The sequence below is a fragment of the Streptomyces sp. enrichment culture genome, assembly GCF_964272895.1.
Classification (GTDB): Bacteria; Actinomycetota; Actinomycetes; order Streptomycetales; family Streptomycetaceae; genus Streptomyces.
Genome location: NZ_OZ186832.1, coordinates 342408 through 453411 on the forward strand (window position 1 = coordinate 342408; position 111004 = coordinate 453411).

Annotated in this window: 113 protein-coding genes and 1 pseudogene (2 of these 114 only partly in view); 49 read left to right on the forward strand and 65 right to left on the reverse strand. The window is 73.6% G+C overall.

Annotated elements, in window-relative coordinates; all coding sequences use genetic code 11:
- On the reverse strand, positions 1 to 5 hold the beginning of the coding sequence (locus tag ACSU6M_RS01430) for an LLM class flavin-dependent oxidoreductase (RefSeq protein ID WP_437074961.1). 1132 nt of this gene lie to the left of the window's left edge; the window shows 5 of its 1137 coding nt (coding positions 1–5); the start codon lies at positions 3 to 5; the stop codon falls past the left edge of the window.
- 597 nt (positions 6 to 602) lie between these two features.
- Between ACSU6M_RS01430 and ACSU6M_RS01435 the strand changes: the two genes are divergently transcribed.
- From ACSU6M_RS01435 to ACSU6M_RS01500, 14 genes are all read left to right on the forward strand, one after another.
- Positions 603 to 1610, forward strand: a complete 1008-nt coding sequence (locus ACSU6M_RS01435) for an amino acid ABC transporter permease (RefSeq protein WP_437066283.1) — start codon at positions 603 to 605, stop codon at positions 1608 to 1610.
- Entirely contained in the window at positions 1607 to 3583 is a 1977-nt protein-coding gene (locus ACSU6M_RS01440) for an FAD/NAD(P)-binding protein (protein WP_437066285.1), read from the forward strand. The genes ACSU6M_RS01435 and ACSU6M_RS01440 overlap by 4 nt, the downstream gene beginning before the upstream one ends.
- A gap of 274 nt (positions 3584 to 3857) precedes the next feature.
- Positions 3858 to 4439 (forward strand): winged helix-turn-helix domain-containing protein, encoded by a 582-nt coding sequence (locus ACSU6M_RS01445; protein ID WP_437066286.1) that lies wholly within the window; start codon positions 3858 to 3860, stop codon positions 4437 to 4439.
- Between the two features lie 13 nt (positions 4440 to 4452).
- Complete coding sequence (locus ACSU6M_RS01450) at positions 4453 to 5712, forward strand: acyl-CoA dehydrogenase family protein (RefSeq protein WP_437066288.1); 1260 nt, start codon at positions 4453 to 4455, stop codon at positions 5710 to 5712.
- Positions 5713 to 5754: 42 nt separating this feature from the next.
- The gene (locus ACSU6M_RS01455; RefSeq protein ID WP_437066290.1) at positions 5755 to 6537 is read left to right on the forward strand and encodes a TSUP family transporter; all 783 of its coding nucleotides are present in this window, start codon (positions 5755 to 5757) and stop codon (positions 6535 to 6537) included.
- A gap of 480 nt (positions 6538 to 7017) precedes the next feature.
- The gene (locus tag ACSU6M_RS01460; RefSeq protein WP_437066291.1) at positions 7018 to 8061 is read left to right on the forward strand and encodes an ABC transporter substrate-binding protein; all 1044 of its coding nucleotides are present in this window, start codon (positions 7018 to 7020) and stop codon (positions 8059 to 8061) included.
- A gap of 4 nt (positions 8062 to 8065) precedes the next feature.
- Entirely contained in the window at positions 8066 to 8914 is an 849-nt protein-coding gene (locus ACSU6M_RS01465) for an ABC transporter ATP-binding protein (RefSeq protein ID WP_437066292.1), read from the forward strand.
- A complete protein-coding gene (locus ACSU6M_RS01470) occupies positions 8911 to 9951 on the forward strand; it encodes an ABC transporter permease (RefSeq protein ID WP_437066294.1) in 1041 nt (346 codons plus the stop codon). Before ACSU6M_RS01465 ends, ACSU6M_RS01470 begins: the two co-directional genes overlap by 4 nt.
- 81 nt (positions 9952 to 10032) lie before the next feature.
- Positions 10033 to 11388: an LLM class flavin-dependent oxidoreductase gene (locus ACSU6M_RS01475; RefSeq protein ID WP_437066295.1), complete on the forward strand. Its 1356-nt coding sequence runs from the start codon at positions 10033 to 10035 to the stop codon at positions 11386 to 11388.
- A 61-nt stretch (positions 11389 to 11449) separates the two neighbouring features.
- A complete protein-coding gene (locus ACSU6M_RS01480; RefSeq protein WP_437066296.1) occupies positions 11450 to 12349 on the forward strand; it encodes a TauD/TfdA dioxygenase family protein in 900 nt (299 codons plus the stop codon).
- 221 nt (positions 12350 to 12570) lie between these two features.
- Positions 12571 to 12672 (forward strand): putative leader peptide, encoded by a 102-nt coding sequence (locus ACSU6M_RS01485; protein ID WP_437074963.1) that lies wholly within the window; start codon positions 12571 to 12573, stop codon positions 12670 to 12672.
- 202 nt (positions 12673 to 12874) lie between these two features.
- Positions 12875 to 13993 carry an ABC transporter substrate-binding protein gene (locus ACSU6M_RS01490; RefSeq protein ID WP_437066298.1) on the forward strand — a complete coding sequence of 373 codons (1119 nt, stop codon included), beginning with the start codon at positions 12875 to 12877 and terminating at the stop codon, positions 13991 to 13993.
- Between the two features lie 42 nt (positions 13994 to 14035).
- Positions 14036 to 14833: an ABC transporter ATP-binding protein gene (locus ACSU6M_RS01495; protein WP_437066300.1), complete on the forward strand. Its 798-nt coding sequence runs from the start codon at positions 14036 to 14038 to the stop codon at positions 14831 to 14833.
- The gene (locus tag ACSU6M_RS01500; protein WP_437066301.1) at positions 14820 to 15752 is read left to right on the forward strand and encodes an ABC transporter permease; all 933 of its coding nucleotides are present in this window, start codon (positions 14820 to 14822) and stop codon (positions 15750 to 15752) included. The genes ACSU6M_RS01495 and ACSU6M_RS01500 overlap by 14 nt, the downstream gene beginning before the upstream one ends.
- A gap of 74 nt (positions 15753 to 15826) precedes the next feature.
- Here the strand turns inward: ACSU6M_RS01500 and ACSU6M_RS01505 are convergent, their stop codons facing one another.
- From ACSU6M_RS01505 to ACSU6M_RS01515, 3 genes are all read right to left on the reverse strand, one after another.
- Positions 15827 to 17710, reverse strand: coding sequence for a rhamnogalacturonan lyase (locus ACSU6M_RS01505; RefSeq protein WP_437066303.1), 1884 nt, complete (start codon positions 17708 to 17710; stop codon positions 15827 to 15829).
- 276 nt (positions 17711 to 17986) lie between these two features.
- Entirely contained in the window at positions 17987 to 18658 is a 672-nt protein-coding gene (locus ACSU6M_RS01510; protein WP_437066305.1) for a DUF3105 domain-containing protein, read from the reverse strand.
- 57 nt (positions 18659 to 18715) lie between these two features.
- Complete coding sequence (locus ACSU6M_RS01515) at positions 18716 to 19051, reverse strand: hypothetical protein (protein WP_437066307.1); 336 nt, start codon at positions 19049 to 19051, stop codon at positions 18716 to 18718.
- A gap of 302 nt (positions 19052 to 19353) precedes the next feature.
- On the opposite strand from ACSU6M_RS01515, the gene ACSU6M_RS01520 reads away from it, so the two are divergent.
- From ACSU6M_RS01520 to ACSU6M_RS01560, 9 genes are all read left to right on the forward strand, one after another.
- Positions 19354 to 20577 (forward strand): MFS transporter, encoded by a 1224-nt coding sequence (locus ACSU6M_RS01520; RefSeq protein ID WP_437066309.1) that lies wholly within the window; start codon positions 19354 to 19356, stop codon positions 20575 to 20577.
- 165 nt (positions 20578 to 20742) lie between these two features.
- Positions 20743 to 21162: a GlcG/HbpS family heme-binding protein gene (locus tag ACSU6M_RS01525; RefSeq protein ID WP_437066311.1), complete on the forward strand. Its 420-nt coding sequence runs from the start codon at positions 20743 to 20745 to the stop codon at positions 21160 to 21162.
- A 38-nt stretch (positions 21163 to 21200) separates the two neighbouring features.
- The gene (locus ACSU6M_RS01530; RefSeq protein ID WP_437066312.1) at positions 21201 to 22025 is read left to right on the forward strand and encodes an aldo/keto reductase; all 825 of its coding nucleotides are present in this window, start codon (positions 21201 to 21203) and stop codon (positions 22023 to 22025) included.
- 176 nt (positions 22026 to 22201) lie between these two features.
- Positions 22202 to 23011 (forward strand): M23 family metallopeptidase, encoded by an 810-nt coding sequence (locus tag ACSU6M_RS01535; protein ID WP_437066314.1) that lies wholly within the window; start codon positions 22202 to 22204, stop codon positions 23009 to 23011.
- A 211-nt stretch (positions 23012 to 23222) separates the two neighbouring features.
- Positions 23223 to 23927 (forward strand): tRNA-dependent cyclodipeptide synthase, encoded by a 705-nt coding sequence (locus ACSU6M_RS01540; RefSeq protein ID WP_437066316.1) that lies wholly within the window; start codon positions 23223 to 23225, stop codon positions 23925 to 23927.
- A complete protein-coding gene (locus ACSU6M_RS01545) occupies positions 23924 to 25114 on the forward strand; it encodes a cytochrome P450 (RefSeq protein WP_437066317.1) in 1191 nt (396 codons plus the stop codon). The genes ACSU6M_RS01540 and ACSU6M_RS01545 overlap by 4 nt, the downstream gene beginning before the upstream one ends.
- Positions 25115 to 25394: 280 nt before the next feature.
- Positions 25395 to 26501 (forward strand): YihY/virulence factor BrkB family protein, encoded by a 1107-nt coding sequence (locus ACSU6M_RS01550; RefSeq protein WP_437066318.1) that lies wholly within the window; start codon positions 25395 to 25397, stop codon positions 26499 to 26501.
- Between the two features lie 107 nt (positions 26502 to 26608).
- Complete coding sequence (locus tag ACSU6M_RS01555; protein WP_437066320.1) at positions 26609 to 26836, forward strand: DUF5133 domain-containing protein; 228 nt, start codon at positions 26609 to 26611, stop codon at positions 26834 to 26836.
- A 45-nt stretch (positions 26837 to 26881) separates the two neighbouring features.
- Positions 26882 to 27625 carry a YqjF family protein gene (locus tag ACSU6M_RS01560; protein ID WP_437066322.1) on the forward strand — a complete coding sequence of 248 codons (744 nt, stop codon included), beginning with the start codon at positions 26882 to 26884 and terminating at the stop codon, positions 27623 to 27625.
- Positions 27626 to 27707: 82 nt separating this feature from the next.
- Here ACSU6M_RS01560 and ACSU6M_RS01565 read toward each other — a convergent pair whose 3' ends face one another.
- From ACSU6M_RS01565 to ACSU6M_RS01645, 17 genes and pseudogenes are all read right to left on the reverse strand, one after another.
- Entirely contained in the window at positions 27708 to 28016 is a 309-nt protein-coding gene (locus ACSU6M_RS01565; protein WP_437066323.1) for a hypothetical protein, read from the reverse strand.
- Between the two features lie 107 nt (positions 28017 to 28123).
- Entirely contained in the window at positions 28124 to 28726 is a 603-nt protein-coding gene (locus tag ACSU6M_RS01570; RefSeq protein WP_437066325.1) for a hemerythrin domain-containing protein, read from the reverse strand.
- Between the two features lie 150 nt (positions 28727 to 28876).
- Positions 28877 to 29884 carry a 2-dehydropantoate 2-reductase gene (locus ACSU6M_RS01575; protein WP_437066327.1) on the reverse strand — a complete coding sequence of 336 codons (1008 nt, stop codon included), beginning with the start codon at positions 29882 to 29884 and terminating at the stop codon, positions 28877 to 28879.
- A 120-nt stretch (positions 29885 to 30004) separates the two neighbouring features.
- The gene (locus ACSU6M_RS01580) at positions 30005 to 30901 is read right to left on the reverse strand and encodes a GNAT family N-acetyltransferase (protein ID WP_437066329.1); all 897 of its coding nucleotides are present in this window, start codon (positions 30899 to 30901) and stop codon (positions 30005 to 30007) included.
- Positions 30902 to 31028: 127 nt separating this feature from the next.
- Positions 31029 to 31661, reverse strand: a complete 633-nt coding sequence (locus ACSU6M_RS01585; protein WP_437066331.1) for a hypothetical protein — start codon at positions 31659 to 31661, stop codon at positions 31029 to 31031.
- Positions 31658 to 32209, reverse strand: coding sequence for a hypothetical protein (locus ACSU6M_RS01590; RefSeq protein WP_437066333.1), 552 nt, complete (start codon positions 32207 to 32209; stop codon positions 31658 to 31660). The genes ACSU6M_RS01585 and ACSU6M_RS01590 overlap by 4 nt, the downstream gene beginning before the upstream one ends.
- A 172-nt stretch (positions 32210 to 32381) precedes the next feature.
- Positions 32382 to 32495, reverse strand: a pseudogene (locus tag ACSU6M_RS01595) (CGNR zinc finger domain-containing protein); the annotation flags it as partial.
- Between the two features lie 293 nt (positions 32496 to 32788).
- On the reverse strand, positions 32789 to 33184 hold the full coding sequence (locus ACSU6M_RS01600) for a gas vesicle protein K (RefSeq protein ID WP_437066334.1): 396 nt from the start codon (positions 33182 to 33184) through the stop codon (positions 32789 to 32791).
- Positions 33168 to 33455, reverse strand: a complete 288-nt coding sequence (locus ACSU6M_RS01605) for a gas vesicle protein (RefSeq protein WP_437066335.1) — start codon at positions 33453 to 33455, stop codon at positions 33168 to 33170. Before ACSU6M_RS01605 ends, ACSU6M_RS01600 begins: the two co-directional genes overlap by 17 nt.
- The gene (locus ACSU6M_RS01610; RefSeq protein WP_437066337.1) at positions 33452 to 34246 is read right to left on the reverse strand and encodes a GvpL/GvpF family gas vesicle protein; all 795 of its coding nucleotides are present in this window, start codon (positions 34244 to 34246) and stop codon (positions 33452 to 33454) included. The genes ACSU6M_RS01605 and ACSU6M_RS01610 overlap by 4 nt, the downstream gene beginning before the upstream one ends.
- Positions 34243 to 34710, reverse strand: coding sequence for a gas vesicle protein (locus ACSU6M_RS01615; RefSeq protein ID WP_437066338.1), 468 nt, complete (start codon positions 34708 to 34710; stop codon positions 34243 to 34245). The genes ACSU6M_RS01610 and ACSU6M_RS01615 overlap by 4 nt, the downstream gene beginning before the upstream one ends.
- Complete coding sequence (locus ACSU6M_RS01620) at positions 34707 to 35663, reverse strand: SRPBCC family protein (RefSeq protein ID WP_437066340.1); 957 nt, start codon at positions 35661 to 35663, stop codon at positions 34707 to 34709. Before ACSU6M_RS01620 ends, ACSU6M_RS01615 begins: the two co-directional genes overlap by 4 nt.
- A complete protein-coding gene (locus tag ACSU6M_RS01625) occupies positions 35656 to 36369 on the reverse strand; it encodes an ABC transporter substrate-binding protein (RefSeq protein WP_437066341.1) in 714 nt (237 codons plus the stop codon). The genes ACSU6M_RS01620 and ACSU6M_RS01625 overlap by 8 nt, the downstream gene beginning before the upstream one ends.
- A gap of 64 nt (positions 36370 to 36433) precedes the next feature.
- On the reverse strand, positions 36434 to 36700 hold the full coding sequence (locus ACSU6M_RS01630; RefSeq protein WP_437066342.1) for a gas vesicle protein GvpG: 267 nt from the start codon (positions 36698 to 36700) through the stop codon (positions 36434 to 36436).
- Positions 36701 to 36733: 33 nt separating this feature from the next.
- Positions 36734 to 37447 carry a GvpL/GvpF family gas vesicle protein gene (locus tag ACSU6M_RS01635; protein WP_437066344.1) on the reverse strand — a complete coding sequence of 238 codons (714 nt, stop codon included), beginning with the start codon at positions 37445 to 37447 and terminating at the stop codon, positions 36734 to 36736.
- An 8-nt stretch (positions 37448 to 37455) separates the two neighbouring features.
- Positions 37456 to 37902: a gas vesicle protein GvpJ gene (gene gvpJ, locus ACSU6M_RS01640; RefSeq protein ID WP_437066346.1), complete on the reverse strand. Its 447-nt coding sequence runs from the start codon at positions 37900 to 37902 to the stop codon at positions 37456 to 37458.
- Positions 37903 to 37948: 46 nt separating this feature from the next.
- Positions 37949 to 38281: a gas vesicle protein gene (locus tag ACSU6M_RS01645; protein ID WP_437066348.1), complete on the reverse strand. Its 333-nt coding sequence runs from the start codon at positions 38279 to 38281 to the stop codon at positions 37949 to 37951.
- A gap of 447 nt (positions 38282 to 38728) precedes the next feature.
- Between ACSU6M_RS01645 and ACSU6M_RS01650 the strand changes: the two genes are divergently transcribed.
- From ACSU6M_RS01650 to ACSU6M_RS01665, 4 genes are all read left to right on the forward strand, one after another.
- Positions 38729 to 40207, forward strand: coding sequence for a glutamate--cysteine ligase (locus ACSU6M_RS01650; protein WP_437066350.1), 1479 nt, complete (start codon positions 38729 to 38731; stop codon positions 40205 to 40207).
- A gap of 319 nt (positions 40208 to 40526) precedes the next feature.
- Positions 40527 to 41024 (forward strand): DUF2975 domain-containing protein, encoded by a 498-nt coding sequence (locus ACSU6M_RS01655; protein ID WP_437066351.1) that lies wholly within the window; start codon positions 40527 to 40529, stop codon positions 41022 to 41024.
- Entirely contained in the window at positions 41024 to 41236 is a 213-nt protein-coding gene (locus ACSU6M_RS01660) for a helix-turn-helix domain-containing protein (protein ID WP_437066353.1), read from the forward strand. Before ACSU6M_RS01655 ends, ACSU6M_RS01660 begins: the two co-directional genes overlap by 1 nt.
- Before the next feature lie 145 nt (positions 41237 to 41381).
- Positions 41382 to 42272: an MBL fold metallo-hydrolase gene (locus tag ACSU6M_RS01665; protein ID WP_437066355.1), complete on the forward strand. Its 891-nt coding sequence runs from the start codon at positions 41382 to 41384 to the stop codon at positions 42270 to 42272.
- 162 nt (positions 42273 to 42434) lie between these two features.
- Here ACSU6M_RS01665 and ACSU6M_RS01670 read toward each other — a convergent pair whose 3' ends face one another.
- From ACSU6M_RS01670 to ACSU6M_RS01685, 4 genes are all read right to left on the reverse strand, one after another.
- Positions 42435 to 43298, reverse strand: coding sequence for a class F sortase (locus tag ACSU6M_RS01670; RefSeq protein WP_437066356.1), 864 nt, complete (start codon positions 43296 to 43298; stop codon positions 42435 to 42437).
- Complete coding sequence (locus tag ACSU6M_RS01675) at positions 43285 to 43878, reverse strand: hypothetical protein (protein WP_437066358.1); 594 nt, start codon at positions 43876 to 43878, stop codon at positions 43285 to 43287. The genes ACSU6M_RS01670 and ACSU6M_RS01675 overlap by 14 nt, the downstream gene beginning before the upstream one ends.
- Positions 43879 to 44043: 165 nt before the next feature.
- Positions 44044 to 44706, reverse strand: coding sequence for a response regulator (locus tag ACSU6M_RS01680; RefSeq protein WP_437066359.1), 663 nt, complete (start codon positions 44704 to 44706; stop codon positions 44044 to 44046).
- Positions 44703 to 45830 (reverse strand): sensor histidine kinase, encoded by a 1128-nt coding sequence (locus ACSU6M_RS01685; RefSeq protein WP_437066361.1) that lies wholly within the window; start codon positions 45828 to 45830, stop codon positions 44703 to 44705. The genes ACSU6M_RS01680 and ACSU6M_RS01685 overlap by 4 nt, the downstream gene beginning before the upstream one ends.
- 243 nt (positions 45831 to 46073) lie before the next feature.
- On the opposite strand from ACSU6M_RS01685, the gene ACSU6M_RS01690 reads away from it, so the two are divergent.
- On the forward strand, positions 46074 to 46496 hold the full coding sequence (locus tag ACSU6M_RS01690; RefSeq protein ID WP_437066363.1) for a DUF6223 family protein: 423 nt from the start codon (positions 46074 to 46076) through the stop codon (positions 46494 to 46496).
- 69 nt (positions 46497 to 46565) lie between these two features.
- On the opposite strand, the gene ACSU6M_RS01695 is transcribed toward ACSU6M_RS01690, so the two are convergent.
- Entirely contained in the window at positions 46566 to 46958 is a 393-nt protein-coding gene (locus tag ACSU6M_RS01695) for a VOC family protein (protein ID WP_437066365.1), read from the reverse strand.
- A gap of 202 nt (positions 46959 to 47160) precedes the next feature.
- Here ACSU6M_RS01695 and ACSU6M_RS01700 point away from each other — a divergent pair, with 202 nt between their 5' ends.
- Complete coding sequence (locus tag ACSU6M_RS01700; RefSeq protein ID WP_437066367.1) at positions 47161 to 48126, forward strand: endonuclease/exonuclease/phosphatase family protein; 966 nt, start codon at positions 47161 to 47163, stop codon at positions 48124 to 48126.
- A 7-nt stretch (positions 48127 to 48133) separates the two neighbouring features.
- Here the strand turns inward: ACSU6M_RS01700 and ACSU6M_RS01705 are convergent, their stop codons facing one another.
- The gene (locus ACSU6M_RS01705) at positions 48134 to 49687 is read right to left on the reverse strand and encodes a glycerol-3-phosphate dehydrogenase/oxidase (RefSeq protein ID WP_437066369.1); all 1554 of its coding nucleotides are present in this window, start codon (positions 49685 to 49687) and stop codon (positions 48134 to 48136) included.
- Positions 49684 to 50283 carry a TetR/AcrR family transcriptional regulator gene (locus ACSU6M_RS01710; RefSeq protein WP_437066370.1) on the reverse strand — a complete coding sequence of 200 codons (600 nt, stop codon included), beginning with the start codon at positions 50281 to 50283 and terminating at the stop codon, positions 49684 to 49686. Before ACSU6M_RS01710 ends, ACSU6M_RS01705 begins: the two co-directional genes overlap by 4 nt.
- Positions 50284 to 50369: 86 nt before the next feature.
- Between ACSU6M_RS01710 and ACSU6M_RS01715 the strand changes: the two genes are divergently transcribed.
- A complete protein-coding gene (locus tag ACSU6M_RS01715; protein WP_437066371.1) occupies positions 50370 to 51965 on the forward strand; it encodes an FAD-binding oxidoreductase in 1596 nt (531 codons plus the stop codon).
- A gap of 44 nt (positions 51966 to 52009) precedes the next feature.
- Entirely contained in the window at positions 52010 to 52891 is an 882-nt protein-coding gene (locus ACSU6M_RS01720) for a diacylglycerol/lipid kinase family protein (protein WP_437066373.1), read from the forward strand.
- A gap of 77 nt (positions 52892 to 52968) precedes the next feature.
- Here the strand turns inward: ACSU6M_RS01720 and ACSU6M_RS01725 are convergent, their stop codons facing one another.
- The 4 genes from ACSU6M_RS01725 to ACSU6M_RS01740 all read right to left on the reverse strand — a co-directional run bounded on the left by ACSU6M_RS01725 (position 52969) and on the right by ACSU6M_RS01740 (position 56213).
- On the reverse strand, positions 52969 to 53631 hold the full coding sequence (locus ACSU6M_RS01725) for a DUF5701 family protein (protein WP_437066375.1): 663 nt from the start codon (positions 53629 to 53631) through the stop codon (positions 52969 to 52971).
- 130 nt (positions 53632 to 53761) lie between these two features.
- Positions 53762 to 54553: a transglutaminase domain-containing protein gene (locus tag ACSU6M_RS01730; RefSeq protein ID WP_437066376.1), complete on the reverse strand. Its 792-nt coding sequence runs from the start codon at positions 54551 to 54553 to the stop codon at positions 53762 to 53764.
- 175 nt (positions 54554 to 54728) lie between these two features.
- Positions 54729 to 54890, reverse strand: a complete 162-nt coding sequence (locus ACSU6M_RS01735; protein WP_437066377.1) for a hypothetical protein — start codon at positions 54888 to 54890, stop codon at positions 54729 to 54731.
- A 111-nt stretch (positions 54891 to 55001) separates the two neighbouring features.
- Complete coding sequence (locus ACSU6M_RS01740; RefSeq protein ID WP_437066378.1) at positions 55002 to 56213, reverse strand: cation:proton antiporter; 1212 nt, start codon at positions 56211 to 56213, stop codon at positions 55002 to 55004.
- Between the two features lie 552 nt (positions 56214 to 56765).
- Between ACSU6M_RS01740 and ACSU6M_RS01745 the strand changes: the two genes are divergently transcribed.
- Positions 56766 to 57161 carry a hypothetical protein gene (locus ACSU6M_RS01745; protein ID WP_437066380.1) on the forward strand — a complete coding sequence of 132 codons (396 nt, stop codon included), beginning with the start codon at positions 56766 to 56768 and terminating at the stop codon, positions 57159 to 57161.
- 374 nt (positions 57162 to 57535) lie between these two features.
- Positions 57536 to 58732: a GDSL-type esterase/lipase family protein gene (locus ACSU6M_RS01750; protein WP_437066381.1), complete on the forward strand. Its 1197-nt coding sequence runs from the start codon at positions 57536 to 57538 to the stop codon at positions 58730 to 58732.
- On the opposite strand, the gene ACSU6M_RS01755 is transcribed toward ACSU6M_RS01750, so the two are convergent.
- Positions 58719 to 59321 carry an HD domain-containing protein gene (locus tag ACSU6M_RS01755; protein ID WP_437066383.1) on the reverse strand — a complete coding sequence of 201 codons (603 nt, stop codon included), beginning with the start codon at positions 59319 to 59321 and terminating at the stop codon, positions 58719 to 58721. The genes ACSU6M_RS01750 and ACSU6M_RS01755 overlap by 14 nt on opposite strands.
- 121 nt (positions 59322 to 59442) lie before the next feature.
- Here ACSU6M_RS01755 and ACSU6M_RS01760 point away from each other — a divergent pair, with 121 nt between their 5' ends.
- Complete coding sequence (locus tag ACSU6M_RS01760; RefSeq protein WP_437066384.1) at positions 59443 to 60066, forward strand: TOPRIM nucleotidyl transferase/hydrolase domain-containing protein; 624 nt, start codon at positions 59443 to 59445, stop codon at positions 60064 to 60066.
- Between the two features lie 79 nt (positions 60067 to 60145).
- Here ACSU6M_RS01760 and ACSU6M_RS01765 read toward each other — a convergent pair whose 3' ends face one another.
- Positions 60146 to 61012: a GyrI-like domain-containing protein gene (locus ACSU6M_RS01765; protein WP_437066385.1), complete on the reverse strand. Its 867-nt coding sequence runs from the start codon at positions 61010 to 61012 to the stop codon at positions 60146 to 60148.
- 147 nt (positions 61013 to 61159) lie between these two features.
- On the opposite strand from ACSU6M_RS01765, the gene ACSU6M_RS01770 reads away from it, so the two are divergent.
- On the forward strand, positions 61160 to 62959 hold the full coding sequence (locus ACSU6M_RS01770) for a hypothetical protein (RefSeq protein ID WP_437066387.1): 1800 nt from the start codon (positions 61160 to 61162) through the stop codon (positions 62957 to 62959).
- Between the two features lie 179 nt (positions 62960 to 63138).
- Entirely contained in the window at positions 63139 to 63591 is a 453-nt protein-coding gene (locus ACSU6M_RS01775; RefSeq protein WP_437066389.1) for an iron chaperone, read from the forward strand.
- 16 nt (positions 63592 to 63607) lie between these two features.
- Here the strand turns inward: ACSU6M_RS01775 and ACSU6M_RS01780 are convergent, their stop codons facing one another.
- Together ACSU6M_RS01780 and ACSU6M_RS01785 are read right to left on the reverse strand one after the other, a co-directional pair.
- Positions 63608 to 64003 (reverse strand): GNAT family N-acetyltransferase, encoded by a 396-nt coding sequence (locus ACSU6M_RS01780; RefSeq protein WP_437066390.1) that lies wholly within the window; start codon positions 64001 to 64003, stop codon positions 63608 to 63610.
- A gap of 85 nt (positions 64004 to 64088) precedes the next feature.
- Entirely contained in the window at positions 64089 to 64829 is a 741-nt protein-coding gene (locus ACSU6M_RS01785) for a PP2C family protein-serine/threonine phosphatase (protein ID WP_437066391.1), read from the reverse strand.
- Positions 64830 to 65059: 230 nt separating this feature from the next.
- On the opposite strand from ACSU6M_RS01785, the gene ACSU6M_RS01790 reads away from it, so the two are divergent.
- Together ACSU6M_RS01790 and ACSU6M_RS01795 are read left to right on the forward strand one after the other, a co-directional pair.
- Positions 65060 to 65515, forward strand: a complete 456-nt coding sequence (locus ACSU6M_RS01790) for a hypothetical protein (RefSeq protein ID WP_437066393.1) — start codon at positions 65060 to 65062, stop codon at positions 65513 to 65515.
- A 91-nt stretch (positions 65516 to 65606) separates the two neighbouring features.
- Entirely contained in the window at positions 65607 to 66122 is a 516-nt protein-coding gene (locus ACSU6M_RS01795) for a hypothetical protein (protein ID WP_437066395.1), read from the forward strand.
- A gap of 12 nt (positions 66123 to 66134) precedes the next feature.
- On the opposite strand, the gene ACSU6M_RS01800 is transcribed toward ACSU6M_RS01795, so the two are convergent.
- The 8 genes from ACSU6M_RS01800 to ACSU6M_RS01835 form a co-directional block, all read right to left on the reverse strand.
- Positions 66135 to 67031 carry an RNA polymerase sigma-70 factor gene (locus ACSU6M_RS01800; RefSeq protein WP_437066397.1) on the reverse strand — a complete coding sequence of 299 codons (897 nt, stop codon included), beginning with the start codon at positions 67029 to 67031 and terminating at the stop codon, positions 66135 to 66137.
- Positions 67032 to 67084: 53 nt separating this feature from the next.
- Complete coding sequence (locus ACSU6M_RS01805) at positions 67085 to 68239, reverse strand: NAD(P)/FAD-dependent oxidoreductase (RefSeq protein ID WP_437066398.1); 1155 nt, start codon at positions 68237 to 68239, stop codon at positions 67085 to 67087.
- A gap of 116 nt (positions 68240 to 68355) precedes the next feature.
- Complete coding sequence (locus ACSU6M_RS01810; RefSeq protein ID WP_437066400.1) at positions 68356 to 69180, reverse strand: carbohydrate-binding protein; 825 nt, start codon at positions 69178 to 69180, stop codon at positions 68356 to 68358.
- Positions 69181 to 69218: 38 nt separating this feature from the next.
- The gene (locus ACSU6M_RS01815) at positions 69219 to 70151 is read right to left on the reverse strand and encodes a helix-turn-helix domain-containing protein (protein ID WP_437066402.1); all 933 of its coding nucleotides are present in this window, start codon (positions 70149 to 70151) and stop codon (positions 69219 to 69221) included.
- Between the two features lie 85 nt (positions 70152 to 70236).
- On the reverse strand, positions 70237 to 70737 hold the full coding sequence (locus tag ACSU6M_RS01820) for a peptidylprolyl isomerase (protein ID WP_437066404.1): 501 nt from the start codon (positions 70735 to 70737) through the stop codon (positions 70237 to 70239).
- A 111-nt stretch (positions 70738 to 70848) separates the two neighbouring features.
- Positions 70849 to 71775: a LysR family transcriptional regulator gene (locus tag ACSU6M_RS01825; protein ID WP_437066405.1), complete on the reverse strand. Its 927-nt coding sequence runs from the start codon at positions 71773 to 71775 to the stop codon at positions 70849 to 70851.
- A gap of 202 nt (positions 71776 to 71977) precedes the next feature.
- Positions 71978 to 72673 (reverse strand): type 1 glutamine amidotransferase domain-containing protein, encoded by a 696-nt coding sequence (locus tag ACSU6M_RS01830; protein ID WP_437066406.1) that lies wholly within the window; start codon positions 72671 to 72673, stop codon positions 71978 to 71980.
- Between the two features lie 207 nt (positions 72674 to 72880).
- Positions 72881 to 73837: a GlxA family transcriptional regulator gene (locus tag ACSU6M_RS01835; protein ID WP_437066408.1), complete on the reverse strand. Its 957-nt coding sequence runs from the start codon at positions 73835 to 73837 to the stop codon at positions 72881 to 72883.
- 88 nt (positions 73838 to 73925) lie between these two features.
- Here ACSU6M_RS01835 and ACSU6M_RS01840 point away from each other — a divergent pair, with 88 nt between their 5' ends.
- The 3 genes from ACSU6M_RS01840 to ACSU6M_RS01850 all read left to right on the forward strand — a co-directional run bounded on the left by ACSU6M_RS01840 (position 73926) and on the right by ACSU6M_RS01850 (position 77857).
- Positions 73926 to 74876, forward strand: coding sequence for an NADP-dependent oxidoreductase (locus tag ACSU6M_RS01840; RefSeq protein WP_437074964.1), 951 nt, complete (start codon positions 73926 to 73928; stop codon positions 74874 to 74876).
- A 117-nt stretch (positions 74877 to 74993) separates the two neighbouring features.
- Entirely contained in the window at positions 74994 to 76175 is a 1182-nt protein-coding gene (locus ACSU6M_RS01845; RefSeq protein WP_437066410.1) for an FAD-dependent monooxygenase, read from the forward strand.
- On the forward strand, positions 76175 to 77857 hold the full coding sequence (locus ACSU6M_RS01850) for a hypothetical protein (RefSeq protein ID WP_437066412.1): 1683 nt from the start codon (positions 76175 to 76177) through the stop codon (positions 77855 to 77857). The genes ACSU6M_RS01845 and ACSU6M_RS01850 overlap by 1 nt, the downstream gene beginning before the upstream one ends.
- Here the strand turns inward: ACSU6M_RS01850 and ACSU6M_RS01855 are convergent.
- Both ACSU6M_RS01855 and ACSU6M_RS01860 read right to left on the reverse strand, forming a co-directional pair.
- A complete protein-coding gene (locus tag ACSU6M_RS01855; protein WP_437066414.1) occupies positions 77817 to 78983 on the reverse strand; it encodes a MalY/PatB family protein in 1167 nt (388 codons plus the stop codon). The two genes, ACSU6M_RS01850 and ACSU6M_RS01855, sit on opposite strands and share 41 nt — an antisense overlap.
- 39 nt (positions 78984 to 79022) lie before the next feature.
- A complete protein-coding gene (locus tag ACSU6M_RS01860; protein WP_437066416.1) occupies positions 79023 to 79913 on the reverse strand; it encodes an SDR family oxidoreductase in 891 nt (296 codons plus the stop codon).
- A 369-nt stretch (positions 79914 to 80282) separates the two neighbouring features.
- Between ACSU6M_RS01860 and ACSU6M_RS01865 the strand changes: the two genes are divergently transcribed.
- Positions 80283 to 81083, forward strand: a complete 801-nt coding sequence (locus ACSU6M_RS01865; RefSeq protein WP_437066418.1) for a VOC family protein — start codon at positions 80283 to 80285, stop codon at positions 81081 to 81083.
- A gap of 81 nt (positions 81084 to 81164) precedes the next feature.
- On the opposite strand, the gene ACSU6M_RS01870 is transcribed toward ACSU6M_RS01865, so the two are convergent.
- Positions 81165 to 81608, reverse strand: coding sequence for a MarR family transcriptional regulator (locus ACSU6M_RS01870; RefSeq protein ID WP_437074966.1), 444 nt, complete (start codon positions 81606 to 81608; stop codon positions 81165 to 81167).
- Between the two features lie 175 nt (positions 81609 to 81783).
- On the opposite strand from ACSU6M_RS01870, the gene ACSU6M_RS01875 reads away from it, so the two are divergent.
- The 3 genes from ACSU6M_RS01875 (at position 81784) to ACSU6M_RS01885 (ending at position 85051) form a co-directional block, all read left to right on the forward strand.
- The gene (locus ACSU6M_RS01875; RefSeq protein WP_437074967.1) at positions 81784 to 82161 is read left to right on the forward strand and encodes an HGxxPAAW family protein; all 378 of its coding nucleotides are present in this window, start codon (positions 81784 to 81786) and stop codon (positions 82159 to 82161) included.
- A gap of 303 nt (positions 82162 to 82464) precedes the next feature.
- On the forward strand, positions 82465 to 83658 hold the full coding sequence (locus ACSU6M_RS01880) for an MAB_1171c family putative transporter (RefSeq protein WP_437066420.1): 1194 nt from the start codon (positions 82465 to 82467) through the stop codon (positions 83656 to 83658).
- Positions 83651 to 85051: an FAD-dependent monooxygenase gene (locus tag ACSU6M_RS01885; protein ID WP_437066421.1), complete on the forward strand. Its 1401-nt coding sequence runs from the start codon at positions 83651 to 83653 to the stop codon at positions 85049 to 85051. The genes ACSU6M_RS01880 and ACSU6M_RS01885 overlap by 8 nt, the downstream gene beginning before the upstream one ends.
- A gap of 39 nt (positions 85052 to 85090) precedes the next feature.
- Here the strand turns inward: ACSU6M_RS01885 and ACSU6M_RS01890 are convergent, their stop codons facing one another.
- Positions 85091 to 85702: a toxin gene (locus ACSU6M_RS01890; protein ID WP_437066422.1), complete on the reverse strand. Its 612-nt coding sequence runs from the start codon at positions 85700 to 85702 to the stop codon at positions 85091 to 85093.
- 1132 nt (positions 85703 to 86834) lie between these two features.
- On the opposite strand from ACSU6M_RS01890, the gene ACSU6M_RS01895 reads away from it, so the two are divergent.
- On the forward strand, positions 86835 to 88403 hold the full coding sequence (locus tag ACSU6M_RS01895) for a pectate lyase family protein (RefSeq protein ID WP_437066423.1): 1569 nt from the start codon (positions 86835 to 86837) through the stop codon (positions 88401 to 88403).
- 33 nt (positions 88404 to 88436) lie between these two features.
- Here the strand turns inward: ACSU6M_RS01895 and ACSU6M_RS01900 are convergent, their stop codons facing one another.
- Positions 88437 to 88895: a MarR family transcriptional regulator gene (locus tag ACSU6M_RS01900; RefSeq protein WP_437066425.1), complete on the reverse strand. Its 459-nt coding sequence runs from the start codon at positions 88893 to 88895 to the stop codon at positions 88437 to 88439.
- Between the two features lie 136 nt (positions 88896 to 89031).
- Here ACSU6M_RS01900 and ACSU6M_RS01905 point away from each other — a divergent pair, with 136 nt between their 5' ends.
- The gene (locus ACSU6M_RS01905; protein ID WP_437066427.1) at positions 89032 to 89976 is read left to right on the forward strand and encodes a GNAT family N-acetyltransferase; all 945 of its coding nucleotides are present in this window, start codon (positions 89032 to 89034) and stop codon (positions 89974 to 89976) included.
- Between the two features lie 6 nt (positions 89977 to 89982).
- On the opposite strand, the gene ACSU6M_RS01910 is transcribed toward ACSU6M_RS01905, so the two are convergent.
- The 11 genes from ACSU6M_RS01910 to ACSU6M_RS01960 all read right to left on the reverse strand — a co-directional run bounded on the left by ACSU6M_RS01910 (position 89983) and on the right by ACSU6M_RS01960 (position 102461).
- Positions 89983 to 91719, reverse strand: a complete 1737-nt coding sequence (locus tag ACSU6M_RS01910) for an ABC transporter ATP-binding protein (RefSeq protein WP_437066429.1) — start codon at positions 91717 to 91719, stop codon at positions 89983 to 89985.
- Positions 91716 to 93449 carry an ABC transporter ATP-binding protein/permease gene (locus ACSU6M_RS01915; protein ID WP_437066431.1) on the reverse strand — a complete coding sequence of 578 codons (1734 nt, stop codon included), beginning with the start codon at positions 93447 to 93449 and terminating at the stop codon, positions 91716 to 91718. Before ACSU6M_RS01915 ends, ACSU6M_RS01910 begins: the two co-directional genes overlap by 4 nt.
- Positions 93446 to 94513, reverse strand: coding sequence for a SagB/ThcOx family dehydrogenase (locus ACSU6M_RS01920; protein ID WP_437066432.1), 1068 nt, complete (start codon positions 94511 to 94513; stop codon positions 93446 to 93448). The genes ACSU6M_RS01915 and ACSU6M_RS01920 overlap by 4 nt, the downstream gene beginning before the upstream one ends.
- An 11-nt stretch (positions 94514 to 94524) precedes the next feature.
- Positions 94525 to 95904 (reverse strand): YcaO-like family protein, encoded by a 1380-nt coding sequence (locus tag ACSU6M_RS01925; protein WP_437066433.1) that lies wholly within the window; start codon positions 95902 to 95904, stop codon positions 94525 to 94527.
- The gene (locus ACSU6M_RS01930) at positions 95901 to 97382 is read right to left on the reverse strand and encodes a CocE/NonD family hydrolase (protein ID WP_437066434.1); all 1482 of its coding nucleotides are present in this window, start codon (positions 97380 to 97382) and stop codon (positions 95901 to 95903) included. The genes ACSU6M_RS01925 and ACSU6M_RS01930 overlap by 4 nt, the downstream gene beginning before the upstream one ends.
- Positions 97379 to 98206, reverse strand: a complete 828-nt coding sequence (locus ACSU6M_RS01935) for a hypothetical protein (RefSeq protein WP_437066435.1) — start codon at positions 98204 to 98206, stop codon at positions 97379 to 97381. Before ACSU6M_RS01935 ends, ACSU6M_RS01930 begins: the two co-directional genes overlap by 4 nt.
- A gap of 88 nt (positions 98207 to 98294) precedes the next feature.
- A complete protein-coding gene (amiA, locus tag ACSU6M_RS01940) occupies positions 98295 to 98408 on the reverse strand; it encodes a streptamidine family RiPP (protein ID WP_437066436.1) in 114 nt (37 codons plus the stop codon).
- 58 nt (positions 98409 to 98466) lie between these two features.
- Entirely contained in the window at positions 98467 to 99297 is an 831-nt protein-coding gene (locus tag ACSU6M_RS01945; protein ID WP_437066438.1) for an ABC transporter ATP-binding protein, read from the reverse strand.
- A gap of 19 nt (positions 99298 to 99316) precedes the next feature.
- Positions 99317 to 100324, reverse strand: coding sequence for a FecCD family ABC transporter permease (locus ACSU6M_RS01950; protein WP_437066440.1), 1008 nt, complete (start codon positions 100322 to 100324; stop codon positions 99317 to 99319).
- Positions 100321 to 101424, reverse strand: a complete 1104-nt coding sequence (locus tag ACSU6M_RS01955) for a FecCD family ABC transporter permease (RefSeq protein WP_437066442.1) — start codon at positions 101422 to 101424, stop codon at positions 100321 to 100323. Before ACSU6M_RS01955 ends, ACSU6M_RS01950 begins: the two co-directional genes overlap by 4 nt.
- A gap of 56 nt (positions 101425 to 101480) precedes the next feature.
- The gene (locus ACSU6M_RS01960; RefSeq protein ID WP_437066444.1) at positions 101481 to 102461 is read right to left on the reverse strand and encodes an ABC transporter substrate-binding protein; all 981 of its coding nucleotides are present in this window, start codon (positions 102459 to 102461) and stop codon (positions 101481 to 101483) included.
- A gap of 136 nt (positions 102462 to 102597) precedes the next feature.
- Between ACSU6M_RS01960 and ACSU6M_RS01965 the strand changes: the two genes are divergently transcribed.
- Positions 102598 to 103809 carry a hypothetical protein gene (locus tag ACSU6M_RS01965; RefSeq protein WP_437066446.1) on the forward strand — a complete coding sequence of 404 codons (1212 nt, stop codon included), beginning with the start codon at positions 102598 to 102600 and terminating at the stop codon, positions 103807 to 103809.
- Positions 103810 to 103855: 46 nt separating this feature from the next.
- On the opposite strand, the gene ACSU6M_RS01970 is transcribed toward ACSU6M_RS01965, so the two are convergent.
- From ACSU6M_RS01970 to ACSU6M_RS01985, 4 genes are read right to left on the reverse strand one after another with little or no spacing between them, the layout of a single operon-like run.
- The gene (locus tag ACSU6M_RS01970) at positions 103856 to 106021 is read right to left on the reverse strand and encodes a bifunctional serine/threonine-protein kinase/ABC transporter substrate-binding protein (protein WP_437066448.1); all 2166 of its coding nucleotides are present in this window, start codon (positions 106019 to 106021) and stop codon (positions 103856 to 103858) included.
- Positions 106022 to 106034: 13 nt separating this feature from the next.
- Entirely contained in the window at positions 106035 to 108191 is a 2157-nt protein-coding gene (locus tag ACSU6M_RS01975) for a bifunctional serine/threonine-protein kinase/ABC transporter substrate-binding protein (protein ID WP_437066450.1), read from the reverse strand.
- Positions 108188 to 109024: a hypothetical protein gene (locus ACSU6M_RS01980; RefSeq protein WP_437066452.1), complete on the reverse strand. Its 837-nt coding sequence runs from the start codon at positions 109022 to 109024 to the stop codon at positions 108188 to 108190. The genes ACSU6M_RS01975 and ACSU6M_RS01980 overlap by 4 nt, the downstream gene beginning before the upstream one ends.
- 60 nt (positions 109025 to 109084) lie before the next feature.
- Positions 109085 to 109522 (reverse strand): hypothetical protein, encoded by a 438-nt coding sequence (locus tag ACSU6M_RS01985; protein WP_437066454.1) that lies wholly within the window; start codon positions 109520 to 109522, stop codon positions 109085 to 109087.
- On the opposite strand from ACSU6M_RS01985, the gene ACSU6M_RS01990 reads away from it, so the two are divergent.
- Positions 109521 to 110423: an alpha/beta fold hydrolase gene (locus ACSU6M_RS01990; RefSeq protein WP_437066456.1), complete on the forward strand. Its 903-nt coding sequence runs from the start codon at positions 109521 to 109523 to the stop codon at positions 110421 to 110423. The two genes, ACSU6M_RS01985 and ACSU6M_RS01990, sit on opposite strands and share 2 nt — an antisense overlap.
- Before the next feature lie 169 nt (positions 110424 to 110592).
- Here the strand turns inward: ACSU6M_RS01990 and ACSU6M_RS01995 are convergent, their stop codons facing one another.
- Positions 110593 to 111004: the 3' portion of a TetR/AcrR family transcriptional regulator gene (locus ACSU6M_RS01995; RefSeq protein ID WP_437066458.1), read on the reverse strand. 398 nt of this gene lie beyond the right edge of the window; only the last 412 of its 810 coding nucleotides appear in the window; its start codon lies beyond the right edge, outside the window; it ends in the stop codon at positions 110593 to 110595.

The window sequence follows — 111004 nt, forward strand, 5'->3', positions numbered from 1 at the left end:
GGCATGGGCATGGCCTTTCGGGGATGGCGGCGGCACGCGGGCACGGTGGAACCGCTGTGCGTGCGGGCAGGAGTGAACAGACCGTCAGACGGACGGGTCGGTGCGGTCGTGACGACGTCGGGCGTCAGGAGAAGTGGAGCTGCGGCAGCGCGCGTGGGAAGAGAACTCGGCCCGCGACGGGGTCACCGAGGGAGGGAAAGGGCCGGTCGGACGGCCCGCTGCCGAGTCAGGCGCAACACGCGGCGGACCACACTCGACCGAAGTCGATGTGGTCGCGCGAGACCAAGCGCTGCTGGGCGTTCATGCGACCAATTGAGCAGTACATCGTGGCGCTCGTCAAGCAGCGCCCGGATGCCGGACCGTCCGGACCGGCCCTGCTCGGGGCGCTGTTGACACATCGATGCCCTGGGCACATACGATCGGCAGCGGATCGGCCCCGCCCTGCGCGGCAGCCTTCCCGGCCGCGTTGAGGGACGCGGCGAATGTGACGACGCCGAGCCCCGGCCGCACCGTATGCACGCAGCGCCTGTGCCGCCGCGTTCCCCGCGCGTGCCACCGGGTGGTCACTCACGCCTGCGATCCCTCCCCCGGAGAGCCTTTCGATGGTCATGTCTTCCGAAGTCACGCCGACCCTTGCGGCACAACCCGTGAAACGGGCGAGCGCGCCCGGCCCCGACCTGCCGCGGATCGTGCCGCGCCGGCACATCGGCCGGTGGCTGACCGCTGCGGTCGCGCTGCTGCTGTTCGCGATGGTGCTCAACTCCGTCGTCCGCAACGACGCCTTCCAGTGGAACGTGGTGGGCCGGTACTTCACCACCGCCGCCGTGCTCGACGGACTGCTGCTGTCCCTGTGGCTGACGGCTGTGGTGATGGTGCTCGGATTCCTGCTCGGCACCGTGCTCGCAGTGATGCGGCTGTCGGCCAACCCCGTTCTGCGTACGCTGAGTTGGGGCTATGTGTGGATCTTCCGGTCCACGCCGCTGCTGGTGCAGCTGCTGTTCTGGTTCAACATCGGCGCCCTGTATCCGACGCTGGGCCTCGGCATCCCGTTCGGCCCGCAGTTCCTCACCGTCGAGACGGTCGATCTGCTCGGGCCCACCCTGACCGCCGTCGTCGGCCTGACCCTGCACGAGACCGCCTACGCCGCCGAGGTGGTGCGCGGCGGCATCCTCTCCGTGGACTCCGGGCAGACCGAGGCAGCCCATGCCCTCGGGCTGGGCAGACTCCGCACCCTGCGCCGGATCGTCGTCCCCCAGGCGATGCGCTCCATCGTGCCCACGGCCGGGAACATGCTGATCGGCACCCTCAAGGGCACCAGCATCGTCAGCGTGCTGGCCGTGCACGACCTGCTGTACTCGGTGCAGCTCGTCTACCACCAGACCTACCAGGTCATCCCGCTGCTGATGGTCGCCACCCTCTGGTACATCGCGGTCACCACCGTGCTCGGCGCCGGCCAGTTCTACGTCGAGCGGTACTACGCGCGCGGTGACTCCCGTGCCCTGCCGCCGACCCCGCTGCAACGGCTGCGCGGCCACCTGACCGCCGTACGCCACCGACTGGGCGCGGCCACGGCCGCCGACGCCCGCCCGGCGATCGGCGGTGACCGGTGAGCAGCACCCCTTCCCCGGCCGTCCTGGTCGTCGTCGGCGCGGGCCCGCGCGCCACGGGCCTGCTGGAGCGGATCGCCGCCAACGCCCCCCAACTGTGGGACGAGCCGCGGGAGTTGCGCATCCACTTGGTGGACCCGCATCCGCCCGGCCCGGGACGCATATGGCGCCATGAGCAGTCGGCGCTGCTGCGGATGAACTCCATGGCCGAGGACGTCACCATGTTCACCGACGAGTCCTCCACGATCGACGGACCGGTACAGCCGGGCCCGTCCCTCGCCGAGTGGGCCGCCCAGTTCTCCGGCCGGGGCCCGCGCCACGCCCCGTACGCCGAACCCACGGACCCCGAGGTGCTCGCCGAACTGCGCGCCCTCGACGGGTCCGACTTCCCCACCCGCCGCGTCCAGAGCGCCTATCTGGACTGGGTGTTCCGCAGGGTGCTGGCCCAACTGCCGCCCGCCGTCACGGTCGAGTGGCACCCCGCCACCGCGACCGCCGTCACCGGCCCCCCGGACGGCCCGCAGCAGGTGCACCTCGCCGGCCGCGCCACCCCGCTCACCGCCGACCTGGTCGTCCTCGCCCAGGGACACCTCGGCTCCACTCCCGCCGCCGAGCACCGGGAGCACGCCGCCTTCGCGCGCCGGCACGGCCGTTTCCACCTGCCGCCCGAGTTCTCCGCCGACGCCGACCTGTCCGCGCTGTGCCCCGGCGAGCACGTCGTCCTGCGCGGCTTCGGACTGGCCTTCATCGACCTGATGGTGCTGCTCACCGAGGGACGCGGCGGCAGCTACCGCACCGAGGCCGACGGCACCCTCACCTACCTCCCGTCCGGCCGCGAGCCCGTCCTGCACGTCGGCTCGCGGCGCGGGGTGCCCTACCACGCCAAGACCCGCTACCGCCTGCGGGGCCCCCGGCCTCCCCTGCCGCGCCACTTCGGGCCCGAGGCGGTCGACGCGCTGCTCGCCGAGGGCCGCCCGCTGGACCTGCGGCGCGACGTGTGGCCGCTGATGGCCAAGGAGATCGGCTACGGCCACTACCACGAGCTCTTCCACGCCCACCCCGAGCGCACGGCCCTGCCCTGGCCGGATTTCGCCGCCGCCTACGACCGCCTGGGCTGGTACGACGCCGAGATGGCGGCCCTCGTCGCCACGGCCGTGCCCGACCCGGTGGACCGCCTGGACTTCGAGGCCCTGGACCGCCCGCTGGAGGGCCTCGCGTTCGCCACGCCTCAGGCCCTTCAGGACCACCTGCGCGACCACATCGCCCGTGACGTCGCCCGCCGCGAGGACCCGGCGTTCAGCGCCGACCTCGGGGCGTTCCTCGCCCTGCTCTCGGTCTACGGGCACCTGCCCCGCCTGGTCGCGGCGGGACGGCTGACCGCGCATTCCGTCGCCGAGCATCTCGACGGCTGGTGGCACGGCTTCTTCAGCTTCCTGGCCTCCGGCCCGCCCGGCTTCCGCCTGCGCCAGCTGCTGGCCCTGTCCAGGGCCGGGATCGTCCGCTTCCTGGGCGCCGGGATCAGGATCGGCACCGACGAGAGCACCGGCACCTTCACCGCCACCGGCCCCACCGTGCCGGGGCACACCGTCCACGCCACCGCCCTCGTCGAGGCGTACCTGCCGACCCCCTCCCTGACCCGCGCCGAGGACCCGCTCCTGCGGGGCCTGCACCGGGAAGGCGCCCTCGCCGAGGAGGTGATCGCCGACCCCACCCGCACCCACCGCTCCGGCCTGCTCGCCGTCTCCCCCGCGGACGGCCGCGTCATCGACCCGTCCCTCGGCAGCCCTCATCCCCGCCGCATCGCCCTCGGTGCCCCCACCAACAGCCGGGCCGTCGCCGCCTTCGCCCGCCCCCGCACCGACGCGCCGGTCTTCCGCCAGAACGACGCGGTCGCCCGCGCGCTCCTGCGGGCCCTGAACGCCACCGACGCCGACACGGCTACGTCTCCGGTGGACGGCCGGCCTCTCAGAGTGTGAGAACTTCCCTACTTTCCCTACTGGATTACTAGGGAAGCCTTGACGGCGTCCGCGGAGGGTGCGCAGGATGATGAGCATGTCCCGTACGCAGCAACGACTCGTTCGTCGTCGGCATGTCGACTTTGGTCACGTCGTCAGTGCCGCCTGCTGCCGCGCGTAAGGCACACGACGCGCACCGTCGCCCGTAGCCACTCCGCTCCTCCCCCCTTCACAGGCGATCAGGCGCATTCACCCCTGCGCCTGACGGCCCGACACCTTCCGAGGGACAACCGCCATGACCACGGCACTTCCGGCCCAGGCCACCCCCCACGATCCGCTCCCCGCCGACACACCGCGTCTTCGCCTGGTGGGCGATATCGCCCAGCGAGCCACCGAGGGCCACACGTCCGCACCGCTCGTCGGCTACCTCGTGCTCGTCCCCGAGGGCACCGATCCCACCGAGCTCTTCGCCAAGGACAGACCGCGGCCCGAGATACGACGGGTCGCCGCCCCGGCCCCGGCCCCGGCCCCGGCCCCGGTCCTGCCGACGGCGGACGACGCCGTCCGCATCGATCCGGCGCGCCATGTCGCCGAGGTCGACGGACGCGAACTCGACCTCACCTACCTGGAGTTCGGGCTGCTGGCGCATCTCGTCCGGCATCCCCACACCGTGCAGACCCGTGAGCGGCTGGTGGCCGCCGTCTGGGGCTACGACCACATCGGCGACGGCCGCACCGTGGACGTCCACATCGCCCGCCTGCGCCGCAAGCTGGGCGCAGCGCACCGGCACCGCATCGTCACCGTTCGGCGCGTGGGCTACAAGTACGTGCCCGACCAGCAGGCCGGCTCCGGCGCCGCGCCCTGCGGCCGATCTTGAGGAGACCACTTCCATGGGCCTTGCCTCCGCACCGTCCCACCCCGTCTCGCCGTCCCACCCCGTCTCGCCGTCCGACCGCACCGGGCCCGGCCCCGGCCCCGGCCGAGCGCACTGGCTGCACGTGGCCCGCGAGACGGCGGAGGACCTGGCCACGGACGCGGCGGCCAGGGAGCAGGCGGGCAAGGCCCCGGTGGAGGAGGTGTCCCGGCTGCGCGAGGCGGGGCTGCTGACGCTCCTGACGCCGACCGAGCCCCAGGGAGGCGGCCCGGACTGGCCCACGGCCTACGCCGTCGTCCGGGAGATCGCCGCGGCCGACGGCGCGATCGCTCAACTGCTCGGCTGTCACTACTTCCTGTCGTGGAGCGCCCGATTCTTCGCCGGGCCCGCTCTCGCCGCGGAGACCGAGGAGCGGTCCGCAGCCGGACAGTGGTGCTGGGGCGGCGGTTTCGCGCGTCAGGAGCCGCCCCTGATGCTGGCCAGGACCTCCAGGGGACTGGTGCTCGACGGTCGGCAGAGCTACACCACCGGGGTCCTGGTCGCCGATCGTCTCGCCGTGCGCGCCGTGCGGCAGGACACGGGGGAACCGTTCGCCGTCGTGGTGGATCCCGCCCATCGCGGTGTGGTCGTCGACGGCGACGCGGACACCTTCGGCCAGCGGCTCGCGGCCGGAGGCAGCGTGGAGTTCGACGCCGTACCGGTGGGTGCCGACGACGTGCTCGGCTCCCTGTCCGCGGACGAGGACCTGCTGTCGCCACGGGCCGCCCTGGCATCTCCGGTCGGGCGCCTCTTCTCCGCCCAGCTCCTTCTCGGCATGGCCGAGGGGGTGCTCGCCGAGGCCCGTGAGTACAGCAGGACGGGCCACGCACCCTGGCACCCCGCCTGGCCGGCCGGTACCCCGCACGACCCGCAGGTGCAGACCGCCTACGGAGAACTCACCGTCCTCACCCGCTCCGCGTCGGCACTCACCGATCAGGCACTGGAAGCCGTGCGGGGCGGCCTTGAGCGTGGCGAAGACCTCACCTACGACGAGTGCGCGGACATCTCCGCCCTCGTGGCCATGGCCGAGACCGCCGCGGCCAGGGCGGCGCAGGAGTCCACCACCCGTGCCCTCGACATCATCGGCGCCCGCCCCGCCTCCGCACGGCTGGGCTTCGACCGGTTCTGGCGCAACGCCCGCGCCCACACCCTGTACGAGCCCGTCGCCCACCGGCTCCGCGATGTCGGGGAGTACTTCCTCAACGGCGCCCACCCTCCGTTCGTCCTGCCCGCCTGACCGGGAGGCAGGGACGCCGGACATGCGCATCGGGGGCCTGCCGTGACCTGGGCGACGGTGCCGGCCGGGCTGGCGGCGGGCCTGCTGATCGCGGTGGTGACCGCGCCGGTGGGGGTGTCGGGTGCCGTGTTCCTGCTGCCCGTGCAGTTGAGTGTCCTCGGGGTGCCCAGTCCGGCGGTCACGCCCACCAATCTGCTGTACAACGTGGTGGCCGGGCCCGGCGCCCTGCTGCGCCACCACGGCGAGGGCCTGCTGTACGGTCCGCTGACGCGCCGCCTCGTGACCGGCGCTGTGCCCGGCGTGTTCATCGGCGTGGTGATACGGGTCTTCGCCGTCCCGGGGGCCACCGTCTTCCGCCTTCTGGTCGCCGCTCTGCTGACACCACTGGGCCTGTGGCTCATCGGGCGCACCCTCCGGCCCGCCCGGCCCGCCCCGACCGCGGAACCCTCGCCCCGCGCCCTCACCGGACTGGCCCTGGTCGTAGGGGTCGTCGGCGGGATCTACGGGATCGGCGGCGGCTCCCTGCTCGGCCCCCTGCTGGTCGGCCGGGGCATGCCCGTCGCCCGCGTGGCACCGGCCGCCCTCGCCTCCACGTTCGCCACCTCCGTCACCGGGGCCGCGACCTTCGCGCTGCTGTCCCTGACGGGCTCCGGCGACATCGCCCCCGACTGGTACCTCGGTCTGGCCTGCGGCCTCGGCGGGCTGATCGGCGGCTACCTCGGGGCGCATCTGGGGCCTCGGCTGCCCGAAACGGCACTGCGTCTTCTGCTCGGCGCCCTGGCCACCGTCCTCGGATCCCTCTACGCCGTGCAGTCACTGCGCTGACGGCAGTTGCGACAGAAAGCTCACGGCGGTGGCGACAGAAGGCTGACGGCGATGGCGGCAGAAAGCTGACGGCGGTGGCGGCAGACAAGGACGGTCACCACCCCACCGCCCATCCAGACCATTGTGAACGCCCCACTTCAGTCGCATGTCGGACCGTTGAGAACGTATGACGCATGAGCAAGCGACATTGACCTGGCTGGATTCCGCTGGAACGCTCGTGGCTGTGAGCAAGTCCGAAATTCTCGCCGCTCGCCTGCACGTCGATCTGCGACGCCAGGCCGGCGCCGTCTGTGCCGTCGGTCGCCGCACTCACTGACAAGCACGGCTTTCCTTCGCTCCCTTTCACAGCCGGCTTCCCCACGAGCCGCTGCCCTTTTTCGACGGACGTCGGCCTCGTCACAGGCATTTTCCGCTGAGACCTTCTCTCCGCCGTTCGACGTCTGCCCTCCCTTTCCCCCTTATTCCGAACAGGAACCTGCCATGGCCACGACGGCATCGACCCGACGTCACTTTCTCACCCTGCTCGGTCTTTCGGCGGTGTCGGTGAGCTGCGGCACTGCGGCGTCCGGGACACCGGCCGCCAAGGACCAGACCAGGACGCTGAGATACCAGGGCTGGGCCGGCCAGGTCACTCTGCCCGAACTGGCCGAGGATCTCGGCTATCTGGAGGACGTGAAGCTGAAGTGGGTCGGCAACACGATCAGCGGACCGCAGGACATCCAGTCAGCGGCCACCGGGCAGGTCGACTTCGGCGGCGCCTTCAACGGCGCGGTCGTCAAACTGGCCGCCAACAACGCCCCCATCAAGGCCGTCATCAGTTACTACGGCGCCGACCGTCACGCCTACAACGGCTTCTACGTCCTCAAGGACAGCCCGATCCGCTCGGCCAGGGACCTGATCGGCAAGAAGGTCGGGATGAACACCCTCGGAGCCCACTCCGAGGCCATGCTGGACATCTACCTTCAGCGGGGCGGTCTGTCACAGGCGGACATCGACACGGTCGAGCCGCTTGTGGTGCCCCCGGTCAACACCGAGCAGTCCCTGCGGCAGAAGCAGATCGACGTGGCCGTACTCGGCGGCATTCTGCGCGACAAGGCCCTGGAGACCGGCGGCATCCGCCCGCTGTTCACGGACTACCAACTGCTCGGCGCGTTCAGCGCCGGCACCTATGTGATGACCGACCGCTTCCTGCAGCGGAACCCCGACACGGCCCGGACCTTCGTCACCGCCGTGGGGCGGGCCATCGAGTGGTCCCGCTCCACTCCGCACGAAGAGGTCGTCGACCGGATGACGGAGATCGTGAAGAAGCGCGGCCGCAACGAGGACACCGCACCGCTGAAGTTCTGGCGGTCCTACGGCGTCGCCGAGACAGCGGGCCGGATCACCGGCAAGGAACTCCAGTTGTGGATCGACTGGCTGGCCGAGCGGGGCGACATCGACAAGGGCCGGGTCACGCTGTCGGACCTCTACACCAATGAGTTCAACGCCTACAGGAAGTCCTCCACCGCGAAGAGCGGGAGCTGATCCCATGCCGGAAGACACCCCACCCCTCACGAAGCCCAGGATCGTGTTCGAGGGCGTACGCAAGGACTTCACCGTCAAGGACCGTACGGGGATCGGGCAGAGGGCCCGTTTCACCGCCCTCGACGGTATCGACCTGGAGATAGCGGACGGCGAGTTCGTCGTCCTGGTCGGTCCCAGCGGCTGCGGAAAGTCGACACTGCTGGAGCTGCTCGGCGGCCTCGCCCGGCCCACCGGCGGACGGATTCTGCTGGACGGCGAACCCGTCACCGGGCCGGGCCTGGACCGGGGCATCGTCTTCCAGCAGTACGCGCTGCTGCCGTGGCGCACGGCGCAGGGCAACGTCGAGTTCGGCCTGGAGGCCACCGGTGTCCCACGACGCCAACGCGCCGCACGAGCCCGCGAGTTCCTGGACCTGGTCGGCCTGACCGGGTTCGAGGACCGCCATCCGCACGAGCTGTCGGGCGGGATGCGGCAGCGGGTGGCCATCGCCCGCAGCCTCGCCTACGACCCCGCGGTCCTGCTGATGGACGAGCCGTTCGCCGCGCTGGACGCCCAGACCCGGGAGTCGCTCCAGGACGAACTGCTGCGCATCTGGCAGCGCACCGGCAAGACCGTCGTCTTCATCACCCACGGCATCGACGAGGCCGTCTACCTGGGGCAGCGCGTCGCCGTCATGACGTCGAGGCCCGGCCGGATCAAGCAGATCGTGCCGGTCGCCCTCGGCCCCCGTACGGCGACGGACGACCTCCGCTCCAGTCCCGAGTTCGCACGGCACCGCCACGAGATCTGGTCCCTGCTGCACGACGAGGTGGCCAGGGCCCAGCAGTTGGAGAAGGAGGAGGCATCCGTATGAGCTCCACGACCGGCACGGCCGCCGATACGACCGACGCGCCCACCGCGACCGACGTGACCACCACGGCCGACGCGGCGAGTACGGCAGGAGCGATCCAGGCGCCTTCCCTCAGCCGACCCGCCGAGTCCGCCACGTCCCCCGAGGCCGGCCCATCCACCCCACTCACGCCCGGTGCCTCATCGCCCCCGGACGCGCGCCGGGCCCCCTTCCGCACGGTCCCCTTCCGCACGGCCCGTGTCCGCCGGACAGCGCTGCGGACGGTACGCCGGCTGCCGTATCTGCTGCTGAAGGGGGCGACCCGGTCCGCGGCCATCGTGGCGCTGCTCCTGCTGTGGGAGGTCGCGCCACGGGCCGGTCTGGTGGACCGGATCTTCCTGCCGCCGTTCAGCGAGGTCGCCGACGCCTGGTGGGGGCTCGCCGCGGACGGTCAGCTCGCCGACAACGCGCGTGCCAGCCTGGCGCGTTCGTTCAGCGGATTCGGTATCGCCGTGGCCGTCGCCGTACCGCTCGGGCTGCTGATCGGCTGGTACCGGCCGGTCGCCGACCTCCTCGGTCCACTGCTGGAGGTGTTCCGCAACACCGCGGCGCTGGCCCTGCTGCCGGTGTTCGTCCTGCTGCTGGGCATCGGCGAGACCTCGAAGATCTCCATCGTGGTGTACGCGTGCACCTGGCCGATCCTGCTCAACACCATCAGCGCCGTCCGCCATGTCGATCCGACCCTGCTGAAGCTGGCGAAGTCGATGGACCTGTCCGCGCCCCGGCTGTTCCAGAAGGTCATCCTGCCCGCCTCGGTTCCGGTGATGTTCACCGGCATCCGGCTGGCCGGAGCGGTGTCGATCCTGGTGCTGGTCGCCGCCGAGATGATCGGCGCCAAGGCGGGCCTCGGCTATCTGATCAATGCCTCGCAGTACAACTTCGCGATCCCGCAGATGTACGCGGGCATCATCACGATCTCCGCCATCGGCGTGGTCTTCAACCAGTTCCTGGTGACCGTCGAGCGACGGCTCAGCTCCTGGCGCGTACCCGCGGGCGGCTGACCCGCCCGACACCGCCCCTCCCCGCACGCCCTCCCCTGCCCCCCGCTCCTCTCCTGCCCCCCCCTGATCCGAGGAAGACTCATGACCGCGCCCAGACCCCACCAACTGCATCTCAACGCCTTTCTGATGAACGCGGGCCACCACGACGCCGCCTGGCGCCACTCCAGGACCCAGCCCGAACGCGTCACCGACCTGCGCTACTTCCAGCAGCTCGCCCGGACCGCCGAGCGCGGCCTGCTCGATTCGGTGTTCCTCGCCGACGGCCTCGCCCTGTGGGGCAACGTCCGGCACAACGCCCTCGGCGGCTTCGAACCGCTCACCCTGCTGTCCGCCCTGGCGGCGGTCACCGAACACGTCGGTCTGATCGCCACCGTCTCCACCACCTTCAACGAGCCCTTCCACACCGCACGCAAGTTCGCCTCCCTGGACCACATCAGCGGCGGCCGGGCGGGCTGGAACATCGTCACCTCCGGCAGCGTGAACGAAGCCCGCAACTTCGGGCAGGACGAACACCTGGAGCACGCGCTGCGCTACCGGCGGGCGCGGGAGTTCGTCGAGGTCGCCACCAAGCTGTGGGACAGCTGGGAGGACGACGCGATCCTCCTCGACCGAGAGCACGGCGTCTACGCCGACACCGACAAGGTGCGGGAGATCGACCACCGTGGGGAGCACTTCCGGGTGCGGGGCCCGCTGAACGTACCGCGCAGCCCGCAGGGCTACCCGCTGCTGGTGCAGGCCGGCTCGTCGCAGGACGGCAAGGAGTTCGCCGCCCAGTACGCCGAGGCCGTCTTCACCGCCCAGCAGACCCTCGCCGACGGCCAGGCATTCTCCAAGGACCTCAAGTCCCGGCTCGCCCGCTACGGCCGCACCGGGGACCAGCTGCTGGTGCTTCCCGGCATCGCGCCCGTCATCGGCTCGACGGAGGCCGAAGCCCGTGCCCTGGAACAGGAGTTGACGGAACTGCAGGTTCCGGAGTACGGGCTCGCCCAGCTGTCCGGGATGCTCGGCACCGATCTGACCGGACTGCCGCTGGACGGGCCGCTGCCCGAGCTGCCGGAGGAGCGGGACATCAACGGCAACAAGAGCCGCTTCACGCTCGTCGCCGAACTCGCCCGCCGTGACGGCCTCACCCTGCGCGAGCTCATCGCCCGCCTCGGCGCCGGACGCGGCCACCGCGTCGTCGCCGGCACTCCCGAGCAGATCGCCGACGAGCTCGAGGAGTGGTTCACCGAGGGCGCCGCCGACGGCTTCAACATCATGCCGCCCCATCTGCCGGGCGGCCTGGAGGACTTCGTCGACCACGTCGTACCGCTCCTGCAGCGACGCGGGCTGTTCCGCACGGAGTACACCGGCCGCACCCTGCGCGAGCACTACGGCCTGGCCCGCCCCGCCAACCGGCTGGCCGCGGCGGCCACGGATGAGGAAGCGGCCGCATGACCGGGCCTCGACCGCTCCTGACGACCCCCCGACCGATCACCCCTCGAAAGGACACCCGCACATGACCACCAGCACCGGCTTCGACATCCGCAGGATCGGCGGCCGTATCGGCGCCGAGATCCACGGCGTGGATCTTTCCACCGACCTCGACCCCGCCGTCGTCACCGAGATCAACTCCGCGCTCCTGGAACACAAGGCGCTCGTCTTCCGCGACCAGAACCTGGACGACGAGGGCCAGCTCCGCTTCGCCTCCCTCTTCGGGGAACTGACCACCGCGCACCCGACGGTCCCGTCCGTCGACGGCCGGCCGAACATCCTGCCGGTCGACGGCGACGAGGGGATCCGCGCCAACCACTGGCACACCGACGTCACCTTCGTCCGTACGCCCCCGAAGGCGTCCACGCTGCGCAGCATCGTGGTCCCGCCCTACGGCGGCAACACCCTCATCGCCAACGCGGCCGCCGCGTACCGGGATCTGCCCGAGCCGCTGCGCGAGCTGGCGGACAAGCTGTGGGCGGTGCACACCAACGACTACGACTACGCCGCCCCGAAGAGCGAGAAGGCGGCCGAGCACCGCAGGCGGTTCGTCTCCCGGAAGTACCGCACGGCCCACCCGGTCGTCCGCGTCCACCCCGAGACCGGGGAGCGCGGGCTGTTCGTCGGCGGCTTCGCCCAGAGCATCCTGGGCCTCGGCCCGTCCGACTCCCGCGACCTGCTGCGCATCTTCCAGTCGTACGTCACCCGGCCCGAGAACATCGTGCGCGTGGCCTGGACGCCCGGCGACCTCGTCCTGTTCGACAACCGCATCACCCAGCACTACGCCCCCGACGACTACGGCGACCTGCCGCGTCTGCTGCACCGGGTGACCGTGGCGGGCGACGTCCCGGCCGGTGTCGACGGCACTCTCAGCCACGTCATCGAGGGAGACGACGCCGCCCACTACACCCCGGCCGTGGCCTGAGCACCGCACCCGCCACGCGCGGCCGCCGGGCGGGGGCATCGGCTCCCGCCCGGCGGTCCGCCACGTGGCCGACGCGGCATCGGTCACGCCGGGCCTGCGCCACACATCCCAGGCAGTGAGATGGCCGCGTCCACCATACGAACACCCCCTTGGGGTGAGCGCCACCTTCTGCCACGATCCCTATCAGCCAGGTAGGAAAACTAGGGATCCGGGGGGTGGCCATGCGAACGCGCAACCGCGCAGATCTGTCGCTCCCCCTGCTGACCTCGCGCCGCCACATCGATCTCGGCCGTACGTCCAGCGCCATCTGTCGGCCCGTCTGAGGCTGCCGACCGAAGATGCTTCGGTCGGCAGCGTCACCCGCGCCCGCCCTCCCCGCACAGCTCCGCTCCCGGGTCCGCGACGGCTTCGCCGACGCCGAGGGCCGGCGAACGCAGCGCAGGCGCATGCCCCTGAGCTCTGCGCCTCGCGCTGTCGCACCTGTCGCATCTCCCTGATCACCCCTTTCCCCGAGAGGACACCTCCGTGTCTGCCGCGAGACCGCTCACCGCCCTGCGCACCATCGCCGTCGTAGCGACGCTCCCCCTCCTGCTCACCGCCTGCGGCTACGGATCCGACGCCACCGACGACGACAAGCGGACCGAGGTCGCGGCGGACGCAAAGAAGCTGTCCGCCGACGAGGTGAGGATCGGCTACTTCCCCAACCTCACCCACGCCACCGCCCTGGTGGGCATCCAGGAGGGCCTGCTCCAGAAGGAACTCGGCGGCACCGAGATCAAGGCATCGACCTTCAACGCCGGCCCCTCCGAGATCGAAGCGCTCAACGCCGGCTCCATCGACATCGGCTGGATCGGCCCCTCCCCCGCCATCAACGGCTACACCAAGTCCAAGGGCACCAATCTGCGCATCGTCGGCGGCTCCGCCTCCGGCGGCGTCAAGCTCGTCGTCAACCCGGACAAGGTCGCGTCCCTGAAGGATCTCAAGGGCAAGAAGATCGCCACACCGCAGCTCGGCAACACCCAGGACGTCGCCTTCCTCAACTGGATCGCCGAACAGGGCTGGACGGTCGACGCGCAGAGCGGCCGGGGTGACGTCTCCGTCGTCCGCACCGACAACAAGATCACCCCCGACGCCTACAAGTCCGGTTCCATAGACGGCGCCTGGGTACCGGAGCCGACCGCGTCCAAGCTGGTCGCCGAGGGCGGCAAAGTACTCCTCGACGAGGCCGACCTGTGGCCCGACAAGAAGTTCGTGATCACCAACATCATCGTGTCGCAGAAGTTCCTCAAGGAGCACCCGGACGTCGTCGAGGCCGTGCTGCGCGGCTCGGTGAAGACCAACGAATGGATCAACGCCCACCCGGACCAGGCCAAGGCGTCCGCCAACGCGGCCCTGAAGGAAGAGTCCGGCAAGGCCCTGCCCGCCGAGGTCATCGACCCGGCCTGGAAGTCCATCACCTTCCTCGACGACCCGCTGGCCTCCACCCTCAACGCCCAGGCGGAGCACGCCGTCAAGGCCGGCCTGCTGGAGAAGCCCGACCTCAAGGGCATCTACGACCTCACCCTCCTGAACAAGGTCCTCAAGACCGAGGGCAAGGACGAGGTCGACGACGCCGGGCTCGGCGCCGAGCAGCCGAACAGCTGACGAACGGCAACCGCCCCGATGAGTTCCCAGGAGGTGACGACCATGGCCACCACGGTCGCCGAGGCTGTCCAGGACGCCACGGCGGTGGCGCCCGCCGCACGGATCGAGCACGTCTCGAAGTCCTTCCCCGCGCCGGGCACGCCCGACGGGCAGCAGCTCGTGCTGGACGACATCACCCTCGATGTCGCACCCGGCGAGTTCGTCACCCTCCTGGGGGCCTCCGGCTGCGGCAAGTCCACCCTGCTCAACCTGGTCGCCGGGCTGGACCTGCCGTCCGCCGGCTCGATCCACACGGACGGACGGCCCGCCCTGATGTTCCAGGAGCACGCCCTGTTCCCCTGGCTGACCGCGGGCAAGAACATCGAACTCGCGCTGAAACTGCGCGGCGTCGCCAAACCGGAGCGCCGCGCCGAGGCGGAACGGCTGCTGGACCTCGTACGGCTGCAGGGGGCGCACGGCAAGCGGGTGCACGAACTGTCGGGCGGTATGCGCCAGCGCGTCGCACTGGCCCGCGCGCTGGCCCAGGACAGCCGGCTGCTGCTGATGGACGAGCCGTTCGCCGCGCTGGACGCCATCACCCGTGACGTCCTGCACGAAGAGCTGACCCGCATCTGGCACGAGACGGGAGTGTCGGTGCTGTTCGTGACGCACAACGTGCGGGAGGCGGTGAAACTGGCGCAGCGCGTGGTGCTGCTGTCCTCGCGGCCGGGCCGGATCGCCCGCGAATGGACCGTCGGCATCCCGCAGCCGCGCCGCATCGAGGACAGCGCGGTCGCCGAGCTGTCCGTCGACATCACCGAAGAACTGCGCAGGGAGATCCGCCGCCATGGCCAGCACTGACACCGGTACCGGCGCCGACAAGGCCGGCTCGGCGGCTGGAGAGCCCCGGAGAGTGCGGGACACGCACGATCTGGCGGGGCTGGAGGCCGGACTCGACGCACTGGAGTCGGTACGGGCCGACCGCACACCGCTGCGCGCGACGCTGATCCGCAAGGCACTGCCGCCGGTCACCGCCGCCGCACTGGTCCTGGTGGTCTGGCAGCTGCTGGTGTGGGCCGAGGTGGCCCCCGACTACAAACTGCCCTCTCCGTCCGCGGTGTGGGACGAGGTGACCATCGCCTGGCGGCAGGGCACGCTCCTCGACTACATCTGGACGTCGGTCTCGCGCGGCCTGCTCGGCTTCCTGATGGCACTCGCCATCGGAACGCCGCTCGGCCTGCTGGTCGCCCGGGTGGGTGTCGTCAGGGCGGCCGTCGGCCCCATCCTGTCGGGTCTGCAGTCGCTGCCCTCCGTGGCCTGGGTGCCGCCCGCGGTGCTCTGGCTGGGCCTGAACAACTCGATGATGTACGCCGTGATCCTGCTCGGCGCGGTGCCCTCCGTCGCCAACGGCCTCGTCGCGGGCATCGACCAGATCCCCCCGCTGTTCCTGCGCGCCGGACGCACCCTGGGCGCGACCGGCCTGCGCGGCGCCTGGCACATCGTGATGCCGGGCGCGCTCCCCGGCTATCTCGCCGGACTGAAGCAGGGCTGGGCCTTCTCCTGGCGCTCGCTGATGGCCGCCGAGATCATCGCCTCGTCCCCCGAACTGGGCGTGGGGCTCGGCCAGTTGCTGGAGAACGGGCGCAACAACGCCAGCATCTCGCAGGTGTTCCTGGCCATCTTCCTCATCCTGCTCGTCGGCATCGCCATCGACCTGCTGATCTTCAGCCCGCTGGAGCGACGGGTGCTGCGCGAGCGGGGCCTGCTGGTCACCCGCTGAACCGGCGGTTCGCGGGCTCCCCGGACCCGGCACGGGGCTCAGGCGTTCGGCCCGAGCCCCTCGGTGGCCGTCGGTCAGGGGGTGTAGACGGTGGGGCGGGGCGCGGTGGGCATGCCGGCTCCGATGAAGAAGCTGGGGTGCGGGGGCTGGTTGTAGGCGGTGTTCTGCCAGGCCAGCGCGGTGCGGTACTGGGTGTCGTGGAGCAGGGTGGTCATCCGGGTGTTCGTCTGGTGGGGGGTGGAGTAGATGCGCAGCGCGCGGTTGTCGCCGGTGCGCCAGACGACCTCCTCGCGCCAGTCGCCGAGGAGGTCGCCGGACAGGGCGGGGGTGGACTTGGTGCCGTTGTTGGAGGCGACGCCGGAGCCGGTGAGCAGGCGGGTGTCGCCGGACGTGCCGTACTTGTCGATACGGGTGCCGTCGAGGAGTTCGCGGACGGTGTCGCCGTCCCACCACGACAGGAAGTTGACGCTGGACGGCTCCCGGCCGAGGGAGGCGCCGGTCGCAGAGCGCAGGGTGGTGTCGGCGGCGGACCATGCCTCGGCGCCCGCGCTGCCGGCGTGGACGTCGGCGGCGACACCGCGGCCGTTGTCGGAGCCGGAGGCGGTCTGCCACAGGATCTGCCCGGTGCGCGCGTCGGCCATCCAGGAGCCGGGCTTGCCGGCGTCCTCGGAGACCTTGAAGTACTCAAGTCCCGCACGGGAGGGGTTGAGGTCGCCGACGTGCCCCGCGTCGCCGTGGCCCAGCCGGGTCGTCCACAGCCCGGCCCCGTTGTCGTCCACCGTCATCGCGCCGTAGACGATCTCGTCCCGGCCGTCGGCGTCGACGTCCGCGATCGACAGACTGTGGTTGCCCTGGCCGTCGTACCCCTTGCCCGCGTTGGTCGAGGAGTTGGTGTCGAAGGTCCAGCGGCGGGTGAAGGCGCCGCCTCGCCAGTCCCAGGCGGCGATGACGGTACGGGTGTAGTAGCCGCGGGCCATGATCAGGGACGGACGGGCGCCGTCCAGGTAGGCCGTGCCGGCGAGGAAGCGGTCCACGCGGTTGCCGTAGGAGTCGCCCCAGGAGGAGACCGTGCCTCGGGCCGGGACGTAGTCGACGGTGCCCATGGCCCGGCCCGTCTGGCCGTTGAACATGGTCAGGTACTCGGGGCCGGACAGCACATAGCCGCTTGAATTGCGGTGGTCCGCCGAGCCGTTGCCGATCACCACGCCGGTGCCGTCGCGGGTGCCGTCGGCCGTCTTCATGGCGACCTCGGCCTTGCCGTCGCCGTCGTAGTCGTACACCTGGAACTGGGTGTAGTGCGCGCCGGAGCGGATGTTGCGGCCCAGGTCGATGCGCCACAGGCGGGTGCCGTCCAGGCGTATGCCGTCGACGACGGTGTTGCCGGTGTAGCCGGACTGGGAGTTGTCCTTGGCGTTGGTCGGCTGCCACTTCAGGACCAGGTCGAGCCTGCCGTCGCCGTCGAGGTCTCCGGTGGAGGCGTCGTTGGCCTCGTAGGTGTAGGCCACGCCGTCCGGTGTGGTGCCGCCGGCGGGTGGGGAGAGGGGGATGTCCAGATATCCGGAGCGCAGTTGGAGGGCGTGTTCGGACGACGGCTGCTCGGTGCCGTTCACGACCGCTCGTACCGTGTAGTCGGCCGAGTTGGGGGCGCCGGCGTCGAAGTAGTTGGTCGAGGCGGTGATCGGCGTGGAGTTGAGCCTGGTGGTGCCGCGGTAGACGTTGAACGCCACGCCGTTGGGGTCGGTGGCCAGCCAGCGCCAGGACACCAGGTTGCCGCTGCCGGTGTAGGTGCTGGTCAGTCCTCGGTCGAGGCGTTCCACCTGCCGGGCCGTCGCGGCGTGCGCGGTCTCGGGCAGGGCGACGAGCGCGGATGCGGCCAGCGCGGCGGCGGCCATGACACTGCCGATCAGCCGGTGCGCCGCTCTCCCTCGGGGCGGGGTGCGGCGGTGTGCGTCGGTCACGGTGACCTCCGGTGTGTGGGGGTGAGCGACCGCGGGGTGCCGGGGAGTGCGTGCGGGTGGGCGGTCCGCTCGATCACAGGGTGGGAACGCTCCCACGGCGTGTGAGAGTAGGGAGGCGCTGATACGTCGTCAAGGATTCTGTCCGACTTCGATGTTCGGCCTTGTTTGGATCCGTTACTTTCCTCGCGTCGACCGGTGGACAGCCGGGAGGGCGACGGGGAAACGTCCGGTGCCGGGGCGTTCGGCCGCGCGGCACCGGACTCGCGCGTCAGGGCGCTAGGCGGACTTGCCGCCGGTGCAGGCGGCGCCGGGCTCGGGGGTCTGGCTGCCCTGGACGTACTTCTCCAGGAACTCGGCCACCCTCGGGTCGGACGCCTTCGTCACGTTGATCTGGTGGCCCCACGCGGTCAGTGTGATCGGCGAGGACTGGGCCTTGAGGGGGCTCATGAGGGTGTACGGCGTCTTGGCGACCCTGGCGGCGAGCGCCTTGACGTCGGCGTCGGCGGCGCGGTCGTTGTAGGTCACCCAGACCGCCCCGTGTTCGAGGGAGTGGACGGCGTTCTCGGCCTGTATCTCCTGGGTGTAGACATCGCCGTCGCAGTTCTGCCAGACCTGCGAGTGGTCGCCGCCGGCGGCGGGCGTCATCGGGTAGTCGACCTGCTTCTCGACGTGGTTGCGGCCCAGCTTGGACCAGGTCTTCTCGCCGGACACCGGGGCGGCCTTGGCGCGCTCCTCGTCCTTGGCGGCGTCGATCAGGTACCAGCCGCCGGCCACGACGGCGATAACGATCGCGGCGGACGCCGTGACGGCCATCATGCGGTTGCGTCGTTCGCGCGCCTGCTCGGCGCGTCGCTGTTCCTCGATGCGGGCGCGACGGGCCGCGGCCCGCTCCTTGCCCGACGGCTTGTTCTGGTGGGTGCTTCTGCCCTTGGAGGTGCTGGAGGCCATGATCGAGTCCTTCTCGTGCAGCGGTGACAGACGGATGCCGGGTGAGGGGCATCCGGCCTAGGTCCGCGACACCTGGAGGACATGGAGGTCGGGCGCGCGCGGGGCCGCGCCGTGGCGCATGGCGGTGGCCGGGACGGCGGTCGGCCGTGCGTCGACCCGGCAGGGCAGGGTGACCGGCTGGGGCTGCGGCACGGGACCGGTGGTGGGGGTGTCGGCCGCCTTCTGGTCACCGCAGCGGTGCTCGCCCGGAGCGACGCGGGCATGGTGACCGACATGGCCGTCCGCCACGTCGTACGCGGTGGCGGCGACGGGGGGCCGGCCGAACTGCCCGTAGGCGCACAGGCAGGTCACGCCCAGCACCGTGGCCAGAGCCACCAGCAGGCCCAGCGCCACGCAGGCCGTGCGCGACCGTCTTCCGGTCGTCCGCCGACGTCCGTCCGGGAGCGTCCGCAAGGGGCGGACGGCCCTGGCGAGCCGGTGCACCGCGCCTCCCCACACCCTCGGCCGACTAGATGATCGTCGGCGAACTTATCAGGCCCCGGAGCGCGGGAAGGCGCTCGGGCCCCTACCCCACATATGGTTGCAGGCGCCGAATACCCGCCCTCACACTTCCGCCCATTTGCATTTAGCGCGCGTCTGCAACTATTGTCGAAGCTCGTAAGCGCCTCACGCAATCGCTTGGAAGGTTCCTCCCCATGCCTCTCGCGCTCCTGGCCCTGGCCATCGGGGCCTTCGGGATCGGCACCACCGAATTCGTGATCATGGGCGTGCTGCCCCAGGTCGCGGACGACTTCGGCGTCACCATCCCCACCGCCGGCTGGCTCGTCTCCGGCTACGCCCTCGGCGTCGTCGTCGGGGCCCCGCTGCTGACGGTCCTCGGGACCAAGGTGTCCCGCAAGAAGATGCTCATGTTCCTGATGGGGCTCTTCATCGCCGGCAACGCCCTCTCCGCCTTCGCGCCCGGCTTCGGGCTGATGCTCGGCGGCCGGGTCGTGGCCTCGCTCGCCCACGGCGCGTTCTTCGGCATCGGGTCCGTGGTGGCCGCCGATCTGGTGGCACCGCACAAGAGGGCCTCCGCGATCTCCCTGATGTTCATGGGCCTGACCGTGGCCAACATCGTCGGGGTCCCCGGCGGCACCTACATCGGTCAGGCGGCCGGCTGGCGGGTCACCTTCGTCGTCGCGGCACTCGGCGTCATCGGACTGCTGGGTGTCGCACGGCTCGTCCCCGAGCAGGGCAGGCCGCCCGCGTCCGCGAACGTCCGGGCGGAGGTCGCCGCCTTCAGGAACGTCCAGGTGTGGCTGGCCATGGCGATGACCGTCCTCGGCTACGGCGGTGTCTTCGCCGCGATCACCTACATCACGCCGATGATGACCGAGGTCACCGGCTACACCGAGGGCGCCGTCACCTGGCTGCTGGTGCTGTTCGGCGCGGGCATGTTCCTGGGCAACCTGCTCGGCGGCCGGTACGCCGACCGCGCCCTGATGCCGATGCTGTTCGTCTCGCTGGGCGCGCTGTCCGCGTCCCTGCTGCTGTTCACCGCGACCGCCCACCACAAGGTCCTCGCCGCGATCACGCTGACGCTGATCGGCGCGCTGGGCTTCGCCACCGTGCCCCCGCTGCAGAAGTGGGTGCTCGACCAGGCCGCCGCGGCCCCCACCCTGGCCTCGGCCGCCAACATCGGCGCCTTCAACCTGGGCAACGCCCTCGCGGCCTGGCTCGGCGGCATCGTCATCGCCGCCGGACTCGGCTACACCGCCCCCAACTGGGTCGGCGCCCTGCTCTCCGGCACCGCGCTGCTGCTGGCCCTCCTCGCCGCCCGCCTCGACCGGCGCGCCCGCGCCAGGACCCAGGAGCAGGCCGACGAGCCCTCGGCCGCCACCGCGGCCCGTCGGACGCCCGCGTACAGCGGGCACTGACACCGGTCCCCCGGACGCCCGCGCGCAGCCGGCACGGACATCGGCCCCCGGACGCCCGCGCGCAGCCGGCACCGACACCGGCCCCTCGGACGCCCGCGCGCGGCGGGCACCGACCACTCGACCCCACCCCTCCCCCGTACGACCTCGTCATCGGAGCACCACCTCATGAGCACCACCACCGTCACCCCCCTCACCACCGCCGACGCGGAGATCCTGCTCCACGCGGCCCGTCGGGCCGCGGACGCCGCCGGTGTCGCGGTCAGCGTCACCGTGCTGGACGCCGGAGGGCACCCGCTGGCCTTCCGACGCGACGACCGGGCCGTGCTGATCTCCGGAGAGACCAGCACCCGCAAGGCGTACACCGCCCTCCAGCTGGACGCGCCCACGGCCGACCTGGTCGACCTGGTCAAGCCCGACGGCCCCTTCCACAGCCTGACGACCGCGCTCGACCGGCCGCTGCTGTTCATCGCCGGCGGCCTCCCGGTCCACCGCGACGGCCGTCTCATCGGCGCCATAGGCGTCGGCGGCGGGGCGCCCGAGCAGGACCACTCCTTCGCGGCCGCGGCCGTCGCCGCTCTCGGCTGACCCGTCGCTCACCGCCGTACCAGATCAGAGGAACCACCATGACCCACGTCCCCACCGTCACGCTCAACAACGGCATCGAGATGCCCCAGCTGGGGTTCGGCGTCTTCCAGGTCCCCGACGAGGAGACCACCGCCGCCGTCGGCACCGCGCTGGAGGCGGGCTACCGCTCCATCGACACGGCGGCGGCCTACGGCAACGAGGGCGGCGTCGGCAAGGCGCTCGCCGCGTCCGGCCTCCCGCGGGAGGAACTGTTCGTCACCACCAAGCTGTGGAACGCCGACCAGGGCTACGACGCCACGCTGCGGGCCTTCGACGCCAGCCTCGGCAAGCTGGGCCTGGACCACGTCGACCTCTACCTCATCCATTGGCCCGCCCCGGCCCGCGACCTCTACCTGGACAGCTGGAGGGCCATCGAGCGGCTCGTCGCCGAGGGCCGCGTCCGCACCGCCGGTGTCTCCAACTTCCAGCCCGCCCACCTCGCACGGCTCCTGGACAGCAGCGACCTCGTCCCGGCCGTCAACCAGATCGAGCTGCACCCGGCGCTCCAGCAGCGCGAACTGCGTGATCTGCACGCCCGGCACTCCATCGTCACCGAGGCGTGGAGCCCGCTGGCGCAGGGCGCCGTCCTGGAGGAGCCCGCGCTGCGGGAGATCGCCGGACGGCACGGCAGGAGCACGGCCCAGGTGGTGCTGCGCTGGCACCTCCAGCTGGGGAACGTGGTCATCCCGAAGTCCGTCACCCCGGCCCGGATCCGCGAGAACATCGACGTCTTCGGCTTCGAGCTGTCGGCCGAGGAGATGGCCGCGATCACCGCGCTCGACCGCGGCCTGCGGACCGGCCCCGACCCGGACACGCTGAACTGACCTGCCCCGCACCGGTCTTCACCTTCGCGCGGGCGGCCCCCTCGGGCCGCCCGCGCCCCGCTCCCGTCGGCGCGGCGGACGGATCGAGCCACCCGGCATCTGTATAGACATGTACACGCCATGAGATGCTGGCGGACCGAGTGCTGACCCCCACTCCCCTGCAAGGAGTCCGCGCCATGCCACTCAGACGCTTCCTGTCCGTCCTCGCCGCCGCCGTCATCGGGCTGGTCGGCCTCACCGCCGCCCCCGCCCACGCGGCGCCGAACTTCAAGGCGCCCTACCCCTGCGGCCAGCAGTGGACCTACAGCCACCACTCCGCCGAGGTCCGCCTCGCGCTGGACTTCGTGCGCTCCGACGGCGGCACCACCGCGGGCACGCCCGTGCTGGCCTCCGCGTCCGGGACCGCCTACCGCTACTACCAGGCGGGCGGGGCCGGCAACTACATCGTCATCGACCACGGCGGCGGCTGGAAGACGTACTACTTCCACCTCGCCGCCTTCTCCGTCAGCCACGGCCAGGGCGTCTCCCAGGGCCAGCAGATCGGCACGACCGGTTCCACCGGCAACAGCTCCGGGGCCCACATCCACTACGAGCAGCTCTACAACGGCGTCGGCCAGACCATCCGCATCAACGGCGTCTCCCTCGCCCCCTATCCGGGCTCCTACCACCAGAAGTACCTGACGAGCGACAACGGTTGCTCGGGCGGGGTCACCAAGTACTGGGTGGACACCTTCGCCGACGCCCCCGGCTACGCGTCCCCGACCAGCACCACCCGCACCGGCACCCTCTACGCGGGCACCAACTACGTCTTCTGCAAGACCTGGGGCCGCGAGATCCGGGACGCCGCCGGCAACTACAACCACTGGTGGCTGCGCACCGACCTCGACGTGGGCCCGGCGAACCAGTACGTGTCGGCGTACTACCTCTCCCGGTGGGGCAACGACGAGGCACGGGACAACAACGGCACGGTGATTCCCACCTGCTGACGGATGATCAGCGCGGTCGGCGGTCCGCCGGAGCGGGCCGCCGGGCATCCGTCCAGCTTGTCCATGATTCAACCGCCTGAATATCTCACTGAGTTACTCACCGGTTATGCTGTGTGAGGGCGAGGCGGTCGGTTAGGTTCTAGCCCGGAGTCGCCACACCGGGGGCACGGGGCCCCATTGGGACTAGCGACTCGTTAAGGGATCCGTCCTCTTGACAACCATCACGACCGACATATTCACCGTGCGGCCGTACACCCCGCATTGCCGGGTGATCCAGCAGGAAGCCCACCACGCCGTCATCGGTGTCTCGCCGGGCAACAGCTTCTTCACCGCGGACACCGTGAACGGGCTGGCCCACTGGGCGGCCGAGCGCTTCGCGCAGGTGGACATCGTCTATACGGACCTGTACATCGCCGACATGTACCAGGCCCTGGGGTACACACCCGACGACGCCCGCCGCAAGGCGGTGAAGAACCTGCGCGGGGTGCGCGCCAAAGTCACCAACGCGGCCCTGACCGTCGATCCGGACGGGACACGGGTGCGGGCCCAGCCGGTCTCCGCACTCACCGCCCGGCCGGGCTACCGGCGGCTCAGCCGACAGCTCGACGCGCTGATGGCCGGCGACACCGCGCTGACGGCGACGGTGGCGGAGTTGGTGGACCGGTTCCTCAAGGACAAGGTCACCGGCCGGGACGCCACGGACCTGCAGCGCGAGGTGTGCACCCGCTACATCCTGGCCGAACTGCCTCTGTTCATCGACTCCCCCGCCGTCTTCGACGTGCCCTCCTCGCTCAACTGCTACCACCAGGTGCTGCCGTTGGCGGACCTGCTGTACGGGCCTGGCCATGGTCTGCGCGCCTCCCGCAACCAGGGCCACGGCATCATCGCTCTCACCGCACCGGAGGACACCGCGTGACCACCGCCACCGACACCGATCTGCTCGACTTCCCCTTCTCTCCGCGCGGTGACCGGCTCCCGGACGAGGTGCCCTCGCTGCTGCGGGAACGTCCGGTCACCCGAGTGCGCACCATCGCCGGGGACCAGGCGTGGCTGGTGTCCTCGCACGCCCTGTGCAAGCAGGTGCTGGAGGACGACCGGTTCAGCCTGAAGGAGACGTCCGCCCCCGGAGTGCCCCGCCAGTACGCGCTCACGATCCCACCCGAGGTCGTGAACAACATGGGCAACATCACCGGGGCCGGGCTGCGCCGCGCGGTGATGCGCGCCATCAACCCCAAGGCGCACGCCGAGTGGATGCAGGCACACGCCGCCGAACTGGCCGACCGCATCCTCGCCCAGGGGCCCCCGGCGGATCTGCGGCGCGACTTCACCGTGCCGTACTCCACCGGCCTGCACTGCCGGCTGCTCGGCATCCCGCCGGCCGACGCGGACCGCCTGTACCGCAGCCTGCACGTGGCGTTCATGAACAGCCCCCGCCCGATCCCCGCCGCCGCCCTCAACTGGGACCGTGACATCGCCTACATGACGTCCCGCCTGGACGACCCCACCACCACCGGTCTGATGGGCGAACTGGCCACACTGCGCGGCACACCCGAGTACGCGCACGTCTCCGACGAGATGTTCGCCACGGTCGGGGTCACGATGTTCGGGGCCGGAGTCATCTCCGTCATGGGCGCGCTGACGATGATGTGCGTGACGCTGCTGCTCGACCACGACGTACGGGACCGACTGGCCGCCGACCCCGGTCTGATCCCCACCGCCGTCGACGAGTTGCTGCGCGTCAACCTGTCCATCGCCGACGGACTGCCGCGCATCGCGCTCGACGACGTGCGGCTGGGTGAGGTGACCGTCGCCAAGGGAGACCTGGTCCTGGTGCTGGTCGAGGCCGCCAACCACGACCCCGCGCAGTACGACGACCCGGACGCGATCCGTCTGGACCGGCCCAACGCGGGCACGCATCTGTCGTTCGGCGGCGGCGGCCACTACTGCCCGGCGACCGCCCTGGGCAAGAAGCACGCCGAGGTCGCGCTGCGCGTCCTGCTGGAGCGGATGCCCCGGCTGGATCTCGCCGTGCCCGTCGAGCAACTGGTGTGGCGCACCGGGTTCATGAAGCGCGTGCCCGAACGGCTTCCCGTCAGCTGGTAGCCGCCGGAACGGCTTCCCGGACGGCCGCCCGACGCCGGCACGAAGGCGTCGGGCGGCCGGCGGCGGCGCAAAGGCGTCGGGCGGCCGGCGGAGGGCGTCCCTGCTGACCGGTGAGCATGCCCGCCATGGCCGCTGCTCGGCGTCTCCCGCAGCCCGCGCTCTCCCCGGCCGGCCGTGATCCTGCTGGTCGGCGCGGTGAGGCGGCCCCGCCACCGATGAGCCCTCGGACCGGCGGTCGGCGGTCCGGATGAAGGGGCGTTTTGTGGTTACCCGGCCCGGTATGGCGAAGCTCATAAGACTGCGACACACGCGTGAGGACGCTCGCCATGGCCGGGACCACGCCCATGGTCCCGCAGCCGACGAGCGGGAAGGCCGTGCGGACACCGGCCGCCACGAAGACGGGCCGGAGCGGTTCGGTCCGGGCCCGGAGGTGACGGACCGGGCGCCGGACTCCCCCACCGGTCTGCCGGGCAAGTCCTGGTCGGCGGTGCTGCGCGGCACGTTCAAGGAGTTCAAGAGGGACGAGCTGACCGACCGGGCGGCGGCCCTGACCTACTACGGCATCCTGTCGCTGTTCCCGGCGCTGCTGGTGCTCGTGTCCCTGCTGGGGATCGCCGGACGGTCGGCCACCCGGTCGGTGCTGGACAACATCCAGCAGCTCACCCCCGGGGCCGCCCGAGATGTGATCAACAACGCCGTGCAGCAGCTGCAGGGCAACGCCGGTGTCGGGTCGGTCATGGCGATCGTCGGCCTGGCCCTGGCCATCTGGTCGGCGTCCGGTTATGTGGCGGCGTTCATCCGCACCTCCAACGCGGTCTACGACATTCCCGAGGGCCGCCCGGTGTGGAAGGTGCTGCCGCTGCGGCTCGCCCTGACCGTCGTGCTGATGGTCCTCGCGGTGGCCAGCGCCCTGATCGTGGTCTTCACCGGCCCCCTCGCCAGCCGGGCCGGAGACGTCCTCGGGGTCGGGGACACCGCGCTGACCGTGTGGACGTACGCGAAGTGGCCCGTCCTGGTCCTCCTGGTCTCCCTCATGATCGCGATCCTGTACTGGGCCAGCCCCAACGCCAAGATCCGCGGCTTCCGGTGGATCACACCGGGCAGCCTCCTCGCCCTGGTCATCTGGCTGATCGCCTCCGCCGGGTTCGCGTTCTACGTGGCGAACTTCGCCTCGTACAACAAGACCTACGGGACCTTCGCCGGTGTGATCATCTTCCTGATCTGGCTGTGGATCACCAATATCGCGATCCTGCTGGGCCTGGAGTTCGACGCCGAGACCGCCCGGCAGCGGGCGATCGCCGGAGGGTATCCGCCGGAGGAGCGGCCCTATGTCGAACCGCGTGACACGCGCAAGTGGGACGAGGAGGACCGTCGGCGCCTGGAATGAGGCACGGGCGCCGGACCGGCCACGCGCGGGCACGGGCGGGGCATATTCACTCGGGTCCGGGGCACTGGAACGGCACATGTGAATGAGGACGAAGGAGGAGACCTCTGATGCTCATGGCGCACCCCGCCGTTCTGGAGAACCTGCTGGAGCAGTACGAGACGCTGCGCATTCTGCACGCCGAGGACGGGAGCACCGAGGTGCGCCGGCGGATGGACGACGTCGCCTACACACTCTGCGTGGCGACCGGAACCTGTGACATCGACGCCGCGGTCATCGCCGCCCGCCACCGGCTGCCCGGCGCGCGCCCCGAGGACGACTCGCTGCTCAGCGCCTGACCGGCCGTCGCGTTACCCACGGCCGCCGAGGGGAACTCGGCGGCCGTGGTCGCGTACGAGGCCGAGCAGCGGGTACGGGTCCCGGTCATGCGGGCCGGCTGGGTGAGACAGGCGTTCGTGCACTGGCGCTACCCGCCGGACGCGGTCCAGGCGCTGCTGCCCGAGGGCCTGGTCGTGGACGAGTGCGAGGGCGCGGCCTGGGTGAGTCTGACGCCGTTCGTCATGGCGGACGTACGCCCGCCCGGCGTTCCCGCGCGGCTGCCCGGTCTGCCGACCTTCGCGGAGACCAACCTGCGGACCTACGTCCGCCACCGCGGCGGACGGGACGGCCTGTGGTTCCTATCCATCGAGGTCTCCTCTCCCCTGATGCTGTCCGCTCGAGCCGTGGGCGTGCCCTACACCATGGGCGACCTGAGGGTGTCCGGATACGGCGACACCGTGCTGTACGAGGGCTCGCGGTGGGGCGGCGGAGCGTCGTACCGCCTGGTCGTCCGGCCCGGCAGCCCGATCAGGCCCACCGAGCGGGACGTGTGGCTGACCTCGCGCTGGCGGGCGTACACCCGGCGGTTCGGCCTGCTGTGGGAGACGCCGGTCGAGCACGAGCCCTGGCCGCTGTCCGACGCGACGCTCGACGCGCTCGACGAGACGCTGACCACCGCCGCGGGTCTCCCCCCGCCGACCGGTGAACCCCTGGTCCACTTCTCCGACGGTGTACGGCGGGTACGCATCGGTGCGTCGCGGCCCGACGTCCCGGTCGTGCCCGGCGCGGTGCCGGCCGGCGGCCGGTGATCAAGGCGCCGGGCGTGAGGGGCCGGCCATCGGATGGTCCAGGTGTGCGGCCCTCCCCTCTCGGAATCGGCGGGCCACCTCACTACGGTCGCGGGTGGGTGCGCTGCCAGCCCCGGCGGGCCGGCTGGTCCCGTCGTCCGCCTGCGGAGGCGCAGCGGGGGCACACGCGGCGCACCGCGTCGGCCGCACCGCCGGACTCGGGCTGTACGTCGGCCCACTCGAAGCCCGGGAAGCGGGCCAGCCGGGAGCGGTGCAGGGCGAGGCCGCACACGGTCTGGTTCATGCCCTGCTCCCAGGCGTGGACCTCTCCGGCGGGCTGCCAGCGGCCGTCCTCCTCGTCCCACCAGCGACTGGAGGCCGCCACCGCGTAACGCCGTCTTGTCGCCGCCATGGGGATGCCTTTCTGTGTCGGTGCGGGAGGCGGGAGGGCGGGAGGGTCGGCGCCGAGGGGGTGCCCCCTCCCGAGGGGGTGCCCTCCCGTGGCCGTGGTCGGTGCAGTCAGCTGCCCTCGGCCTCGTGCACCTTCTCCGCCAGTTCTTCCTTGTTCATCGACGAGCGGCCCTCGACGCCGAGCTCGCGCGCCTTCTCGTACAGCTCCGCGCGCGTCTCCCCCGTCGCCGGCTGCTGCGACCGGCTCCCGGTGCCACCGGCGGCCTTGAGAGGCATGCCGACCAGTTTCCGGGAGCGCCGGGTGGCGAACTCCAGGCCGAGTTCGCGCAGCCGCTCCGGGCCGACGGCCTGGCTCAGGGAGGGCAGGATGTCGTTCTCCTCTTCCTCCATGTGGTGCTCGACGGCACCGATCCACTGCTCCAGGGCGCGGTCGAACTCCGCGCTCTCCCAGTCCATCTCCAGCAGGTGCTTGCCGAGGCTCTCGGCTTCGTGGTGTTCCTCGGCGGCGTGTTCGGCCTCTGCCTTCTCCCCGGCCTCACGGGCCACGGCCGGGTACACCCGGTCCTCCTCGGCCTCGCTGTGGGCCTCCAGCATGGCCACGGCCAGCGGGAGCGCCAGCGGCCGGGAGCTCCGGTCCGACTTCATCATGTCGAACAGACGCTGTAGCTCACGGTGGTCGGTGGTGACCAGGGTGATGAGGTCGTCAGCCATGGCGGACCCTCCTGTTCTCTCCAGCCTGTTCTGTCCGTCCCCCTCTTCGTCCGACCGGGTTTCCGCGGCGCACGGACTGATGCATCGGGCCGGCGCGAGAGACGACGGCGCGGGTCAGGGCTTGCGGGCGGGTCAGGGCTTGCGGGCGGGTCAGCGGCGGCTCCCGGAGATCTCGGCGTACAGCTCCGGTCCGGCCCAGGTGCGCGGGGCGCGCTCGGCCTCCCGGACCAGGGCCGCGAGACGGGCGTTCGCGGGAGCGGTCAGCCCGTGGGCGGCGGCGAGCGCCACGATCTCGCCCTGGAGCGCGTCGATCTCCGTCGGCCGGCCGCGCTGAAGGTCCTCCCACATCGAGGAGCGTGCCCGGGCGTCGATCCGCAGGGACGCCGCCGCCACCCGGCGGAAGACCGCGTCCGGCAGCCCCAGCACATACGGCGTGACGGCGGGCGGTGTCGGACCGAGCCGCGCGGGCGTCACACCGGCGGCGCGGTAGACGGCCAGGGCCTCACGCTGGCACAGGGCGAGGCAGCGACGGTAGGCCCGCCGGCCCAGCTGCTCCCGCAGCGGCAGCCCCGAGAGGGCGTTGACCGCGTTGTTGAGGTTCATCAGCAGCTTGGCGTGCTGCACCGCCGGCATGTCGGTCCGGGGCTCGACGGCCAGGCCCGCCCCGCGCAGGGCGGTCACCAGCGTGCCGTCCGGCTCCACCATCAGGCTGCCCGGCATGCCCTGGTGCACGGTGCCCGGCTCGGAGGTCACCACGTTGTACGGGACCATCCCGGCCAGCACCGTGCGGCCGGGCAGCGCCGCGCGGAGCGCCGCGGGGTTGTGCAGACCGTTCTGGAAACTGACCACCACGGCACCGGGCGCGAGTAGGGCGGCGAGCTCGCGGGCGGCCGCGGCGGTGGCCGCGGACTTCACCGTGACCAGGACGTAGTCGGCGCCGGCCGCGCCCTCCGGGCCGGTCGCGAGCGCCAGGCGGTCCGGCGGGAGGTGGACGGGCGGGCGGCCGGAGCCGCTGAGGGTCAGTCCCCGCCCGGCGAGCACCGCCATCGCGGCGGGCCGCCCGATGAGCGTCACGTCGTGTCCGGCGGCGAGGAGGTGGCCGCCGAGATGACAGCCGATGCTGCCGGCGCCGAGGACGGCGAAGCGGGGCTGAGGCATGGAGCGACTCCTGTGGTGGGCGGGCGGGGCAGGTCCAGCGTGGATCAGCGGCACGGCGGCTGACCAGAGCGGTGAACCGCCGTGCCACCGGCAGCTCACCCGCGTACACGACCGGTCCCGCTAACTCCCGCTCACCGGATGGAAGTTGATGCGCTCGCTCACCGCCGGGAAGCCCGCCTTGGCGAAGTTCGCGGCCATGGGGAAGTTGCCCTGGTCCGTGGCGCCCGTGACGGTGTCGGCGCCGTGCTCGACGAGGACGTGGGTGCACTCGGCGAGCAGGTCGTAGGCGTAGCCGTGTCCACGGTGTTCGGGGAGGACTCCGATGAAGCCGATGGTCGGGCCGGAGGGGTTGTGCGCCGGGATGTGGATTCCGGCCAGGTCGCCGTCGGCTGTGTGGGCGACCTGCCACCACTCGCGGGGCGAGGGGCACCAGTGGAAGAAGTCGAGTTCCTCCTGGGCGGCCAGGTCGAGGCCGCCCTCCTCGATGGCGCGCAGGGCGTGGGCGTCGAGGGTGGCGGAGTGGATGCGGCGCAGGGCGTCGAAGAAGACCGCGTCGTCTGATTCGGCGCGGAAGCGGAGGCGGCCGGGGCGGTCGGGGAGGCCGAGGTCGGGCGTCCAGCGGTACAGGAAGCGCTCGACGAGGAGGTCGTATCCGGCCGCGCGCGCGGCGCTGAACCGGGCCTCGGCGGCGGCCTTCAGGGCGGGGTCGTCCCGCCAGCCGCCGGGCAGGTTGATCTCCAGTTCGACCTGCCATGGGGCGGACCGCAGGAGTTCGGCACCGGCCTCCTCCTCGCCCTCGGCCACGTCGAACCAGTTGATGTTGACGGGCTCCGAGTCGTCGGGGCCGGCCCACCAGGCGCCGCGGGCGACGACCGTGCCGTCGCGCAGGGCGACCCTCTTCCACGCGGGGCGGAAGCGGGTGCGCGCGTGTCCCTTGCGGGCGTCGAGCGGGTCGGGGTGTGCGTCGAATAGCTGGGCGTCGCTCGGGGAGAGCGTGCGGATGACCAGATCGGTCACGGGTTCCTCCGGGATTGCGGACTGCTGGACGCGCTCCCGGTCAGATCACGGAATCCACGCCGGGACGACGGAACGGGGAGCGCTGAGAGGTGGTGGATCGCACGGCACTCGCCTCCTTCCGGCCGACTCAGGGCGTGGGCGGCTCACGGTAGTCGCTCCTGCTGAGGGAGGTCCACGGCTTTTTGTCGTCAGGGGGTTCCGCCTCCGCCCACAACGGGGGCGTGGGCAGGCCGAAGTGGCGTGTGAGGATGCCGACCGTCACCGCGCCGTCCTCGTTGAAGCCCGGCTCCGCCGTGTAGCGCGGGGTGTCACGTCCCACCAGCCCGGCCTCAAGGAACTCCCGCAGCAGATGGTCGGCCCGCGCACCGCCTCGCCTGGACTCCCTGCGGGCGCCGAGGTTGAAGTACAGCTGCTCGAAACCGCCCCGGTGGTAAGCGAACTGGCACGGGTGCCGCTCACAGTGCGGGATCAGGTAGTTCTGGCCGTGGGGGCACTCGCAGGCGGGTGTGGACGCCAGGAAAACGGTCTCCGCCTGCGCCCCGACCAGGTCCGCGAAGCGGTAGCCGGTGATGTCCCTGGCCAGTTCTGCCGCGCCCTGCCCGTGCGATGCCGTAGAGGCGTCCTGGAGCACCCATCCCCAGCCGCCGTCCTCGCCGGCCGCCCGCACCGGTCGCCCCGAGTCCGCCAGGACGCGGTGCAGCAGACCGGCGTCCATGCCCCGGGAGAACGTGGCGAAGGTGTCCGGAGGGAGCCAGCTCATGCCACGACCTCCGCGGCCAGCGGCGGCGACGGCAGGCCGAAGGCGCCGGCTATCGCCCGCACCAGACGGTCGTCGTCACGGTGGTGGTCGAAGCAGTCGTGGTCCTCGTCGTCCGCCAGGTCACACTCGGCGTCCGGGCCTATCAGGCCGGAATCCAGCAACTCGGCCGACAGATGGTCCGGGTTGTCGCCCACCCGCTGGCCCACGTCCTCGAAGCTGAAGTGCAGCACGCACCGGCCCGAGCGGTAGTAGGTGAAGTCGGGACCGTGTGCCTTGGCGCTGCAGGGCTCGACGACGAACACCACCACCTCGCCGCCGTCCCGGCACAGCGGCCCGTAGTCGACCAGGTCGTAGTCACCGCTCTCCGGGTCGGACATGTCGTGCACCGCCCACGTCCAGCCGCCGGCCGTCCCCGTCTCCAGCAGCCGACGCCGCAACGCGCCGAACCCTTCTGTCACGGCGTCCCCGTCCAGCCCCCGGACGAAGACGAGGTTCACCTCATGGCCCCGGTAGGACTCCCCGAGCCGACTGTCGATCCAACTCTTCATGCCCGCACACTAATTGCCCCCACTGACAACGCGGCGTCAGCCCGCTTCGGGGACGAAGCCGCGGCGGGTGGTACGCGCAGGACAGCAGGTCGGACCGGTCGAGCTGTTCGGGAAGTCCGGGCACGGGCATAACGACGGCGCCGCCCGAGTCTCGCCCCGTGGCCACCGCTTCTCAGTCCTCAGGGGAGCCCTCCGTGGCGCGGGCGCGCCGGTGTGCCGCGACGCGTTCGCGGGTCGCGCAGCGGCGGGAGCAGTAGCGGCGTTCGGGACCGCTGCCCTGGGTGACGGTGCGGCGGCTGGGGGAGGCCCGGGAACGGCGTTCGTGACGAGCGCCCGCGGCTCGTCCGCGGACCGGGAGTCGGACGGTGAAAGCGCCGCGGACCCACCGCGTGCTCGAGTCGGCCGTCCACCCTCCGATCGGGTCGGTACTCGGAAACCGTGCCGGAGGTCACGCCGCTCGCCCGGCGGCTCCGCACATGCGACCGCCACCCGGCGGCCGCGCCTTGCCCATGGCCGAACCGGAGCACTGGCAGCCGCGCCTTGCGCATGGCCGGCACCGGCCGCGGCCCGGCCTGTCCGTCACGGCGGGAGGAGGGGGCCGAGGGGGCCCAGGTCGATGTTGAGGTCCTCCATGGTGAGGTCGTAGCGGTCGCAGAGGTCGGTCATGCGGTCGTGGAGCAGCATGAGGGTCAGGCCCAGGCGCTCTTCCTGCTCCTCGGTCAGACCGCCCTCGTCGACCCGACGCAGAGCCTGGCGTTCCATCAGTTGGCGCAGCAGCTCGACGATGGTGAGGACGAGGCGGACCAGGTCCCGTTCCACGGTGTCCGGATCGGTGCGCAGACGGTGGGCCGCAGGCCCCCCGGGGGACGGCGGGGGCAGGTCGTCCGGCCGGGCGGGCAGCAGTGCGAAGGCCCGGGACACGGCGTCCCTGACCTCGCGCAGGCGGTCGGGGTGCGGTTCAGCGGCCGAGCTCACGGTGACCTCCCTGGCCGGTGCCGCGCGTCTGCGGCAGGGCCGTCCACTGCTCCTCGGCCTGCTCCCGTACGGCGACCACGAGGGCGCGCAGCGACACCCGTACGAGATCGATGTCGGCGACGGAGATGACGAGATCGCCGGTGATCACGACGCCTCCGCTGAGCAGTCGGTCGAGGAGATCGATCAGTGCCACCTGCGTCCCGGAGACCGGACCCGCCCGGCCCTGCCCACCGCCCGCGCCGTACGCCCCGTACTCGCCGTACTCGGTCACCGCTCCCCCGCCCCTTTCTGCCAGGTCGCGAAGGAGTACGGCGCCCAGGGGCCGGTGACCTCCACGCGCACGCCGGGGAACTCGTCCGCGGCGTGGAGCATCCGGTCGCGGAACTCCTCCCCCAGCCTGCGCGGCACGAGATAGGCGTCGTTGGCGACGTTCTCGCCGGTCGCCGGGGCCAGAGCGCCCTGCTGGGGGCGGTGCCGTACGCGCTCGACGGCCAGCGGACGCGCCAGTTCCGCCGTGCGCCGGACAGCCTTCTCGGCGGAGCGCAGGGTGTCCTGCCTGGTCTGCCGCTCGTACCTGCGGCGGCGCAGATAGGCGCGGCCGGGGTCCGGTTCGCCGATGTCGTCGGCAGGCGCCGTCGCCGCGGGTACGCCGGGGACATCGGCGTACACCTTCACGCCCCACTCCACGTGGCCGGTGAGCCGGTCGAGGAGGACGAGGAACCGCTCCCGGCCTTCGCGCAGCATCTGCTGGACCCGGAGACCGTCGAGGTACACGGTGGCCAGCCGCAGGGGCAGCACCGTGGTGTGGGCCGCGAGGGTCTCGATGACCAGGTGGTGCGCGCGGGCCGTCGCCTCCAGCCACGCCAGGTCCTCCAGGCGTTCCCTCAGGGCGGACTCCGAGAACTCCTCCCCCGGCACGGTGCTCACCGCGGCGGCCAGCGGGTCCGAGCGGACCAGAGCGACCGGCGCCCCGGTGACTCCGCGCAGCGCGTCCGGCACCGCGGGCCCCCGGGCCGGGGACGCCCGGAGGACGGCGTACACATAGGTCAGCTGCTCCTTCACGAGGTGTCGTTCCCGTCCTCGTCCGTGGATGTGCGCCGGATGCGCCGCGGCCTCGCCCGGGGCTCGTTCGCCGACCGCCGCGCCCGGCCGCGCTCGCTGGTCCCACGCGGGGGCAGGTCGGCCAGAGGGCTCTCGGCGCGGGCGCGCAACTCCCTGAGCTCGGCGCGCAGTCGCTCGTTCTCCTCCTCCAGCTCGGGCCTGCGCTCGGCGCGGGAGGAGAGTGAGGGGTCGTGCTCCCACCAGTCGATGCCCATCTCCTTGGCCTTGTCGACCGAGGCCACCAGGAGCCGGATCTTGACGGTGAGCAGCTCGATGTCCAGCAGGTTGATCTTGATGTCGCCGACGATGACGATGCCCTTGTCCAGCACGCGCTCCAGGATGTCGGCGAGGTTGGCGCCGGACTGCTGGCCGTATCCGGACAAGGGCTGCAACGGCGCGCGCCCGCCGCGGACGGGCTCGTTCACGGCATGCCTCGCCTGTCGTCGGACCCCCGGTCCTCGTCGTCCTCGTCGTCGTAGTCCTCGTCGTCGTAGTCCTCGTCCTCCGCGTCGTAATCCTCGTCCTCGTTGTCGTCCTCGTCGTAGTCCTCGTCCCCGTCTGCTTCTACGGCCCCTTCGTCCACGTCTGCCGTGCCCTCGTCCTCCGCCTCGTCGTCCTCCCGCTCCTCCTCGGGCTCGCGCATCATCACGAAGGTGCGGTAGCGCTTCAGATCGCGGCGGGCGCGGCGGGTCTGGACGCGCAGGAGGCTCTCGGCGCGTTCCACCGGCCCCTTGGGGAAGTAGCGCAGTACGAGCAGCACTTTGGTGAGGTTCTCGCCGAGCGGGTGGAAGGTGACGACGCCCCTCGCGGTGGCGTGGTCCATCTCGGTCGTCCAGGCGATGCGCTCGTCGGCGATCTCCTCCGTGATGCTGTCCTCCGGACGCTTGATCGTCTTGGCGAGCCGGTCGGACTCCTGGAAGATCATCCACTCGTCGTACGCGTCGGGCACGGGCGCGCCCACGTCGATGTCCTCGATGATGGTCAGGCCCTTGCCTGGGCCCGCGTCGCTCTTGTCGTGCCGCCTGCCGGTGACGCCCGTGACGCCCTTGGCCTTGTCCACCACGGTGTCCCTGGCATGCGCGGCGGTGTCCTTGGCGTGCGCGGCGGTCGAGGTCACCGCCGCGCCCGTGGGCAGACGCTCGCGCAGCGCCTTGCCCCGCCGGGCCACGCCGCCCACCAGACGGCGGGGCCCGAGGTGCGTCTGCCCGACCCGTCGCGCGGTGTCGCCCATCCGGTGGCCCAGACCCTCCAGCGCCAGCTGGATGCGGGCCTCGATGTAGCGCTCCAGTTCCTTCTTCAGCCGGTCCGTGCCCCGAGCCGGTCGGGTCGCCTCGGTCGGTGCGGCCGGACGGCGGTTCGACGCTCTGCGCTCAGTCATCGCCCCACCGCCCCGCTCGTGAGCCGCCGCCGCGTGAACGGCTGGGCGCGGCGGAGGTCCTCTTCGTCTTCGCCCCCGAGGGACCGGACTTGCCGGAGGCGGCCCGTGACTTCTCAGCCCCTGACTTCTCAGCCCCTGACTTCTCAGCCCCTGACCTCTCAGGCCCTGGCTTCTCCGTCGCGGACGACGGGCGGCGTCGACGTGCGGGCGCCCGCGTGCTCGTGGAGCCGCCCGCCTCGTCCTGGGCGCTCTCCTCCTCGTCCCGAGGTGGCTCCGCGTCCTCGTCCGCGGGCGGTCCGGCCTCGTCCCCGGGTTCCTCCAGCTCCTCGCTCGGTTCCTCGACCTCGTCACGGGACTGCTCGGCCGCCGCCGTGCCCTCCTCGTCGTCCTCCTCGTCCGGGCCCGCCGGCCCGTACGCCTTGTCCCGCAGTCCCGCGGTGCGTTTGTGCAGGGCGTCGGCCAGGTTGTCGGCCTTCGCCGTCATGACGGAGGTCGCCGCCGCCTTGCTCGCGCCGGCCAGCTCGGAGCGCACCTGTCTGGTGACGTCCTTCAGGAAGGGGGACTGCTGCAGCGTCCTGCCGATCTGGTCGGGCCTGATCCGTGATCCGGCGAGCAGCGCGCCGAGGCCGAGGGCTAGCCTGGCCTTTTTCGTACGGCCCAAGAGATAGCCGCCCAGAAGGGCGGTGCCGATCTTGGCGTTGTCCATGACCTGTCCTCTGCTTCCTCGCCCGGCTGTCCCGCCGGCCCCGTGTGCCGGGGCGGCGGCCGCGTCACGGTGGCTCCTGCACGGCCCCCCGGCTCAGCCGGAAGGCCCTGATCTCCTCCAGCCGCTGCAGCAGCGCCTCCTCACGCCGGGCGAACTCCTCTTCGTCGATCTCTCCCTCGGCCCGGGCCCGCTCCAGCTTCACCAGCTGCTCCTGGACGGGAGCGGGGTCGTAGTACTCGTCCTCGGCGGCACGGAGCACCTTGTCGAGGACCCACCCGACGCCCCGTACCGGAGCGGCGGGCAGCGTCAGGATGCCGGTGATCAGTCCCATGTCGCCTCCCTGGGGGCTCGGCTCGCACGAGGGTCACACGAAGCTGTAGGGCGGCAAGGGGCCGCGCAGCCGCAGCTCGACACCCTCTCCGTAGCGCTCGTCCAGCTCCTGGGCCGCACGGGCGAACTCGTCGAACCGCTCCTCGTCCACCAGGAAGGACGCACTGATGAAGTACTGGTTCGACGGCGGCGCCACGTGCTCGGCCTGCGCGAGCGGCCTCAGGCCGGAGACGACCTCCCCGGCGAGCACCTCCTGGCGGCGCTGGAGGGCCGCGGCCACCAGCTGGCCGAGGGTCACCCGCTCCTCGTACGTCCCGCCGCCTTCCCTGGTCCGCTCGTTCAGCTCCCGGACACGGTCGTCCTCCTCCAGTACGGAACGCAGGACCGCTTCCTCCTCCAGCACGCCCTTGACGTTGAACTCTCCTCGCCCGGTGAGCTCCTCCAGCCGCTGCGAGAGATCCGCCGCCTGCCCTTCCAGCACGGCGCGTACGGCGTTCTCGTCCTCGGCCACGAAGCCGAAGCCGAGCGGCAGGATGGGGCCGTCGGACCACAGGCGGCGGCCGGCCTCGAGGTGCGTCTGCAGATCGTCGCGGGAGATCGAAAGGTCCTCGGGGCTGTCGCTGACCACGGCGCACAGGGAGTCGCCCCGCACGACCCGGATTTCGGCGGGCGGCGATCCGACACCCTTGACGTCGTCCAGCCGCAGCGGATGCGACGTGCTGGTGATCGCGTACACATACACGGACATCGGCTCGCTCATTCCTCCCGGTCGCGGGTACGGCGGCCCGAGCCGCGCTCGCGCCTGCTCTCGCGCTCCGGCTCCCGGTCACCTTCGTCGTCGCGTCCCTTCTGCAGGGACTCGGTCACCGCCTGGACGGCGCCCGACAGCGCGCCTTTGCTCTTGCCACGGGCACCTCCCTCGGAGATGCCCTCCACCAGGTCGGGGAGCTGCGCGGGGGCTCTGCGGCCCGACTCGAGATCCAATCGATTGGCCGCCTCCGCGAAGCGCAGATACGTGTCGACGCTGGCGGCGACGACACGTGCGTCGACCTTCACCAGCTCGATGCCCACCAGGGACACCCGGGCGAACACGTCGATCACCAGGCCGCGGTCGAGGACGAGTTCCAGGACGTCGTAAAGATTGCCCGAACCACCCCCGCCGGCGGGCACGGCTCCACTGTTGCCCTGCGGCACCGCGGTCACGTCGTCTTCCCTTCCGGTGAAGGGAGGTAGTGACTCGGGGTCGTGTCTAACGCCCCTCGGCCCGGTCGATCTGCGCGCGCGTGTAGCGGCGCCCGCGCTCGTAGGCCAGCAGCTTCCCTTCCGGGTCCAGGACCACCTGGTAGCTGGCCATGACGCTGGTCGTCTCGGGGATGCGTTCGAGCTCCACGACCTCGACGTCGGCCTCCCAACCCTGCTCGGTCGGTTTCAGCGAGGAAACCGACTCCGGCGCCCGGCCGAGCAGCTCGCTGAGCTGCTCGATCACGCGGCGCATCGCTTCCGCGGCCGACACGCGTTCTTCGGTGGCGTCCTGCCGCGATGAGGTGTGTGCCCTGCGGGGCTTACCGTCGTTCGTGATCATTCACCTTCTCGTCCTGCTTCCGGTAACCCAGTTGGTCGGCCCATAAACCGACATCAGACACAGAACTTCCACCTTTCCTCCACGGACCACACGACCGGTCGTTCGATCGGGCACCACTCGGGCGCAGTCGAGCCCCTCCGGCGACGCGGATCCTGGCATCGGCCCGGTGGGACACCGGGCGGAGCCTGCCCGACCTGCTGATCGCGCGTCTCACGGGCTCTGGACGAGCCGGAAGACGGCGGAGCGCCCGGTGGCCCCGCACCGGGCCTGCCGGGCCGGGCTGATGCGCCACTCGGGGCCCACCTACCGGCTCTGCCGGCGCAACCGCGGCGCAGGCTCGCGGCCCATGCGGACCCGGTCGTCATCCCGTCGGCCTACGTGGTGGGAGGTCACCAGTGGTGCGACGCTGGGAGGTGAGGGTCCGGACCGGGCCACCGTGGAGGACCGATGGGACGAGACGTTCCGGCGATGGTCTTCACCCGTGAGGACCGCCGCCGGTACCGGGTCAAGATGCAGGCGTGTCTCGACGCGTTCGCGCAGATGCTCCGCGAGGCGCGGTTCGAGACGGAGCGGCCGCAGGTGGGGCTGGAGATCGAGCTGAACCTGGTCGACGACACGGCGGAGCCGGCCATGCGCAACAGCGATGTCCTCCGGTCGATCGCGGACCCCGCGTGGTCCACCGAGCTGGGCCGGTTCAACCTGGAGATCAACATTCCGCCCCGTACGCTGACCGCCGGCGGCCCCGACGCGTGGGAGTCCGAGATCCGCGCGGCACTCAACCACGCCGAGGAACGCGCGGCGTCGGTCGGCGTGCATCTCGTCATGGTGGGTCTGCTGCCCACCCTGCGCCAGGACGACGTGGGCGAGGGCGCGCTGTCGGACAACCCGCGCTACCGCCTGCTCAACGACCAGATCTTCGCGGCGCGCGGGGAGGATCTGCTGATCGAGATCAGCGGAGTGGACCGGCTGCGCACCTACGCGGACACCATCACCCCCGAGGCCGCGTGCACCAGTACCCAGTTCCATCTCCAGGTCTCCCCGCAGGAGTTCGCCGGATACTGGAACGCGGCGCAGGCCATCGCCGGGGTGCAGGTGGCACTGGCCGCGAACGGTCCGTTCCTGTTCGGCAGGGAGCTGTGGCACGAGACCCGTATCCCGCTGTTCGAACAGGCCACCGACACCCGGCCGCAGGAGATCAAGGTCCAGGGGGTACGGCCGCGGGTGTGGTTCGGCGAGCGGTGGATCACCAGCGTCTTCGACCTGTTCGAGGAGAACGTGCGCTACTTCCCCGCGCTGCTGCCGCTGAGCGACGAGGAGGACCCGCTGGAGACCCTGGCCCGCGGCGACATCCCGGAACTGGGCGAACTCACCCTCCACAACGGCACGATCTACCGGTGGAACCGGCCCGTCTACGCGGTCTCCCAGGACCGGCCGCATGTCCGGGTGGAGAACCGGGTCCTGCCGGCCGGCCCCACGGTCGCCGACACCCTCGCCAACGGCGCGTTCTACTACGGGCTCACGCGGGCGCTCGTGGAGGAGAACCGTCCCGTGTGGTCCCGGATGTCCTTCGCCGTCGCCGAGGACAATCTGCACGCGGCGGCCCGGCACGGCATGGAGGCCCACCTGTACTGGCCCGGTGTGGGCGAGGTGCCCGTACCGGAACTCGTCCTGCGGCGCCTGCTGCCCCTCGCCCACCGGGGACTTGAGCTCTCCGGCATGGACGCGGCCTGGCGGGAGCCGCTGCTCGGCATCATCGAGCAGCGCTGTGTCACGGCCCGCAACGGAGCCGTCTGGCAGAAGGAGACGGTCCATCACATCGAGGACCACGACCACTGCGGGCGGCACGAGGCCCTGCGGCGCATGACGAAGACGTACATCGACTACATGCATCTCAACGCCCCCGTCCACACCTGGCCCGTCGACTGACAGATCGGCGGGACGAGGCCGGCGGGGTGCATGGCGGGTCTCCGTCCGTGAAGGGGCCGCGTCGGCCGCGGCGGGGCGGTGAGGTGGTGGAACGGGACGGAACACCGGCCCGCGGGCGACCGGTCCCCAATCGGCCCTGGGCCGGGCTGGGCCGACCTGGACCGGACAGGCACGGCCGGTCCCCTGCCGCCTTCCGACCCAGGAGTCCGGCGAGGCTTCCGTCCGACCACACTTGCTCGACCTATCGAATTTCGATAGTTTTCCATCGTTGCTCGATCGAAGGAGAGGGCACGGGACAGGGCATGGGAGAGGGGAAGGCATGGGAAAGCTGACCACGCTGGCGCTGCGCGCCGTGCTGGTGGCGCTGCTCGCCGGTTCGCTGTTCGTGCAGACGGTGATGGTGCCGCTGCTGGCGGCCGACATGACGGACGTCGACGCGGAGGTCGCCCGGCTGCGCACCCCGGTCGTCGTGATCGCGGTCCTCGGTGTGGTGACGGTCCAGGTCGTACTGGTCTGCGTCTGGCGGCTGGTGACCATGGTGCGCCGCGGCACGGTCTTCTCGCACGCCGCCTTCCGCTACGTGCACATCGTGATCGGCGCGATCACCGCGGCCGCCCTGCTGGTCTTCGCGTTGGGGGTCGTGCTGGCGCCCGGTGAGACCGTCGCCCCCGGCATCGTGCTGCTGATCGGCGGGCTCGGCCTCGCGGTGCTGGGCACCGCGCTCGTCGTCCTGGTGCTGCGGATGCTGCTGGCCCAGGCCGTCGCCCGCGACATCGAGGCGAGCCGGATGCGGGCCGAGCTGGATGTGGTGATCTGATGCCGATCACCGTCGACATCGACGTCCTGCTGGCCAAGCGCAAGATGTCGGTGGGCGAGCTCGCCGAACAGGTCGGCATCACCCCCGCCAACCTGGCCGTCCTGAAGAACGGCCGCGCCAAGGCGGTCCGCTTCACCACCCTCGCCGCGCTCTGCCGCGTACTGGAGTGCCAGCCGGGCGACCTGCTGCGCTGGGAACCCGACGAGACCTGAACCCCCGCCTGGAGCCCCCGCGCCGAGCGCCCCACGGCCCGGCCCGCGCAAGGCACTTCGAGCCGGTCCGGCGGAAGGCGTGCGCGCGGGGGCGGCGGTCCCTTAGCGTCCTTGCGTCGCCGACGCGAAGGGAAACATCACCGCCATGCGCACCGCCGGACACACCACGGCCGCATACGGAGGGGTCCACGTACTCGCGGGCCCCGAGCGCGGCGCCTACCCGTACGGCAACTCGCTGCTCGTGCGCGGCCGGGCCGAGTCGCTCGTCGTCGACCCGTCGCTGGCCCTCGTCGAGGACGCACCGGCCGCGGACGCGGTGCTCGTCAGCCATGCGCACGAGGACCACATCGCCGGTCTCGTGAGCTACGAGGTGCCGGTCCACATCCACGAGGGGGACCTGGAGGCGCTGCGCTCCACCGCGGTGATGCTCGCCGGGTTCGGGCTGGACCCCGATGCGGCCGACGCGCTCGGCCGGGAGTTGCGGGACCGCTTCCATGTGCGGGGGCGGCCGGACGCGAAGGGGTTCGACGAAGGCGCCGTGTTCGACCTCGGCGGCCGCACGGTGACCGTCGTGCACCTGCCCGGACACACTCCGGGCCACAGCGGCTTCCTGATCGAGCCGGACGGCTTCCTGTTCCTCGGGGACATCGACCTGACCTCGTTCGGCCCGTACTACGGCGACCTGGGCAGCAGCCTGGCCGACTTCGAGGCATCGATGCGCCGCTGCCGGGAGATCGACGCCCGCTGGTACGGCACCTTCCACCAGAAGGGCGTCGTCGAGGGCCCCGCCGAGTTCCGCCGCCGACTGGACGCCTACGCCGAGGTCGTCCGCAGGCGGGACGCCGCCCTCCTCGCTCTCCTCCGCGAACCGCACACCCTCGACGAGATCGCCGAGCACCGCCTGGTCTACCGCCCCCACGTCGAAGCGCCGTACGTGACGGCCGTGGAGCGCAGAACCGCACAGCAGCATCTGGCGCGGCTCGTGCGGGAGGGCCTGGTGACGGAGGCGGAGGAGGGACGCTTCCGCAGCACGTAGACGGCCCCTCGGTGGCAAGCCCCCGCGCGGGCCGTGCCGACGCGGCGCCGCCCCCGCCGGCCTCGGGTGAGGGTCGGCGGGGGCGGATGCGCGGCCCCTGCCTCGGGGCCGGCGGTGGTGGCCGGCCGTCGGGGGCGGCCGTCCCTCGTCGCCGTCGGGGGCTCAGCGCCGGGCCGACGGCTTCGCCGGAGGCGCGCCGGTGCGCTGGGGTGCGCGGGACGGGGGCGGGGGCGGCTGCGTCGCCGTGAGGTGGGCGAAGGCGACGACGTTGCTGTCGTAGCCGCTGCGGGGGCTGTAGGTGCCGGCGCAGGTGATGAGGCGGAGCTCGGGGCGGCGGCGGGGGCGGTACACCTCGTCGCTGGGGAAGCGGTCCTTGGCGTAGGTCCTGACCTTGTCGATGGTGTACACGGCCGTCCAGCCGTCCGCTCGGCGCACCCGCACGACGCGGCCCGGGCCGAGCTCACGGAGGCCGGCGAAGACGGCGGGCCCGTCGCGGGTGTCGAGGTGTCCCACGGCGACGGCCGTGCCGGGTCCGCCGGGTGCCGGGCCGTCCTTCCACCAGCCCACGCTGCGGGGGTCGTCGACGGGCGGCGCGGTCAGGCGGCCCTCGCGGTCGAGGCCCAGGGGGATGACGGGCGCCTTGACGCCGATGTGGTCGATGGTGACGCGCACGGCCGGGGAACGGCCGAGCGGCGCGGGCGGCTTCGGTGCGGGCGGGCGCTTCGGCCTCGCCCGGGCCGGGGGCGCCGGGCGGGGCCGCTTCGCCTTCCCCGAGGGCGCAGCCGACGGGCGGGGCGGGTGCGTCCTCGCCGCCGGAGCCGACGGGCGCGGACGCTCCGCCCGCCCCTGGGCAGGGGCCGGGCGGAGCGTCGGTGCCGCGGCGGTGGGGCCGACGTCGGTCGCCTCGTCGTCGCCGGCCCACCAGACACCGCCCGTCAGCAGGCAGGACACGAGGACGAGGGTGCGCGTCAGCCGGTAGGCGCGCGTGCGGTACCAGGGCCTGTGCCTCCGGCTACGCCGCGCCATTGCGTCGGCGACGCAGCAGTCGCAGGTACATCGCCCCGCCGAACGCGACCAGTCCGACGGCCGCCGCGCCGCCCACCGAGGAGAAGTCGGGCGCGGCCAGGCCGCCGCCGCCCGCGGGCACGCCTCCGTGCGGCGGCTTGCCGTCGGGGGGCAGGGGCGGCGGGGTCATGTTGGCGCAGTCCACCTTGAACACCTTCTGCTTGCCCGCGCCCGCGCCGCCCTTGATCTTCCAGGTCAGCTTGTACTGCCCGTCCGACATACGCGGGATCGGCATGGTGTAGCCGGTGCCGGAGGGGAGGGTGAGCTCACCGCTGCGCGTGTCGCCGGGACCGGCCGGCTGGGGCGTGATCGTCCAGGTGACGCTCTGCCCCGCGTCGAAGTTGAAGGCCGCGATGAAGAAGTCGCAGACCTTGGGGTAGTTGCGCGGGTCGTTGAATTCCTTGCCCATCGGCTGGATCTTCACGTCACCGTTGTCGCCCGGCGCGGCGGCCGCGGGCGTGGCGCCGCCGAGCAGGGCCGCGCCGGCCATCATGGCCGCCGCCACGGTCGCGGCGCGGCTAGAGAGGGGAACGTAGGTCACAAGTCCTCCAGGAAACACCGTGTCAGGTGGGTGCTGGCTGCTATGTGACTGTTTTTCATACTTTTTCGACCTTGCTTGGAGGCGCGCCGTCAACCACGGCTAAATCGTTCCTGCGGAGCACACCACCGGCACCGTGCCTCCTCCGCCACCGGGCGGCTCGCCCGCTCAGCCGCCGCGCGGGCTCACCAGGCCCGATTCATAGGCGAGGACCACCAGTTGGGCACGGTCACGGACTCCGAGCTTGGACATGGCGCGGTTGATGTGGGTCTTCGCCGTGAGGGGGCTGATCACCATGCGGTCGGCGATCTCGTCGTTGGACAGGCCGCGGGCGACCAGGACGACGGCCTCGCGTTCCCGGCCGGTCAGCTCGTCGAGGCCGGCGCCGAGGTCGGCGGGCGGCGGCTGGGTGACGTACCGGTGGATCAGTCTGCGGGTGATCGAGGGGGCCAGGAGGGCGTCGCCCCGGGCGGCGACGCGCACGGAGTGCAGGAAGTCCTCCGGGAGGATGTCCTTGACGAGGAAGCCGGCGGCGCCGGCGCGCAGGGCGTCGAGGACGTACTCGTCGAGGCCGTAGTTGGTGAGGACGACCACGCGCACACTGGCCAGGGCGGGGTCCGCGGCGATGCGCCGGGTCGTCTCGATGCCGTCGAGGACCGGCATCCGGATGTCGATGAGCGCGACGTCGGGCAGGTGCTGCGCGGCGAGCTCCAGGCCCTCGGCGCCGTCCGACGCCTCGGCCACCACCTCGATGTCGTCCTCCAGGTCGAGGAGCGCGCGGAATCCGCTGCGGATGAGCGGCTGGTCGTCGACCAGCAGGACACGGATCACGACAGCTGCTCCACGGGGAGTTCGGCCTGGACGGTGAAGCCGCCGCCCTCGCGGGGTGCGGCGCGCAGGCTGCCGCCGAGGGCGGTGACGCGCTCGCCCATGCCGAGCAGGCCGAGGCCGGGTACCGGAGCGGCGGCCGGCGTGGCACGGCCGTCGTCGTCGACCCGTATCACGAGGGAGTCCGCACGGCAGTCGATCCGTACCGCAGCCGTGGCGGCGCCCGCGTGCCGGGCCACGTTGGTCAGCGACTCCTGGACGATCCGGTAGACGGTCCGGTCCACCGCGGCCGGCACGTCGCGGCGCTGCCCGTCGATCGTCAGCGTGGCGTCCAGGCCGAACGTGCGGGCCCGCTCCACCAGGTCCGACACGTCGTCGAGCCCGCACGGCGGGGTCGTGTCGTCGTCGCGCAGCGCCTCAAGGGTGGCCCTCAGCTCCCGGCTGGCCTCGCGCCCGGCCTCCTGGATCGCCAGCAGCGCGGGCGGCACCTCCTCGCCGCGCCGACGGGCCACATGGACGGCGGCCTCCGCCTGCACCTTGACGACCGAGATCTGATGGGTGAGCGAGTCGTGCAACTCGCGGGCGATGCGCAGCCGTTCCTCGTCGGCGCGGCGCCGGGCCGTCTCCTCGCGGGTGCGCTCGGCCTCGTCCGCGCGCCGCTCCGCCTGCCGCAGCGCCTCCCCCGCGGCGCCGGCCGCGATCAGCCAGGCGATCTCCAGGGCGCCGCGGGCCCGGGCGAACGCCTCGCCCGTGTCGTGCAGTCCCGAGGCCAGGGCCGCGAGCGGCAGCAGCGCCAGGACGGCCACGCTCATCACGCCGGTGAGCAGCCGGTGCCCCGCGCGCATGGCCGCGTACACCGCGAACAGATAGGCGACGGCGGGTACGTCGAACCCGGCCGCCTGGTGGCCCACGGCGCACAGTCCGGTGACCGCCAGGACGGGGACGGGCGCCCGGCGACGCGCCGCCAGGGCCAGCCCGCCGACCGCCAGCAGCACGGAGCCGAGCACCTCGGTCCCCGCGGCGGAACGCTGCTCTGACAGCCCTGTGACGAGCAGCGCCGCGGCCACACCGACCGCGATCCCCCCGTCGACCATCCACGCCCGGCGCCCGGGCACCCCCGCATTCATGCAGGCACCCTAACCGTGGGCCGCCGCCGGCGAGTCACCCGCGCGGGCGAGCGGGCGACTACCGCGCACGCAGTACGTCCGCGTCTCCTGCACCGTTCGCGGTAGCCGTCTGCGGCAGCGGCGGCAGCGCGAAGTGTCTGCGTCCGCCGGACGACGCGCGGCGGGCGCGGCGGACAGGATCGGGCCGTACCCGGCAGAGGGATGAAGAAGCCGTCTGCGGCACAGGGAAGAAGGAGTCCGACCATGACCGTTCGCCGTCTGCTCACCACCACCGCGGCCGTGCTCGTCGCGGGCGTCGCGCTCGCCGCACCGGCGGCCGCGCACGCCTCGGTCCAGCCGGTCGCCGCCGGCGTCACCGACTTCGGTGTCGGGCGGCTCGGGGCCACGACGGGCGCGCTGCTGGGACTGGCCGGACTGGTCGTCGGCTGGCTGGCGCTGGCCCGGCCCGCCGGCCGGTTCGGCGCCGCCACCGGTCCGCTCGGCGGCCGGACCGCCCTGGCCGCGGGGCTGATCGCCCTGACGCTCGGCGCGGTCGTCGCGGCCACCGCCGAGGGCGGCCTCGGCACCGGCAACGGGCTGGGCGGGGCCTACGTGGCCATGCTGGTGGGGCTGGCCGGCGCGGTGCTGGGCGGGCGGGCGCTGAGCCGTGCGCGCCGCAGCGGCTGACCGAGCGCGCGGGCACCGCAGGCCCTTGCCACCCTGTCGCCCGGCCGGCGAGCGGCACCGCGGTCGGGGTCAGTTCTCCTGGAGTACGGAGAGGACGTTCCCGGCGGGGTCGGTGAACCATGCGATGGCGGCGGGCCCGTCGCCCTCGCCGCGGACGATGCCCTTGTCGTCGTGGTCGAACCCGGAGTAGCGCTCCAGGGTCACGCCGCGGCGGTCCAGTTCGGCGACGGCGGCGTCGATGTCGTCCACGGGGAAGTTGAGGATCGTGAACGTCGCCGCGGTGTGGTTGTCCTTGGGGTAGACGAAGACCTGCGCGCCGGTGGCGAGCCTCAGGATCAGCATGCGCATGTCGCCCTGGCCCTCCTCCGTGACCTGGAGGCCGAGCGTGTCCGCGTAGAAGCGGCGGGCCTCGTCCAGGTCGTCGACCGAGAAGCCGCTGAACGCCTGCGATTGTCCGAACATGCTGGGGTGTCTCCTTCGCGGGGAGCAGGGGGAACCGTCCTGGCCTCCAGGGCACACCACGGGCACCGCGGCTCGGCCGTGTGCCACGCCGACGGGGTCCGGATGGTCGTGCGCGCGTCACCCTCACGACGTGAGAACCGGCGCGGTCGCGGGCTCGTCCTGGTGGGCGAGAGCTGTCGGGCGAAGGATCTGAGGGGCGTCGGTGAGGACCGTACACACACGGCGGGGCACACCGGGGCTACCGGGCCCCGCGGGCGGGCGGACGCTGGCCGGGCTCGCGGTGCTCACGGCCACGCTGCTGGTCCTCCACCGGACCGTACCCAACGCGGTGGGGCGGTTGGGCAGTCTGCTGGAGTCGTTCCTGCCCTGGCTCGGCGCGGTCGTCGTGGTGCTGTTCGTGCTCGCCGTGCTGCACCGGTCCGCGGTCGCCCTGTTCGCGCTGCTGCTGCCGGTGGCGGCGTGGACGCAGCTGTTCGGCGGGCTGCTGCTGCCCGCGGCCGAGCCGGGCCCGCGCGACCTGGTGGTCGTGCAGCACAACGTCGCCGACGACAACCCCGACCCCGCCGGCACCGCCCGCGCGCTGGCCGCTTCCGGGGCCGACCTCGTCGCGCTGGAGGAACTGGTGCCGGACGCGCTGCCGGTCTACGCCGAGGCCCTGGCCCGCCCGTACCCGTACCGCGCCCTGCGCGGCACCGTCGGACTCTGGTCGCGGCATCCGCTGGGCGGGACCCGGACGCTGGACATCAGACCCCCGGGGATCACCGGGCCGTGGAGCCGCGGTCTGCGGACCGTCGTCCGCACGCCGTACGGTGAGATCGCCGCGTACGTCGCTCATCTTCCGTCCGTGCGCGTGGGGCCGGGCGGCCTGGCGTCCGGCCGGCGTGACGCGTCCGCCGCACTGCTGGGCCGGGCCCTGGCGGCCGAGAGGCAGCGGACGGTGATCCTGCTCGGTGATCTCAACGGCACCGTGCACGACCGGGGGCTGGATCCGCTGACCTCTCGGCTGGACGCGCCCCGGCGCGGCTTCGCGTTCAGTTTCCCGGCCGCCGCCCCCGTCGCCCGGATCGACCATGTCCTGGCGCGTGCCGCGACGGTCGTCCGGATCGGCGCTCTGCCGCGCACGGGCAGCGACCATCTGCCGGTCACCGCCCGGATCCGCCTGGAGTGAGCCGGCGTCAGACGCGCGCGAGCGCGTTCCGGGCCGCCTGTTCGGCGGTGCCGCGGTCCGCCGCGACGAGGCCGATGCGGGTGCGGCGGTCGAGGAGGTCGGCCTCGTCGAGGGCGCCCTCGTGGCGTACGGCCCACAGGAGTTCGGCGCCGGTGACGGGGTGTCCGGGGACGACGGGACGGGCGAGGTCCGGGTCCTCCCAGGTGAGGGCGTGCACGGCGGGTGCCTCGGAGCCGTAGCGGCGCACCAGGCGGGCGGGGGCGTCGAGCCGGGCGAGCGCTGCGGGGCGGTCGGCGCCGACGAGCGGGACGGACGCGGTGCGGCAGGGGCCCGCGGTGAGGCGGCGGACGGCGACGGCGGTGTCGACGGCGTCCTGCGCCATGCGCCGGTACGTGGTGAGTTTGCCGCCGACGACGGTGACGACGCCGTCGGGCGAGGTCAGCACGGCGTGCCTGCGGGAGATGTCCGCCGTGCGGGCGCCCTGGGTGTCGAGCAGGGGGCGCAGTCCGGCGAACGCCCCGAGCAGGTCGGTGCGGTGCACGGTGACGTCGAGCGCGGAGCCCAGGACGTCGAGGAGGAAGCCGATGTCGGTCTCGGGGACCTGCGGCACGTCGGGGATGTCGCCGTCGACGGGTTCGTCGGTGAGACCGACGTACAGGCGTCCGTCGCCCTGGGGCAGCACGAGCACGAACCGGTTGGTCTCGCCGGGGATCGGGATGTGCAGTCCGGCGGACAGTTGACCGAGGGCTTCGGAGCGCAGCACGAGGTGGGTGCCGCGGGAGGGGCGCAGGCGTACGTCGGGGACGAGGCCGCCGGCCCACACGCCGGCCGCGTTGACGACGGCGCGGGCGCGGATGCGCAGTTCCTGGCCGGTCGTCTCGTCGCGCACGAGCGCGCCGTCGCCGGTGACCTCCAGGGCGCGGGTGCGGGTGAGGATGCGGGCGCCGTGGGCGGCGGCGGTGCGGGCGAGGGCGGTCACCAGGCGGGCGTCGTCGGTGAGTTGGCCGTCCCAGGAGAGCAGGCCGCCGCGCAGTCCGGCGGGGCGCAGGGCCGGGGCGAGGTGGCGGGTCTCGACGGCGGACAGGGTGCGGGGCGCGGGCAGGGTGGCGCGGGAGGTGCGGGCGGCGGCGCGCAGCATGTCCCCGGCCAGGAAGCCGGCCCGGGCGAGGGCGGCCTGCCCGCGGCCGACGAGCGGGGTCAGCGGGAGCACGAAGGGCTGGGCGCGGACCAGGTGGGGAGCGGTGCGCTCCATGAGGATGCCGCGTTCGACGGCGCTCTCGTGGGCCACGTCGAGCTGTCCGGAGGCGAGGTAGCGCAGTCCGCCGTGGATCAGCTTGGAGCTCCAGCGAGAGGTGCCGAAGGCGAGGTCGTGGGCGTCGATCGCGGCGACGGTGAGCCCGCGGGTGGCGGCGTCGAGTGCGGCTCCGGCGCCGGTCGCGCCGAGTCCGATCACCAGGACGTCGACGGGGCCCCCGGTGCCGTCGGCGAGTTCGGCGAGGTCGCAGGCGCGGCGGCCGGCGTTGAGGGAGGCGCCGGGGGCGGCGGGCGTCAGGGGCTTCACGGGGTGAGGGTCCTCTCCAGCAGCGTGCGCAGTTCGTCGAGGAAGGCGGCTTCGCTCAGTTCGGGGTCGGTCTCGTCGGTCATGGTGCGCAGCGAGAGTGTGAAGGACTGGACGACGAGCAGCAGGGACCGGGCCTGGAGGTCGGTGCGCATGCGGCGTACGGATCCGTCCTCGTGGCCTTCGTCGAGCGCCGGGGCAAGGAGGCCGAGAAGGGCCTCCTGGCTGGCGCCGCGCCGGTCGAGGATGTAGGGCAGCAGCAGTTCGGGGTCGACGTCGAGGATCTTGTGGAAGAGCGGGTGGGCGCGGAAGGCCGCGACGCCCGCGACGATCCCGTCGACGATGCGGCGCCGGGCCGGGCGCGTGTCGTCGGGGGCGGGCATGGCGCCGGCGGCGACGGCGATCCACTCACGGGTCATCAGGTCGCCGACGAGGCTGCGCACATCGGGCCAGCGCCGGTAGAGGGTCATCCGGGAGACGCCCGCGCGCCGGGCGACGTCGGTGAGGGTGGTGCGCCGTACGCCGACGGCGAGCACGCAGTCGCGTGCGGCGTCGAGCACGGGGTCCGTGTCCGCGTGGTTGTGACGAATGGGCGTCATCTGTCACAGTGTAACGGCAGTGCGGGCCGAGCGGCAGCGCCGTCCGTGGAACAGACCCGTGACCATGACCGTGAGGACCTTTCGAAGTGGACATGTTGTGGAGCGGCTGGGGCGACCCGGCCAAGGCGGCACCGCTGCCCGACTCGGTGACCGGCCTGCTGCGGGACCTGCTCGGCGTCACCCCCCGGCAGACGGGCCCGAGGGACCTGGACGCCATCGAGGTCCCCTCCCCCGCCCTGACCGGTCAGGCGCGTACGGCGCTCAGGGCGGCCCTCGCCGCCGAGGACGCCCTGCGCGAGGACGCCGAGAGCCGCGTCCGGCACACCCGCGGCAAGTCCACCCCCGACCTGCTGCGCATCCGCGTCGGCGAGGTGGACGACATCCCCGCCGCCGTCCTGCTGCCGGGCAGCCACGACGAGGTGCTGGCCGTCCTGCGCGCCTGCGCCGCCCACGGGCTGTCCGCCGTCCCCTTCGGCGGCGGTACGTCCGTCGTCGGCGGCCTCAGCCCCCAGACCGAGCGGCCGTTCGTCGCGCTCGACCTGCGCCGCCTGGACCGGCTCCTCGCCGTCGACGAGGTCTCCCGTACCGCCACCCTCCAGCCCGGCCTGCGCGGCCCCCGCGCCGAGGCGCTGCTCAACGAGCGCGGCTGGACCCTCGGCCACTTCCCGCAGTCCTTCGAGTGGGCCTCGGTCGGCGGCTTCGCCGCGGCCCGCTCCAGCGGCCAGGCATCCTCCGGGTACGGCCGCTTCGACGAGATGGTCCTCGCGCTCACCGTCGCCACCCCCGAGGGCACCCTGGAGACCGGCCGGGCCCCCCGCTCGGCCGCCGGACCCGACCTGCGGCAGCTGATCCTCGGCTCCGAGGGAGCCCTGGGCGTGATCACCGCGGTGACCGTGCGCGTCCGCCCCCTGCCGCGGAAGCGGGTCTACGAGGGCTGGCGCTTCGCCTCCTTCGAGGCCGGCACCGCCGCGCTGCGCCGCCTCGCGCAGGACGGCCCCCGGCCGACCGTGCTGCGCCTCTCCGACGAGACCGAGACCTTCATCGGCCTGGCCCAGCCCGACGCCATCGGCTCCGCCGAGGCGGCACCGCCCGCCGGCTGCATGGCCGTCGTCGGCTACGAGGGCACCGAGGAGGACACCGCCGCCCGGCGCGCCGCCGCCCGCGAGGTCCTGCTCGCCTGCGACGGCGAGTACCTCGGCGAGGAACCCGGCGAGCGCTGGGAGCACGGCCGCTACAACGCCCCCTACCTGCGCGACGCGCTGCTGGACGCGGGCGCGTTCGCCGAGACGCTGGAGACGGCCGGCTTCTGGTCCACGCTGCCCGAGCTGTACCGGTCGGTGCGCGAGGCGCTGACCGGCACGCTGACCGCGGCCGGCACCCCGCCGCTGGTCATGTGCCACATCTCGCACACCTACGAGAACGGCGCCTCGCTGTACTTCACGGTCGTCTCGGCACAGGGCGAGGATCCCGTCGCGCACTGGGAGCCGGTCAAGCGCGCCGCCAACGACGCCATCCTCGCGGCGGGCGGCACCATCAGCCACCACCACGGCGTGGGCACCGACCACCGCGACTGGTACGCCCGGGAGATCGGCCCGCTCGGTGTGCGCCTGCTCCAGGCCGTCAAGGCCGAGCTCGACCCCGCCGGCGTCCTCAGCCCCGGCGTCCTGATCCCCGTACGCTGACCCCTTCTCGCGCCCCTTCTCGTGCCGTCCGAAAGGCCCGATCCATGCGACAGTTCACCGCCGTCGTCAACCCGACCGCCGGGGGTTCCAGCGGGGCGGCGGGCCTGCTCCCGCTGGCCCGGCTGCTGCGGGAGGCGGGCGCCGGGCTCGACACCGTGTACAGCAAGAGCCTGGAGCACGCGCAGGAGCTCGCCCTGGCGGCGGGGGCGCGGGGGCATGTCGTGCTCGCCGTCGGCGGGGACGGCATGGCGGGGCGCATCGGCGGGGCGCTCAGCGGGACGGACACCGTGCTCGGGCTGGTGCCGGCCGGCCGCGGCAACGACTTCGCCCGGGCGCTCGGCCTGCCCACCGAGGCGCCCGCGCTCGCCCGGGTGCTGCTGGAGGGCACGCCGCGCGCCGTGGACACCATCGAGGTCGAGTCCGCGGTGCACGACCGCGTCCATGTCCTCGGCAGTGTGTACGCGGGCGTCGACGCGGTCGCCAACCGGCATGCCAACGCCTCCCGGCTGCTGCGCGGAGCGGCCTCCTACTACGCGGGCGGCCTGCGCGCCGTCCTCGCCTGGAGACCGGCCGCCTACCGGATCACGGTCGACGGCGTGCCGTACGAGCGCAGCGGCTACACGGTCGTCGCGGCGAACTCCGGCTTCTACGGCTTCGGCCGGAACATCGCGCCGGGAGCGCTCCTCGACGACGGTCTGCTCGACGTCGTGATCATCGGTGAGGCTCCCAAGCGGCACTTCTTCGCCACGATGAACGAGCTGAAGACCGGCGCCCACCTCGACCGTCCGCAGGTCGAGGTGGTGCGCGGCGAGGAGATCCGCATCGAGGCGGACCGTCCCGTGCCCTACGGCGCGGACGGCGAGGTCGAGGCGGCGCTGCCGGTGACCGTCCGCGTCCGGCAGGGCGCGCTGAAGGTGCTGGCCTGAGCTGTACCGGGCCGGCGCTGCCAACCGTCCTGGTGGCGGCGGCCGTCCTCGTGGCGGCGGTCGGCCCGTGCAGGTGGTCAGCCCGGCGCGCCGCGGCCCGTCGCGGAGCTGAAGCCGAGCCAGGTGTGGCGGTTGCCCCACCAGCACCAGCCGACCTTCGGCGCGTCACGGCGCTCGCGGCCGTCGCGTCCGGTGCCGTTGCTGATCCAGATCGCCGGGGTACGGGCGTCGAAGGCGCCGTTGGCCTTGCGCAGCCGCGAGCCGATGGTCATGAAGCAGCGGTTGCGCTCCAGGGCCTGGGGCTGCTGGAGCACCCAGTGGATCCCCTCGGTGAGCAGCAGCGGGGTACGGCCCTCCGCGGTGAGGGCCGGAAGGGCCTCCTCCGGGCTCCAGTTGGACATGTGGTCGCCGCGGTCGATGCCGGTGACGACATAGAGCGGTGCGTCCGGCACCTCGATGCCGCAGGGCGCGAAGTCGTCGACGTCGGGCATGTCGGTGACGACGAAGCCGGGCTTGCCGTCACGCCGGAGCAGGGGTGTGAGGGCGGATGCGGGGGCGCGGTCGGGGTGGACGGCCAGCAGGGCGTGGCCGTCGCTGCGCCCGGCCTCACCGGCGAAGGCACGCAGCGCGCCGGCGGTCGTCCCGGCGAGCTCGTGCACGCCGAGTTCGATCAGGCTCTCCGCCTGGGCGGCGAGCGGCGGGAGGGCGGGCAGCGGAGTGCTGGGTGACCTGTCGGGCAAGACGGTCCTCGGTTCATGATCGGCAGCGGTGGGCATGACGTCGAACGACGCGGTCCACCGGAACGTTCCCGTCCGGCGCCAACACATGGCGGACCGTCGCCTTCCGCGCGCGGCGGCCCGATGCCGGACGCTACGCCCCCGCCGCGTGGCGGCCCAGAACCGGCTCGGCCAGCAGCCGGGCCGTCGCGCAGAGCGTCTGGCCGTGCCGGGCGAAGAGTTCGTCGCGCGAGTCGAAATGGCCGAGGTCCGCCAGGACATGGGCCGACAGATCGCAAGCGGAGGCGCCTGCCGGGCAGGCGGTGGCGCCGTCCCAGTCGATCGCCGTCCTGGACAGCGCCTCGAACAGCGTCTCCGCACCGGCATTGGTGAACCCTGCCCCGTCACCCCGGCTCAACTCGTCGAGCCCGCCGAAGAGTTCCGACACCGTCAGCCACGGCTGGGAGCGCCGGCCGGACGGGTCCTCGATACGGAACTCCGGCCAGGCGAGCACCACATGATCCGGCAGGATCCGGTGCAGCCGGGGGAAGCGCGGGTACCAGAACCTGCCGTCCACCAACAGACCACGCACCCGCGTGGCCACTCCCGAGGCCCGCGCGAATGCCTCCAGCACGGCCATCCGCTGGCTGCAGGAACCCCGGCCGCGGCGCAGCACCTGCGACACGGGCCGCAGGTCCTGTACGGAGTACACGGGCCGCACCGCGGCCGCGATCCGCCGGTGCGCCTGCCGCAGGGCAGCCGTGCGGCGGTGCGGGTCCGCCTCGTCCCCGAGGCCGGCCGCCGCGCCGATGTGCCGGACGAACCCGTCGACCTCCGGGTGGCGCCAGTCGAGGATCGGCGTCGGGGCCGTGCTTCCCGTCGCCGTCTCCGCGCCGGGCGCGCCCCGGCGGACCCGGCCGCGCGGCATGAGCAGCGAGCTCGTCATGACCATGGTCCTCTCGTCCGTGCGCGTTCGCCTGCGCCGGGACGCATCATGACAGGAGATTTGAACGCGTTCAAACCGAGCTCGGGCGGTCACCGCAACGCGCCGACCGGAGGACCGGGAGCGCGCGAGGGCCGGGAGCATCCGACGGCCGGACGCGCCGCGAGGGCCAAGAGCGCTAAGGGCTGATGCTGTCCAGGAAGTTGCCGATGGCCTCGACGACCCGGTTCCTGCGGCGGTGCGCCTTGCTGCAGTACCTGCGTGTGCGCCAGCGTCGCCGCTGCGGCACCGGTGTGCCGCACCACTCGCACGGCACCGTTCGTATCGCTCCCCCGATCATGCCGCCTACGGTAACCGAACCCGAAGCACTCCCGAGAGGCCCGAGGCAGTACGGCATCCGGACATCGGCGGCCGAACCCGGACAGGAAGCCGGGCGCCCTCACACCGGCGGTCAGACCTCCACGGCGACCGCGTCCGTCCGCTCCGCCTCCGCCGCGGCGGGAGCCGGAGCGGGGCGGGGAAGGAGACGGCGGGCCAGCGGCTCGGTCCAGCGGGCGGTGAGCGGACCGAGGACGACGAGGATCAGGACGTAGGCCGTGGCCAGCGGGCCGATGCGCGGCTCGACGCCCACGGCCAGCCCGGCGATGACGACGGAGAACTCGCCGCGGGCGACCAGGGTGCCGCCGGCCCGCCAGCGGCCCGCGCCCTGGATGCCGGCGCGGCGTGCGGCGTACCAGCCCGTGGCCACCTTGGTGAGCGCAGTGAGGACGGCGAGCAGCAGGGCGGGGAGGAGGACGGGCGGGATGGCGGCCGGGTCGGTGGACAGGCCGAAGAACACGAAGAACACGGCGGCGAACAGGTCGCGCAGCGGGGTGAGCAGGGTGCTGGCGCCCTCGGCGACGTCCCCGGACACGGCGATGCCGACGAGGAAGGCGCCGACGGCGGCGGAGACCTGGAGCTGCTGCGCGATGCCCGCGACGAGGAGGGTGAGGCCGAGGATGACGAGCAGCAGCATCTCGGCGTTGTCGGAGGAGACGGCGCGGCTGATCAGCCGGCCGTGGCGCAGTGCCACGTAGAGCACGGCGCCGACCGTGCCGAGGGAGATCAGCAGGGTCAGCGCGCCGCCGGCGAGGCTGACGCCGGCGAGCAGGGCGGTGAGGATCGGCAGGTAGAGGGCCATGGCCAGGTCCTCGATGACCAGCACGCCCAGGACGACCGGGGTTTCGCGGTTGCCGAGGCGGCCCAGGTCGCCGAGGACCTTGGCGATGACCCCGGAGGAGGAGATCCAGGTGACGCCGGCGAGGGCGACGGCGGCGACGGGACCCCAGCCCAGGGCGAGGGCGGCGACGGCACCCGGGGTCGCGTTCAGGACGAAGTCGACGACACCGGAGGGGTACTGGGTCTTGAGGTTGGTGACGAGTTCGGAGGCGCTGTACTCCAGGCCCAGCAGGAGCAGCAGCAGGATGACGCCGATCTCCGCGCCGGTGGCGACGAACTCCTCGCTGGCCTGGAGCGGCAGCAGTCCCCCGTGGCCGAAGGCGAGGCCGGCCAGCAGGTACAGGGGTATGGGCGAGAAGCCCACCCGGCCGGCGAGGCGGCCGAGCAGGCCGAGGGCGAGGATGATGGCGCCGAGTTCGATCAGCAGCGCGGTCGTGTGATGCACGGGCGTCGGACCTCCGGTTCGGTTCGGTGACGGCGTCAGTGCCTTGCGGGCGTCGGGCGGGGCCCGTCGCCCGTGAACGGGTGAGGATGGCGGGGGTGAGCAGGGAGCGCGGGCGCGTGGCACGCGGCGATCCGCGGGCGCGCGGGCCGGAGTCGGTCTCGGCGTCAGCCGGCCGAGGGCGTGGATCCGCGCGGGCGTCAGGCGGGGTGGACGGCGGCGCTGTCGGTATCGGGCACGCTGTCGCGCGCCGGGTTGTCGACACGGGCGTACATGACTCGGTCCATGTCCCGCCCCCCCTGGTGCTCCTTCGGCGGCTGGTCCGCCGTACGACAACCTCATAGAAGTGAGCGTCGACTCGCTCAATCGAGCGTAAGCGCTCGGTAAAGAAGCTTACCGTACGACGTATATCACCCGCAGCGCGATGCGGGATCCGCGACCGCAGTGCTCCGTGGCCGAGGACGAACTGCGCGCTCGGCGGGCCCCGTTACAGTGACGACGGCGTCAGTCGGTGGGCCCGCGACGAGGCGGGAACCGTCTCAAGGAGGCTCTGCGTTGCTCGACTGGAAGCGGATCAGCTCCGGCATCCGTCCCGTGCCCACCCCTGCGGCGACCTCGTTCGTCTGGGCGGTCACGGTGATCACCGCCTTCGCTCTGGTCACCGCTTTCAACGCCCTGGACGGGGAGGGCGATCCCACCTTCGACCTGGTCGCCCTGTCCGTGGTCGTCGCCCTGGTCAGCACCGGGGCGCGGCTGTCGGCGGCGCCCGGAACCGCCCTGCTGTGCTGGCTCGTCCTCAACGGCTTCGCCACCGCGCCCATGGGCGTGGTCACTTGGGAGGCCGCCTACGACATCCTCCGGCTGGCCTGTCTGCTCCTCGCGGCGGGCTCGGGGACCGTGGTGGCCCGCCTGGCCCACGCGCGGGCCGCCTACCGCCGGCTGACTCCGTAAGGGAGTCCCGTCGCTCGGCCCGGACCCGAGGGGGCCCCTGGGCGCGCGCCTGCCACGGGAACGGGGCGTACGGGCCGCCGCCGCCGGCCCGCCACGGGGACGGGGCGTACGGGCCGCCGCTCCGGCCTGCTGCGGCGGGCGGTGGACAGACGCCGGCCTGTGGCTGATTTTCGCTCTGCCGCGTCGCGGAAAACAGAACGGTCACATGGCCGAGAAAATGCCCTCCCCTACCTAGCGGTAACAAGGCTCGGCGTGCCACATTCCTGCCTGCCACCGGCCGGCGGTCCAACCCTCACCCTGTGCCACCCCGCCCTGCGCGATATCCGCGTGTCTGGATATCGCCTGTCTGGCGTGGCCGAACGACGGAGTTCGCCGTGTCCGGATTCTCTCTTTCCCTGGCCCGCGCCGGTGCGCGCGGCCGTGCCCGCGCCGTCAGACGGATCCTCACCGCCGTCATCACCGCGTCCCTGCTCGGCGCGGCACTGGCCGCCGCCCCGCCCGCCGCCGCGGGCCCCGGCAACGGGCCGACCGCCCTCGTGTCCCTGGGCGACAGCTACATCTCCGGGGAGGCCGGGCGCTGGCGCGGCAACAGCCTGAACGACGCCGGCGGCCGCGACGGCACCGACCGGGCGTGGACGGGCAGCGCCTACGACCCGACGCGGGTGTACGGCGACACCGCCGCGAACGGCTGCCACCGCTCCGACTCCGCCGAGGTCAGGAGCGCCACCGGGACCGGCGTGCAGGCACTTGTCAACCTCGCCTGTTCCGGCGCCACCACGGCCAACGTCTTCCGCGCCGCCTCCGGCGGCCAGTCCTACAAGGGTGAGCCGCCCCAGGCGGACCAGCTCGCCGCCGTGGCCGCCTCCTACGACGTGAAGGCGATCGCCCTCTCCGTGGGCGGCAACGACCTCGGGTTCGCCGGCATCATCGAGAAGTGCGCGAAGGACTACATCGTCTGGTACTCGTACTGCCACGACGACCAGCAGCCGATCGTGGACGCGAAGATCGACGCCGTGATGGCGAACGTCGCCCGGAGCGTCGACGAGATCCGTGCGGTGATGAGTGCGGCGGGCTACGGCTCCGGCACGTACCGGATCATCCTCCAGTCCTACCCCTCCCCCCTTCCGCGGGGCGCCGAGAACCGCTACGGCGAGAGCGGCTGGTCCCGGGTGAGCACCGGTGGCTGCCCCTTCTGGAACAAGGACTCCGACTGGGCCCGCGACTCCCTCGTCCCGCAGATCGCGAACCGGCTGCGCCAGGTCGCCACGGCCAAGGGCGTCGAGTTCCTCGACCTGCGCGACATGCTCCAGGGACGTGAGGTGTGCGCCACGGCGTCCCGGCTGGTCACCTCCGCACAGCCGCCGTCCGCCTCGGTCAGCGAGTGGGCCCGCTGGATCGACAGCGACGGCACCCAGGGCCCCGTCCAGGAGTCGATGCACCCCAACCACTACGGCCAGCTGGGCCAGGGCCGCTGCCTCGCACTCGCCTACACCGCGGCCCCGGGCGGCCACCACACCTGCCGCAACACTCCCGGTGCCGGGACCTCGGGGATGTACCTCAGCGCTCTGTGAGCCGGTGCCCGAAGCGCGCGGCCAGCGCCGTCACATCGGGTTCGCCGAACTCCTCGCGCAACGCCCAGAAGGCGGCGACCTTCTCGCCGCCGAAGCGTTCCACGAAGCGGGCGTAGGCGGACGCGGACAGGAACCGCGGCGGGTTCGACTTGCTGTGGAACTTGTCCGCGTACATCACCAGCCGTTCCTCCGCGGTCTCCGCCAGATAGTCACCGGGCGGCACGGGCAGGCCCTGCGCGAGGATGTCGTGCTTGGTCAGTCCGACGCCCGTGTGGCAGGAGCAGAAACGGCACACCCGCTCGGGAAGGTTCTCCGCGCGCAGGATCTCGTGGCCGAGCACTCCGTGGCGGATGTACTGGCGGTGATCGAGGCGGCCTTCGGAGTCGTAGAGCCGGTAGACCCCGATGTCGTGGAGCAGACAGCCCGTGCGCACCAGGTCGGCGTCCACCGGCGGCGCCGAGCGGGCGATGAGTTCCCGGGCGATGCTCCAGACGATCTCGCAGTGCGTGTGGACGAGGTCGAACGCCTCGGGGGTCGGCGCGTACTTCAGGTGCAGCGCGCGGATCTCTTCGACGGTGGGGAGCCTCACCCGCGGGAGCCTAACAAGACACCGAGGGCCACCTCGGCGCCGGTCGGGCTGTTCGTGGGAGGGGCCGGTGCGCTGGGAAAACTCGTGGCGTCGTGGGCCTCGCCCGGCGGAGACTCGTCCCATGGCTGACATGGGGGCGTTCCGGGACGCGGTGACGGCGTGGGCGGCCGGCGGTCCCGGCGATCCGGCGCGCGAGTCGGCCGAGCAGCTGGGCGTCCGGACGGTCGTGCTGGTGGAGGGGCTGAGCGACGCCGCGGCGGTCGAGGCCCTTGCCGAGCGGCGCGGCCGCGATCTGGAGGCCGAGGGGGTCTGCGTCCTGTCGATGGGCGGGGCGATGAACGTGGGACGCTTCTGCCAGGTCCTCGGACCGCCCGGCCTCGGTCTGCGTCTGACCGGGCTGTGCGACGAGCGGGAGCGCGGCTACTACGCCCGCGGCCTGGAGCGCGCCGGCGCGGCACCGGACCGGTTCCACGTCTGCGTCAGCGACCTGGAGGACGAGCTGATCCGCGCCCTCGGCGTGACCCGTGTGCGGGAACTGGTGCGCGAGCAGGGCGACCTGCGCCCCTTGCAGACCTTCCTGCGTCAGCCCGCCCAGCAGGGCCGCCCGGCACAGCAGCAGCTGCGGCGCTTCCTCGGCACGAAGAAGGGCCGCAAGATCCACTACGGCCGGGTCCTGGTCGAGGCCCTGGACCTCGACCGGGTGCCCGCGCCGCTGGAGGAACTGCTCGCCGGTCTGCGAGCCTGACCGCACGGTCGAAGCCCGGCCGCCGGCATGTCGACACGAGGACCGACGTCCGGGCCCGACCACAGGTGCCCGAGCCCGGTCAGGGCTGTTCCCGCTCCACCGGCAGCCACAGCTCGGCGTCGGCCTCGCCGCCGTCCGGGGACAGCCGGGTGCGAAGGATCTCCGGGCCGGGACGGCTGCGGTACGCAGTGGCGGGGAACCACTGGGTGAACACGTCCCGCCACAGCTCCTGAACGGCCCGCGGGGCCGGTCCGGAGGTGGTGAACACCGCCCAGGTGCCGGCCGGGACCGGGAGAACCGTGGTGCCCTCCGGGGCGGCCGCCGACGTGACGACCCCGTGGTAGTAGTCGAGTTCGGTGCCCTCCGCACGGCTCGGGTCCAGGTCGTCGCAGACCGAGACGATGCCCTGCGGCTCCTGGTCCGACAGCTTCTCCAGGGCCTGTGTGAGCCGCGGTTCGACACCGCGGACGAAATCGATGATCGCCCGGTTGGGTCCCGTGTGCACCAGAGGCACCCGGGCCTTCAGGCCGACGACACGGAACTCCGGCCGGTCCACGACGCGATATCGCATACTGCTGCTCCCTTCGACGGTGAGACGGAAGGCCAACCGGGGCTGGCTGACGAGCGCCGCGCCGGTGCGCCGGGCCTCGCCGGGGCCGACGCCGTGCATCGCGCGGAACGCGCGGGCGAACCCCTCCCCCGAGCCGTAGCCGTGGCGCACGGCGATCTCCAGCAGCGAGTCCCGCCCCGCCAGCACCTCCGCCCCGGCGGCGGTGAGCCGTCGCCGCCGGACGTACTCCGACAGCGGCATGCCCGCGAGCGCGGAGAACAGCCGGCGCAGGTGGTACTCCGAGGTGGCCGCGATCCGCGCCAGCTCGGCCGCGTTGATGTCCTGGTCGAGGTGGCTCTCGATGTGGTCCAGGGCCTGGTTCAGTCGCTCCAGCACTGCCGGGCTCCTTCCTGTCGTGCGATCACCACGCTAGGGGCGGGCGGGCCGGGCGGACCCGACATCCTGTGCCCGATCGGGTCGGGTGCGCGTGCGGCGGTACGCGGACCGTGGGGCGTTGTCAGTGCCGTCCGCCATGATCGGGGCATGAGCGAGATCGACACGGCCACTCCCCCGGCCACCCGCGTGTGGAACGGATTCGCCGCGTCCGCGGCCCTTCAGGGTCTCGTCGGCGCCTCCGGCTGCTGGGACCGCGACTCCTTCGCCGACATCCGGCGGCTCGGCCGCTACCTCGACGGCAGTTGGGCGCCCGCGCCGGGCGAGCGGGAGGTGCGTCCGGCCGCGGCGGGCAGCTGGACGGAGCTGATAGGGCGCACGGGTGCGCCGGCGCTGCGCGCGGTCTCGCCCGTGACCCGGCCGGAGCGCCGCGAGGTGTTGCTGGACTTCCTGGAGATGTGGGCGCACACCCCGTTCGCGGACCCGGCCTACCGGTTCCGGGTGGGCCGGATCGCCGCGCCGAGGTCGTTCACCGTGCGCGACGACCAGGGCGCCTCCTTCGCCCTGCATCTGCCGGCCGCCCGCCGCACCCTCTACGTCGAGGCGGTGTTCCCGGGCGCCGAGCACGCCCCGCGGCCCGAGGAACCGCTCTACGTCGTGGACTGCCCCCGCGGTTGGGGCACCGCGCGGCAGCTGCTGCGGCTGGTGGAACTCGTCCGGGAGCGCGGTCCCGTCCCCTGGGACGCGGACGCGGCCCTTGCGCTGAGCGAAGCGACCGGCCTCAGCCGCCCGGCCGCCGCCCTGGTCCTGGCCGGCAACCCCGGCGCGGGCGGCTACTACAAGCCGTACCTCGACGAGCACGAGCGTGCCGTCCTCGGCTACAAGGCCGGCGAACTGGAGGCGGCACGCGCCGAGTTGTCGATGCTGAAGGACGACGACAGGCTCGAACTGCTCACCGACGTGCTGCCCGAGGACCCCGCCGACCTGTGGGAGCCTGGCGCCCTCACCGAGGTCGCCGAGCGCACCGCCGCCGCCTGGGTGCGGCAGCACGCCGCCCGGCCGCCCACCCCGTGGAGCACCTGGCAGGCCGCGGTGGCCCTGGAGACCAGGATGCCCGCCGGCCACCTGTGCCAGCTGTTCCTCGATCCCGAACACGCCCCCCTGCCGCCTGGTTTCTACCTCGCCGTGTCGCCCTGTCCCGCCGAGTACCGCCAGCTGCGTACGGCGTGGGACGTCATGGGCGACTACGACGCCGAGACGCTCGCCGACGCCGTCTTCACCGGCCTGTCCTGGGTGTACGCGGACCTGCCCGCCGGAGACCCGCTGCGCGCCGGGGCGCCCGAGGTCGTCCGGAAGCTGCGCAAGGTGCTGGCCGGCGGCGACTCACCGGCCCGTGTCCTGCACGCGGGCCTGGTCCGCGGCGAGCGGGGCAGCCGGCGCTGGGAGTGGCTGACGGACGGCACCTGCGATCGTGTCCTGGCCCGCATCACCGCCGACGACCTGCCGCCGGGCCGCTACGAGTCGGACCCGCGCGCCTGCGTCCCCGGCCTGGTCGCCGAGGCCGCCGCCGAGCTCGGGCTGCCGGAGGACGCCGCCGCGCTGTATCTCCAGCTCCTGGTGCTCCCGGTGCCCTCGGACCGCAACGTGCGGCGCTGGAACGCCTGGACGGCGGCCCGCCACAGGAAGGCCGCGGCCGTGCTGGTGGAGCGGGGGCTGGTGGTCGAGGACCGGCGGGCGCGCGCGGGGCGCGCGCTGTTCCTGCCGGGGCCCTGGGCGCACGCCAAGAAGCCGCTGCCGCCGATGGAGGTCTGGAAGGCGCCGCTGATCGGGGCGCGGCTGAGCGGCGACGGGAGCGAGGTGAGATCGTTCGAGCTGCTTGCGGGCACGCTTCCGGAGCTGTTCACGCGGGGCTGGCGGCTGGTCCGTGAAGGACGGGGCCCGGCCGTGTGACCGCGGCCGTGCTCCCGCATGCCCCGCGTCGGCAGCCGGGTCCGTGCCGCCGGTCGGTGGCGGGCTTCCGTGGTGGTCTCCGTGGTCACCACGGATGCGGCCGGTATCCCGCCACGAGAGGCTGTGACCACAGCGAACGGCCCACAGGACGGGCCCTTCCGAGACCCACGGGAGCGACGATGGCCGGCACCGGGAACAGCACGTACGAGGGCTTCACCGCCGAGGAGCGGGCCGCGATGAAGGAGCACGCCCAGGAGACGAAGAAGGCCGCACGCCGCGGTTCGCGCGCCGAGAAGGCGGCGGAGGCCGAGCGGGACGTCCTCGCGAAGATCGCCGAGATGCCCGACGCGGACCGGGTCATGGCCGAACGCGTGCACGCCGTCGTCACGGCCGCCGCCCCGGCGCTGGCCCCCAGGCTGTGGTACGGCATGCCCGCGTACGCGTCGGACGGCAAGGTGGTCTGCTTCTTCCAGAGCGCGGCGAAGTTCAAGGCGCGGTACGCCACGCTCGGGTTCAACGACCCCGCCCGGCTGGACGACGGCCCGATGTGGGCCACCGCCTTCGCCCTCACCGAGGTGACACCGCAGGTGGAGGAGCGGATCGCCGACCTGGTGAAGCGGGCCGTCGGCTGACGCCCGGCCCGCCCGGTCACAGGGCGATCAGACCGGCCGCCGTCTCCTTGAAGCCGCACGCGACGAGGTAGAAGGGCCGCAGGTGGTCCTCGAAGTCGACATGGAGCCAGGTGCAGCCGGCGGCCCGTGTCCGCTCCGCCGCGGTCGTGACGAGACGCGCGCCCACACCTCTCCCCCGGCAGGGCCCGGCGACCACGGTGTCGAGGAGGAAGGCGTGGGCCCCGCCGTCCCAGACGACGTTGACGAAGCCGACCAGCGTGCCCTCCTGCGCTGCGCACACCCAGCCGAGGCTGTGGCGCTCCAGACGGGTCCGCCAGTCGGTCGCGGCGACGGGTGGTCCGAAGCCGTCGGCGTGCAGCGCGTTCAGGGCGGCGTTGTCGACGGTGCCGCGCCACTCGTAGGTGATCGTCATTTCACGATCGTACGAACTCCCCGGTGGCGGCGGGCCTTTGAGCGGTCGTCGGGCGGCGAGTGGTCCGTCGCCGGGCGGGCCGCGGTCAGTCGTGGACGCGGATCAGGGCGAGGGTGATGTTGTCGGGGCCGCCCGCCTCGATGGCGGCACGCCACAGTGCGAAGGCGGCGCGGCCGTCCTCGGGTTCCTCCAGGAGCAGGGCGAGGTCGTCGTCGGGGACGGGGTCGGTCAGACCGTCGCTGCACACGAGGTAGCGGTCGCCGGGGGTGAGGGGGCAGGGGGCGAGGTGCGGGGTGACCGGGGTGAAGCCCGCGCTGCCGCCCAGGGTCTGGGTGACGGCGGAGGTGGTGCGCCGGCCGGGGAGCGGGGGCGGGCTGTCGTCGACGCTGATCTGGCGCAGGCCCTCCCCGTCCTGGCGGTAGACCTTGCTGTCGCCGATGTTGAACGACAGCAGGGAATCCGTGAGGACGAGGACACCGGCGACGGTGGTGCCCATGGTGGCGAGTTCGGGATGGTCCTCGCCCGCCTCGAACAGCTCGCGGTTGCAGACCTCCAGCGCCCGGCCCACCTCCTGCGCGCCGGTCAGGGAGGGACCGAGCCCGGCCAGGCGGTTGACGACGAGACCGCTGGCGACCTCGCCTCCGGGATGGCCGCCCAGCCCGTCGGCGACCGCCGCCAGCAGCGGCCTGCCGCGGGGGAAGGCCAGGGTCTGGGGGCTGTCGGTCACGGTGCCGCACAGGGTCCACGGCCCGACGACGAGGCTGTCCTCGTTGTGGTCGCGGATCAGTCCGGGGTGACTCAGGGCGGTCACTGCTGTGTACGGCACGTCGCTGCCCGCCTCTCCTCGTCCCATTGTCCGCCGCCACGGCGGCCCTGTCAGGCGGACTGTCCGGCCTCCACGTCGACCGAGCCGCCGCCCGCAGGGCGTCCGCGGTGCCGAGGACCGGACGGGCCGTCGCGTACGGGAGTGCCGTACCTGCGCGAACTCGCCCTCGGCGGCTGCCGGTAGGCTCCTCGCGGGACAGAGGGCGAGGTCGAGCCGGGAGGGCCGTGAGCGTGAGGCGCAGACGAGCCGTTGTCGTGCCGGCCGTGCTGGGTCTGCTGCCCCTGCTGGCCGCCGCCGCGTGCGGTGACGAGCCGGCCAGGCACTTCCCCGGCGCGTTTCCCGGCACCCACACCGATGTGAGCGCGGAGCAGGCGTTCCGCGACTTCGACCTCCACCTGCCGCGGTCGGCGCACGTCGTCGGCTACTACGCCTGGTCCGAGGACGACACGTACCCCATGGCGGCCGTGCTGCGCATGCCCTGCACGGCGGTCGAGGACTTCGCCGCCGGCAGCGGGATGCGCCCGGCCTCCCCCGGCGAGCCGGGCACGACCGCGGTCGAGGTCTTCGCCGAGGGCCGCGGCTGGACCGGCGGCGACACGGACCCGCGCTGGCTGCGCGACAGCGACCACGCGGGTGCCGTCGCCCAGGGGACGGGCCCGCGCTGCACGGTGTACCTGCACACATGACGCGCGCGTCGGAAGACGGCAGGAGCGGCGCCCGGCCGCCTCGGGCCGGAGGGGCGAGACCGGCCGGTGCGGCGGTGCGAGGAGGGGGCGCATGGACATGAGGGTCGGTGTGCGACGACGTCTGCGGGGCGGTGTCCTCGTGCTCGTCGCCCTGTCGGCCGCCCTGAGCGGGTGCGGTGGGCCCGCGGACGGTACCGGGGCCGGCCCGAACGCCGTCGGGGGCGGTCTGCGGGAGGATCCGGGGCCGGTTCGCGCACGGTTCCCCGAGTTCGGGGACTTCGAGGCCGTGGTCTGGCGGGGCGAAGCCCTCGGGGACGGCGGGGGCCGGTCGGTGCCGGGGCCCACCGACGTGCGCATGTCCGGGGTGGTCCGGCTCGGCGGGGGCGACGCGGCGCAGCTGCGAAAGCGGTACGCCTGGCGGGAGGCGGCCGGTGGGCCGCGCGTGCCCGGCGGGCTGGCGACGCGGATTCCGGCCGGGGCGCGCTGGTGGTCGAGCGCGGACTTCACCCGTGCTGTCACGGACGGTCGCCATCCGGCGAGCTTCCATGTCGACCTCGACCGCAGGGTGCTCGTCTTCGACGCGGTGAACCCGGCGCGCGCGGACTGACGGCGTGCCCGGTCAGGTCTGGTCGCGGCCGGGGCGCAGGGCGGTCAGCTTGTCGGGGTTGACCTGGAAGCGCAGGTTGCGGATCAGTCCGTCGCTGAGGTCGAAGGTGACCGCGCCGACGGGGACGCCGCCGAGGGTGCCGAGGATGCCCAGTTCGCCGTTGAGCTCGACGGCTTCCAGGGCGAGCCCCTCCATGCCGGGCTTGGCGAGGACGCCGAGGAACCAGCGGGCGACGTGGTCCGGGCCGTACAGGGGCCGGCGGGCCGCGGTGATCCTGCCGCCGCCGTCGTTCCAGAGGGTGACGTCCGGGGCCAGCAGCTGGAGCATCGCGTTCAGGTCGCCGCCGGCGCAGGCGCTCAGGAAGCGGTCGGTGACCTCACGCCGTTCGGCCGGGTCGGCGTCGAAGCGGGGGCGGCGGGCCTGCACGTGGGCGCGGGCGCGGCGGGCGATCTGGCGCACCGTGGCCTCGGGGCGGTCCAGGGTCTCGGCGATCTCGGCGTGGCTGTAGCCGAAGACCTCGCGGAGCACGAAGACCGCGCGCTCGACGGGGCTCAACGTCTCCAGGACGACCAGCATCGCGGTGGACACGGTGTCGCTCATCTCGGCGTCCTCCGCGACGTCGGGGGCGGTGAGAACGGGTTCGGGGAGCCAGGGGCCGACGTACGCCTCGCGGGTCACGCGGGCGGAGGTGAGCCGGTTGAGGGCGAGATTGGTGACCGTGCGCACCAGGTAGGCGCGGGGGTTGAGGACCGTCGAGCGGTCCGTCGAGGCCCAGGCGAGCCAGGTGTCCTGAAGGATGTCCTCGGCGTCGGTGACGGTGCCGAGCATCCGGTACGCGGTGGCGAACAGCAGCCGGCGGTGCTGGAGATAGGGGTCCTGGGCGGCCGACGGCGAAGGGGTTCCGGTCATCGGATGATCATCGCAGTCGGCCCGCCGGCCCGGAAGCGGTCGTGGCCCTGTGGTCACCGCGTGGCCCTGCCGCCCTTGGACAGCTGCGGATTGATGTCGAGCCGCTTGCCGATCCGGTAGATGCTCAGCGGGCTGCCGCTGACCGACTCCTTGTACATCACCGCCCACCGGCCCTTGAGGTAGGCCCGCCTCGGGGTGTCGTCGGCGTGGGTGAACTGGATGACCGCGTCGCGTCGGCCGAGGCTGACCGGCTGGTGGAAGTAGCCGAAGCGGAAGGGCTTGACCCGCTTGCCGCGCAGCGCGCGGGCGATGGCGTCGGCGGCGTACGCGCCGGTGGGGATGCCGCTCTGGCAGGTGCCGTGGACGGTGCCCCAGTTCTGCCGTACGGCGGCCGCGTCGCCGATGGCGCGGATGTCGGGGTGGGACACCGAGGCGAGGGTTGCGTCGACGACGGTCCGGCCGCGGTCGTCGACGTCGATCCCGGCGTCGGCGGCGAGCGGCGGCACCTTCACCCCGGTCGTCCACACGCAGACGTCCGCGGGGACGAGCTCGCCGTCCGCGAGTTCCACGGCGTCGGGCAGCACCTTGGTGACGCGAGCGCCGGTGCGGACGGTGATGCCGAGCCGGGTGAGGGCGCGCCGGAGGTGGGCGCGGGCGCGGGGTCCCATCATCGCGCCGGGCTCACCGTCGCTGAGCAGGGTCACCCGCAGTCCGGGCCGGTTCTCGGCGATCTCGGTTGCCGCCTCGATGCCGGTCAGTCCGCCGCCGCAGACGGTGACGGTGCCGCCGGCCGCGGCCGTGTCGGCGAGCCGGGCGGCCAGCTCGGGCGATTCCAGCGGGAAGGCGTGGTCGGCGACGCCGGGGACGGTGTCGGTGTCGGTTCGGCTGCCGAGGGCGAGGACGAGGGTGTCGTAGCCGAGGGTGTCTCCGCCCTCGATCCGCACGGTGTGCGCCTCGGGGTCGATCGCGGTGGCCTGTCCCCGTACGAAGGCGATGCCGGTGCCGTCGAGCAGCCGCGGGATGCGGTGCTCGGCCAGCCGCTGCCCGGCGGCCACCTGGTGCAGGCGCAGCCGCTCGACGAACAGGTCGGACCGGTTCACCAGCGTGATGCGCACCGGCTGCCGCCGGGTGCGGTGGGCCAGCCGGACGGCGCACATCATGCCGGCGTAGCCGGCGCCGAGAACGACGACGCGGTGTTCCTTGGCCATGGTCGGCTCCCCTGGTTCGGTGCACCGGGCCGGTCCCGGTGACGTCCATGGGACAGACGACCGGGACCGGGCGTGACACCCTCCTCATGTGACCTGGGTCACATGTCCAGCAGGTGTCACAGGGCCTGCCAGAGCGCGGGGACGTTCGGGGGTTCCCAGCCGGGCTGGGCGGTGTGGGGCTGCAGGCACCGGTAGCCGCGGGCCGCGTAGGTGACCCGGTCGCCCGCACGGTAGGCGGCGCCGACGGTCCAGGTGCCGCCCGGCGGCGGGGTGTCGGTGGGGGTGGGGGTCGGGCCGGGGTCCTGGGGCACGTCGAGGACGAAGTCGAACGCCGCCTCCCGGCCGCCCTGGCCGTCGCGCACGGTCATCAGCAGTCGCGGGTCGAAGAGGGTGTCGGTGGTGTTGCGGGGCTCGTTCGGGAAGTACAGCTGGGTGGTCAGCACCGGCCGGCCGGGAGCCTGCACCTTGACGTGGATGTGCCGGGTGCGGCCCGGATAGAGGCCGGGCACGATCGTGGTGAGGGCGAAGGCACCGCGGGCGTCGGTGAATTGGTGGCCGCGCAGCCGGAACCCGGTGTTGTCGTAGGCCCCGTTGGCGTCCGCCTGCCAGAAGTCCAGCAGGGTTCCGGGTATCGGGCGGCAGGCGCGGCCGAAGACATAGCCGGTCACCGTCAGCCGGGTGCCGGGCAGTCCCGGTTCCAGCAGGCTGGTGCGCCGCGGCGAACGCGGCTTGAAGTACGGGCCCTCGGTCTGCGGCGGGGTCGGGTCGTCGCCGTCGTCGCAGGGCGGGGTGAGCGGGGGCGCGGTGTCGGTGGAGGCGAAGGCGCGCGCCAGGGCCGGGCCGCCGAGCAGGGCGGCGGGGACGGCCGCGGTGGCGGCGAGGGCGGCACGCAGCACGGTCTTGCGGGCGACGGTCCGTGGGGTGATCGGGTCGTTGTCCATACCTGCTCCTCGTGGGGGGCGTGGGATCGGCAACGAACCTAGGCGGGCGGGCGTGGGCCTTGAAGGGACTGATGGTGGCGGCTGTGGTGTTTTCGGAAGGCGCCGGGACTGGTTCCGGTCTCCCGCCGGAAGAAGCGGCTGAAATAGGCGGGGTCGGCGAATCCGGTGCGGGCGGCGACCTGTCGTACGGACAACTCCGTGTGGGCCAGCAGCTGTTGGGCCTGGTAGGCGCGCGCCTCGATGAGCAGGCGTCCGGGGCTGCGGCCGGTGGCCGCGCGCACCGCCTGGGTGAGATAGCCGGGTGTGACGCCGAGTTCGGCGGCGCATTCCCGTACGGTGAGGCGGGCGGCGTCGCTCCGGGCGATCAGCCGCGCGAAGTCCTCGGCCAGCGCCGCCTGCCGCCCGGCGGGCGCGGGACCGGCCTCGGCGCGGACCGGCAGCCGGGCCAGCCGGACGACGAGCACATGCAGCAGGGAGCGCAGGACGCTCTCGTAGCCCGGTGCGCGCTGCCGGTGCTCGGCGACCAGCTCGGCCATGAGCCCGCGCAGCCGCGTGTGGTCGTCGGCGTCCGGGGCGAACCAGCACCGCTCGCCCAGCCGGCGCAGCACCTCGCGGTCGCCGGGGTGGTCCACCAGGAAGTCGTCGGTGAACAGCACGAGCGTGCCGTCGAGGTCGTGGCCGCCCTCCCAGTGGTGCACCTGTCCGGGCCGGATCACGGCGAGGTGCGGCGGCCGTACGGGACGGCGGGCGAGGTCGACGACATGGGTGCCGGAGCCGGCGGTGACGTGGACGATCTCGTAGAACGTGTGGCGGTGCGGGTGGTCCGCACGGGACAGCGGACCCACCGCCTCGAACGACCCCGCCGCGAAGGGCACCGCCCCGGGCCCGGCGACTTCGAGCCGGTGCAGGGGCAGTCCGCCGGGCGGGGGCGTGGGGCAGGGTGTTCCCGGTGGGACGGTGGTCCCGCGCATCAGTCCTCCCGCGACGACAGGTACAGACCTATCGGGCGGGAGTCACGATGCCACGTGCGTCCGGCGCGGGGAACCGCTGAGTGCGTCAGCCGATGACCTTGGCGGACTCGATGACGATGGGCTCGGTGGGCACGTCCTGGTGGCCGCGGCTGCTGCCGGTGCGGACGGCCTTCATCCGGTCGACGACGTCCTGACCCTCGGTCACCTTGCCGAAGACGGCGTAGCCCCAGCCGCGCATGTCCTTGGAGGTGTGGTTCAGGAAGTCGTTGTCCGAGACGTTGATGAAGAACTGGGCCGTCGCGGAGTGCGGGTCGCCGGTGCGGGCCATCGCCACGGTGTACGCGGTGTTCTTCAGGCCGTTGTCGGCCTCGTTCTCGATCGGGCTCAGGGTGGGCTTCTGCTTCATCTCCGGGGTGAAGCCGCCGCCCTGGACCATGAAGCCGTTGATGACACGGTGAAAGATCGTTCCGTCGTAGTGGCCGTTGCGGACGTACGTCAGGAAGTTCTCGACGGTCTTGGGCGCCTCGGCGTCGGCGAGCTCGAGGACGATACGGCCGAAGTTGGTGGTCAGCTCGACGCTGGACATGGGAATCGCGCCTTTCTCGCGGGGACAACCGGAACATCTTGTCACGCAGGCAACTGCCGCACCCGCCAGGGACGCTCCGGCACGGACGGACGGGGCCGCGGCCCCATGCGGTCACCAGGTGCGGCCCGCCTCGAGAAGGAGCTCGCGGACCCGTGTGACATGGGGGTGACCGGGCCGTCCGGGCCGTCGGACGAGGTAGCCGGTGTTGATGGGCGGGTCGTCCGGCTCGTGCAGGGCGACGAGGGCGCCGGAGGCCAGTTCGTCCTGGCAGAGATAGCGCGGCAGCACGGTGAACCCGGCGCCGGCGGCGACCGCCGAGAGGACTCCGCGCAGGTCGGGCACGGTGACGGCGGCCGGGCGGGACAGCCGGGTACCGAAGACATGACGCCAGTAGCGCCGCGCGATGGGCAGATCCTCGGCGTACGTGACGAGGGGGACGGTGTGCAGTGCCGCGGGTCCCTCCGTCGCCAGCCGTTCCTTGACGCGGTCGGCCCACACGGGCGCGGCGAGCAGCACGAACTCCTCGTCCATCAGCGGCTCGGCGGTCAGTGACCGTCCGCGGGGACGGTAGGTGGCGATGACGAGGTCGTGGCGGCCGGCGCGCAGTTCGTCCAGGAGGGGGTCGGTCAGCCCGACGGTGATCCGCAGCCGTACGCCCTCGCCGACCAGCGGGGCGAGGGCGGGCAGCACACGGGCGCACAGGAGCTCGGCGGGACCGGCCAGGTGGACGGGCACGGCACGCCGCTCGGGCGAGGGCTCCTGACCGGTGGCGGCGGCCAGCGCGTCCAGCGGCGCGGCGACCCGGGCCGCGAGGTCGTGCGCCACGGCCGTCGGGGCGACCCCGCGCGGCAGCCGCGCGAACAGCTCGCGGCCCGTCTGCCGCTCCAGGGACCGGATCTGCGCGGTCACCGTGGGCTGCGACAGGCCCAGCAGTCCGGCGGCGGCGGTGAAGGAGCCGGAGCGGTAGACGGCCAGGAAGGTCCGCAGCAGGTTGAGGTCCGCGACGGGGAGGGAACCATCGGGATGCGGATGTGCCATGCGCACCAATGTATCGGCGCGCCTATGGCTCGGCGGGCCTATGGCTCCCTGGGTGGGCCGGCCCGGCGTCTTCGGCGCCTCGGTCGGGGGGCCGACCTCCGGCTCCGGCTTGCTCGGCACTTCGGCCGCGGGCCGACCCCGACCTCTTCGACACCTCGGCCGCGAGCCGACCCCCACCTCTTCGACACCTCGGCCGACGGTGTCAGCCCAGCTTCCTCAGCACCTCGGCCGCGAGCGGGGCGGACGAGGCCGGGTTCTGGCCGGTGATCAGGTTGCGGTCGACGACGACGTGCGGCGCCCACGGCTCACCGACCTGGACGTCCACACCGGCCTCGACGAGGCGGTCCTCCAGCAGCCAGCGGGCCTTGTCGGCGAGGCCGCCCTGGGTCTCCTCGGCGTTGGTGAACGCGGCCGCCCGGTACCCGGCGAAGGCGTTGGAGCCGTCGTCCTTCGTGGCGGCGAGCAGCGCGGCCGGGCCGTGGCAGACCACGGCGAGGGGCTTGCCGGAGGCGAGCGCGTCGACCAGCAGCGCGCCGGAGGCGGCGTCGACGGCGAGGTCCTCCATGGGGCCGTGACCGCCGGGGTAGAAGACGGCGGCGTAGTCGTCGAGGTTCACGTCCTCCAGCCGGATCGGGCGCTGCAGTTCGCCCATCGCGGCGAGCGCGGCGGCGACGCGGTCGGCGCCCTCCTGACCGCCGTTGTACTCGGGCGCGAGGCTGCCCTTGTCGACGGGCGGGACGACCCCGCCGGGCGTGGCGACGACGATCTCGTGGCCGACGGCCCGGAACGCCTCGTAGGGAGCGACGGCCTCCTCGGCCCAGAAGCCGGTCGGGTGCTGGGTGCCGTCGGCGAGGGTCCAGTGGTCGGCGCCGGTCATCACAAAGAGGATCTTCGACATGATGCTTCCTTCGGAGAGGGTCTGACGGCCGGGAAGGGGCCTGACAGCGCCTGCTCACCGGCGGCCCGCGCTCCGCGTTCCCGCGGCGCGGTGGCCGGTGCGGCGATGTCATCGAACGTAGACCCGTGCCGCCTGCGCCACCAATGGGGAAACCGATGCCTGGCATCGGCATTCCGATGGGTCCGCGGGAATACCCGGCGGGCCCGCCTACTCCACCGGGGTGGCCGCGCCCCGGAAGGTGCGCCGGTAGGCGAGCGGCGACACCCCGATGGCGGCGTGCAGGTGCTCCCGCAGCGAGGTCCCGGAGGCGAAGCCGACCTGCCCGGCGATGTCGTCGACGGCGAGGTCGGTGGTCTCCAGCAGATGCCGGGCGCGGTCGACGCGCTGCTGGATGACCCAGCGGCCGGGGCTCATGCCGACCTCCTCGGTGAAGCGGCGGGCGAAGGTGCGCAGGCTCATCCGGGCGTGGGCGGCGAGGTCCGCCAGGGACAGCGGTTCGTGCAGGTTCTCCAGGGCCCACCGGCGGGTGGCCGAGGTGCCGTTGGCGGAGGCCGCGGGCACGGGGTGCTGGATGTACTGCGCCTGGCCGCCGTCCCGCCACGGAGGGACGACACAGGCGCGGGCCACCTGGTTGGCGACGGCGGAGCCGTGGTCCTTGCGGACGAGATGGAGGCACACGTCGACTCCGGAGGCGGCACCGGCCGAGGTGAGGACGTCGCCGTCGTCGACGAACAGCACGTCCGGGTGGAGGGCCACCGTCGGGTACCAGGTGCGGAAGGTGTCGGCGAGGGCCCAGTGGGTGGTGGCGGGGCGGCCGTCGAGAAGTCCTGCGGCGGCCAGCACGAAGGCGCCGGTGCAGATGGACACGATCCGGGTGCCGGGCCGCACGGCGGCGAGTGCCCGGCCGATGTCCGGCGGCAGTTCACGGGTGAGCAGCGAGGTGTCGAACGGCGGCAGCAGCACCGTGTCCGCCGACGCCAGCACCTCGGGGCCGTGCCCCACGGTGACCGAGAAGTCGGAGTTCGTGGTGACCGGGCCGCCGTCGACCGAGCAGGTCAGCACCTCGTACCGGTCGGGGGCGGTGCCGAAGACACGGCTGGGGATGCCGAGTTCGAACGGATAGACCCCCTCCAGCGCGAGGACGACGACACGATGAACACCCATGGCACGATCCCGTCGAAAGATGGCTTTCATGCCATGGTACGGCCCCGGCCGGGCGGCGAGGCTGGAGCGCATGACCGACAACCCCACGATGCGTGCGATCAGCCAGGACGTTCACGGCGGCCCCGAAGTGCTCAAGGAGGTGGAGCTGCCCCGCCCGGTGCCGGGGCCGAGCCAGATCCTCGTCGCCGTCCGGGCGGCCGGAGTCAACCCCACCGACTGGAAACACCGCGCCGCCGGCCTCTTCCTGGAAGGCCGCCGGCCACTCGTCCTCGGCTGGGACGTCTCCGGCGTCGTCGAGGCCGTCGGCTGGGGCGTGACCCTGTTCAAGCCGGGCGACGAGGTGTTCGGGATGCTGCCGTACCCGCACGGGGTCGGCTCCCACGCCGAGTACGTCACCGGACCCGCCCGCGCCTTCGCGCACAAGCCGGCCTCGATCGACCACGTCCAGGCAGGCGCCCTGCCGCTCGCCGCCCTCACCGCCCGTCAGGCCCTCGTCGACACCGCCCACGTCACCGCGGGGCAGCGCGTCCTGATCCACGCCGCCGCGGGCGGGGTCGGCCACCTGGCCGTGCAGATCGCCAAGTCGCTCGGCGCGTATGTCATCGGCACGGCCAGCGCCCCCAAGCACGACTTCGTGCGCTCGCTCGGCGCGGACGAGGTGATCGACTACCGCACCACCGACTTCCGTGACGCGGTGCGGGACGTCGACATGGTCCTCGACACCCTGTCCGGCGACACCCGCACGCGCTCCCTCGACGTCCTGCGCCCGGGCGGCGTCCTCGTCTCCATCCTGGGCGGCACCGACCCCGACGAGCCCGCGAAGGCGGCGGCGCGCGGCGTGCGCGTGGAGACGATGCTCGTCGAGGCCGACCACGCCGGCATGACGGCCGTCGCCGAGCTCGTCGAGTCCGGCGCCCTGCGCGTCCACGTGGAGTCCGTCTTCCCGCTCGCGGACGCCGCCAAGGCGCACGCCATGGGCGAGACGGGCCGCACCACCGGCAAGATCGTCCTCACCGTGGACCGGACACACCCCGCCTGACCGGCCACGATCGCGGGGGTCCGGGTCCCGGCGGGGCGCGGCCGCGTACTACGCTCGGGCACCGGATCGACGTACATCCGACCGGGGCCCGGGCCCCCGCACCCCGAGCGAGGAACCATGCCCCAGCGCACCGCGACCGTCGTCGGCGGCGGGATCGGCGGCCTCGCGGCGGCCATCGCGCTGCACCGCCGGGGCTGGCACGTCGAGGTGCTGGAGCGGGCGCCGCGGTTCACCGAGATCGGCGCGGGCATCTCCCTGTGGCCGAACGCGCTGCGCGCGCTGGAGGTCCTCGGTCTGGAGGACGCCGTACGGGCCGCCGGCGCCCTCGACGCGGCGGGCGGCGTACGGGACCGGCGGGGCCGCTGGCTGTCGCGTACCGACAACGCGGAGCTGGAGCGCCGCTTCGGCCGGCCCCTGGTCGTGCTGCACCGCGCGGAGCTGCTGCGGGTGCTGGCCGGGGCGCTGCCCGCCGACAGCCTGCGACCGGGCAGCGAGGTGACGGCGGTACGGGACGACGGGCACGGCCCGGTCGTCGAGCACCGCGGGGGCGTGTCCCGACCCGACCTGGTGGTCGGCGCCGACGGGCTGCGCAGCGCGGTGCGCCGCGCCCTGTGGCCGGACGCGGCCGGCCCCCGGTACGCCGGTTACACCGCCTGGCGCGCGGTCACCGAACCGCTCACCGAGCGGCCGACGCAGGGCGCGGCGATCTGGGGGCGCGGGGAGCGGTTCGGCTACACGCTGCTGCCGGGCGGGCGGATGTACTGCTTCGGCACCGCGTCGCTGCCCGCCGGTACGGCCTGCGCCCCGTCCGAGTACGACGAACTGCTGCGCCGGTTCGGCTCCTGGCCCGACCCGGTCCCGGCCCTGCTCGCCGCCGTCCGCCCGGACGCGGTGCTCCGCCACGACCTCTACGAACTGCCGCCGCTGCCCTCCTTCGTCCACGGCCGGGTCGCGCTCCTCGGCGACGCCGCCCACGCCATGACGCCCAACCTGGGCCAGGGCGCGTGCCAGGCGCTGGAGGACGCGGTCACCCTCGCCCACTGTCTGGACGGCACCCCCGACCCGGCCGCCGCGCTGCGCTCGTACGATCTGCTGCGCCGCCCCCGGACACGGGCGGTCGCCCGTCGCTCCGCGCGCCTGGGCACGCTCGGCCAGCTGGCCTGGCCGCCCGCCGCGCTGCTGCGCGACACGGCCGCCCGGCTGACGCCGGTCCGGGTGACGCTGCGCTCCATGACCCCGGTGCTCGGCTGGACCGCGCCCAGCGGACCGGTCACCGCGACGAAGAACGAGACCCCCTGATGCCGGACTGGACGTACCACCCGCTGCGCGGCGCCGCTGCCGCCGTCCTCGGTGAGCGGCGCTCCCAGCGCACCGCCCTGCGCCTGCTGGCCTCGATCGGCGCCCGGCCGGCCGGCGCCCGGCTGATCTCCCGCGGGTTCGGGCACCGGCATCCGCCGCGCCGTCTCGCCGGTGAGCTCGGGGGCGTGCCTCTCACCGTCCGGCTCGGCATCGCCGTGCCGCCCGCGCTCGCCCACGACGTCGTGCGTGCCATGCCTCCGCTGGGCGCCGGCGTCGTCGAGGTCGGACCGGTCGCGGCGGCCGACGTGGAGACCGTACGGGAGGCGGCCGCCGGGCGGTCGATCCCGGTGGTCGTGCGCACCGGCGATCCGGAGGTGCGTGCCGCCCTCGGGGCCCATGTCGACGGCTTCACCAGCGAGGGCGACGCCCATGTGGTCACCGGCCCCTCGGTGACCGAGGCGGCCGCCGCGCTCGACGACCCGGACACCGTCGTCCTGGCCCGGCCCTCGGTGCTGGTCGCGGCCGGGCCCGGCTGGTTCGCCCGGGTCGTCGAGGCGGCCACGCCCACCGCGCCGGCCCCGCGGCTGCGGGACGTCGGCCGCGATCCGCGCCGCTGGCCCGCCTGGTGCTGGGCGCTGCTGGTGGGGCTCGGCATGACGGTGGCCGGGCTCTGCGCGGCGGGGATCACCCTGGGGCCGGTGCTGCTCTGGTACGACCGCGACTACCTCGGCATGACGCTGCACGACCTGCACGCCGCCAACCACCACCTCGTGCACTTCCTCCAGCACGACCGGATCACCATGGCCGGCACGATGGTGTCCATCGGCGCCCTCTACACCGGCCTCGCGGTGGGCGGGATCCGGCGCAACCGGCCGTGGGCCCGCGAGGTGTTCCTGCTGTCGGGGGCGGTCGGCTTCCCCACCCTCTTCTACTTCCTGGCGACCGGCTTCGTGGAGCCCCTGCACACGGCCGCCGCGCTGGTGCTGTTCCCGATGTTCCTGGCCGGGGTCCGCCGCGTCCCGCACACCGCGCGCTGGCGGCGGGTGCCCGAGGGGCCGGAGCGGGAGCGGCGGCGGGCGCTGACCGGCCAGCTGCTGCTGATCGTGACGGGCGTGGGGCTGTTCGTCGGCGGCGCGGTGATCTCGGTGGTCGGTCTGACGGGGGTGTTCGTGCCGACGGATCTGACCTTCCTCGGCACGAGTGCCGAGGCGCTGGAGGAGGTCAGCCCGCGGCTCGTGCCCTTCGTCGCGCACGACCGGGCGGGGTTCGGCGGCGCCCTGATGTCCGCCGCGGTGGCGATCACCCTGCTCAGCGCGTGGGGCTGGCGGCGGGGCGAGGCGTGGGTGTTCTGGAGCCTGGCCGTCGCCGCGGCCGCCGGGTTCCTGCCGGCCGTGGTGGTGCACGGGACGATCCGCTACACCGACCTCGTCCACCTCGCGCCGGTCTACCTCGGGATCGCGCTGACGGCGACGGGGCTGCTGCTGGCGCGGCCCTATCTGTGCGCCTCGGAGTCCGTCGCCGAAGACCCGGCGTCCCTCACGGAGGACTCGGCCTCGGTCGCCGACGACTCGGAGACGGTCGCCGAAGACTCGGAGACGGTCACCGACGACTCGGCGTCCCTCACCGAAGACTCGGCCTGCCTCACCGAAGAGCGGACGCCATCCGCCGTACCGCCTCGGTGAGGATCTCGGGCGAGGTCGCCAGGTTCAGCCGGACGAAGCCGGTGCCGCCGGTACCGAAGGGGATGCCGGAGTTCAGCGCCACCCGGCCGCGGTCCAGGAAGACGGCGGCCGGGTCGTCGCCCAGCTCCAGCGGGCGGCAGTCCAGCCAGGCGAGGTAGGTGGCCTCGCCCGGCCGGTGGTCCACGCCGGGCAGGTGCGCGGCGAGCAGCGCGGCCAGCAGCCGCCGGTTCTCGTCGAGGCCGGCCAGCAGTGCGTCGAGCCAGTCGCCGCCGTCGCGCAGGGCCGCGGTGTGGGCGATGATCCCGAGGTGGCTGGGGCCGTGGCTCACCTCCTCGGGCAGCCGGGCGAGGTCGTCGGCCGCCGCCGGACCCGCGACGGCCACGGCGGCCTTCAGCCCGGCCAGGTTCCACGCCTTGGAGGCCGACATCAGCGACAGCCCGTCCTCGCCGCCGGGCACGCTCAGATACGGCACGAAGGACGCCCCGGCGGCCACGATCGGGGCGTGGATCTCGTCGGCGACGACCCGCACCCCGTGCGTCCGCGCGAGCCGGGCCACCCGTGCCAGCTCCTCGGCGGTGTGCAGGGTCCCGGTCGGGTTGTGCGGGCTGCACAGCAGGTAGGCGGGAGTCCGCCCGGCCCGCGCGGCCCGCCCGAAGGCGGCCTCCAGCGCCGCGAAGTCGATGCGGCCGTCCGGCCCCAGCGGCGCCTCGACGATGGGGCGCCCCAGGCTCCGTACGAACTGGTAGAACGGCGGATACACCGGGCAGTTGACGACGACCGGGTCGCCCGGTCCGGACACCAGCTTGAGCATCTCCACGACGCCGAGCATCACGTCCGGCACGAGGGCCGTGCGCTCCACCCGCAGGCCGTCCCAGTCCCAGCGTTTGCGCGCGAACTCCGCGAGCGCCTCGGCGTATGCGGTGCCGGCCGGATAGCCGGTGTCGCCGTGTCCGACCGCGTCCGTGATCGCGCGGGCGACCGGCTCGGCCAGCGGCACGTCCATCTCCGCGACCCACAGCGGCAGGACGTCCTGCGGGTAGGTGCGCCATTTGACGCTGGTCCGCCGGCGGAGCTGGTCCAGCGTGAGCTGCCGCAGCGGGTTGGCGGTGACGGTGTCCCGAGGCATGGCCTCACCGTAGTCGAACGCCCGCGCGAGCCACAGGGGTCAGGGCAGCGGGGTGCCGCCGGTGGCGTTGAGGATCTCGCCCGTGATGAAGCTGGCTTCCTGGGAGGCGAGATAGACGTAGGCCGGGGCCAGTTCGGCGGGCTGGGCCGGGCGGCCCATGGGGCTCTGCTTGCCGAACTCCGCGGTGTCGGGGAGCGTCGCGGGGATCAGCGGGGTCCACACCGGGCCCGGTGCGACCGCGTTCACCCGGATGCCGCGGTCGACGAGCATCTGGGCGAGGCCCTGCGTGAAGGTGACGATCGCGCCCTTGGTGGTCGCGTAGTCCAGCAGGTGCGGGCTGGGCTGGTATGCCTGCACGGACGTGGTGTTGATGACGCTGCCGCCCTCCGGGATGTGCGGTACGGCGAACTTGGTCAGCCAGAACATGCCGTAGAGGTTGGTGCGCATCACGCGGTCGAACTGCTCGGTGGTGATCGCCTCGATGCCGTCCGGCTGGGACATCTGGTAGGCGGCGTTGTTGACCAGGACGTCGATCCGCCCGAACTCCGCGACCGCCCGTTCGATCAGCGCCCGGCAGTTGTCCTCCTCGCGGATGTCGCAGGGCACCGCGACCGCCTTGCGTCCGGCGTCCTCGACGAGCCGGGCGGTCTCGCGGGCCTCGCCCTCCTCCTCCGCCAGGTGGGTGAAGAGCACATCGGCGCCCTCGCGGGCGTAGGCCAGGGCGACCGCCCGTCCGATGCCGGAGTCACCGCCGGTGATGACGGTGGCGCGGCCCTCCAGGCGGCCGGAGCCGCGGTAGGAGTCCTCGCCGTGGTCCGGCGGCGGGTCCATCGGGCCGGTCCATCCGGGATGCGGCTGGTCCTGCGCGGGGAAGTCGGGGCGCGGGTGCTGCGTCGTCGGGTCCTGCTGGTTGCGCTGGGCGTCGGTCACGTCGGCCTCCTGACCTGGGGTGCTGGTCGGACAGCCACCGGGTTCCCGGGCGGCGGCGCCCGAAAAGCGGTGGTGGCGGGGGCGCCTGGCGGCCGGTGGGGCGAGGGGGACCGCGACTCCCCGGGGCACGGCACCTCCCCGGAGCTCACGGCACCCTCCGGGGGCTGACCGCCGCCGGTGGGGCGAAGGCGCCCGCTTGCCAGTCTGGTCGAGGCTCCCGGCCGCCGCCCGCCGGACGGCTCCGCCCGTGTCGCCGGGCGTCCGTGTCGCCAGGCGTCCGTGTCGCCGGGCGTCCGGCCCGGAGCGATGATTTTCGGGGGCGGGCGGGGTCCACCGTTCAGCACGCGCACCACAGCGAAGGGAATCCTCATGATCACCACCGACTGCGCCCCCGGCACTCCCTGCTGGCTCGATCTCGGCGCCCCCGACGTGCCGGCCGCGGCGGCCTTCTACGGCACCGTGCTGGGCTGGGAGTACGAGTCCATGGGCGACGGCGAGGACATGGAAGGCGGGATGTTCCGCAAGGACGGCAAGCTCGTCGCGGGGCTCGGCAAGCTCACCGAGCAGGGCGCCCGCTCGGCCTGGATGATCTACTACGCCGTCACCGACGCGGACGCCACGACCCGCGCGGTCGAGCAGGCGGGCGGCAGCGTCCGGGTGCCGCCGACGGACCTCGACGAGTGGGGCCGGATGGCCCAGTTCAGCGACCCCCTCGGCGGCCAGTTCGCCGTCTGGCAGCCCGGCTCGCACAGGGGCGCCGAACTCTTCGACGCACCCGGCGCACTGTCCTGGACCGAGCTCTACACCCCGGACGCCGCGGGTGCGAAGAAGTTCTACGGCGACGTCTTCGGCTGGACCTACAGCGACATGGAGCTGCCCGGCGGTGGCGGCACCTACTCCCTGGTCACCCCGGCCGGGCTGCCGGAGGAGCGGATGCAGGGCGGCATCATGAACCTGCCCGCGGAGCAGCTGACCCTGACGCGCGGGCGGCCCTACTGGCACCCCGTGTTCGACGTCGACGACTGCGACGCGGCGGTCCTCCGCGTCACGGAGAACGGGGGCAGCGTGCAGATGGGGCCGGAGGACGCCGAGGACGTGGGCCGCCTCGCCGTGTGCGTGGACCCCTCGGGCGCCGACTTCGTGCTCCTCACCCCGTCCGGGAAGTCCTGACCCGACGACACCCGCACGGCCCGGCGACGGCCCACCGACAGGCTCGGTGGGCCGTCGCCGCGTCTGCCGCGCCCGGCGCGGTCAGCCGCCGTCCTCGCGGATCTGCTCCAGGGCCTCCAGAAGCAGGCCCCGGGCACGGGTGAACCAGTCGGCCAGGACGGCGATCTCATCGGCGTCGTAGTCGGCGAACAGCGCGGACAGGCGTTCGTAGACGGGGCCGTAGACCTCAAGGATGCGCGCCTGGGCGTCCTCCTCCATCACGACCAGGACGCGCCGGCGGTCGTGAGGGTCGGCCTGCCGCCGGACGTAGCCCGCCTTCTCCAGGCGGTTGAGGACGCCGGTGACCGCTCCGGTCGTCAGCCTGGCCCGTTCGGCGAGGTCGCCGGCCACGAGGGCGTCACCGGCCATCGACGCCTCGATGAGGAATCCCAGACAGGTGAGGTCCGTGGCGTTGAGGCCAAGGCCGCGGGCGATGTCCTGCTGCCCGAAATGTGCCGTCGCGATCATCCGGTCCATGGCGAACATCGCCTGGTCCACGGTCGCGGCCGGGCGCGTCTTGCCTTGCCCCACAGCATCCCCTTAGCATCTAAGTATCTTAGCTCGTGAGATAAAACTTCTCCGAGCGGGCTCTGACCTGCCCTCTCAGGATCCCACCGCCAAGGAGACATCCGTGTTCCTGCATGGAGACGACGACCACGACATGGGGCACACCCTCGCGGGCTGGACCGGAACGGCCCTCGCGTCGGTGGGCTTCACCCTGTGCGGCCTCGCCGTCGTCGCCACCTCCGGCCTCCTCGCGCTGGCGGGCGCCGCCGTCCTCCTGCTGGCGCTGCTCACCACCTGGCTGCTGCATCTGGCCGGCTGGGGCAAGCCCGGCGGACCGCGGCCGGCGGGCCTGCGGCACTGGCGTGCCAAGGACCCCACCGCCCGCGCGGGCCACACGGACTGCCTGGGCTGCCGCCTCGCGGGGCGGTCCGGGAGGACGGCGGCCGCCGGCACCCCTGCGCTCCCGCTCCCGTCGCGGCCCTCGCACGGCGATACGCCGGCCTTGGAGCCGTATGCCGTGTCCGAGCCGTGAGCGAACAGGTCCACCGCCGGCGCGGTGGGCGGGGTCGACGGCCGGGTGGGCGGACGACCGTCGCCGGGGTGGGTCTGCGGCCGGTCCGCGCCCCCGGTGCCTCCAAGGAGGTGACGCACGGGGTGCTGTCCGAGCGGACGTGTGCGGAGCGATCATTGAGGGGTGGTCGCGGGGACGCGTAGGGTGCGAGGCGCCGTACCCCCCGTCTCCAGGAGCGACACCGATGCAGCAGCAACCGACCGGCATATCGGGCCGGTTGGAGACCCCGGAGTCAGCCCCCTCGCGCCGAGGCGGTCGCGCGCGGTGAGCCGGATCGGCGAGCTCACCCCACCGTTCGCGCTGCCCACGGTGCTGCTGGTGGCCGGTCTCGGCCTCAAGTCCCCGACGATCGTGCGCTCGTGGCGGGACCCCAACGCGCGGGCGACCTGGCTGGTGCTGCTGTTCGCCTCGGCGGTGTTCCTGAGTGTGGCGCCGTCGAGCATCCGCAGGATCAACGACCTGACCGGCGTGGCGAACTTCGCGGCGCCCTGGTCGTATTCGCTGCTCACCCTGTTCTGCGCCGCCTGCCTCAACATGATCATCACCTGGCGCGAGGAGCCGACTCCCGCCCGGCGCCGCCGGATCCGGCTGGTGTGGGGGATCTATCTCGGTGCCGTCGTCGCGCTGTGGGTGACGTTCCTGATGGCCGACGTGCCCGTGGAGCGGGTGCGCGACCTGGACACGTACTACGCCAACACCCCCTGGATGCGCGAGCACATCGTGCTGTACCTGCTGGGGTATCTGGTCTGCACGCTGGTGTCGGCATGGATGATCTGGACCTGGATCGGCCGGGTGCGGGCGCGCTGGCTGAAGGCCGGGCTGGTCTTCCTCCAGGTCGGGTACGCCTTCGGGCTCTGCTACGACCTGTGCAAGCTCGTCGCCGTGATCGCCCGCTGGACGGGCACGGACTGGGACTTCCTGAGCACCTGGCTCGCCCCGCCGTTCGCCATCGTCGGCGCGTCGCTGGTGGCGACCGGCTTCATCGTGCCGGTCCTCGGCCCGTTCCTGCAGACCTGGCCCCGCGAGCAGGCCACGTACTGGATCCTCGGGCCGCTGAAGAAGCAGCTCCGGCAGGTGGCGCCCTCGACCGCCAAGGCCCGGGTCAGCCGGTTCGCGCCGCTCGACCTGCGGCTGGTCAAGCGGCAGCAGCAGATCCACGACGGACTGCTGCGCCTGGCCCCGTACTTCGACCACGCCCTGTACCGGCGGGCCTACGAGGCGGCCGCCGCCGAGCACCGGGAGCCGACCGCGCGCGGCATCGCCGGTGTCATCGCGCTGCGCGGCGCCCTGACCGCGTACGCCGAGGGCACCCCCCGCGCTCGGGGAGAGCAGCCCGCGCAGATCGGACGCGAGGTCACCGACCATCTCACCGCCATCGCCAGAGCCCTGTACCGGCCCCGCCTCGTGGAGAGCGTCCGCCGGCGGGCGAGCACAGAAAGCGTCACCTCAGATGTCTGACAGACCGATACAGCGCCGGCCCACCGCGGTGGTCGTCGGCGCCAGTGCCGCGGGGCTCTTCGCGGCCACCGCCCTGGCCGAGTTCGCCGATGTCACGGTCCTCGAACGCGACCGCCTCCCGCAGGGTCCGGAACCCCGCCGCGGGGTGCCCCAGGCGCTCCACGCCCATCTGCTGTGGAGCGGCGGGGTGGCGGCCTTCGACGAACTGCTGCCCGGAGTGATCGACGAGGCCGTGGCCCGCGGGGCCCGGCTGGTCCACATCATGGGCGACATGGTCAGCCGCGCCCCCAACGAGGTGTGGTTCCGGCGCTTCACCGCCACCCGCCACCGCAACCTGGTGTGCACCCGCCCCCTGCTGGACCACGTCCTCGCCACCCGCGCCCTGTCCGATCCCCGCATCACCCTGCGGGAGCGGACCACGGCCACCGGGCTCGACGGCTCCGCCGCCCGGATCTCCGGCGTCCGGCTGCGCTCCGGGGACCAGGAGGAGGTGCTGCGCGCCGACCTCGTGGTGGACGCCTCCGGCCGCGGCTCGCGCACCGCCCACTGGCTGCGGGACCTCGGGCTGCCCCAGGTCGCCGAGCGCAGGGTGGACGCCGGTGTCCGCTACGCCACCCGCCTGTACAAGGCACCCGGCGGCACCACGGCGATCGGCTTCCCGCTGGTCAATGTGCAGCCCAACTCCGCGAAGCCACCGGGCCGGGCCGGCATCATCGTGCCCGTCGAGAACGGCCAGTGGATCGTCACCCTGTCCGGCAGCCGCGGCGGCGAACCCAGCGCCGACCCCGAGCGGTTCGTCGACTTCGCCCTCGGCCTCGACGACCCGGTCATCGGCGAGCTGCTGCGGGACGCCGAGCCGCTGGGTGACGTCGTCACCAGCCGCAGCACGGCCAACCAGCGCCGCTACTACGAGAAGATGACCTCCTGGCCGGACGGCCTCGTGGTGCTCGGCGACGCCGTCGTCAGCTACAACCCGGTCTACGGGCACGGCCTCACCGTCGCCGCCCAGTGCGCCCTGGCCCTCCGCGACACCCTGCGCGCCCACGGCATCACCGAGGCGGGCACGGCACGGCGCGTCCAGCGGGCGGCCGCCGGTCCGGTCGGCGCCGCCTGGGACCTGGCCGTCGGGCAGGACATGTTCTACCCCGGCGCCTGTGACAGCCCGCCCACCGTCATGGAGCGGCTGCTCGCCCGGTACGTGGACCGCTGTGTGGAGACGGCCGCCGGCAACCCGCGCGCCCTCGGCGCCCTGCTGGACGTCATGAGCCTGAGCGCGCCGCCGACCCGGCTGTTCTCGCCCGACATGCTCCGGCCCATGCTGCTCGGCCCCCGGCGGCCCCGTCTCGACGCCGCGCCCCTGCGCGACGACGAACGCGACAGTGCCCTGGGCTGAGCCGCCCCTCCCCGCTCCGCACGCCGGGGTCCGGGCCGTTCACCTCAGGATGTGCCCGCCCCGGTGGCTGAGCGACAGGTCGATCCGGCCCTCCACGGTGGACGGAGTGACCGGGCCCTTGGCGTAGGGGCCCTTGATCCACGTACGGACCTCGCGCCCGAAGAGCAGGCCGAAGGTCTCGGCGTCCGCCTCGTGGTCGTCGCTGGAGGCGGCTCGGGCGGCGACCGCGGTCAGGGCGTCGTGCGGCACCTGCTCGGCGGCGAGGATCTGCAGGGCGGCCCGGTGCAGGGCCTCCGCCGACCCGTCGCCGGCCAGGGCACGGGCGGCGGTCGGCAGCCCGCCGAGGCCGTGGCCGCAGTCGCCCTGCTCCTCGTGCCACAACTCATGGCCCAGGATGACCAGTTGGGCCTCGGGGACGGCCCGGTCCTCGACGACGATGACGGACCGGTCCCCGCAGTCCAGGCGCAGCCCGGAGACCGGCACCTCGTCGGGGAAGGCCCGGAAGACGAGCTGGATCGGCCGGCCCCGGCGCTCGCTCATGGCCCGGCAGAACGCCTCCATGAGCACGGCCGGTTCGGCGGGCCGCTCCAGACCGCGAGCGGCCTGGCCCCCCAGGTCGGCGAGGAGGGCCTTCATCGCTCTGCTGCTCACCGGTCGGTCTCCTCCTCGGGGCCGGACGGACGGAACGACGCCCACGAGAAAGCGCCGGTCCGGGCCGGCGAGGACATGGTGCCGGCCCGGTCGTCGGCCGGGTCCGGCGGCAACCGCCGTACCGTCTCGGCGCGTTGCGTCGGTGGCTGCACCGATATGCCCCCGTCGGGTCGTCGGAACGCTGGGTGAGTGGCGTGACCCGCACCCTACGCGTACGGCCCGCAGGTCTCAACGATCAGATCGCCCCTCACAGATGAGCGGTCGGCGCCGAGCCTGCCGGAATCCGCCACACCGGGGCCCACCCTCCGCGACGACCTTCCGGGACCTTCCCCTCAAGTGGGGACAGGGCGCCCCGCAGAACGGGAAGCGGCAGTTCAACCAGGCCGTCCGGGCGAAAAGTCTCGGCCAGAAACCGAGTCCGCACCGGCGACGCCGCCGAGAGGACCGCGGCGGGCCCTGCGGCGCGGCGACGGCAGTGCCCAACGGAAGCGGAGCCGAGCGCTCCGCCGACCGGGCCCTGACTCCTCCCCCGCCCCTCCCGTCCCGGCCGCCCGCCGCATCGCCGTGCGCCAAGCCTTGCCACCGCCGCGGCCGCCCCCTATTCTCGCCGCACTGAAAGCGCTTTCTGTCGCTGTCCGCCGCGCGGAAGACCGCGTCCCCGCGGTTCGCCGACCCGGCGCAGCGGCCGCACCGAGGGGCGCCACGTCAGCGCCTCTGCTCGACCGACCGAACCGGTCCGCGCCGGGGAGGTCCACGCTCGTACGCCGGCCGGCGTGCTCCTTGCCGGCCGATCTGCCGCACGGCGGTCGGCATGCCGCACGTCGGTCGTACGCCGGCCGCACGTCGGTGGCACCCCGGCCGCACGTCGGTGGCACGCCGACCGCACGTCGGCCGACCGTCAGCGCGTAAGGCGGCACCTCGGCCTCGCGCCGAACGGAACGACAGCGCACCTCACGTACAGCACGTACAGCACACACAGCGACACCTGGCGTCCGGCATCCGGCGTCCGGCGACCGGTCGTGCGGCACCCGCATCCGCATCCGGCACCGGCACCCGGCGACCGACACCCGACATCCGACATCCGACACCCGACATCCGACATCCGACATCCGACGACGAACGGAAGGCGAAGATGAGAAGAGCCGTCTCAGTGCGACTCCACGCGACCCTGGCCGCATTGGCCGTCGCGGCCGCGACCGGCGTGGTGCTGTCGATGCCCGAGGCATCGGCGGCGACCGGCGGTGCCACCGGCTACGCGACGCAGAACGGCGGCACCACCGGCGGCGCCGGCGGGCAGACGGTCCGGGCCACCACGGGAACCGCGATCCACGCCGCCCTGTGCGGCCGCGCCAGCAGCAGCACCCCGATCACCATCCAGGTCGAGGGCACCATCAACCACGCCAACACCCGCAAGGTGTCCGGCCCGAGCTGCAACACGGCCGACGGCGTCATCGAGCTGAAGCAGATCAGCAATGTCACGCTCGTCGGTGTCGGCAGCGGTGCCGTCTTCGACCAAGTGGGCATCCACATCCGCGAGTCACGCAACATCATCATCCAGAACGTGACCGTCCGGAACGTCAAGAAGTCCGGCTCCCCCACCTCCAACGGCGGTGACGCCATCGGCATGGAGAGCGGCGTGCGCAACGTCTGGGTCGACCATGTCACCCTGGAGGCGTCGGGCGGGGAGTCGGAGGGCTACGACGGCCTGTTCGACATGAAGGACAACACCCAGTTCGTGACGCTGTCCTACAGCATCCTGCGCAACTCGGGCCGCGGCGGCCTCGTCGGGTCCAGCGAGAGCGACCTGTCCAACGGGTACGTCACCTACCACCACAACCTGTACCAGAACATCGACTCCCGCGCCCCTCTGCTGCGCGGCGGCGTCGGGCACATGTACAACAACCACTACGTCAGCCTCAACGAGTCGGGCATCAACTCCCGTGCGGGCGCCCGCGCCAGGGTCGACAACAACTACTTCGAGGACTCCAAGGACGTCCTGGGCACCTTCTACACCGACGCGGCCGGCTACTGGCAGGTCGGCGGCAACGTCTTCGACAACGTGACCTGGTCGAGCCCCGGCACCGACTACAAGCCGGCCGGCCCCGACCCCCGGTCCACCACGACCGTCGGCATCCCCTACGCCTACCGCCTCGACGCCGCCTCCTGCGTCCCGGCCGTCGTGAGCCAGACGGCGGGCGCCGACAAGGGCCTGCGGGTGTCGGACGGCAACTGCACCCCGCAGACCCCGACCCCGACCCCGACCACCCCCACGCCGACTCCGACCCCCACACCCACCCCGACCCCGACGCCCACCCCCACGCCCACGCAGCCCGGCGGCACCAATCTCAGCATCGGCGCCGGGTCCGACGGCTCCAGCAAGGCCGACGGGACGAGCTACGGCCATGTGCGGGACGGCGACATGAGCACCTACTGGTCGCCGGCCGGCACGACCGGCGCCGTGTCCGTGAAGTGGGCCTCGCCCACCACCGTCTCGCTGCTCGCCATCCGTGAGGCGTCCGGCGCGGTCGGCCGGATCGGCGGCTGGAAGGTCGTCAACGCCGACACCGGTGCCGTCCTGGCCACCGGCAGCGGCGCGGGCGTCATCGACATCCCCACGACCACCCTCAACAAGATCACCTTCGAGATCACCGGCGCCACGGGCACCCCCCAGGTCGCCGAGTACGAGACCTACGCCGGTTAGCGGCACGCACGGCACGGGCGCGCGGCGGCCGGCTCAGTCGGGCAGGTCGCCGTCGCCGCCCAGGTTGGCGACGATACGGCGCAGGACGTTGATCGTCGTCACGAAGTCGGCCGTGCCGATGCCCTCGCGCATCTGCCGGTGCACCTCCGCGTTGCGCTCCCGCGCCCGTACCCGGCCCGCCTCTCCCGCCTCGGTCAGCGTCATGACACCCGCCTCCTCGGTCATCCACCCGCGCGCGAGGAGGTCGTCGAAGACGGCGTCGAAGTCGAGCCCCAGGTCCTCGTACTTCGCGAGCCGTGCCACCAGCGCCGCCCGCGTCCACCTCCCCGGATCCCGCGCGACATGGTTGAGCGTCCACCAGTGCGGCTGGGTCAGGTCCTCCACCGCCAGCCGCCCGCGCAGCGCGCCGACGACCAGCCGGTACGCCTGGCCGGTCCACGCCCCGATGGGCTGGGCGGCCAGTTCCTCCTGCGAGTACTCCTTGAGCTGCATGTCTTTCGCGCTCCCTTCGAGCGATCTCCGGAACGCGATCACCGTAGAACCTCAACTCCGCTTGACATCAAGCCCGTTGTGCCGCGGCCGGAAAAACCGCTTGCGGCTGAGCGCCGTTCACCGGAAGGTCTCGACGGTGAACACGGACAACCTGACGATCCGTCCGATCAGCGGCCCCGAAGAGCTCGGTCTCTTCCGCCGGCTGACCTACCTCCTCGACGACGAGCTCGCCGACGACCTGGCCGAGGGCCGCCGCCGCCCGCCGTGGATGTGGCTGGCGCTGCTGGGCGACCGCCCGCTGGCCCGGCTGGCGTGGTGGAGCCGGCCGGCGAAGCGCGTGCCCGACCTCCTCGACATCCTGGACGTCGACGACACCCTCCCCGCCGCCGAGCGGGTGGAGATCGGCGTACGGCTGCTGCGCACCGCCATGGCCGCCACGCTCCCCGAGGGTGCGACCCCGCCCGAGTACGGGCGCTACATCCCGCCCGACTGGCGTGACCGGGAGGACACCCGGGCCGTCGTCGAGGACCGTATGACGATCGTGGAGCGCACCGGCGCCAAGCTGTTCGTGGAGCGGCTGCGTCTGGAGTGGCGGCCCGGCACGGCGATCCCGGAGCCCAGCGGGCGCCTGGAGTTCCGGCCGCCGCGCGACCGCGAGGAACTGCTCGCCCTCATGACCGAGGTCCTGGACGGCACGCTGGACGCGCACAGCCGCGACGACCTGACGCGCATGACCGCCGAGGCCGCCGCGGTCAAGCACTACGAGGACGAACTCGCCCGCTACACCAGCCCGCGGGACTGGTGGCGCGTGGCGGTGCTGCCCGACGGGCGGCCCGCCGGATTCGTGCTGCCCGCGCACAACGGCTACAACCCGATCATCGCGTACCTGGCCGTCCTCCCGGGGCATCGCGGCAACGGCTACATCGACGACATCCTCGCCGAGGGCACCCGTGTCCTCGCCGGACAGGACGTCCCCCGTATCCGCGCGTCCACGGATCTGGGCAACGTGCCCATGGCGCGGGCCTTCCAGCGGGGCGGGTACGTCGACTTCGGGCGCGAGATCAACATGACCTGGAGCTGACGCCGGTCAGCGGGGCGTCACGGCCAGGACGCGGTTCAGGGCGCCGTCGGGGCGGGCGGTCAGCTCCTCCCAGGTGCCCTGTTCGGCGATGCGGCCCGCCTCCAGGACGGCGATGCGGTCGGCCCGGCGGATGGTGGCGGGGCGGTGGGCGATGACGATCGTGGTGCGGTGGGGGTGGGCGAGCGCGGCGGCGAGCTGGGCGTCGCCCGCGTTGTCGAGGTGGGCGGTGGTCTCGTCCAGGACGAGGACGCGGGGGCGGGCCAGCAGGGCGCGGGCGAGGGCGATACGGGCGCGCTGACCGCCGGAGAGGGTGGCGCCGCGCTCACCGACCTGGGTGTCCAGGGGGGCGATGCGGTCGACGCCGCACAACCGGGCCGTCTCGGCGAGGAGTCGGCCGTCCGCGTCGGGGGCGGCCAGGCGCAGGTTCTCGGCGAGGGTGCCGTGGAACAGGGGCGTGTCCTGGCCCACCACGGCGACGGCGCCGCGGAGTTCGGCGTCGGCCAGGTCCCGCAGGTCGACGGGTTCGCCGTCGGCGGGCAGCAGTTGGACCGCGCCGCGGGCGGGGTCCCAGAACCGGGCCAGCAGATGGGCGCAGGTGGACTTGCCGGCCCCGGAGACCCCGACCAGGGCGAGGGTGCGGCCGGCGGGGACGGTCAGGTCGAGGTCGTCCAGGACCGGGCGGCCGCCGTAGTCGAAGCCCACACCGTGCAGCCGGACGCCCAGCGGGCCGGGGGGAAGGGGGCGGGGGTCGGCGGGCGACGGGGCGAGGGCCGGGGCCTTCAGGGCGGCGTCCACCCGCGTGGCGGCGGCGCGCAGGCCCATGGCCTGGCTGAGGGAGCGGGCCGATTCGGCGACCGGTCCCAGCACCGACAGGGCGAGGGTCATCGCCGCGGGCGCCCAGGCGCCGTGCAGCCGCCCGGAGGTGACGGAGTGCGCGGCGGTCGCCACCGCACCGAGCACGGCGGCCACGATCAGCAGGTCGCGCACGGCGGCGGCGGTCGCCTCCCAGCCGGCCTCGGCCCGCTGTGCGGCGCCCAGTTCGCGGCCCTGTGCGGCGATCCGGCGGCGCCGCTCGGCGAGGGCGCCGAAGGCGAGCAGGTCGCGCAGGCCGTCCACGGCCTCCACGGTGTCCGCCGACAGCTTCGCCGCGGCGGTCCGGGTGCGGGCCCCGCGTGCGGCGCGCACCCGCGCGTCGGCGAACGGCGCCGCCCCGAGCAGCGCGGCCACCGGCAGCACCACCGCCAGCAGCCACACCTCCAGCTGGGCCAGCACGACGGCCACTGCGGCGAACACCGCGCCGGAGGCGAGGAACTGGGCGGTGGTGTGCGCGTAGAAGAACTCCAGCGCCTCCACGTCCGCCATCGCCGTCGCGGCGAGGTCCCCGCTGCGGCGCCCGGCGACGCGGGCGGGAGCGCTGCGGGCAAGCCCGTCGAAGATCCGCACCCGCAGCGCGGCCAGCACCCGGTAGGCGAGGTCGTGCGAGAGGTCCATCTCCCGCCAGGTGGCCAGGGCCCGCACCAGGACCAGGACGGCCAGCAGGGCGGTCGTTCCGGCGGCGGGCGCCCGTCCGTCGATCACCGCGGTGCCGACGGTGTGCGCGGCCAGCGTCAGCAGGATCACCAGCGACGCCTGCTCGACCACCGCCGCGGCGCAGGTGCGGGCCATCAGCGACCGGTGCCCGGCCAGGGCGGGCAGCAGGGCGCGCAGCGCGCCCCGGCGCGGCAGGTCCACCGTGCTGCTCATGCGGCGAGTCCTCCTTCGTAGGCGTGCCCGGCGCGGACGAGTTCGGCGTACACGCCCCCCGCCTCGACGAGGGCGGTGTGGTCGCCGACCGCGTCCACCCGTCCCGCGTCCAGGACGACGATGCGGTCGGCGTGGCGTACCGCGGCGAGCCGGTGGGCGACCACCAGCACGGTCCGGTCGCCGACGGCGGCGGGCAGGTCGCGGACGATGTCCGCCTCGCGGCGCTCGTCGACGGAGCTGGTGGCCTCGTCCAGGACGAGCACCGGGGCGTCGGCCAGCAGGGCACGGGCCAGGGCGAGGCGCTGGCGCTGACCGCCGGAGAGGGTGGCCCCGCGCTCGCCGACGAGGGTGGCGTAGCCGTCGGGCAGCGCGGCGATCTCGTCGTGGACGCCGGCCGTGCGGGCCGCGCGGACCAGGTCGTCGTCCGTGGCGTCCGGGCGGGCCAGGCGGAGGTTGTCGGCGATGCTGGCGTGGAAGAGGTAGGTCTCCTGTGAGACGACGGCGATGCCGCGGCGCAGCGAGTCCAGGGTGTAAGCGGACACGTCCCGGCCGCCGACGGTGACCCGGCCCGCGTGCGGGTCGTGGTGGCGCAGGAGCAGGGCGAGCAGCGTGGACTTGCCGGCGCCGGAGGGGCCGACGACCGCGGTGGTGCGGCCGGCCTCGGCGGTGAAGGTGACGCCCTTCAGCGCGGGTGCGTCGCCGTACGCGAACTCCACTGCCTCGAAGGTGATCCGGGGAGGCGTCGGCCAGTCGGCCCGTACCGTGCCCGTGTCGGCGACGGCGGGCTCGGCGGTGCGCAGGGCCCCGAGGCCGTCGGCGGCCGAGACCCCGAGGTATCCGGCGTGCCACTCGCGGGCCAGGTCGCGCACCGGCCGGAAGCACTCGGAGGTCAGCAGCAGCACCAGGTAGGTGCCGGTCGCGGTGGTCGATCCGGTGACGGCGGACCAGCAGGCGAGCAGCGCGGCGGCGGCCGTGCCGCCCTGGATGGCCAGATCGGTGATCCCCGTGTCGACGAGCGAGATACGCAGCTTGGCGACGGTCGCCCGGTGCAGGGCCGCCGAGCGTGCCTCCAGCCGCTGCCGGGTCCGTCCGACGGCACCCGCGGCCCGGAGCGCGGGCATGCCCTGCAGTGCCTCCAGGTAGTCGGCGCCCAGGCTCTCGTAGGTGTCCCAGTGTTCCTTGCCGCGCCGGGCCATCAGCCGGTCCCAGGCGCGCGGTCCGGCGAGCGCGAGCAGCAGCGCGGGGACCAGGGCGAGCAGGGCGGCGGGTTGCAGGACGGCGAGGGTGCCGGCCAGGAGGGGCGGCACGGTGAGGGTGATCAGGAGCTGGGGCAGATAGCGGGAGACGTAGGCGTCGACGCCCTCCACGCCGTCGACGAGGGTGGTGCGCACGGCTCCGGCGCGCGCGGTGGTCAGGTGTGCGGGGCCCAACCGGCCCAGATGCGCGAGGAGTTCGTCCCGCAGGCGCACCCGCACCCGTGCTCCGGCGCGGGTGGCGGTGCGCCGCTGCCAGTGGCCGAGCCCGGCCCGTGCGGCCACGACCCCGAGCACCGCGCCGAGCAGCGCGCCCAACCGGTCGGTGGTGCCGCGCGCCACGTCGGCGAGGGCGACCGCGAGCAGCACGGCCTGCGCGAGATGGGTGAGGGTGACGGCGCCCTGGAGCAGGGCGGCCGCGAGCAGCGGGCGCCGCGCGTGGCGGGCGGCGCGGCGCAGCTCCGGGTGGACGATCACGAGGTCCCCTCCTCGGGGTGGGTGGTGCCGGGGGTCGGACGGGCCCCGAGGGCGAGGCCGTGGACGATCCAGTCCCGGCCCGGCGCGGCGCCGAGCGCGGCTCCGAGGTCCGCCCGCTGCCAGGAGCCGACGGGGCGGGCGGCCAGGCCGTGCCGCAGCGCGGTGAGATGGGCGAGGTGGACGGCGGATCCGGCCCGCAGGTGGGCCCGTCGGATCCGCGGGGCGTCGGCGTCCGCGGGACAGCCGTGGGCGAGCAGGACGGCCCCCGCCTCCGCGAGCCACGCCTGCCCGGCGGCCCACACCGCCAGCGTCGGCCGGGCCTCGCCCGCGGCGAGCCGCCGCAGGGTGCCGTCGGGGGCCTGTTCCAGCAGTCCGGGGCGCGGTCCGCCGACGGCCACGCACCAGGACAGCTCACCGCCGCCCGCCTCCACGGCGGTGGCGAGTACGGCGCACAGGGCGTCGTGCGCCGGGCGGCCCCGCAGCGGGGGCGGGGCGCTGCGGCGGTCGGGGGGCTCCTCGGCCAGGGGGCCGGGGGCGATGTGCACGGTCGCGAGCGGGTCGCCCGTACCGCCGTCCAGGTCGGCTTCCGCGCTCTCCCCCGCCGCCCGCCACACCGCGCCGGCCGCGTGGCCCGTGTCGAGCAGCAGGAGCGGCCAGGCGCGGTGGCCGTAGTGCGAGCGCGTGCGCCGGGGGGTGACGGACAGCGCCACGGCTACACCGGGCCGGGTGCCCTCGGCGACCGGGCCGAGCCGGTGGACGCGGTGGCGCAGCGGGTCGTAGCCGTAGCGCCCGGAGGGCAGGGAGCAGCCGGGGCCCACGGTGAGCGTCGTGTCGACCGGGTGCAGGGCGCCCGCCGACGCGGCGGGCCGCAGGCGTCCGGTGCCGTCCTGGGCGGCGAGGGACAGGCGCAGCAGCCGGTCGAGGTCCAGTTCGCCGGGGCGGGCCGCGGGCACCGGGTGCGCCGGGCCGGGCCAGGGGCGTACGGGTGGCCCGGCGGGGGTGTCCGGCCCCGGCGGTTCGGGGGTGCGGGCGCGGGCGAGGGCGGTGACGAGGTCGACGGTCATGGGGCTCGCCCTCACATGTGCGGCGGAGGAGCCAGCGTGAAGTCCTCCGGTGCGCTCGGGGCGGTGGTGCGCCAGCCTCGGGCGAGGGCGGCGTCCGCCAGGCGCGGGCAGCCGAAGTAGCCGAAGGCGGCGGGGGCGTTGGGCAGCAGCCCGGAGACGAGGACGCGGGCCACGCGCAGCGGTGTCTCGGCCACGTCCTCGGTGGTGACGTCGAACGTCATGAGGCGGTGCCCGCCGTCGTGCAGCGCGCGCTCCAGCCGCTCCCGGCCGCCCGGTTCGACGGCGTCGACGGGCACGACCCCGAGCGCGGGCGCGGTGAACCGGCGGGCCTCGGCGGCCATCCGCTCGTCCAGCCACACCTGCACATGCGCGCCGAGGTCCCGGACGTGCTCGAACTGTGCGCCGCAGGCGTCGAGATAGCGTCCGTCGGCACGGTGGTCCAGGTAGAGCCCGCGCGCCAGCAGCCCTGCCTCGACGGCCTGGAACACCCACCCGTCGGGCCCGGTGAGGCCCTGCGTGAAGACCCAGGTGTGGACGGCTTCGAGGACGGCCTTGCGGGCGGCCTCGGCGGGGTCGTACTTGCAGGCGAACCCGGCGGCGTGCAGTCCGCGCTCCGGGTCGCGGACGAGGGCGGCCATGCAGGGCGCGAACTCCGAGGGCATCTGGACGACATGGACCTCCAGGGAGCTGCCGGCGAGGTCGTCGGCGAGGCCGGGCACGCTCGCCGGGTCGATGCCGCGGGTGGGGCCGTCCAGGTGCCACCACAGTTCCAGCGCGTCGCGTTCGACGATCTCCAGCAGGGCGCGTTCGACGGCGTCGTCGAAGCCCTGGCCGGTGGCGATGCCGGCGTAGTTCAGGTGGTGGGTGCGCGGCAGGGAACGCAGCTCGCCCTGGCGCCAGTTGAGGTGGGTGAGGGCGACGGGCGCCCAGACCTCGGCGGACGTGCCGTCCGGCAGCCGTTCGGTGCCCCGTGTCCACAGGGCCGGGGTGTCGGCGGTGAGGGGGCGGTAGGGGAACTTCTCGCGGGCGTACTGCCAGGGGGCGTACGCGGGCAGCTCGTCCGGTCCGTACAGGCGCAGGCCCTTGGCGGTCAGCTCGGCGGCGGTGGCGCGCAGGGGGGCGTCGGGGTGGCCGGGCGGCGGGACGCGGTTGCCGCAGTAGCGTTCGATGCCCTCGGCGACGGCGGCGATCCGGGCGGTTTCGGGGTCGCCGAAGGTGGTGCCGAGGGAGACCCGGTCGGCGGGCCACAGGCCGAGTCTGCGGGCGTCGGATATCTCGGCGGTGAGCGCGGTGTAGCGGGGCGGGGCGCCCGCCGGGTGCGCCACGGGCTCGACCTTGCGGACGATGCCGCAGACGGGGTCGACCAGGGCTTCCAGCGGCAGCGGCGTCATCGGGTGATCTCCTGTGCGGGATCGACGGGTCGGGGTCGGGAGTCGAGCGCGGGCAGCAGCAGCGTCACGCTCGCGGGGTCGACGGTGCGCCGGGAGGGCAGCAGGCGGGTGGCGGTGACCGGGTCCTCGCCGGTGTGGGGGTTGCGGGCGTGGGCCGGGAAGTGGTGCCCGGCGATCTCCAGCCGCAGCCGGGTTCCCGCGGGCAGCCGCCGGGCGAGCCGGCCGAGGCCGACGGTGAACTCGGTCCGGGTGCCGGGTGGTGCGGCCCGTCGGACGACGCCCGTGGCGAGCCGCTCGGCCGCACCGGCCGGGCTGAGGGCGACGAGCCGGGCGGCCCAGTCGGCGGACGGGGTGTCGGCGGTGGCGCGCAGCCGCACCTCCGCGGGGCCGAGCAGGTCCAGCGGGCGGGGCAGGGGCGGGGTGACGAGCAGACAGCGGTCGGGCTCGGTGTCCTGCGGGACGGTCAGGTCCTCGGAGCTGACGGGGTGTTCGGGGTCGGCGGTGAAGGAGGTGCCGTGCAGGGCCCGTACGGTGACCGCGCGGGGTTCGCCCGCCGTGCCGGCCGGCGTCCACAGGGGGCTGTCGCCCAGCGCGACCGCGCCCCGGCGGCCGGGACGGAGCTCGGCGGCGAGGGCCCGCCGCGCCCAACGCGTGTACAGGTCCCCGAGGTCGAGCCGGTGCTCGGGCCGTGCGTCGGGGCCGGGGCGGGCGGTCAGGGCGTGTCCCCAGGGGCCCAGCAGGAGCCGGGCCGAGGGCCCGCCCCAGCGCTGCCACAGGGCGACGGTGTCCTCGGTGAAGTGGTCGTGGTGTCCGCCGACGGCGAGCAGCGGCACCCGGGCGTGTTCGGCCCGCTCGACGAGCAGGCCCCTGGCGCGGTGCCGCCACAGTCCCGGCCAGGAGGGCAGGGCGCGCCCGAGCCGTTCGGGCAGGGCGGTGACCGGCAGCCGGGTGAGCAGGCCGGGATCCGCGGCGAGGGCCTTCGCCAGGGCGCTGTCGTCGGAGTCCCGTCGGTCGCCGTGTGCGGCCCACCATCCGGCGCGCGCCGCCAGCCGCTCCACGCCCGAGGGTTCGCGGGCGGTGTCGGCGGCGCCCAGCGCCGGCACGGCGGCGATCACGGCGTCCGGGCGGGCGTCCTCGGGCGCGTCGAGCGCGAGGACGAGGGCGCAGTGGGCGGCGTAGGAGGCGCCGACGGCCACCAGCCGGCCGTCGCACCAGGGCTGCCGGCGCAGCCAGCGGGCGGTGGCGGTGCCGTCGGCGGCCTCGTTCTCGTAGGGCCGCCACTCCCCCGGTGACGCGTGCCGTCCCCGTACGTCCTGGGCGACGGCGGCGAATCCGCGCCGCGCCCAGCCGCGCAGTTCGGCGTGGTGCCGGCGGCGGTCGTAGGGGGTGCGGACGACGACGGCGGGGAAGGGGCCGGGGCCGTCGGGGAGCCGGAGGTCGGTGGCGAGGCCGGCGACGGTGTCGGTGGACGCCGTCATACGGGGTTCCCGGTGACGTCGGGGACCGGGAGCACCGGGTGTCCGGTGACGGTCAGGGTGCGCAGGTCGACGCGTCGCAGCCTGCGGTGCGCGGTCGGTTCGGCGCGGCCGGTGGCCCAGCGGGTGAGGTCGTCGGCGAGCAGGGCGGCCAGCAGTGCGGCCGCGGCCGGGGTGAGGTCGGCCGGGGCGCCGCAGGTGCGCGGTCCGCGCCAGTACGCGGTCAGTTCGCGGTGTGCGGGGGTGGCGGCGAGGCGCCGGGCGCGGACGTGGGCGGAGGTGACGTCGCCGGGGGCGGCGGCGAGCGGTTCGACGTATGCCTGCCATCCCTCGCGGTGGCAGCGCAGCCAGGCGACACCGTGGCGGGGCAGCCGGTCGGCGCTGTCCCACAGGCCCTCGGGCACCGGCGCGTCGAGGCACCAGACGACGGCGGCGAGGCCGGGGGCCGGTGCGGCGGCCGCTTCGGTCACCTCGTCCGCCGTGGCGGGGCGGGGTGCGGCGCCCGCGGCCCGCAGGTGCCCGGCGAGCGGTTCGGTGATCAGGGGCGCGCCGAGCAGCAGGACGTCCCGGCGCTCGGCGGGCCAGGGGGCCTGCCGTTGGGCCGGGGCGAGGTATCCGGCGTTCTCGAACGCGCCGGTGAGCCGGTCGAGTTCGGGGTCGGACCCGGCGTCGGGGCCGCTGTCCCCCGCGAGCCGCGCCAGGAGGGCGCCGGTGTCCGTGTCGCCCGTGCGGACGCTGAGGAACTCTCCGTCGGCGGTGCGGACCGCGAGGCCGCGGCCGGGCACGGCGACGACCTCGACACCGGGGGCGAGCTGACTGCGGGACACGTGGGTTCTCCTGGGGAAGGGGCCGTCGATGGCGGTGGGCCCGCCCGGAAGGCAGACGGGCGGGCCCACGGTCGAGGGAGTGCCTCGCTTACTCCTCGTTGTCGTCGAAGGGGTTCTCGACGAGGGCGTTGGAGTGGGTGGCCGAGGCGTGGGCCAGCTGGCCCGGGTCGGCGATGGGAGCGAAGATCTGCTCGTTCTCCATGAACTCTCCTTGTTCGTAAGGGAGATGCGGTGCTCGGGCGAGCCCCGCACTCCGCACTCTAATGAATATGATTTTCATATTCCAGTCCTTGCGGGGCGGGAAGAGGGTGATCCGGGTAACACACCGGCCAGCCGCCCTCCGGGTCCGGGCCCACCCGGCCGGCCACCCGCAGCACGTCCGCCAGCAGCCCCGGCGTCACCACCTCCTTCGGCGCCCCGTCGGCCACCACCCGCCCGTCGCGCAGCGCGACGATCCGCTCGGCGAACCGGGCCGCGTGGGCCAGGTCGTGCAGCACCATGACGACGGTCAGGCCACGCTCCGCCCGCAGCCGCACCACCGTCTGGAGCACGTCCAGCTGGTGGTGCAGGTCGAGATAGGTGGTCGGCTCGTCCAGCAGCAGCACCCGCGTGTCCTGCGCGAGCGCCATCGCCAGGCGCACCCGCTGCCGTTCACCCCCGGACAGCGCGTCGACGGGCCGCTCGGCCCACTCCTGCACCCCGACGTCCCGCAGGGCACGCCGTACGACGGGGTCGTCGCCCTCGCGCAGCATGCCGAGCGGGCCGCGCGCCGCGTACCGCCCCTGCCGTACGAGTTGACGTACCGTCATCCCCGGTACGGCCGGGGCGGCCTGGTGGAGCAGGGCGATGCGCCGGGCGACGGACCGCCGGGACAGCCGGGCGAGGTCGTCCCCGCCCAGCAGCACCCGGCCCTCGGCCGGTCTCAGCAGCCCGGCGGCCAGCCGCAGCAGGGTGGATTTCCCGCAGCCGTTGAGACCGATGAGGGCGGTCAGTTCACCCGGTCGTACGGTCAGGTCGACGCCGCGCAGCACGGGGCGGCCGGGATAGCCGAAGTGCACGCCCTCGACGCGTATCCCCATGGATTCGGTCATGCTCAGTCCTTCGTCGCGTTCAGAACGTGCCGTTCGGCGCCCGGCGTACGACCACCAGCAGCAGCGCGGCCCCGACACAGGTGGTGAGCGCCCCGACCGGCACCGTCAGCCGCTCGGCGTCCAGCGCGGACGCCAGCAGACGCGAGCCGAGCTGAGCCGCCGCGTCCGCCCCGCACACCACGGCCGCGCCCGTCAGGGCGGCACCCGGTAGGGCCAGCCGCAGGTCCGCGCCGAACACGGCCACCGCGAGATGCGGCACCAGCAGCCCGACGAAGCCCAGCGCGCCCACGGCGGCCACGGCACCGGCGGTGAGCGCCACCGCGCACACCAGGGCGAGGCTGCGGGCCCGCGCGGTGGCGAGCCCGGCGGCGGTGGCGATGTCGTCGCCGCAGCGCAGCAGGGTCAGCGGTCCGGTCAGCAGCCACGCGGCCGCCCCCCAGAGAAGGGCCCAGGGCCACAGCAGATGCCAGTGCTGCCACACCCGGCCCTCGGTCGTGCCGACCAACCACTGCACGACGCTGCCCAGTTGGCCGGGGGCGACCAGCAGCACCATCGCGGTGAGGCCGCCGAGCACGGCCGACACGAGCACCCCGTACACGGCGGTCCGCGCCGGGTCGCCGCCACCGCGGCCGGCCAGCAGCCAGAGCAGCGCGGCGCCCGCGCAGCCGCCGAGACACGCGGCGACCACCACGGCGAACGGCGACTCCCAGCCCGCGAGTCCGAGGCCGGTCGCGGCCACGGCCCCGAGCACCGCGCCCGGCGTCACCCCGGTCACCTCCGGACCGGCCAGCGGGTTGCGCAGCGCCGACTGGAGCACCAGCCCCGCGACACCGAGGCACGCCCCGGCGCCGAGCGCCACCAGCAGGCGGGGCAGCCGGAGTTGGAACAGGATGTGCCGCTCGGTCGGGTCACCGCCGCCGCCCAGCACCTCCCCCACCACGGCCGGGGAGATGCCCCGGCCGGCCACCAGCCCGGCACCCGCACAGAGCACGACGAGCACCAGAAGTCCCGTGAAACGCCGGGTCACCGCGCCCCCTCCACGTGCTCGCCGGCACCGCCGGCCACGACCTCGCCGGCCGGCGAGGGGACACGCGCACCGGGCGATCCGGCCGCACTCCCCCGCTCGCGGACGGCGTCCCCGGAGACCGCCGCAGCCTGCTGATCCCCGGCGCCGGACACCGCCGTACGGGGCCTGCCGCCCGACCGCAGCAGCACGGCTCCCGCGGGTACGCCGAGCAGGGCCGTCCACGCGCCGACCGGGGTCTCCACGGGGGCCAGCGCGAGACGGGCGGGGACGTCGGCGACGGCCACCACGACCGCGCCCCACGCCGCCGACCAGGGCAGCCAGCGCACCGCGTCCCCGTGCGGGCCGAGGCGGCGGGCGAGGTGCGGGGCGAGGAAGCCGACCCAGGCCACCGGCCCGCACACCGCCGTCACGGGCGCGATCAGCACGACGGCGATGGCCAGCGCGGCCAGCCGGGCCCGCTGGGCGCGCACCCCGAGCGCCTCGGCGTCCTCGTCGCCCAGCCGCAGCACCGACAGGACCGGCGCGCACAGCACGAGCGCGGGCAGCGCGACCAGCAGCCAGGGCCACAGCCCGGTGACGTCGTCCCAGGTGCGGGCGGACAGCGAGCCGAGCAGATAGCGGTAGATCAGCTGGAGGTCGAGCTGGTCGGCCATCACCATGAGCACCAGCAGCGCCGCCTGCAGCGCGGCGGCGACGGCCGCCCCGGTGAGCAGGACGGCGGACGGGCTGCGCCCCAACCCGGCGGCCAGCAGCGTGAGTCCACCGCCGAGGGCGGCGCCCCCGATGGCCAGCAGGGGCTGCACCGCCGCCGGGACGGCCACCGCCAGCACCAGCGGCGCGGCGACGCCCAGCGCGGCCCCCGAGGACACTCCGAGCATCTCCGGGACGGCCAGCGGATTGCGCAGGGCCTCCTGGAGCACCAGCCCGGCCGCGCCCAGACAGGCGCCGGCGACGAGCGCCAGCACCAGCCGGGGGACGCGCAGTTCACCGACGACGATGCCGGCGAGGGTGGTGTCGCCGTCCAGCAGAGCGGCCGGCAGGCGGTGGAGCGGGACGTAGGGGGTGCCGAGGCTCAGTCCGCAGACCGCCGCGGCGGTCAAAAGCGCGAGGACGGCGGCCGGTTGGAGCCGTGCCCTGCGCGGTGCGCCGGGGCCCTTCACCGCAGGGCGGCCGTGGCCTCGTCGAGCACGATGCCCAGCGAGCGGGTCCCGCGCCCCTTGGCCCACACCTCGGCGTTCACCTCGTGGACGGCGTCGTTCTCGACGGCCGGGATCTTCCCCCACAGCGGGTTCTCCGCGAGCTTGTCCGTCAGCTTGCCGTCGACCTCGCCGAAGGCGATCGTCTCCGAGAAGAGCACGTCGACGTCCCGGGCGAGGATCTCCTCCATGCTGTACGTGCCGTCCACGCCCCGCGACTTCCACGGGTAGTGGGCGATCCTCGGGAAGAGGCTGGCGGTCACGTCCGCCTCCGGCGTGGCGACGCCGAAGTTCTCGTCGCTGCCGAAGACGATGAGCGCGGTCTTGTCGCTCCTGTTCTTCTCGGCCGCGGCCAGCTTGGTGCGGAACGTCTTCTCCGCCTTCTCGCCCTCGGCGGTGCGCCCGGTCAGCGCGGCCACGTCCCGCAGATATCCCACGCTGTCCTCCCAGGTCTCCGGCTGCATGGGCCAGAAGACGGTGGCGCCCTTCAGCGCGGGGGCGAGCTTGCCGTGGGTGTCGCCCAGGCCGATCACCAGGTCGGGCTTGTGGGAGAGGATCGCCTCCACCTCGGGGGCGATGAAGCCGCCGGGGACGACGGGGACCTTCGCGGCCTTCGCCTCGCCCAGGAAGGCGGGGTGGGCGAGCAGCGCGCTGTTGGTGGCGGTGGGCACCATCCCCAGCTCGGTCAGGATGTCGTCGCAGAGCGCGAAGAGGCAGACGATGCGGCGCGGCTCCTTCTCCAGGGAGATCTTCACGCCCTTGGCGTCGGTCAACTCCCGTGCCGCCGTGATGGGTCGGACCGTGACGTCGGTCCTGGTGCGGGCGGCCGCGGCCGTCTCCTCGGGCGCGGACTCGCCGGAGGAGCCGCACCCCACCAGGACGGAACCGGCTATCGCCGCGGCGATCCAGGTGCGGACGATTCTCGACGGTGAACGCAGCATCGATGCCCTCGCTTCTTCTGGGGAGTCCCTCGAACGCATCGAAGATACATGATAATCGTTTTCACTAACCGATCGCTCCGACGAGGCGTGACCGACCGCTCCCCGGCGGCCGTGACCGCCTGATTCCGAAGAGGCCATGGAGGCCCCCGTGACCGCCGCACCCGCCCTGCTCCTCGTCTCCGACCATGTGGCGGGCTCCGTCCATGTGCTCACCGTTCCGGACGGCACCGAGACGGCGCGGCTGACCGGCCGTCATCTCTCCGAGCACGCGGGTTTCCTCGCGCTGCCGGGCGGTCGGGTGGCGTGCGTGGACGACCGCCGGGGCGAACTGCTGGTGCTTGACCCGTTCGGCGAGGAGCTGGTCCAAGCCGCGATCCCGGTCGCCGTACCCGCCGAGCACCTGGCGTGCGACCCGGCCGGCCGCCTGGTGGCCGTGACGACCGGGCTGGGCGAGAACACCGCACCGTGGTCGGACCTGCTGACCGTGGCCGACCTGGCCACCGGAGCGTCGGCACGGATGCGGACGCGGGTGGGCGAACCGGGTGTGACGGTCCTGGGCGGCGGCGACCCGCTCGTCGTCCTGCGCCACCGGGAGCCGGGCGCCCTCGCCGTGCACCGGTTCGCCGACCTGCTCGACGTGCCGCCCGGCTGCCCGCCCGTCACCCCGCACACCGGCCTGCCGCTGCCGGGCGACGGCCACGGCGACGCCCAGGACCCGGGCGCGGCGCGGGTGTTCGCGGCCACCGGCGAGGGAGTGCACCGGGCGCGCCGGGAGGGCGACGCGCTCGTCGCCGAGCCGGTCGTCCCCTGGGACTCGCCCGCCCGCGGCTGGTATCTGCGGTTCGACCCGCGCCGCCGGGCCCTGTGGTCGACCCTGCGCGGCGGCACCGCCGACCCGCTGCGCTGGCCGGAGTGGACCAACCAGGCGTGGCGGCACGACCTGGAGACGCACCGCACCACCCTCACGGACCTCGGCCCCGGACTGGTCTTCCGCCTGGCCCTCGCCCGCGACCACACCGCGTTCACCCGCGTCCACCCCGACGGCGACGAACTGGTCCTGCTCGGCCCGTCCGACGCCGTACGCCGCCTCCCGCTCCCGGCCATGGACGGCGCGCCCCGCCGCGGCGGCACCCCCTGGGACGGCGTCGAGCGCCGTGCGGTGGCCGCCTCGCCGGCCGCCGACTGGGTCGCCGTCACCCGCGGCGGCCACGGCGAGATCCACCTCTTCGACGCCCGTACGGGTACGGAGGCGGCCCTTCTGAAGCCGGGCACGCCCCTGCACCACGGCGGCCATCTGGCGCTGCGCACGCGGACCGACGGGGCGGAGGGCGATCCGGTGGGCCGGTGACAGCACACGGCCGCCCCTGAAGCCACGTCACCCCCGCCTCGAGCCCTCACCCCGCGAAGGGCCGGGTCACCTCGTCATGGCGGCCCAGGAAGCGGAAGCGCCCCGCGGACACCCCGTAGAGGAAACCCGGCGTGTCCGCGTCGAGGCCGTAACCGTCGGTCTCGAAGCGCAGGGGCTTGACCACCCCGTCGAGCGGCGTGCGGAACAGCCGGTCCGCGATCTGCCCCGGCGCCACGTCGGCCGAACGGTCGCCGAAGTCGCGCAGCACCCGGGCGATCAGCGCGACCGCGTCGTACGCCTCGGCGGCCCAGCGGCCCGGCAGGGCGCCGTACCGGCGGCGGTAGGCGGCGGTGAAGGCGCGGGCGGGACCGGTGCGCAGGGACTGCACCTCGGTGTGCGAGGCGGCGATCACCCAGCCGCCGGCCGCGTCGCCCGCCGCGTCGAGGAACGTTTCCCGCAGCACCGGCTCGAGGGCGGCCCGCGGCCCGGTGAAGCCCCGGTCGGCCAGGGCACGGGCGCAGGCGGCGGCCCGGACGGGCGAGAGGCCCGCGTAGACGACGGCGTCCGGCCGCGTCGCCAGCGCCGCCCGGACCGCCGGGCCGAAGTCGGCTTCCCCGGCGGCCACCTGGTGCACGGTCAGCGTCCCGACGCCGGGCGGCACCAGGCGCAGGACGCGGGTCGTCTCGGCGGCGCGGGAGCCGCCCGCCCCGTCCTCGACGACCGCGGTCCGGTGGGCGTCGGCGGCGCGGGTGAGGTGGATCGACACGTGGGCCGCCAGGGCGTCCTCGCCCACGCGGGTGCCGCACACGTACCGCACCAGTTCGCCGAGTTCGAGGTTCATCGGCGGGGTGTGCGCCGACACCAGCACCATCGCCATCCGCGCGTTCGCGTACACCTTCCCGGCCTCCACCGCCGCGGCGTCGGTGGCCGGACCCAGCACCGCGCGCACGGCGGGATGGGCGGCCAGGCGCCGGGCGGCGTCGGCGGAGGGGTCGGCGACGGCGCGCAGGGCGAGGCGGAACGGGGCGTCGGCGCGGGAGTTGTGCGCGGCCACGGCCAGCCGGGCGCCGCGCTCCTGCTCCGTGCCGACGGCCTGCAGACCGATGGTGCGCACCGGGCGTTCTCCCCCGCCGCCGCCCGTGCCACCGCCCCGCAGGGCCAGGGCCGCCGCCCCGATCCCGCCGGCCGCGAGCACCCCGCCCGCGCTCGCGCCGACGGCGAGGAAGCGCCGCCGGGAGGGCCCGGACCGCTCACCGTCCTCCTCCGCGGGAGCGGCCTCGCGCGCCGGCGGGTCCAGGGCCCGCGCGGAGTGCGCGGCGACCAGCCGCAGCACGGCGGGCGGCAGCCAGTCCTCCTCGGCGCGGCCCGCTTCCCCGCCGGTGAGGGCCAGCCGTGGATCGCGTACGTCCGTGAGGGCGTCGCGCAGTTCCGCGGCCGTGGGCCGGTGCGCCGGGTCCTTGGACAGGCAGCGGGCGACGGCCGTGCGGGCGGTTGCCGGGAGGCGGTCCAGGCCGGTGAGGTCCGGGTCCTCGTGGACCGTGCGGTACAGCACGGCGGCCGGGTCGCCACCGCCGAACGGGGGCCGCCCCGAGGCCGCGTACGCCAGGACACAGCCCAGCGAGAACACATCGCTCGCGGGGCCCACGTCGTCGTGGGCGCGGGTCTGCTCCGGGGAGAGGTAACCAGGGGTGCCGATCACCGCGCCGGGCGCGGTCAGCGCGGTGATGCCCTCGGCCCGGGCGATGCCGAAGTCGATGAGGTGGGGTCCGTCGCGGCCGAGGACGATGTTGCCGGGCTTGACGTCCCGGTGGACCAGTCCGGCGGTGTGCAGGCCGGCGAGCGCGTCCCCGAGGCACCGGCCGAGGCCGAGGACGGCGGCCAGGGGCAGCGCCCCGCTCGCGGCGACCGCCTCGGCGAGGGTGGGGCCGGGCACGAACGCCGTCGCCAGCCAGGGCTCCCGCGCCTGCGGGTCGGCGCCGGTGACGGGGACGGCCCAGCGGCCGCGCACCTGGGCCGCGAGCCGCGCCTCGCGTCGGAAGCGGGCTCGGAAGGCGGGGTCGGCGGCGTACTCAGCGCGCACCACCTTCAGCGCGACCAGCTGTCCGCCCGAGGTGCGGGCGAGGTAGACCACGCCCATGCCGCCCGCGCCGAGCCGGGCCAGCAGCCGGTGCCCGCCGATCTCGACGGCGTCCCGTGCCGTCAGCGCGCGCATGCCCGTTCCCTCCTCAGGCCGGCGGGAGGGTGACCGGGCGCCAGCGCCCGTCGACGACGCGCAGATGGCTCATCCGGCTGCCCTTGAACAGGCCGTTGCGCTCGAAGGCGTACGTCCCGGCCACGCCCTCGAAGTTCGCGGTGCGAATCGCCGCCGTCATTTCCGCACGGGTGGGGCGTCGGCGGTGCCTGCGGTGCAGCGCGGTCACGCGGTCGGCGACGAGGCGGGTGATGTCGTACGCCTCGACGGCCCAGACGCCGGGCGGTTCCCCGTACCGCTTGCGGTGGGCGGCGGCGAAGCCGCGCACGGCGGGGGCGTCGGGGCTGGTGTACGAGACGAACGCCTCCCAGCCCTCGGCGGCGGCCGGGCCCGCGGTGGCGATGAACGCGTCGGCGGCGGCCGGCATGTCGAGGAACGTCGGCCCGGAGAACGTCCGTGCGGCCAGCGCGCGGGCGAAGCGGGCGGCCCGTTCGGGGGTGCCGGTGTAGAAGAGGGCGTCGATGCCGTGGGCGATCATGTCAGAGATCACCACGGCCGGGTCGGGCGCCGCGGCGGGCACCACCCGTACATACGGGTCGAGGGCGAACTTCTCGGCCACGTTGGTCGCCATCTGCACGCTCTCGCGTCCGGTCAGCCGGCCCGCGCGGTCCATGACGACACCGGGCCGCCGCACACCGAGTTCGGCGAGGCGGGCGTCGGTCATATAGCCGGCCGAGGGTGCGGGCGGGGCACCGTAGAAGTAGACCTTGGGTGCGAGGACGAGCCCGGAGGAGGGTGCGGACAGGGAGAGTTCGGAGACCGTCAGCAGCGGCAGCCCCGCGCTCTCGTACGCCGGCAGCGCGGCCGCGGCGGCGGTGAAGCCGGTGGGGCCCACGACGGCGAGGACGTCCCGGTCACCGGTCAGCCGCTGGGCCGCGGCCCGTGCGCCGGAGGCGAGCCCCTGGTCGTCGACGGCCTGCACGGCGAGGGTGAACGGTCTGCGGGTACGGGAGTTGAACTCCTCGACGGCCATCCGCACCGCCCGCTCCTGGGCGCGGCCCGCCTCCCGCTGCGGCCCGCTCAGGTCGGCCTGCACACCGATCACCCAGCGCCGTCCGGCCGCCATGGGCCGGTCGCCTGCGCCGTCGTCGCGCAGGACGGCCCACAGGGCGGCGCCCCCGCCGGCCGCGGCCAGCGCGGCACCGCCCGCGGCCAGCGCGATCAGACGCCGCCGGGCCGGGCCGGTGGGGGCGCCGCCCTGGGTGGGCTCCACGGCGGGCAGGGCCAGGATCTCGGCGGTGCGGTCGGCGACGACCCGGACGACGTCCTCGGGCAGCCAGTCGACCGAGCCGTCGGCCTCCCCCGCTCCGGAGGCGCCCGGGTCGCCCAGCAGCTCCGCCAGGCGGGCCGCCCCCGGCCGCTCCCCCGGTTCCTTCGCCAGACAGCGCTCCAGCAGGTCCCGCAGCCCGGTGTCCTCGATGCCGCCGAGGTCGGGCCGGTCGTGCACGGTCCGGTACAGCAGCGCCTCGACGGCACCGGTGCCGAACGGCGGCCGGCCGGTCGCCGCGTACGCCAGTACGCAGCCCAGCGAGAACACATCGCTCGCGGGGCCCATGTCGTCGCGGGCGCGGGCCTGTTCCGGGGACAGGAAGCCGGGGGTGCCGACGACGACGCTGTCGGAGGTCAGAGCGGTCGCCTCGGGGGCGGTGGAGCGGGCGATGCCGAAGTCGATGAGGCGGGGGCCGTCCAGGGCGAGCAGGACGTTGCCGGGCTTGACGTCCCGGTGCACCAGCCCGGCCTCGTGCACGGCGCCCAACGCCCGCGCCAGCACCCGCCCCAGGACCCGCACGGCCGGCTCCGGCAGCGGGCCGCACCGGGCGACGGCCTCGGCCAGCGAGGGGCCGGGCACGAACGCCGTCGCCAGCCACGGCGCCCGCGCCTCCGCGTCGGCGCCGGTCACCCGCACCACCCAGGGGCTCACCACCCGCCGGGCGGCGGCCACCTCGCGCCGGAACCGCTCACGGAACGCGGCGTCCTCGGCGTACTCCGGCTGGATCACCTTCACCGCGGCCAGGTCCCCGGCGTCCGTGCGCGCCAGATACACCACGCCCATGCCACCCGCGCCCAGCCGCGCGAGCAGCCGGTGCCCGCCGAGCCGTACGGGGTCGGAGGGCAGCAACCGGTCCGTCACGCGCCCTCCCCGGTCACCGGCCGGCCGATCCGGTCCTTCACGGCCCTCATCATCACCAGGAGGTAGTTGCGCACCAGGTCCATCGCCGCCTCCCTGGTCTCCTCCGCCCCGCCGCAGAAGGAGGCGCTGATGACCACGGGTCCGTAGACCACCTGCGTCCACGCGTACGGGTGGGGGCCGCCGCGGGTGTCGCTGCGGCACTCGCCGTCCTCGACGAGGGAGTCGTCGGCGAAGGTGTTGTTGCCCTCGCCCCAGGCGAAGGCCCCGGAGGCCAGCCCGGTCAGCTCCTCGCCCGCACCCAGCACCTGCCGGGGGCAGGCCAGGGCCTCCTCCATCATCCGGGCCTGCTCCCAGGCGGCGTCCAGGGCGGTGCGGTGCACGGTGACCGTGGCCGTCAGGCGCAGCCCCGGCACGTCCCCGGTGCCCGGCACCTCGAAGTTGCGCCGCAGGTCGGCCAGGACGTCCGCCGGCAGGGGCTCGCGCCGCCAGCCGCAGTCCTCGCCGAGCACACCCCAGGTCGCCGGATCACTCTCGTACGGTGTCCCGCGCCGCGCCCCGTTGCCGACGGTGTGCTCGTCCGCGATCACCTGGCGGATCAGCGTCATGGCCTGCGGGCCGGTGCGCGGCGACCGTGCCGGGTCGGCCGTCTCGGTCGGGGCGTCGGCGGGCAGCGGCGAGGGCGGCGCCGACGGACGACCGCCGGCGGCGGACGAGGCCGCGCCGGGACGCGGTGCGGTGTCGCCCCCGCCTCCGTCCCCGCCCGTACAGCCGCCCAGGACGAGCCCGCAGACGAGCACGACGGCACAGCTCTGTAAGCGTCTCCCCAGCCCCACGACGGACCATTGTCCACGGCGGTCGGTGATCTGTCAGGGAACTGGGGACACCGGTGGATCTCAGCTCCTCGCGACCCAGTACGGCCGGTTCTGGGCGGCCACCGGCGGGGACTGGTAGGTCCAGGCGCCGACCGGGCGTTTGAACTCGATCAGCCGCAGGTAGGGCTCGCTGCGGCCGAGTTGGGGGTCGGCCTGTCCCACGGTGAGGTCGAGCGGGTCCGCGCCGTCGCTCAGGTCGTACCAGGCGTACGGCGAGAAGACGTTGAGCGGGGCGGCCAGCGGGCGGGTGCCGGGGACGCCCTTGCGCGTCCTGCTGCCGTACTCGGTGAAGGGTGCCGCGCTGACGGGCTGCGGGTCGAGCCCGCCGAGGTCGGCCTCCAGGGAGTCAGCCGTGCGCCGACGGCTCCGCCGCGTGCGTCCGTGGCGTGCGTCCGTCGCGTGCGTCCGCCGCGTGCGGGAGCGATGAGTCCGGGCGGCGTTGCGGGTCTGCCCCCTCATGAACCGATCTGTCGACGTCAATGGAATCACCCTGGCCATCGAGTCGTTCGGCGCCGAGGACGCGCCGCTCGTCCTGCTCGTGGGCGGGACGACGATGCTCTCCTGGCCCGACGCGCTGTGCGCGCGCCTCGCCGCCGCCGGGCGCCGTGTCGTGCGTTACGACCTGCGTGACAGCGGGCAGTCCACGACGACGGACCCGCAGCACCCCGCCTATACGCTGCGCGACCTCGCCGCCGACGCGGCGGCCCTGGTCGGCGCGCTCGGCGGCGGGCCCGCGCACCTCGGCGGGATCGGGGTCGGCGGGATGGTCGCCCAGGTGGCGGTGCTCGACCATCCGCGCGCGTTCTCGGCACTCACCCTCGTCGGCACCCGCCCGGTCGCGCCCGGCCCGCCCGACGACGACCTCCCCGGCCACGACGAGGCGACGATGAAGCGGCTGTTCGCGCGGCCGCTGCCCGACTGGGCCGATGCCGAGGCGGTCGCCCGCTTCGCCGCCGCCGGTGCGGAGATCCGCGGTGACGATCCCGTCGCCGCCCGCGCGATCGCCGCCCGCGTCTGGGACCGCACGCCCGGCACCGCGCCCCCGGTCCAGATGGCCAACCAGCTGGGCATGGTGTTCGCGCGGCTCGACTGCGCACCCCGCTGGCGCGAGCGGCTGCCCGAGATCCAGGTGCCCACGCTCGTCGTCCACGGCCGCCGCGACCCGTTCTTCCCGCTCGGCAACGGGGAGGCGCTGGCACGCGAGATCCCCGGCGCACGGCTGCTGGTCCTCCAGGAGGCCGCCACCGCCCTCCCCGACACGGCGGTCGGCGAGGTCGCCGGGGCGATGCTCGCGACGGAGAGTGCCGCGGGGGAGGGGCCCGTGAGCCACGCCGAGGGTGCCGCGGGGCAGGGGCAGTGACCCGCACTGAGGGTGCCGCGGGGAAGGAGGGCCCGTGACGCACGCCGAGGGTGCCGCGTGGGAGGGCCCCATGAGCCGCGCCCGCGCCGTCGGTGTTCCCTGCCGACCGTCGTCGGGCGTCACCCGGACGGGGCCGCGACAGGCTGGAAAGGACCCCGCGTCGGCGGGATCACGGCCTACGGCTGGAGCGCCGGGCCGGGTCGGTGAAGCGGTCCAGGAGCGCGTCCAGGCCGGCCGCCAGGCCCTCGGGGCCGGTGCGTTCGGCGAGGGCGGGGGCCGTGCGGCGCAGAGTGGGCAGTTCCTGCGCGGGCATGCGGTGCAGGCCCAGCCGGAAGGCCGGGTCGGACTCGTCGGGGTTGTCGACCATGGGCCGCAGTTCGGCGGAGACATAGCCGAGGATCCATGCGGTGACCGCCTCGAAGGCGGCGGCCGCCTGGGTGTCGTCCAGGCCCGCGCGGCCCAGCAGAACCAGGACGCGTTCATGGTCCTTGAGCACGGCGAGCGGACGCCGGGCGAGGGGCACCGCCAGCATGCGGGTGGTGAGCAGCGGCACCGCCTGGGGGTGGGCGAGGCAGACGTCG

Coding starts and splice junctions, on each gene's coding strand:
- ACSU6M_RS01435 (WP_437066283.1), top strand. CDS start 603: ATGGTCATGTCTTCCGAAGTCACGCCGACCCTTGCGGCACAACCCGTG.
- ACSU6M_RS01445 (WP_437066286.1), top strand. CDS start 3,858: ATGACCACGGCACTTCCGGCCCAGGCCACCCCCCACGATCCGCTCCCC.
- ACSU6M_RS01450 (WP_437066288.1), top strand. CDS start 4,453: ATGGGCCTTGCCTCCGCACCGTCCCACCCCGTCTCGCCGTCCCACCCC.
- ACSU6M_RS01460 (WP_437066291.1), top strand. CDS start 7,018: ATGGCCACGACGGCATCGACCCGACGTCACTTTCTCACCCTGCTCGGT.
- ACSU6M_RS01465 (WP_437066292.1), top strand. CDS start 8,066: ATGCCGGAAGACACCCCACCCCTCACGAAGCCCAGGATCGTGTTCGAG.
- ACSU6M_RS01470 (WP_437066294.1), top strand. CDS start 8,911: ATGAGCTCCACGACCGGCACGGCCGCCGATACGACCGACGCGCCCACC.
- ACSU6M_RS01475 (WP_437066295.1), top strand. CDS start 10,033: ATGACCGCGCCCAGACCCCACCAACTGCATCTCAACGCCTTTCTGATG.
- ACSU6M_RS01480 (WP_437066296.1), top strand. CDS start 11,450: ATGACCACCAGCACCGGCTTCGACATCCGCAGGATCGGCGGCCGTATC.
- ACSU6M_RS01485 (WP_437074963.1), top strand. CDS start 12,571: ATGCGAACGCGCAACCGCGCAGATCTGTCGCTCCCCCTGCTGACCTCG.
- ACSU6M_RS01495 (WP_437066300.1), top strand. CDS start 14,036: ATGGCCACCACGGTCGCCGAGGCTGTCCAGGACGCCACGGCGGTGGCG.
- ACSU6M_RS01500 (WP_437066301.1), top strand. CDS start 14,820: ATGGCCAGCACTGACACCGGTACCGGCGCCGACAAGGCCGGCTCGGCG.
- ACSU6M_RS01510 (WP_437066305.1), bottom strand. CDS start 18,658: ATGGCCTCCAGCACCTCCAAGGGCAGAAGCACCCACCAGAACAAGCCG.
- ACSU6M_RS01520 (WP_437066309.1), top strand. CDS start 19,354: ATGCCTCTCGCGCTCCTGGCCCTGGCCATCGGGGCCTTCGGGATCGGC.
- ACSU6M_RS01525 (WP_437066311.1), top strand. CDS start 20,743: ATGAGCACCACCACCGTCACCCCCCTCACCACCGCCGACGCGGAGATC.
- ACSU6M_RS01530 (WP_437066312.1), top strand. CDS start 21,201: ATGACCCACGTCCCCACCGTCACGCTCAACAACGGCATCGAGATGCCC.
- ACSU6M_RS01535 (WP_437066314.1), top strand. CDS start 22,202: ATGCCACTCAGACGCTTCCTGTCCGTCCTCGCCGCCGCCGTCATCGGG.
- ACSU6M_RS01550 (WP_437066318.1), top strand. CDS start 25,395: ATGGCGAAGCTCATAAGACTGCGACACACGCGTGAGGACGCTCGCCAT.
- ACSU6M_RS01555 (WP_437066320.1), top strand. CDS start 26,609: ATGCTCATGGCGCACCCCGCCGTTCTGGAGAACCTGCTGGAGCAGTAC.
- ACSU6M_RS01565 (WP_437066323.1), bottom strand. CDS start 28,016: ATGGCGGCGACAAGACGGCGTTACGCGGTGGCGGCCTCCAGTCGCTGG.
- ACSU6M_RS01570 (WP_437066325.1), bottom strand. CDS start 28,726: ATGGCTGACGACCTCATCACCCTGGTCACCACCGACCACCGTGAGCTA.
- ACSU6M_RS01575 (WP_437066327.1), bottom strand. CDS start 29,884: ATGCCTCAGCCCCGCTTCGCCGTCCTCGGCGCCGGCAGCATCGGCTGT.
- ACSU6M_RS01585 (WP_437066331.1), bottom strand. CDS start 31,661: ATGAGCTGGCTCCCTCCGGACACCTTCGCCACGTTCTCCCGGGGCATG.
- ACSU6M_RS01590 (WP_437066333.1), bottom strand. CDS start 32,209: ATGAAGAGTTGGATCGACAGTCGGCTCGGGGAGTCCTACCGGGGCCAT.
- ACSU6M_RS01620 (WP_437066340.1), bottom strand. CDS start 35,663: ATGACTGAGCGCAGAGCGTCGAACCGCCGTCCGGCCGCACCGACCGAG.
- ACSU6M_RS01625 (WP_437066341.1), bottom strand. CDS start 36,369: ATGGACAACGCCAAGATCGGCACCGCCCTTCTGGGCGGCTATCTCTTG.
- ACSU6M_RS01630 (WP_437066342.1), bottom strand. CDS start 36,700: ATGGGACTGATCACCGGCATCCTGACGCTGCCCGCCGCTCCGGTACGG.
- ACSU6M_RS01635 (WP_437066344.1), bottom strand. CDS start 37,447: ATGTCCGTGTATGTGTACGCGATCACCAGCACGTCGCATCCGCTGCGG.
- ACSU6M_RS01645 (WP_437066348.1), bottom strand. CDS start 38,281: ATGATCACGAACGACGGTAAGCCCCGCAGGGCACACACCTCATCGCGG.
- ACSU6M_RS01650 (WP_437066350.1), top strand. CDS start 38,729: ATGGGACGAGACGTTCCGGCGATGGTCTTCACCCGTGAGGACCGCCGC.
- ACSU6M_RS01655 (WP_437066351.1), top strand. CDS start 40,527: ATGGGAAAGCTGACCACGCTGGCGCTGCGCGCCGTGCTGGTGGCGCTG.
- ACSU6M_RS01660 (WP_437066353.1), top strand. CDS start 41,024: ATGCCGATCACCGTCGACATCGACGTCCTGCTGGCCAAGCGCAAGATG.
- ACSU6M_RS01665 (WP_437066355.1), top strand. CDS start 41,382: ATGCGCACCGCCGGACACACCACGGCCGCATACGGAGGGGTCCACGTA.
- ACSU6M_RS01670 (WP_437066356.1), bottom strand. CDS start 43,298: ATGGCGCGGCGTAGCCGGAGGCACAGGCCCTGGTACCGCACGCGCGCC.
- ACSU6M_RS01685 (WP_437066361.1), bottom strand. CDS start 45,830: ATGAATGCGGGGGTGCCCGGGCGCCGGGCGTGGATGGTCGACGGGGGG.
- ACSU6M_RS01690 (WP_437066363.1), top strand. CDS start 46,074: ATGACCGTTCGCCGTCTGCTCACCACCACCGCGGCCGTGCTCGTCGCG.
- ACSU6M_RS01695 (WP_437066365.1), bottom strand. CDS start 46,958: ATGTTCGGACAATCGCAGGCGTTCAGCGGCTTCTCGGTCGACGACCTG.
- ACSU6M_RS01710 (WP_437066370.1), bottom strand. CDS start 50,283: ATGACGCCCATTCGTCACAACCACGCGGACACGGACCCCGTGCTCGAC.
- ACSU6M_RS01720 (WP_437066373.1), top strand. CDS start 52,010: ATGCGACAGTTCACCGCCGTCGTCAACCCGACCGCCGGGGGTTCCAGC.
- ACSU6M_RS01730 (WP_437066376.1), bottom strand. CDS start 54,553: ATGACGAGCTCGCTGCTCATGCCGCGCGGCCGGGTCCGCCGGGGCGCG.
- ACSU6M_RS01735 (WP_437066377.1), bottom strand. CDS start 54,890: ATGATCGGGGGAGCGATACGAACGGTGCCGTGCGAGTGGTGCGGCACA.
- ACSU6M_RS01760 (WP_437066384.1), top strand. CDS start 59,443: ATGGCTGACATGGGGGCGTTCCGGGACGCGGTGACGGCGTGGGCGGCC.
- ACSU6M_RS01770 (WP_437066387.1), top strand. CDS start 61,160: ATGAGCGAGATCGACACGGCCACTCCCCCGGCCACCCGCGTGTGGAAC.
- ACSU6M_RS01775 (WP_437066389.1), top strand. CDS start 63,139: ATGGCCGGCACCGGGAACAGCACGTACGAGGGCTTCACCGCCGAGGAG.
- ACSU6M_RS01780 (WP_437066390.1), bottom strand. CDS start 64,003: ATGACGATCACCTACGAGTGGCGCGGCACCGTCGACAACGCCGCCCTG.
- ACSU6M_RS01795 (WP_437066395.1), top strand. CDS start 65,607: ATGGACATGAGGGTCGGTGTGCGACGACGTCTGCGGGGCGGTGTCCTC.
- ACSU6M_RS01800 (WP_437066397.1), bottom strand. CDS start 67,031: ATGACCGGAACCCCTTCGCCGTCGGCCGCCCAGGACCCCTATCTCCAG.
- ACSU6M_RS01805 (WP_437066398.1), bottom strand. CDS start 68,239: ATGGCCAAGGAACACCGCGTCGTCGTTCTCGGCGCCGGCTACGCCGGC.
- ACSU6M_RS01810 (WP_437066400.1), bottom strand. CDS start 69,180: ATGGACAACGACCCGATCACCCCACGGACCGTCGCCCGCAAGACCGTG.
- ACSU6M_RS01815 (WP_437066402.1), bottom strand. CDS start 70,151: ATGCGCGGGACCACCGTCCCACCGGGAACACCCTGCCCCACGCCCCCG.
- ACSU6M_RS01820 (WP_437066404.1), bottom strand. CDS start 70,737: ATGTCCAGCGTCGAGCTGACCACCAACTTCGGCCGTATCGTCCTCGAG.
- ACSU6M_RS01825 (WP_437066405.1), bottom strand. CDS start 71,775: ATGGCACATCCGCATCCCGATGGTTCCCTCCCCGTCGCGGACCTCAAC.
- ACSU6M_RS01830 (WP_437066406.1), bottom strand. CDS start 72,673: ATGTCGAAGATCCTCTTTGTGATGACCGGCGCCGACCACTGGACCCTC.
- ACSU6M_RS01835 (WP_437066408.1), bottom strand. CDS start 73,837: ATGGGTGTTCATCGTGTCGTCGTCCTCGCGCTGGAGGGGGTCTATCCG.
- ACSU6M_RS01840 (WP_437074964.1), top strand. CDS start 73,926: ATGCGTGCGATCAGCCAGGACGTTCACGGCGGCCCCGAAGTGCTCAAG.
- ACSU6M_RS01845 (WP_437066410.1), top strand. CDS start 74,994: ATGCCCCAGCGCACCGCGACCGTCGTCGGCGGCGGGATCGGCGGCCTC.
- ACSU6M_RS01850 (WP_437066412.1), top strand. CDS start 76,175: ATGCCGGACTGGACGTACCACCCGCTGCGCGGCGCCGCTGCCGCCGTC.
- ACSU6M_RS01855 (WP_437066414.1), bottom strand. CDS start 78,983: ATGCCTCGGGACACCGTCACCGCCAACCCGCTGCGGCAGCTCACGCTG.
- ACSU6M_RS01865 (WP_437066418.1), top strand. CDS start 80,283: ATGATCACCACCGACTGCGCCCCCGGCACTCCCTGCTGGCTCGATCTC.
- ACSU6M_RS01870 (WP_437074966.1), bottom strand. CDS start 81,608: ATGTTCGCCATGGACCGGATGATCGCGACGGCACATTTCGGGCAGCAG.
- ACSU6M_RS01875 (WP_437074967.1), top strand. CDS start 81,784: ATGGGGCACACCCTCGCGGGCTGGACCGGAACGGCCCTCGCGTCGGTG.
- ACSU6M_RS01885 (WP_437066421.1), top strand. CDS start 83,651: ATGTCTGACAGACCGATACAGCGCCGGCCCACCGCGGTGGTCGTCGGC.
- ACSU6M_RS01895 (WP_437066423.1), top strand. CDS start 86,835: ATGAGAAGAGCCGTCTCAGTGCGACTCCACGCGACCCTGGCCGCATTG.
- ACSU6M_RS01900 (WP_437066425.1), bottom strand. CDS start 88,895: ATGCAGCTCAAGGAGTACTCGCAGGAGGAACTGGCCGCCCAGCCCATC.
- ACSU6M_RS01910 (WP_437066429.1), bottom strand. CDS start 91,719: ATGAGCAGCACGGTGGACCTGCCGCGCCGGGGCGCGCTGCGCGCCCTG.
- ACSU6M_RS01920 (WP_437066432.1), bottom strand. CDS start 94,513: ATGACCGTCGACCTCGTCACCGCCCTCGCCCGCGCCCGCACCCCCGAA.
- ACSU6M_RS01925 (WP_437066433.1), bottom strand. CDS start 95,904: ATGACGCCGCTGCCGCTGGAAGCCCTGGTCGACCCCGTCTGCGGCATC.
- ACSU6M_RS01930 (WP_437066434.1), bottom strand. CDS start 97,382: ATGACGGCGTCCACCGACACCGTCGCCGGCCTCGCCACCGACCTCCGG.
- amiA (WP_437066436.1), bottom strand. CDS start 98,408: ATGGAGAACGAGCAGATCTTCGCTCCCATCGCCGACCCGGGCCAGCTG.
- ACSU6M_RS01945 (WP_437066438.1), bottom strand. CDS start 99,297: ATGACCGAATCCATGGGGATACGCGTCGAGGGCGTGCACTTCGGCTAT.
- ACSU6M_RS01960 (WP_437066444.1), bottom strand. CDS start 102,461: ATGCTGCGTTCACCGTCGAGAATCGTCCGCACCTGGATCGCCGCGGCG.
- ACSU6M_RS01965 (WP_437066446.1), top strand. CDS start 102,598: ATGGAGGCCCCCGTGACCGCCGCACCCGCCCTGCTCCTCGTCTCCGAC.
- ACSU6M_RS01970 (WP_437066448.1), bottom strand. CDS start 106,021: ATGCGCGCGCTGACGGCACGGGACGCCGTCGAGATCGGCGGGCACCGG.
- ACSU6M_RS01990 (WP_437066456.1), top strand. CDS start 109,521: ATGAACCGATCTGTCGACGTCAATGGAATCACCCTGGCCATCGAGTCG.
- ACSU6M_RS01985 (WP_437066454.1), bottom strand. CDS start 109,522: ATGAGGGGGCAGACCCGCAACGCCGCCCGGACTCATCGCTCCCGCACG.